The sequence below is a fragment of the Alteribacillus iranensis genome (assembly GCF_900113025.1).
Classification (GTDB): Bacteria; Bacillota; Bacilli; order Bacillales; family Marinococcaceae; genus Alteribacillus_A; species Alteribacillus_A iranensis.
Window position 1 is genome coordinate 1 of record NZ_FONT01000007.1, and the last position, 90113, is coordinate 90113.

At 40.7% G+C, this 90113-nt stretch carries 97 protein-coding genes, 1 rRNA gene and 2 pseudogenes; 32 read left to right on the forward strand and 68 right to left on the reverse strand.

The annotated features are described in order from the left end of the window. The first annotated feature begins 171 nt into the window (after nt 1–171). From BM095_RS13875 to BM095_RS13885, 3 genes are all read left to right on the forward strand, one after another. Complete coding sequence (locus BM095_RS13875) at nt 172–1005, forward strand: YitT family protein (protein ID WP_091663110.1); 834 nt, start codon at nt 172–174, stop codon at nt 1003–1005. A gap of 139 nt (nt 1006–1144) precedes the next feature. Next, the gene (locus BM095_RS13880) at nt 1145–1240 is read left to right on the forward strand and encodes a YjcZ family sporulation protein (protein ID WP_091663113.1); all 96 of its coding nucleotides are present in this window, start codon (nt 1145–1147) and stop codon (nt 1238–1240) included. A gap of 39 nt (nt 1241–1279) precedes the next feature. After that, nucleotides 1280–1375 carry a YjcZ family sporulation protein gene (locus BM095_RS13885; RefSeq protein ID WP_091663116.1) on the forward strand — a complete coding sequence of 32 codons (96 nt, stop codon included), beginning with the start codon at nt 1280–1282 and terminating at the stop codon, nt 1373–1375. A 413-nt stretch (nt 1376–1788) separates the two neighbouring features. Here the strand turns inward: BM095_RS13885 and BM095_RS13890 are convergent, their stop codons facing one another. The 10 genes from BM095_RS13890 to BM095_RS13935 are packed head-to-tail and all read right to left on the reverse strand — an operon-like array spanning nt 1789 to nt 9360. Then, nucleotides 1789–2700 carry a type II secretion system F family protein gene (locus BM095_RS13890; protein WP_091663119.1) on the reverse strand — a complete coding sequence of 304 codons (912 nt, stop codon included), beginning with the start codon at nt 2698–2700 and terminating at the stop codon, nt 1789–1791. Between the two features lie 4 nt (nt 2701–2704). Then, a complete protein-coding gene (locus BM095_RS13895) occupies nt 2705–3646 on the reverse strand; it encodes a type II secretion system F family protein (protein ID WP_091663121.1) in 942 nt (313 codons plus the stop codon). Then, complete coding sequence (locus BM095_RS13900) at nt 3643–5070, reverse strand: CpaF family protein (protein ID WP_245757922.1); 1428 nt, start codon at nt 5068–5070, stop codon at nt 3643–3645. Before BM095_RS13900 ends, BM095_RS13895 begins: the two co-directional genes overlap by 4 nt. A gap of 15 nt (nt 5071–5085) precedes the next feature. Beyond that, nucleotides 5086–5868, reverse strand: coding sequence for an AAA family ATPase (locus tag BM095_RS13905; RefSeq protein ID WP_091663124.1), 783 nt, complete (start codon nt 5866–5868; stop codon nt 5086–5088). A gap of 21 nt (nt 5869–5889) precedes the next feature. Further along, a complete protein-coding gene (gene cpaB, locus BM095_RS13910; RefSeq protein ID WP_177194833.1) occupies nt 5890–6975 on the reverse strand; it encodes a Flp pilus assembly protein CpaB in 1086 nt (361 codons plus the stop codon). A gap of 14 nt (nt 6976–6989) precedes the next feature. Beyond that, the gene (locus tag BM095_RS13915; protein WP_091663129.1) at nt 6990–7892 is read right to left on the reverse strand and encodes a pilus assembly protein TadG-related protein; all 903 of its coding nucleotides are present in this window, start codon (nt 7890–7892) and stop codon (nt 6990–6992) included. Nucleotides 7893–7899: 7 nt separating this feature from the next. Further along, a complete protein-coding gene (locus tag BM095_RS13920; protein ID WP_091663132.1) occupies nt 7900–8271 on the reverse strand; it encodes a TadE/TadG family type IV pilus assembly protein in 372 nt (123 codons plus the stop codon). Next, nucleotides 8268–8750, reverse strand: a complete 483-nt coding sequence (locus BM095_RS13925; RefSeq protein WP_091663347.1) for an A24 family peptidase — start codon at nt 8748–8750, stop codon at nt 8268–8270. The genes BM095_RS13920 and BM095_RS13925 overlap by 4 nt, the downstream gene beginning before the upstream one ends. A 27-nt stretch (nt 8751–8777) precedes the next feature. Next, entirely contained in the window at nt 8778–8969 is a 192-nt protein-coding gene (locus BM095_RS13930) for a Flp family type IVb pilin (RefSeq protein ID WP_407639176.1), read from the reverse strand. A 37-nt stretch (nt 8970–9006) separates the two neighbouring features. Further along, nucleotides 9007–9360 carry a DUF192 domain-containing protein gene (locus tag BM095_RS13935; protein ID WP_091663135.1) on the reverse strand — a complete coding sequence of 118 codons (354 nt, stop codon included), beginning with the start codon at nt 9358–9360 and terminating at the stop codon, nt 9007–9009. A 187-nt stretch (nt 9361–9547) separates the two neighbouring features. Between BM095_RS13935 and BM095_RS13940 the strand changes: the two genes are divergently transcribed. Beyond that, on the forward strand, nt 9548–10018 hold the full coding sequence (locus BM095_RS13940) for a DUF2243 domain-containing protein (RefSeq protein ID WP_091663138.1): 471 nt from the start codon (nt 9548–9550) through the stop codon (nt 10016–10018). Nucleotides 10019–10032: 14 nt separating this feature from the next. Further along, entirely contained in the window at nt 10033–10833 is an 801-nt protein-coding gene (locus BM095_RS13945; RefSeq protein ID WP_245757923.1) for a cytochrome c oxidase assembly protein, read from the forward strand. 69 nt (nt 10834–10902) lie between these two features. Here the strand turns inward: BM095_RS13945 and BM095_RS13950 are convergent, their stop codons facing one another. The 3 genes from BM095_RS13950 to BM095_RS13960 form a co-directional block, all read right to left on the reverse strand. After that, entirely contained in the window at nt 10903–12927 is a 2025-nt protein-coding gene (locus BM095_RS13950) for a catalase (protein WP_091663141.1), read from the reverse strand. Between the two features lie 337 nt (nt 12928–13264). Further along, nucleotides 13265–14785, reverse strand: a complete 1521-nt coding sequence (locus tag BM095_RS13955) for an FAD-dependent oxidoreductase (RefSeq protein ID WP_091663144.1) — start codon at nt 14783–14785, stop codon at nt 13265–13267. 217 nt (nt 14786–15002) lie between these two features. Then, on the reverse strand, nt 15003–15479 hold the full coding sequence (locus BM095_RS13960) for a CBO0543 family protein (protein ID WP_091663146.1): 477 nt from the start codon (nt 15477–15479) through the stop codon (nt 15003–15005). Between the two features lie 143 nt (nt 15480–15622). Between BM095_RS13960 and BM095_RS13965 the strand changes: the two genes are divergently transcribed. Further along, entirely contained in the window at nt 15623–16360 is a 738-nt protein-coding gene (locus BM095_RS13965; protein WP_091663149.1) for a hypothetical protein, read from the forward strand. Continuing rightward, complete coding sequence (locus tag BM095_RS13970; protein ID WP_091663153.1) at nt 16357–18066, forward strand: GMC family oxidoreductase N-terminal domain-containing protein; 1710 nt, start codon at nt 16357–16359, stop codon at nt 18064–18066. The genes BM095_RS13965 and BM095_RS13970 overlap by 4 nt, the downstream gene beginning before the upstream one ends. Before the next feature lie 78 nt (nt 18067–18144). Here the strand turns inward: BM095_RS13970 and BM095_RS13975 are convergent, their stop codons facing one another. The 6 genes from BM095_RS13975 to BM095_RS14000 all read right to left on the reverse strand — a co-directional run bounded on the left by BM095_RS13975 (nt 18145) and on the right by BM095_RS14000 (nt 24771). Further along, a complete protein-coding gene (locus BM095_RS13975) occupies nt 18145–18972 on the reverse strand; it encodes a pirin family protein (RefSeq protein WP_091663155.1) in 828 nt (275 codons plus the stop codon). 128 nt (nt 18973–19100) lie between these two features. Continuing rightward, on the reverse strand, nt 19101–19772 hold the full coding sequence (locus tag BM095_RS13980; RefSeq protein ID WP_091663158.1) for an SOS response-associated peptidase: 672 nt from the start codon (nt 19770–19772) through the stop codon (nt 19101–19103). Nucleotides 19773–19999: 227 nt separating this feature from the next. Then, nucleotides 20000–21616, reverse strand: coding sequence for an FMN-binding glutamate synthase family protein (locus tag BM095_RS13985; protein ID WP_091663161.1), 1617 nt, complete (start codon nt 21614–21616; stop codon nt 20000–20002). Nucleotides 21617–21652: 36 nt separating this feature from the next. Continuing rightward, nucleotides 21653–22300: an NAD(P)H-binding protein gene (locus BM095_RS13990; RefSeq protein WP_091663164.1), complete on the reverse strand. Its 648-nt coding sequence runs from the start codon at nt 22298–22300 to the stop codon at nt 21653–21655. Between the two features lie 167 nt (nt 22301–22467). Beyond that, nucleotides 22468–23205 carry an SDR family oxidoreductase gene (locus BM095_RS13995; protein WP_091663166.1) on the reverse strand — a complete coding sequence of 246 codons (738 nt, stop codon included), beginning with the start codon at nt 23203–23205 and terminating at the stop codon, nt 22468–22470. Between the two features lie 111 nt (nt 23206–23316). Next, complete coding sequence (locus tag BM095_RS14000) at nt 23317–24771, reverse strand: aldehyde dehydrogenase family protein (RefSeq protein ID WP_091663169.1); 1455 nt, start codon at nt 24769–24771, stop codon at nt 23317–23319. Between the two features lie 136 nt (nt 24772–24907). Here BM095_RS14000 and BM095_RS14005 point away from each other — a divergent pair, with 136 nt between their 5' ends. Further along, nucleotides 24908–26506 (forward strand): amidohydrolase, encoded by a 1599-nt coding sequence (locus tag BM095_RS14005; RefSeq protein ID WP_091663171.1) that lies wholly within the window; start codon nt 24908–24910, stop codon nt 26504–26506. A gap of 111 nt (nt 26507–26617) precedes the next feature. Then, complete coding sequence (locus BM095_RS14010) at nt 26618–27106, forward strand: DUF1189 family protein (RefSeq protein WP_091663174.1); 489 nt, start codon at nt 26618–26620, stop codon at nt 27104–27106. 459 nt (nt 27107–27565) lie between these two features. Here the strand turns inward: BM095_RS14010 and BM095_RS14015 are convergent, their stop codons facing one another. Together BM095_RS14015 and BM095_RS14020 are read right to left on the reverse strand one after the other, a co-directional pair. Next, nucleotides 27566–27856 carry a YrhK family protein gene (locus tag BM095_RS14015; protein WP_091663177.1) on the reverse strand — a complete coding sequence of 97 codons (291 nt, stop codon included), beginning with the start codon at nt 27854–27856 and terminating at the stop codon, nt 27566–27568. A 260-nt stretch (nt 27857–28116) separates the two neighbouring features. Further along, on the reverse strand, nt 28117–29508 hold the full coding sequence (locus BM095_RS14020; protein WP_091663180.1) for a hypothetical protein: 1392 nt from the start codon (nt 29506–29508) through the stop codon (nt 28117–28119). Between the two features lie 333 nt (nt 29509–29841). Between BM095_RS14020 and BM095_RS14025 the strand changes: the two genes are divergently transcribed. Further along, nucleotides 29842–30288, forward strand: a complete 447-nt coding sequence (locus tag BM095_RS14025) for a DUF5392 family protein (RefSeq protein WP_091663182.1) — start codon at nt 29842–29844, stop codon at nt 30286–30288. 97 nt (nt 30289–30385) lie between these two features. Here the strand turns inward: BM095_RS14025 and BM095_RS14030 are convergent, their stop codons facing one another. Beyond that, nucleotides 30386–31432 carry an LLM class flavin-dependent oxidoreductase gene (locus BM095_RS14030; RefSeq protein WP_091663185.1) on the reverse strand — a complete coding sequence of 349 codons (1047 nt, stop codon included), beginning with the start codon at nt 31430–31432 and terminating at the stop codon, nt 30386–30388. Between the two features lie 495 nt (nt 31433–31927). On the opposite strand from BM095_RS14030, the gene BM095_RS14035 reads away from it, so the two are divergent. Together BM095_RS14035 and BM095_RS14040 are read left to right on the forward strand one after the other, a co-directional pair. Next, nucleotides 31928–32224, forward strand: a complete 297-nt coding sequence (locus BM095_RS14035; RefSeq protein WP_091663189.1) for a HesB/YadR/YfhF family protein — start codon at nt 31928–31930, stop codon at nt 32222–32224. Nucleotides 32225–32324: 100 nt separating this feature from the next. Continuing rightward, nucleotides 32325–33161, forward strand: a complete 837-nt coding sequence (locus BM095_RS14040; RefSeq protein ID WP_177194834.1) for an STAS domain-containing protein — start codon at nt 32325–32327, stop codon at nt 33159–33161. Nucleotides 33162–33380: 219 nt separating this feature from the next. Here BM095_RS14040 and BM095_RS14045 read toward each other — a convergent pair whose 3' ends face one another. Next, nucleotides 33381–33782 (reverse strand): acyl-CoA thioesterase, encoded by a 402-nt coding sequence (locus BM095_RS14045; RefSeq protein ID WP_091663194.1) that lies wholly within the window; start codon nt 33780–33782, stop codon nt 33381–33383. 663 nt (nt 33783–34445) lie between these two features. Continuing rightward, a complete protein-coding gene (locus BM095_RS14050) occupies nt 34446–35267 on the reverse strand; it encodes an STAS domain-containing protein (protein ID WP_091663197.1) in 822 nt (273 codons plus the stop codon). A 251-nt stretch (nt 35268–35518) separates the two neighbouring features. Here BM095_RS14050 and BM095_RS14055 point away from each other — a divergent pair, with 251 nt between their 5' ends. After that, a complete protein-coding gene (locus BM095_RS14055) occupies nt 35519–37099 on the forward strand; it encodes a BCCT family transporter (protein WP_091663200.1) in 1581 nt (526 codons plus the stop codon). A 114-nt stretch (nt 37100–37213) separates the two neighbouring features. On the opposite strand, the gene BM095_RS14060 is transcribed toward BM095_RS14055, so the two are convergent. Beyond that, on the reverse strand, nt 37214–38218 hold the full coding sequence (locus tag BM095_RS14060; protein ID WP_091663202.1) for an LLM class flavin-dependent oxidoreductase: 1005 nt from the start codon (nt 38216–38218) through the stop codon (nt 37214–37216). Between the two features lie 266 nt (nt 38219–38484). Here BM095_RS14060 and BM095_RS14065 point away from each other — a divergent pair, with 266 nt between their 5' ends. Then, the gene (locus BM095_RS14065) at nt 38485–39780 is read left to right on the forward strand and encodes an NAD-dependent epimerase/dehydratase family protein (RefSeq protein ID WP_245757924.1); all 1296 of its coding nucleotides are present in this window, start codon (nt 38485–38487) and stop codon (nt 39778–39780) included. 334 nt (nt 39781–40114) lie between these two features. On the opposite strand, the gene cydC is transcribed toward BM095_RS14065, so the two are convergent. Then, nucleotides 40115–41836 (reverse strand): thiol reductant ABC exporter subunit CydC, encoded by a 1722-nt coding sequence (cydC, locus tag BM095_RS14070; RefSeq protein ID WP_091663207.1) that lies wholly within the window; start codon nt 41834–41836, stop codon nt 40115–40117. After that, nucleotides 41833–43560, reverse strand: coding sequence for a thiol reductant ABC exporter subunit CydD (cydD, locus tag BM095_RS14075; protein WP_091663210.1), 1728 nt, complete (start codon nt 43558–43560; stop codon nt 41833–41835). The genes cydC and cydD overlap by 4 nt, the downstream gene beginning before the upstream one ends. Before the next feature lie 242 nt (nt 43561–43802). Between cydD and BM095_RS14080 the strand changes: the two genes are divergently transcribed. Then, nucleotides 43803–44249 (forward strand): DUF2935 domain-containing protein, encoded by a 447-nt coding sequence (locus BM095_RS14080; RefSeq protein WP_091663213.1) that lies wholly within the window; start codon nt 43803–43805, stop codon nt 44247–44249. A 194-nt stretch (nt 44250–44443) separates the two neighbouring features. Here BM095_RS14080 and BM095_RS14085 read toward each other — a convergent pair whose 3' ends face one another. The 3 genes from BM095_RS14085 to BM095_RS14095 form a co-directional block, all read right to left on the reverse strand. After that, nucleotides 44444–44797 (reverse strand): hypothetical protein, encoded by a 354-nt coding sequence (locus tag BM095_RS14085; RefSeq protein ID WP_177194835.1) that lies wholly within the window; start codon nt 44795–44797, stop codon nt 44444–44446. Between the two features lie 137 nt (nt 44798–44934). Then, nucleotides 44935–45543 (reverse strand): NAD(P)H:quinone oxidoreductase, encoded by a 609-nt coding sequence (gene wrbA, locus BM095_RS14090; protein ID WP_091663358.1) that lies wholly within the window; start codon nt 45541–45543, stop codon nt 44935–44937. A gap of 186 nt (nt 45544–45729) precedes the next feature. Further along, nucleotides 45730–46251 carry a hypothetical protein gene (locus BM095_RS14095; RefSeq protein ID WP_143083236.1) on the reverse strand — a complete coding sequence of 174 codons (522 nt, stop codon included), beginning with the start codon at nt 46249–46251 and terminating at the stop codon, nt 45730–45732. 202 nt (nt 46252–46453) lie between these two features. Here BM095_RS14095 and BM095_RS14100 point away from each other — a divergent pair, with 202 nt between their 5' ends. Further along, entirely contained in the window at nt 46454–47131 is a 678-nt protein-coding gene (locus BM095_RS14100) for a flagellar brake protein (RefSeq protein WP_091663218.1), read from the forward strand. 98 nt (nt 47132–47229) lie between these two features. Here the strand turns inward: BM095_RS14100 and BM095_RS14105 are convergent, their stop codons facing one another. The 4 genes from BM095_RS14105 to BM095_RS14120 are packed head-to-tail and all read right to left on the reverse strand — an operon-like array spanning nt 47230 to nt 49163. Then, nucleotides 47230–47409 (reverse strand): H-type small acid-soluble spore protein, encoded by a 180-nt coding sequence (locus BM095_RS14105; RefSeq protein WP_091663221.1) that lies wholly within the window; start codon nt 47407–47409, stop codon nt 47230–47232. A 13-nt stretch (nt 47410–47422) separates the two neighbouring features. Beyond that, complete coding sequence (locus tag BM095_RS14110) at nt 47423–48559, reverse strand: zinc-dependent alcohol dehydrogenase (protein WP_091663223.1); 1137 nt, start codon at nt 48557–48559, stop codon at nt 47423–47425. 23 nt (nt 48560–48582) lie between these two features. After that, nucleotides 48583–48942 carry a spore coat protein gene (locus BM095_RS14115; protein ID WP_091663226.1) on the reverse strand — a complete coding sequence of 120 codons (360 nt, stop codon included), beginning with the start codon at nt 48940–48942 and terminating at the stop codon, nt 48583–48585. After that, a complete protein-coding gene (locus tag BM095_RS14120; protein ID WP_091663229.1) occupies nt 48939–49163 on the reverse strand; it encodes a spore coat protein in 225 nt (74 codons plus the stop codon). The genes BM095_RS14115 and BM095_RS14120 overlap by 4 nt, the downstream gene beginning before the upstream one ends. 161 nt (nt 49164–49324) lie before the next feature. Here BM095_RS14120 and BM095_RS14125 point away from each other — a divergent pair, with 161 nt between their 5' ends. Together BM095_RS14125 and BM095_RS14130 are read left to right on the forward strand one after the other, a co-directional pair. Further along, nucleotides 49325–49531, forward strand: coding sequence for a hypothetical protein (locus BM095_RS14125; protein WP_091663231.1), 207 nt, complete (start codon nt 49325–49327; stop codon nt 49529–49531). Further along, complete coding sequence (locus tag BM095_RS14130) at nt 49528–49824, forward strand: spore coat protein (protein ID WP_091663235.1); 297 nt, start codon at nt 49528–49530, stop codon at nt 49822–49824. The genes BM095_RS14125 and BM095_RS14130 overlap by 4 nt, the downstream gene beginning before the upstream one ends. A gap of 121 nt (nt 49825–49945) precedes the next feature. Here BM095_RS14130 and BM095_RS14135 read toward each other — a convergent pair whose 3' ends face one another. The 5 genes from BM095_RS14135 to BM095_RS14155 all read right to left on the reverse strand — a co-directional run bounded on the left by BM095_RS14135 (nt 49946) and on the right by BM095_RS14155 (nt 53045). Further along, nucleotides 49946–50254, reverse strand: a complete 309-nt coding sequence (locus BM095_RS14135) for a hypothetical protein (RefSeq protein WP_091663238.1) — start codon at nt 50252–50254, stop codon at nt 49946–49948. Nucleotides 50255–50466: 212 nt separating this feature from the next. Further along, complete coding sequence (locus tag BM095_RS14140) at nt 50467–50997, reverse strand: hypothetical protein (protein ID WP_091663241.1); 531 nt, start codon at nt 50995–50997, stop codon at nt 50467–50469. Nucleotides 50998–51057: 60 nt separating this feature from the next. Further along, nucleotides 51058–51372 carry a DUF2325 domain-containing protein gene (locus BM095_RS14145; protein WP_091663243.1) on the reverse strand — a complete coding sequence of 105 codons (315 nt, stop codon included), beginning with the start codon at nt 51370–51372 and terminating at the stop codon, nt 51058–51060. 261 nt (nt 51373–51633) lie between these two features. Beyond that, nucleotides 51634–52413: a SurA N-terminal domain-containing protein gene (locus BM095_RS14150; RefSeq protein WP_091663246.1), complete on the reverse strand. Its 780-nt coding sequence runs from the start codon at nt 52411–52413 to the stop codon at nt 51634–51636. Nucleotides 52414–52658: 245 nt separating this feature from the next. After that, entirely contained in the window at nt 52659–53045 is a 387-nt protein-coding gene (locus BM095_RS14155) for an ectoine synthase (protein WP_091663248.1), read from the reverse strand. Nucleotides 53046–53347: 302 nt separating this feature from the next. On the opposite strand from BM095_RS14155, the gene BM095_RS14160 reads away from it, so the two are divergent. The 3 genes from BM095_RS14160 (at nt 53348) to crcB (ending at nt 55121) form a co-directional block, all read left to right on the forward strand. Next, entirely contained in the window at nt 53348–54127 is a 780-nt protein-coding gene (locus BM095_RS14160; RefSeq protein ID WP_091663251.1) for a PRC-barrel domain-containing protein, read from the forward strand. A 219-nt stretch (nt 54128–54346) separates the two neighbouring features. After that, on the forward strand, nt 54347–54742 hold the full coding sequence (locus BM095_RS14165; RefSeq protein WP_091663254.1) for a fluoride efflux transporter FluC: 396 nt from the start codon (nt 54347–54349) through the stop codon (nt 54740–54742). Nucleotide 54743: 1 nt separating this feature from the next. Further along, entirely contained in the window at nt 54744–55121 is a 378-nt protein-coding gene (gene crcB, locus BM095_RS14170) for a fluoride efflux transporter CrcB (protein ID WP_091663257.1), read from the forward strand. 129 nt (nt 55122–55250) lie between these two features. Here the strand turns inward: crcB and BM095_RS16860 are convergent, their stop codons facing one another. From BM095_RS16860 to BM095_RS14195, 6 genes and pseudogenes are all read right to left on the reverse strand, one after another. After that, nucleotides 55251–55385, reverse strand: coding sequence for a hypothetical protein (locus BM095_RS16860; protein WP_281243903.1), 135 nt, complete (start codon nt 55383–55385; stop codon nt 55251–55253). Between the two features lie 258 nt (nt 55386–55643). Then, entirely contained in the window at nt 55644–57302 is a 1659-nt protein-coding gene (locus BM095_RS14175; RefSeq protein ID WP_091663259.1) for an N-acetylmuramoyl-L-alanine amidase, read from the reverse strand. Nucleotides 57303–57596: 294 nt separating this feature from the next. Continuing rightward, the gene (locus BM095_RS14180; protein WP_091663262.1) at nt 57597–59042 is read right to left on the reverse strand and encodes an aldehyde dehydrogenase family protein; all 1446 of its coding nucleotides are present in this window, start codon (nt 59040–59042) and stop codon (nt 57597–57599) included. 301 nt (nt 59043–59343) lie between these two features. Beyond that, nucleotides 59344–59583, reverse strand: a complete 240-nt coding sequence (locus BM095_RS14185; protein ID WP_245757925.1) for a DUF421 domain-containing protein — start codon at nt 59581–59583, stop codon at nt 59344–59346. An 8-nt stretch (nt 59584–59591) separates the two neighbouring features. Beyond that, the gene (locus BM095_RS14190; RefSeq protein WP_091663264.1) at nt 59592–60170 is read right to left on the reverse strand and encodes a CBO0543 family protein; all 579 of its coding nucleotides are present in this window, start codon (nt 60168–60170) and stop codon (nt 59592–59594) included. A gap of 226 nt (nt 60171–60396) precedes the next feature. Continuing rightward, nucleotides 60397–60774 (reverse strand): annotated as a pseudogene (locus BM095_RS14195) (phospholipase D-like domain-containing protein); the annotation flags it as partial. 207 nt (nt 60775–60981) lie between these two features. Between BM095_RS14195 and BM095_RS14200 the strand changes: the two are divergent. Genes BM095_RS14200 through BM095_RS14210 form a run of 3 tightly spaced genes read left to right on the forward strand, consistent with a single transcriptional unit; the run spans nt 60982 to nt 64635 of the window. After that, the gene (locus BM095_RS14200) at nt 60982–62439 is read left to right on the forward strand and encodes a spore germination protein (RefSeq protein ID WP_091663267.1); all 1458 of its coding nucleotides are present in this window, start codon (nt 60982–60984) and stop codon (nt 62437–62439) included. Next, a complete protein-coding gene (locus BM095_RS14205; protein ID WP_245757926.1) occupies nt 62436–63569 on the forward strand; it encodes a GerAB/ArcD/ProY family transporter in 1134 nt (377 codons plus the stop codon). Before BM095_RS14200 ends, BM095_RS14205 begins: the two co-directional genes overlap by 4 nt. After that, on the forward strand, nt 63556–64635 hold the full coding sequence (locus tag BM095_RS14210) for a Ger(x)C family spore germination protein (protein WP_091663270.1): 1080 nt from the start codon (nt 63556–63558) through the stop codon (nt 64633–64635). The genes BM095_RS14205 and BM095_RS14210 overlap by 14 nt, the downstream gene beginning before the upstream one ends. A gap of 200 nt (nt 64636–64835) precedes the next feature. Here BM095_RS14210 and BM095_RS16920 read toward each other — a convergent pair. Then, nucleotides 64836–65305: pseudogene (locus BM095_RS16920) on the reverse strand (DUF421 domain-containing protein). A 6-nt stretch (nt 65306–65311) separates the two neighbouring features. On the opposite strand from BM095_RS16920, the gene BM095_RS14220 reads away from it, so the two are divergent. The 4 genes from BM095_RS14220 (at nt 65312) to BM095_RS14235 (ending at nt 69325) form a co-directional block, all read left to right on the forward strand. Beyond that, nucleotides 65312–65491, forward strand: coding sequence for a phage holin (locus tag BM095_RS14220; protein ID WP_091663273.1), 180 nt, complete (start codon nt 65312–65314; stop codon nt 65489–65491). A 212-nt stretch (nt 65492–65703) separates the two neighbouring features. After that, on the forward strand, nt 65704–66942 hold the full coding sequence (locus BM095_RS14225; protein ID WP_091663275.1) for a YheC/YheD family endospore coat-associated protein: 1239 nt from the start codon (nt 65704–65706) through the stop codon (nt 66940–66942). A 34-nt stretch (nt 66943–66976) separates the two neighbouring features. Next, nucleotides 66977–68023 (forward strand): YheC/YheD family protein, encoded by a 1047-nt coding sequence (locus BM095_RS14230; RefSeq protein ID WP_091663278.1) that lies wholly within the window; start codon nt 66977–66979, stop codon nt 68021–68023. A 219-nt stretch (nt 68024–68242) separates the two neighbouring features. Next, nucleotides 68243–69325: an AI-2E family transporter gene (locus BM095_RS14235; protein ID WP_091663281.1), complete on the forward strand. Its 1083-nt coding sequence runs from the start codon at nt 68243–68245 to the stop codon at nt 69323–69325. 82 nt (nt 69326–69407) lie between these two features. Here BM095_RS14235 and BM095_RS14240 read toward each other — a convergent pair whose 3' ends face one another. From BM095_RS14240 to BM095_RS14250, 3 genes are all read right to left on the reverse strand, one after another. Beyond that, nucleotides 69408–69905: a flavin reductase family protein gene (locus BM095_RS14240; protein WP_091663284.1), complete on the reverse strand. Its 498-nt coding sequence runs from the start codon at nt 69903–69905 to the stop codon at nt 69408–69410. Nucleotides 69906–70135: 230 nt separating this feature from the next. Further along, nucleotides 70136–70294: an FbpB family small basic protein gene (locus BM095_RS14245; RefSeq protein WP_143083237.1), complete on the reverse strand. Its 159-nt coding sequence runs from the start codon at nt 70292–70294 to the stop codon at nt 70136–70138. Nucleotides 70295–70498: 204 nt separating this feature from the next. After that, nucleotides 70499–70786, reverse strand: coding sequence for a con-10 family general stress protein (locus BM095_RS14250; RefSeq protein WP_091663289.1), 288 nt, complete (start codon nt 70784–70786; stop codon nt 70499–70501). A 144-nt stretch (nt 70787–70930) separates the two neighbouring features. Here BM095_RS14250 and BM095_RS14255 point away from each other — a divergent pair, with 144 nt between their 5' ends. Further along, a complete protein-coding gene (locus tag BM095_RS14255) occupies nt 70931–71323 on the forward strand; it encodes a DUF1259 domain-containing protein (RefSeq protein ID WP_091663291.1) in 393 nt (130 codons plus the stop codon). Nucleotides 71324–71429: 106 nt separating this feature from the next. Here the strand turns inward: BM095_RS14255 and BM095_RS14260 are convergent, their stop codons facing one another. From BM095_RS14260 to BM095_RS14275, 4 genes are all read right to left on the reverse strand, one after another. Beyond that, nucleotides 71430–72920, reverse strand: coding sequence for a potassium/proton antiporter (locus tag BM095_RS14260; protein WP_091663294.1), 1491 nt, complete (start codon nt 72918–72920; stop codon nt 71430–71432). Nucleotides 72921–72933: 13 nt separating this feature from the next. After that, nucleotides 72934–73476, reverse strand: a complete 543-nt coding sequence (locus BM095_RS14265) for a tyrosine-type recombinase/integrase (RefSeq protein WP_091663296.1) — start codon at nt 73474–73476, stop codon at nt 72934–72936. Nucleotides 73477–73792: 316 nt separating this feature from the next. Beyond that, nucleotides 73793–74746, reverse strand: a complete 954-nt coding sequence (locus BM095_RS14270) for a C-terminal binding protein (protein ID WP_091663299.1) — start codon at nt 74744–74746, stop codon at nt 73793–73795. A 416-nt stretch (nt 74747–75162) separates the two neighbouring features. Further along, nucleotides 75163–75768 (reverse strand): peroxiredoxin, encoded by a 606-nt coding sequence (locus tag BM095_RS14275; RefSeq protein WP_245757930.1) that lies wholly within the window; start codon nt 75766–75768, stop codon nt 75163–75165. Between the two features lie 189 nt (nt 75769–75957). Between BM095_RS14275 and BM095_RS14285 the strand changes: the two genes are divergently transcribed. Further along, nucleotides 75958–77817: a cytochrome c oxidase subunit I gene (locus BM095_RS14285; RefSeq protein ID WP_091663366.1), complete on the forward strand. Its 1860-nt coding sequence runs from the start codon at nt 75958–75960 to the stop codon at nt 77815–77817. A 90-nt stretch (nt 77818–77907) separates the two neighbouring features. Here BM095_RS14285 and BM095_RS14290 read toward each other — a convergent pair whose 3' ends face one another. The 9 genes from BM095_RS14290 to BM095_RS14330 all read right to left on the reverse strand — a co-directional run bounded on the left by BM095_RS14290 (nt 77908) and on the right by BM095_RS14330 (nt 82911). Continuing rightward, on the reverse strand, nt 77908–78261 hold the full coding sequence (locus tag BM095_RS14290) for a rhodanese-like domain-containing protein (RefSeq protein WP_245757929.1): 354 nt from the start codon (nt 78259–78261) through the stop codon (nt 77908–77910). A gap of 38 nt (nt 78262–78299) precedes the next feature. Further along, the gene (locus BM095_RS14295) at nt 78300–79085 is read right to left on the reverse strand and encodes a sulfite exporter TauE/SafE family protein (RefSeq protein WP_091663305.1); all 786 of its coding nucleotides are present in this window, start codon (nt 79083–79085) and stop codon (nt 78300–78302) included. Nucleotides 79086–79287: 202 nt separating this feature from the next. Beyond that, nucleotides 79288–79515: a sulfurtransferase TusA family protein gene (locus BM095_RS14300; RefSeq protein ID WP_091663307.1), complete on the reverse strand. Its 228-nt coding sequence runs from the start codon at nt 79513–79515 to the stop codon at nt 79288–79290. A 32-nt stretch (nt 79516–79547) separates the two neighbouring features. Then, on the reverse strand, nt 79548–80678 hold the full coding sequence (locus tag BM095_RS14305; protein ID WP_091663310.1) for an MBL fold metallo-hydrolase: 1131 nt from the start codon (nt 80676–80678) through the stop codon (nt 79548–79550). A 20-nt stretch (nt 80679–80698) separates the two neighbouring features. Beyond that, nucleotides 80699–81097, reverse strand: coding sequence for a DsrE/DsrF/DrsH-like family protein (locus tag BM095_RS14310; protein ID WP_091663311.1), 399 nt, complete (start codon nt 81095–81097; stop codon nt 80699–80701). 18 nt (nt 81098–81115) lie between these two features. Continuing rightward, nucleotides 81116–81688: a sulfurtransferase TusA family protein gene (locus tag BM095_RS14315; protein WP_091663315.1), complete on the reverse strand. Its 573-nt coding sequence runs from the start codon at nt 81686–81688 to the stop codon at nt 81116–81118. 12 nt (nt 81689–81700) lie between these two features. Further along, complete coding sequence (locus tag BM095_RS14320) at nt 81701–82000, reverse strand: rhodanese-like domain-containing protein (protein WP_091663318.1); 300 nt, start codon at nt 81998–82000, stop codon at nt 81701–81703. Between the two features lie 100 nt (nt 82001–82100). Next, entirely contained in the window at nt 82101–82580 is a 480-nt protein-coding gene (locus tag BM095_RS14325; RefSeq protein ID WP_091663321.1) for a DsrE/DsrF/DrsH-like family protein, read from the reverse strand. Between the two features lie 70 nt (nt 82581–82650). Continuing rightward, nucleotides 82651–82911, reverse strand: a complete 261-nt coding sequence (locus BM095_RS14330; RefSeq protein ID WP_091663324.1) for a metal-sensitive transcriptional regulator — start codon at nt 82909–82911, stop codon at nt 82651–82653. 241 nt (nt 82912–83152) lie between these two features. Here BM095_RS14330 and BM095_RS14335 point away from each other — a divergent pair, with 241 nt between their 5' ends. Beyond that, complete coding sequence (locus tag BM095_RS14335) at nt 83153–84070, forward strand: cation diffusion facilitator family transporter (RefSeq protein WP_091663326.1); 918 nt, start codon at nt 83153–83155, stop codon at nt 84068–84070. Nucleotides 84071–84137: 67 nt separating this feature from the next. Here the strand turns inward: BM095_RS14335 and BM095_RS14340 are convergent, their stop codons facing one another. The 3 genes from BM095_RS14340 to BM095_RS14350 all read right to left on the reverse strand — a co-directional run bounded on the left by BM095_RS14340 (nt 84138) and on the right by BM095_RS14350 (nt 85438). Next, the gene (locus BM095_RS14340) at nt 84138–84386 is read right to left on the reverse strand and encodes an SHOCT domain-containing protein (RefSeq protein ID WP_091663328.1); all 249 of its coding nucleotides are present in this window, start codon (nt 84384–84386) and stop codon (nt 84138–84140) included. 24 nt (nt 84387–84410) lie between these two features. Next, nucleotides 84411–84851 (reverse strand): universal stress protein, encoded by a 441-nt coding sequence (locus BM095_RS14345; RefSeq protein ID WP_091663331.1) that lies wholly within the window; start codon nt 84849–84851, stop codon nt 84411–84413. A 152-nt stretch (nt 84852–85003) separates the two neighbouring features. Beyond that, nucleotides 85004–85438: a universal stress protein gene (locus BM095_RS14350; protein ID WP_091663333.1), complete on the reverse strand. Its 435-nt coding sequence runs from the start codon at nt 85436–85438 to the stop codon at nt 85004–85006. Between the two features lie 164 nt (nt 85439–85602). Between BM095_RS14350 and BM095_RS14355 the strand changes: the two genes are divergently transcribed. After that, nucleotides 85603–88353, forward strand: a complete 2751-nt coding sequence (locus BM095_RS14355; RefSeq protein WP_091663336.1) for a PAS domain S-box protein — start codon at nt 85603–85605, stop codon at nt 88351–88353. A 225-nt stretch (nt 88354–88578) separates the two neighbouring features. Here BM095_RS14355 and BM095_RS14360 read toward each other — a convergent pair whose 3' ends face one another. The 3 genes from BM095_RS14360 to rrf form a co-directional block, all read right to left on the reverse strand. Beyond that, nucleotides 88579–88977, reverse strand: coding sequence for a universal stress protein (locus BM095_RS14360; protein ID WP_091663339.1), 399 nt, complete (start codon nt 88975–88977; stop codon nt 88579–88581). Nucleotides 88978–89143: 166 nt separating this feature from the next. Then, nucleotides 89144–89806: a response regulator gene (locus tag BM095_RS14365; RefSeq protein ID WP_091663341.1), complete on the reverse strand. Its 663-nt coding sequence runs from the start codon at nt 89804–89806 to the stop codon at nt 89144–89146. A 212-nt stretch (nt 89807–90018) separates the two neighbouring features. Beyond that, nucleotides 90019–90113, reverse strand: a 5S ribosomal RNA gene (gene rrf / locus BM095_RS14370); the annotation flags it as partial.

Sequence of the window (90113 nt, forward strand, 5' to 3'; positions counted from 1 at the left end):
GGGAGAATTTCATTTTAACTTTAACAACGAAGCTTACAGAATTGAAAAAAGGGCTGTCAAAAGGTCATTTTTTATGACCTTTTGATACAGCCCCTTTCTTCTATGAATTGCCTGTTTGGTGTTTCTCCTTTACGGAAAATTCTATACAATAAAGCGGAAGGAGGAAATAAAATGAAACGAATAGTAAAAGATATCTTACTGATCCTCATTGGATCATTTATATTTTCAATCGGGATTAATTACTTCGCTATTCCCAACCGTCTCTCTGAAGGCGGCGTGATTGGTATTACCATTGTTACATATTATTTATTTGGCTGGTCGCCAGGTATTGTGAACTTTATTGTCAATGCTGTGCTTCTCGGAGCCGGTTATAAGTTTTTCTCGAAACGTGTAATTTATTACACGATTGTATCTATTTTATTTACTTCTTTATTCTTACATCTTACCGTCAACTGGGCTGCCGATATTAATGATGATACCCTCTTGGCTGCTTTATTTGCGGGTCTTGCTGTCGGTCTGGGGCTTGGTCTGATTTTTAGAAGTGGTGGAACATCCGGCGGATCAGCGATTCTTGCCAGGCTTGCCAATCAATACCTTGGCTGGAGTATTGGCAAAGGAATGCTGATTATCGACATAGGTGTGATTGTCGGTTCTGCTTTTATTATCGGTCAAGAAAAAGCGATGTACACGCTTATCGCTGTCTATGTAGGAGCAAAAGTCATTGATATCGTCGTCGAAGGGGCCAGTGAAAGGATAGCTGTTATGATTATTTCCAGTTCCCCCGAAGAAGTACTCGAAGCCGTTACGAATAAAATGGCCCGGGGACTTACCGTTTTAGAAGGACGCGGCGGCTATACGAATACGAACAAAGAGGTATTATATATCGTCCTAAATAAACAAGAAATTGTTCAATTAAAGAAAATTATTGAAGACATTGATCCGAGCGCTTATGTCACTATACATAATGTCCATGAAGTGTTCCGTACCGGCTATAAGGGCAAATGATTGTCCAATGGACTCCCCCTATTAATTGAAAATTTCCTTCGTTATGTGCCCAAACTCTCCTAGTTGTAGGGGAACGCCCATATCATTTGGCCATTCATTCGCATAGAGTAATATCAAATGTGGATGGAGGTGTTCAACCATGAGTGGAACGGGTCATGGATATCATAACGGTTTTGCGTTGATCGTAGTATTGTTTATTTTGCTGATTATCGTAGGATCGGCTTGGGTGTATTAACGACCTGCCAAAGCCATCAAGAGGAAAGGGGGTATTATCGTGGGATACGATAAAGGAGGCTATGGAATGGAAGGATTCGCGTTGATTGTCGTCCTCTTCATTCTTTTAATCATCGTAGGTGCTGCTTGGTGTTAATCATAAGAAAAGGATAAGCGCTCTTCTAGTGAGTGGGAAGTGCTGAAAGTTAACTGCCAGCAGCCGCTTTTTGGCTTCTGGCAGTTGAATAAAGCAACTTGGAGCGGGCGCAGAAGCTAGACAAAGACTGAACGGGCACTGATGCCCGCTCAGTCTTTTATGTTCAGAGATAAGAAAGCATTCATGGAGTGATGTCTAGCTCCAGCGCCCAGACGCTCTGGAGGCCCACAGTTGAATGATCTTTTGCCAAAAACGCAAACGTCCTGTTTGCAACGCAGAAGTCATTACATCGTGTACAAGCTAACGCAAAAATCAACGCATCCTGCGTAAGCCAGCGCAGAATTCAGCACGTCCTGTGCAAGCCAGGGCACTTGCGCTTATCTTGTCGCACGTGCTTCATTTCCTTTCGCTTCTTAAAATGCTTCCATAAATTGAAGAATCGCTGGCCCAAGAACTACTATAAAGATCGTTGGAAAGATAAATAGAACTAATGGAAAAAGCATTTTTATCGGTGCTTGCATCGCCGCTTCCTCCGCTCGTTGTCTTCGTTTGTTTCTCACATCTTCCGCTTGAACTTTTAGAACGCTCACTATTCCTATGCCTAACTTCTCCGCTTGGACCACATTATAAATAAAAGCATTCAGTTCATCAAAAGAGAGTCTCTCAGAAATTCCTTGCAGTGCTTCTTTTCGTGTTCGACCTAATCGTAACTCATCAAGACAAACACGGAACTCATCGGAAAGAATACCATGTCTGCGCGACACTACCTTACTTAACGCTGCGTCAAATCCAAGGCCCGCTTCTAAACTTATCGTTAACAGATCGAGGGTATCCGGTAATTCTCTTAAAGCTTGATGTACCCTGTTTTTGATCTTCATGTTTATATAGTATCGAGGCATGAAGAGTCCAAAGATAGCAGCACAAAACGTGATGAAAAAAGTCACAAAGACAGATTGGCCTACTAATATTGACAATACAACCGTTAAGACCGGAAGTCCAATAAGTAAACCAAACTGGAATAATTGGAACTCAACTGAACTCCAACTAAAAGGTCGACCAGCCTGTTGTAATTTTCGTTCCAACTGTGATGTACGTTCTCGGCTTATCCGTCTTTGGTACGTTCGTTTAAATTTTTTCCATCCCGGCTCGATCACCCGTTGAAAAAAAGTGAAGTCTTCCTCCATTTCATCTGAGGAAACCCGGGAAGAATGAAAATACGTATCTATCCTTCTTTGGATGACGTATTGTTTGTCATATCGGTAAGCAAAAAAAATGTAAAAGCAGAGACTAATAAAGAGAAAAAAACTCATCGTCACAATAAACATTCTTTCACACCTCGATTGTTGTTATCTTACGAATAAACACAAAACCGAGAATAGCTCCCATTCCAGCTGCTATTATCATAAAACGTCCGATCGGGTGAGTGAATAACGTTGAGATATATTCTGGATTCATTAAATATATAACGATCCCAAGACCGATGGGAAGCAGGCTAATGATGATTCCTGATAATCTCCCTTGCGCCGTCAATGTTTTTACTTGATTAGCTATTTTTTCTCTCTCTCGAGTCGTTTCAATGATCTTATCCAGAAGATATGCCAAATTCCCTCCTACCTGTCGTTGAATTAATATTGCTTCTGTTAACAGCTCAAGATCTTCACTAGGCATTCTGTCTTTCCAAGCCCGTAACGCATCCTCCATGCTGCTTCCGTACTGCATTTCCTTTAGTACAAGTTCTACTTCTTCTTTAATAGGCGAGTAAGACTCTTCTGATACCATTTTTAAAGCTTGTGGAAAGCTATAACCAGCTCTTAATGATCCAGTAATGGTAATTAACATATCAGGAAGCATATCGTTAAACTGTTGTATTCGCTTATTTCTTTTCCGTTGAAGCCATATTTTTGGGATGATGTAACCGATGACAGCTCCAATTATTGCAGCTCCTACTCTTTGAAAAACAAGATAAAAAATACCTGCCATAATAAGAAGAGAAAAGAGCTGAAAGACAACAAACTCTTCTGGTTTAATGGGCAATCCTGCTTGAGCGATTTGTTGATTTAACTGATCATTCCGTTTTGATGGCTTTCTATTACGAATCAGAAGCAATTTAAGTTTCTCATTATAATTCTTAATGATATCTTTGAAGGTGAAAGTTGGAAACGTACTCCGCTTCATCTTCGTATCTTCATTAGACTTATAGACCATTGCATCTATGGACAGCACAATAAGAAACAAAGTGATAAAGATAGAAAGTGCCAACAATACCTTCATTCAATATCCTCCTGTTCAGTAAAAATAGAAGGTGGTAAATGAATACCAGCCTGATCAAAACGATCATAAAATTTTGGACGGACACCGGTTGGTACTAGTTTTCCTTTAATTTTCCCGTTACTGTCCACTCCCATTTGACGGAAAGTAAAAATGTCTTGTAAGACGATGATATCCCCTTCGAGTCCTTGTACTTCAGTAATATTTGTTATCCGGCGAGAACCATCCCTCAGCCTGGCTTGATGGATAATAAGATGCAGAGCGCCGGCAATTTGTTCTCTGATAGCCTTGATAGGCAGTTCCATTCCAGCCATGAGAACCATCGTTTCCAAGCGTGATATCATATCACGAGGACTGTTCGCGTGCCCGGTAGCCAGAGAACCATCATGTCCTGTATTCATTGCTTGAAGCATGTCTAACGCTTCCCCGCTTCGTACTTCTCCAATCACAATACGATCGGGCCTCATTCGAAGCGAGTTTCTTACTAAATCACGGATCGTAACTGCGCCTTTTCCCTCAATATTCGGTGGACGTGTTTCTAATGACACAACATGCTCCTGCCCAAGTTGAAGTTCCGCGGCGTCCTCTATTGTAACAATCCGGTCTTCGTTAGATATAAAATTAGACAACACATTCAAAGTAGTAGTCTTCCCAGACCCTGTTCCGCCGCTCACAAAAATATTTAAGTGGGCTTGGACACACGCTTCTATAAAAAGAGCCATTTCTTTCGTCAAAGAACCGAAACGGATGAGATCATCAATTGTTAATGGGTCTTTAGAAAATTTTCTTATTGTTATGGTGGGACCACCTAACGCGAGAGGAGGAATAATCGCATTAACACGAGATCCATCTCGCAAACGGGCATCCACCATAGGACTACTTTCATCAATCCGCCTTCCGAGAGGCGCTACAATTTTCTCGAGAACTTGCATAACATGATCGTTATCTCGAAAGGTAACATCGGTTCGAGTCAATCTGCCCTTTCGCTCGACATAAACTTGATTCGGACCGTTCACCATTACTTCCGATACATCTTCGTCAAGAAGTAACGGATTGATCGGACCATATCCTGTTAAATCATTCGTAATTTCTTCTATTAGAGCAGAGCGGTTACGAATTGGAGGGAGATCCTCATTTTCACTAATAATTTCATCAATGATAGGATCTAAATCGGGTACGATATCCTCTATCTCATCTTCTTTACGTTCCCGAAGGATATACTTAAAAACTAAGTTTTTCACTTCCGCATTTTCATAAACCGAATAAGTAGCAGTCGGAGTACTTCTAGGAGGAGAATGAACTGGTGTTTCGGTTTCCTGCCCCTTGCTTTCTTGTTGATTGGGTTCGGGAATTTCCCCTTCCGATTGAGGATTTTCATGAGATCGACCTGATGACTTTGCTGATTGTATTCTATCTAGTAACCCCAATGAATTCCCTCCTCTCTATTTTTTCCAGGGACGCAGCGTTTTTTGAAGCAATCTTTTCCTTGTATTTGTTCGATATTTCTGCTCATATGGAAAGAGGGTATCGACCATATGAAACATAGCTTTTGATATTTCCAGCTTTGGCCGCTCTGTAACAAACGGGATGCCAGTCTCTAACGAGTAAGAAACGTGCTTATAGTCATTGGATAAATAGAATAGTTGGTTTGTATCAAGCATTTCATTCAATTCATTCGCTCGTATACTGCCTAGCGAAGTTGAACGATTTACTATGATACTTGCTTTACTTTTCATGTTAAGTTTTTCTAATGTTTCGAGCATTAATTTCGTGTTTTTCAATGCAGCCATACCGTTTGATGTTACGATGAGAAGCTGATCAGAGAGTTCCATAATCGACAAACTCCGTTCGCTAAAGCCTGGCATCGTGTCGACGAGCACATAATCACTATTAGCCTTCATTTCATTTAAAATACTAGATAAATCGTTTTCCGTAATATAATCGGCTTCTTCCGGTCTTTCCGGTGCTGCTAATATCTCCACTCCGCTTACATGTCTTTCATAGAAATCAGAGACATTTTTGCCGTCATCTCTTGTTACCACATCAGTAATGGTATTCGCAGGAACAACGTCCATAGCCATACATAAATCTCCAAACTGTAAATCACCATCTAAAGCCGCTACCTTGTTGCCTCGCGAGGCTAATATCACACTTATATTGACCGTTATCATCGTACGCCCCGTTCCCCCTGTGGCACTACAAACGGCTATTAATTCACCTGGCATCCTCTCCCTCCTTTCTTATTCTTACAATGGCTCCTCTAACTCGATAATTCGGCTGCTAATCCAGCCCCGATTGCCATTTCCATATTCCACGTGGAGCCATGATCTGTCGTCTTCATCTTTTTCCATTTCATTTGTGTAATATAATGGGGTCCCTCCATCTACTACGCTCATAATGGTTGCATTCAAGCTCGGATTCTCGCGAATATTTGCCCTATACGTGTATGGAACAAAATAGAGGGAAGTGTTTGCCTCATCTCTATCCTCCTCTTCATCAGGTGAACCCTCCATCGATGTTTCTTCCGTTGAATTTTCTTCTGGGACGTCATTATCTTCTGAAGAATTATTTTCTTCTTCCGGAGAAGGTGTCAAATATGAATCCATAATCGGATCTTCCGGAATTTCTGGAATATGGTTCTCCTCTTCGTCTATATCCCGTTTACTATGTAAGGCAAGCTGTAAGTTCCCAGTTTCACTGCTATTAACAACAGTTACTGCTTGATCAATTGTTAATTCAAGTGTTACGGACTGATACTCTTCTGTGACTTCTTCTCCCTCTTCGTTCGTGACGGTTTCTGTCATTCTTTCTCCAACTGATAAGATCGGTACACCGCTTAAAAGCAGCTCACTCGTATACAGATCAGGGTCAATTTCAGAAGGCCTGCTTAAAATGACGTCGACATAATCACCAGGTTCGATTAAGTTTGAAACAGAGCGAACATAATCCACTCCAATCGAAACTGCTCTCATCCCTTCATTAATCCGCTCTGATATAAAGGAAGATTCTTCTTCCCGTCTTATATGATGATCGAGAATGACCTCTTCTTGTGCTATGTAGGAAGACGTAAATTGTCCGATCACTGCCTCTAAATCTTGCACGGCATTGGGATGAACTTGCGATTCAGGTAATTCTCTTACTTCTATTAGCTCTTCCGTGAACTCTGCATTTTCTTCTATCGGTTCTGCAGCGACAATGACTTCTATCGTTGGTTCCTCTACCTCTGTTTCTGTTGGCTCGGCAGGACCAAACCGGTTAATAAAGAAGAAAAAGAGAAGTGTGGTCAATAAACCGGCGATTCCTGCATATATCACTAATTTCTTTGGTCTCATCGTTCCCCCACCCCTTAATAGGTTAATCTCGCCGAATACGCTCCACGATCTGCCGCGCCGCCAGTGACCGCCCCAGAGCCTACCCATTTAATAAATTTCCCCCTTACAGAATCATCCTTTCTGTCCATTTGTTCTAGGAGATAAAAGTACGCAAATCCTCTCACTTCTACTTCCCGATAATTTGTCTGATTTCCAATTGGACGAAAGACTACAACAGTAACGATTCTGTCACAGTCTCTATCATACATCCCACAATTATCATTCATTCGATAATTCACACCATCTCTTGTTGGTCCTGAAATATTACCCGTTTGTGTTCGGACAACATCTCCGACACGCAATGTTTCTTGAAAGCCCTCCCGCAGTGTCTCTTCGTAAACTCTTGCTCCTGGTCCTTCTAGTGCCAGAATACCGAAGTTACCTCCTGTAGCATCGCCAGAATCTACTTTCAAGCTATATGTTTCTCCATAATTTAATGTTGTCGTCTCTCGAATACCAAACGGGACAGCTCCCGTTGTTTCACTGATTACTCCTAATTCTGCGGTCGCGTCTGAACGAACGTCCACCATTTCTATTCCGAACAGACTGGAGAAAAACAGAGGAACATTTTTTTCAAGGTTGACTGTCAAAGATTCTTCCATCGTAATTTGTAATTCGCCAAGGCTTCCTATTTCTTCGTGAGCTTCGAGCACTTCATTGACCACTTCTCTTACATCACCTTCTGAGTGTGTCAATTCTTGTGAACCTGAAAGAGCTGCTGCGTTAGCCGTCTTCTGCAAGTGACTTTTCGTCACATATAAATGGCCTCCATCTATGACCACACCTAAAAAAGTAATTGCTATCATGAGAGCGAACGCCATCAAGATGATCGCGTTTCCTCGTTCTTCTCTGTGTAATTTCCATTTTTGTCGTCTCATTTTTCATTCACTCCACCCGAATGGTCGAGCTCGTTTCAATCGTGTATGGAATGGAATATTCCCCTAGTAACGTAAGTAAGTCAGCTGGGTAAGCGACGTGCACCGTAATGTAGTCTCCTGGATCCCTTCTCGAAGGGGTAATGGTAATCGTTAATGCCGAGGAATCCCCTGCATTAAAATGCTCTCTTATGTATGTACGAATGGTCGTATCGCTCTCTCCAAATCCACCGAGTCTGACCGCTTCTTGTGTGATAAGCTCAAGTTGCTGCTGTGTATAAAGCACTCTTCCAAAATCAACGATGCCAACAATTAACAGTAAAATTAACGGTAGAACGAGTGCAAATTCTACGAGTGACTGACCGTCCTCTCTTTTTCTCACAAGAACAGCACTCCTTCGGTAAATAAGCTAATTACTGCCCCGGCAGCTATGGCAACACCATATGGAAAGGTTGTCTTTTTTTCTCTTCCTACTATCGACCCGCCACTAAGAAACCCTGTCATCATCTTGGTGGCGCCTCGACGATAAAGAATAATACCAGCTGCCATCACTGCTCCTATCAAAGCTGTAAATACAAACGTCTGAAAGACAAATGCAGGTCCTGTCAGCGCTCCGACCGCTGCTAATAATTTCACATCTCCCGCGCCCATACCACCAAGCATATAAGGAATAAACAGAAGTCCTAATCCAAGCAAGAGGCCGAGAAAAGATTGCCAAAGCCCTTCCCAGCCGGCGGTAGCAATATGATAGATAAATCCAAATATAGCGGCTGGGAACAGGATTTTGTTATAAATTTTTCCCGTTTTAATATCTGTTACGACGGATATCGTTAGTAGAATAATTAATACAATTGTATTCATCTCCCCCACCCCTCGTTAATTCAATTTTTATTCCCCTCCTGTCTCTCCAGATAAAGCTTGCTGGATCTGATCAAAGAAACCTGCTATCTCATCGCCTAAGAATATAAGGGCTCCAATAACCCCTACAACAATTAGTCCTAAAATAAGTCCATACTCTGTCATCCCTTGCCCTTCTTCTTCGGTAATAATCCCCTTTAGTTTTTCCATCATCATATCCATAGTGTTTCTCTCCTTTCTAAGGTGCAGCTTATTGCTTTTATATTTCACCTTTTTCGAAAACGAGAATTTGTCCTGGTACTAGCGTCGTCTTCGCGGCTGTACCGGCCGGCAACTCGACTATCGAATGAGTCCCACGGAACTTTTTTCCTAGTTTCCCAGGTTTTAAACCTGTTTCCACACCCGTTACCATTGATTGATCATCCATATGAACAACATCAATGGCATACTTCATGAAAAAAGTATGAACGGAGGTACAAGGAGCTAAATGAATTGCGGTCCATTCTGGTAATCTACCGGTGAACATTAAACCTTTTAACCGTTTGGCAAACGTGTATGCTTCTTTGACTTCGCTTGCTACAACCTCCCGTGTTTCACGTATAACCAATTGCATCCTCTGTCTCCTCCTGTATCACCGGGCCTGGGTGTTTGTGGTATTTCCCTCTTTCCAGCAAATTTAACCCAAAAATTGAAAATTTTATCTTTCTCTTTCTTATTTTGCTTTATTTTGCTTTTTTCGGTTTTCACACAGTGAAAACATGGAATACTAAAACCAAAGCCCACGAAAGGAGGAATGAAACATGGCAACATCTGTGGAAGTCAATAACAGAACGTCCACCGTTGTCTTGTCGAAACGTCATTTTTGGTCTGGGTTTCTATTCGGTCTAGGCCTTGTTGCTTTTGTGGATGAAATGGTCTTTCATCAATTGCTGCAATGGCATCATTTTTATGACCGTTCTACGCTTCACATTGGAATTGTGTCGGATGGACTTTTTCATGCTTTTAGCTGGTTTGCGACCATTGGTGGTTTATTTATGCTTGCGGATTTACGACGACGCCAAGCGTTGCAATGGTCTTTCTGGTGGGGAGCAGTATTCATTGGTGGAGGTGTTTTTCAGCTCTATGATGGAATCATTCATCATAAATTGATGAGGATCCACCAAATACGCTATGTAGAAAATGTGTTGGTGTATGATGTAATTTGGAATGTGACAGCTGTATTGATGATTGTGATTGGCTGGATCATGGTACACCGGGCAAAACGTTCGTAAGGAGGCTATTTGCATTGGGACATGATCACTCCTCCATCCTAACCTCCCCTTTGTGGGATATTCTTTTTATTTCTATCTCTTGTCTAGCGATTGGTTTTTACATTTTCGCTGTTTTCATTTCGAATAAGAAACTACACCTTCATCGCTGGCCTTTGTACCGGACTGCCTTTTGGATTTTCGGTGTCTTGATGGCGCTTCTTGTTATGGTTGGACCGCTCGCAACTATGGCTCATTTCGATTTTCGTTTTCATATGATGGGACATTTGCTGCTAGGTATGCTGGCACCTTTGCTTCTTGTTTTAGCAGCTCCGATGACACTCGTGTTGAGAGCTCTCCCTGTTACGATGGCAAGAAAGTTGACCAAGGTCATGAGACAGCGACCTTTTTCCTTCGTCACACACCCGATCACGGCTTCGATTTTAAATATTGGAGGGTTGTGGCTTCTTTATACAACTCCGTTATTTCAATGGATGCATCATTATACATGGCTTTATGTACTTATCCATCTGCATATCATTCTCGCGGGTTACGTATTTACGGCTGCCATGATTTATATTGATCCTGCTCCACATCGTTATAGTTTCTTGTACCGAGCTATCGTAATTGTCTTCGCGCTGGGAGCTCATCAAATTCTCTCTAAATCTTTGTATGCTTATCCTCCAGAGGGGGTACCAACCGAACAAGCCGAAGCGGGAGCAAAGATTATGTACTACGGGGGGGATGCGATCGATCTTGTCATCATCTTTCTTCTCTGTCTTCATTGGTATCAAGCGTCCCGCCCTCGTACCACTCTCTCAGAGAGTCAAACAAGTTGATTTTTTTTGTTTTAAAACTCTCAAAGAGTCTCCCTTACTCCATTATAAAAAAGAGATAGGGGGTTTCCCCTATCTATCCCAAATGCGGTGTGCTGCCACTGCATCTGTAAACGACTTAATAAAATTATCTTCCTCGTCGTCTATAATTACTCCTTTTTCATTTGACAAAGAAAGATTCTCTAATACTCTCTTTCCACCGAATGAAGCTCCAATCGGCTTGAAGTGTGAAAAAGCTTCCTGTACAAAATAAGACGTATGCTTGTCGTAGTCATTGTCTGCTTTTTCTCCACCTACTGCGTACACAGCATCAAAAAGGACTGACTCGGTGGTCATAAATGTTTCTGCCGCCTCCATTTGGACTCCTTCCTGTCCTTCAATGGTACCTTGATGCGTACTGATGATTTCAGGCTCCATTCCTTTCTCTTTCATGGCCTCCACCATGTTCTTTACTTTGGCGTGGAATCCTTCAGCAACCAGCACGGCAATCTTTCTCGTATTTGCTTTAAACACTGTATTTGCTTGACTAACTGCAGGAGAAGAGCTCGTTACAGATGATCCACCTTCCATTGGTTCTTTTACGCCTATGTTACGAGCAATCTCTTGTGCCATCTTCAGATTAACATTGGCGAACATATCGACTACTTGTTGACGCACACTGATCTCTTTGCATTTACCGAGTTCAAAACTGAAGGCAGATATAATATGTTCTTTTTCAGCGGAAGACATACTATTCCAAAATAGAACGGCCTGTGAATAGTGATCTTGGAAGCTATCACTTCTCGCTCGAACCTTTTGGCCTTCCACTTTTTCGGAGTAATGCTTGTATCCTCCGTCTTTCTCACTCACTGGGGTTGGCGTATTATTTGAAAGCGAGTTTTTATGATAGGTGGCTTTCCCGATATTTATCGTTTGTCGACCATATCCGTCCCGCTGGTTATTATGGAAAGGGCAGACTGGACGATTAATTGGGAGTTCATGAAAGTTAGGGCCTCCCAGGCGTATAAGCTGGGTATCTGTATAGGAAAACAGACGTCCTTGCAGTAGTGGGTCATTTGTGAAATCAACCCCTGGAACGACATGACCAGGATGAAAGGCAACTTGTTCTGTTTCAGCAAAAAAATTGTCGACATTTCGCTGTAACGTCATTTTCCCGATAATTTTGACGGGAACCTCTTCCTCGGGCCATATTTTGGTTGGATCCAATATATCAAAATCAAACTTATATTCGTCCTCTTCTTTGATCAATTGTACCCCGAGTTCATATTCCGGAAAATTCCCATTCTCAATAGCTTCAAACGCATCCTGTCGATGAAAATCTGTATTTTTTCCATTTATTTTTTGCGCTTCATCCCATACTACCGAATGAACACCTAATGCAGGCTTCCAATGAAATTTCACAAAATGAGCTTGCCCTTCTTCATTCACAAAACGAAATGTATTTACACCAAACCCTTCCATCATCCGGTAGCTGCGCGGAATAGCACGTCCGGACATTTGCCACATGACCATATGAGCTGTTTCATGATTATTTGCTACAAAATCCCAAAACGTATCATGCGCGGAAGCAGCTTGTGGAATTTCACTGCGTGGTTCCGGCTTTAACGCATGAACAAGATCAGGAAACTTTATGGCATCTTGTATAAAAAATACAGGAATGTTATTACCAACTAAGTCATAGTTTCCTTCGTCGGTATAAAACTTTGTAGCAAACCCACGTACATCTCGTGCTAAGTCACCTGACCCTCTTGAACCTACTACGGTGGAGAATCTGACGAACACTGGAGTTTTCTTACCAGCTTCCGATAGAAAATCCGCTTTCGTAAATTCTTTCATGGATTCGTAAGTTTCAAATTCTCCATGGGCTGCAAACCCTCTAGCATGAACAACACGTTCAGGAATACGTTCGTGGTCAAAATGGGTCATTTTTTCACGGAAATAAAAATCTTCCATTATAGTAGGCCCGCGTTCTCCAGCCTTCAAAGAGAACTCATCATTAGATACTTTCAAGCCTTGATTAGTTGTCATCTCTTGCCCTTCATCTTTTGCCTTAAACTGGTCCAGTTGTTCTTCTTTTTTATTCTTATGTTCTGCCATATTGTGCCTCCTCTACCATTCATATCATTCCCCCTCTACCCATTCCCATATATGACAAAACATTTTTTGCTTTTTTGGCTCGCTCAAATAACATGGGGTGATGAAGCAATTATATTTCTTTCAGAAAAATCGCATGACAGGTAATTGTTTTGACTTGTTTTTAAGCGTTATGGCCCTTTTAAAGAAAGGAAGCTTTCCATGAGGCACAATGGAAAGTGTGCCACTTACAGGCGATTCATCTCCCACTTTACACTTCGTAGGAAGTGGAAGTCTTCTCGCCTAAAAAGATAAAAAACCTCAAGAAGGGATAAATTCCTCCTCAAGGCTGTATGCGCTGTTAATCTTTAGATGGATAAGATTCCAATGGCTTCACTGCTGGTCCTTCTATCACACTGCCGTCGTAGGTAAAACGTGACCCGTGACAAGGACAGTCCCATGTTCTTTCACTGTTGTTCCACTCCACATCGCACCCCATATGGGTACATGTCGTACTGACTCTGTAGACTTTCCCGTGAATGTCTTTGTATACTCCTTCTCGTCCATTCTCTGTTTCCAGTATCCTTCCTTCGTCTATTGAAATCTCTTTCGTTGATTGTTTCTTACCTTTCGTTTTTCCAGAAGCAAAAGACTTCGCTACAGATGCGTTGTTTTTAAGGAATTGCGAAAAACCTGTATTTATTTTTACACGAGCTGGATCAAACAATTCTTCCATTGGATTCTCTCTTCCTGTCATAACATCTGCCAAAAGCAGACCTGCCGCTGTACCACTAGTCATTCCCCACTTTTTAAAACCTGTGGCGATATAGACGTTGTCATCTTTACTCGTCAATCGTCCGATATACGGAATGTCATCAAGCGTATTAGAATCTTGGGATGACCATCGATAAGGGATCGCTGTGACACCGAACACTTCTTCTGAAAAGTCACGAAGCGCTTCATAGTGTTGGAATGTATCACTTACTTTACCAGTTGGATGACCTTCCCCTCCGACTAAAATAAGGTCATCCTCGGCAGCACGAAATGAGCGTTTTGGATGATCAGCACTCAAATACATGCCGCCTGGATATTTTTTATCCGGTTTTATGGCTAGAGTGTAAGAACGTGATGGTTCTAATTTCGCATAGTACGATCCATCCTTATCATAGAAAGGATAGTGTGTACATATTGCCGTATATTTGCTAGTGATCGTATGCCCTTTATCTGTTTTGATCGTTACCCTATTGCCTTTTTGTAAATCGACCGCTCTCGTATCCTCATAAATAGTACCACCATGGTTCACAATTTCCTCTGTCAATCGTTTTAGATAAGGCAACGGGTGGAACTGTGCCTGATCTTCCATCACAATAGCCCCTTTGGTCCTCATGTCTAAGGCTATATCTTCTTGGAATGCACATTTATCGATCCCCAGCTTGTTGTAGGCTTCCCACTCTTTCTCTATTTTTTTAAGTGTCTTTTCCGTTTCAGCATAAATATAAGCCCTTTCTTTTCGAAGGTTTGATGGAATTCTTTTTTCTGAAATCGTCTTTTCCACAAAACGTTTCGCCGCTATGTTAGAGGCATAGTACAGTTTAGCATTTTCTTTCCCTACTTTCTTTATAAGCCGATCATAAATGAGGTCGTGCTGTGCGGTGAGCTTAGCCGTCGTATACCCGGTAGTCCCGTGTAAAATACGATCGCCTTCGATTAAGGTTACTTTAATTCCTCGCTGACTGATTAAATAAGCAGTTGTTATTCCAGCGATCCCTCCACCTACGACGACAACGTCTGTCTCTTTGTTTTCTAGGAGAGGGGAGTATCTCGGCAGTTCTGTCGTATCAAGCCAATAGGACAAAGATTCTTCAGGAATGGGATGTTTCATCAATGAAGTACCTCCTTCAATTGTATTTACCTACTGACTTTGTTCCCTCTCTCCTAAGAAACAAAAACCTTTCTTTTTGTAAGCAAAATGCCTATAAACAATTGCTAAACCTCCTGCAGCATCTTTAAAGCAAGGGTGTAAACATTCATAAGTCGAGAGAAATTAATATTAGTCTCCGAAACACAAAAAAACCTCGCTTCTTCAACGAGGTAAAAGATCAACGCTCTCTTCTTTCGGATATAAAGCGAATTCCTGTAATAAAAAAACGAGAAGCTAAAAATGTAGCTGTTAAATAAGAAAAAGAATTTGTCCAGTTCCACTTCTTGCCGTACTGAATTAAATTTGTTTTTTTGTTTAAAATCTCTTCCGCTACCGTCATAGGAACACTTAATAGGAATACTCCTAAGATTGCTTGTATCGGCTTCCATTTATAAGTGATTTGACTATAAATCACACAAGTCAATGGAAATAAAATATAATCAAAAACGATATTGGTTTTAAAATACTTTGGAAAATAACGAACTGGGTACTTTACAAGCCTTTTCTCTGTGACGGGTATGTCTAAAAAAGTAGAAAGTAACGACTTAAACAAAAAGACTAAAAACCAATCTTTCACAGATCCTTTTTTAAATAATAAGGCTAACCCACTAAGAGATATAACCGTAATAAATCGTAATATAGAACGATCGTTCATGAAGCTGCCTCCCTGTTGAAGCTTTTCTCATACTCTCTATTGCTGTTTATTATGAACCAGCTCTGTTTTAAGCATGCATAATTATTGAAATAGTTTTCAATGATAAGAAAAGGAAGCCTTCAACATGGAAAGGAGCTGCACTCGTGTACAATAAATCTTTCAACCGTTCTCAGCCGGCAGAAGGGAAGACCCCATTAAAAGAGAAGTGGTCTAACTTTTTTTCATCTTCGGGTTCTATTCCACCTGTTCCTTTACCTGCTCAGTGGCTGCAGCAAGATAGTTCTCAGCAAAAAGAACGAACGAGTGCAACTTTTATGGCATTCGTCGATGCGATCATCCCCTCCACTCTCGGTGCTTTGGATTTGCGATTGGACGAATATGTGATCTGGTCCCTTGATCATTACGTCTCCTTAGAGGTGGATTGGGGAGTAGAACGTCTGCCATTATCGATCCCTGTATCTCAATTGTTAGACGTAGCAGCCCTGCAATTGCTGGCGGAAGGACGCGCCAACTCACCTCTTGACTTGACGACTTATCCACTTGGAGGTCCGTTTTCTAGTTTAGCTCCCACTGATCGGATCTGGGCGATTGACTTATTAGAACAAGACAAAGTTGATCTAGAACATATGCCTGCTCCTTTTCGAAACAATTCAGGCCTTGTGAAAAACATTGTTTCAGCACTTCATCAAATGGTCCTGTTTGGTTATTATTCCGATTGGTTTTCTTATGGAGCGACCAGACTTGCAAATCCGGAAGACAGACGTGTAGAAAGAAAAGAAATTGTGTGGAACCAAACAAAATATCCCGGCCCCTCTTATGCGTATCGGGCTTTTCGTGGCTACCTTGTGAAAAGCTTTCAGGAAGGCGGTGAATCACAATGAAGACAGATGCAGATGTCATAATCATCGGTGCTGGTGGAGGAGGTGCCGTAGCAGCAAAAGAGTTAGGAGAGTTAGGTTTAAAAGTTCTAGTTTTGGAAGCCGGACCGTGGTATGGGAATAAAAAGTGGGAATATCCAAATCAAGAACGCGGTGCAAAAAGCAGCAACAATGTCGAGGACTTAAGTATTGAACTGTTAAGAAAACAATTTACAAAAGATGAGAAAACGATGAATGAGTATGAGTTTGGGCGATTACGCTGGGGTCCGGCTGATCGAAGAAGGCCTCCTTGGCATCGGAATGTTCCTAAGAATGGACTGCTGTGGCAGGCGACTGGTGTCGGTGGTACAACTCAACATTACTGGGCTAATTCTCCACGAGGATATTCTCAATCCATCGATGGCGTCTGGCCTATCTCTTATAAAGAACTTCTTCCCTATTATGAAAAAGTAGAAGACACGTTACCCGTTCATCCAGCGCCAACGACACCAAAAGAAGAACTATTTTATTTTGGGGCCAAACGGGCAGGGTGGTCATTTATTGACACATTAAATCCAGATCGTCCTGGCTACAGGCCTCAACCAAATGCCATCAAACAACCGAATGAACATTTGCTGGACACTTCTGTGACAAATGAGGAATTATCCAAAATGGATGGGTGTACTCTTTGCGGCCATTGTGTGAACGGTTGTCCTCACGGGCCTGAGGTAGGACGAACAGCAAAACGCGGCACCAATGCGAGCTATGTACCTCTTGCCTTACGAACAGGCAATGTTAGTATTCGGCCAAATACGTACACAACAAAAGTTCTTACGGAAGAACTTCCTGGAAAAGAAGTCCAAGCCACAGGAGTCGAAGTTCGCGATACTTGGACGGGAGAACGAGAAGAATTATACGCGCGTGTGATTGTCATGGCAGCTGGCAGCATTGAGACACCACGGTTATGGTTAAATTCTAACCTCCCCAAAAACGATTGGGTTGGCAAAGGATTAACAAATCATTACTGGGATTGGGTGACAGGAGTTTTTCATGAAAAAGATCTTATGAACATATTAGGACAGCCACATGTTAATCCATTTGTCGGTCCTACTTCAGGAGGCCGCTTCGACTATCCTGGTCTCGGCTGCATTCAACCTTCCGGCGTCAGCCCAGGCTTGTTTGCATCGCTTACTTTCGGTTTTACGGACAGCGGTCATCATGCCGTGCGCAGCACCTCAGACGATATCCTCTGGGAACAAGAAGGTAGAGTAACGGGTAATGAGCTAAAAGAATGGATGGATCATTATCCTAATACGCTCAGCATAATGGTGCTAACCGATGATCAGCCGCACAAACGAAATGGTGTGCGACTTGATTCATCACTAACAGATGAACATGGACCGATTCCCCTCGTTCAATATACAGCTAGTAAAGAAGATAAAAAGAAAAGAGACAAACTCGTTCATATCTCTGCCGATATTTTAAGAAAAGCAGGGGCAAAAAAAATCATTCGTACGAACTGGCCTGCACATCTATTTGCTCATATTGAATCCACCATGAGAATGGGTTACGTGGTGGACCACAATTGCGAAGCCTATCAAGTAAAAAAACTTTTCATTGCAGATAACAGCGCTCATTACAACGGCATCGGCGGTCCAAACCCAACTCTCACTACACAAGCCCTTACCACCCGGATGTCTGAAATAGTAGCTAAAAAATATTTTAGCTAACCAATTTCCACAGGAGCAAAAGAAAATATATCAGGCTGTCCTGACTCTCGAAAAATCAGAACAGCCTGTATTGCTGATTTATGAAAATTTACCTTCTCGGTAGTCTCTGTATGCTTGCTTCACCTCTTCCTCCGTATTCATGACGAATGGTCCACGTGCTACCACCGGTTCTCTCACAGGTTCTCCGGCATACAACACCACTTTCAGTGTTTCTAAGGCTCTCATTTCGATGCTCGATGTTTCTGTGCCTCCTTCTCCCAGCCATAATACTTGTCCTTTTTTCCCTGGTGTTTGCTCTTTTCCAAACATTCCTTCCCCTTCAAGAATGTATAGAAAGCCATTATAGCTGCCAGGCAGTTCTTGTATAAACGTATTTCCTGTCTCTATTTTGATATCAAGCATAGTAATAGGAACATGATTTTTCGTATCCGAAGAAACGGTCCCTGATTGTCCTGAAAACACGCGAATTTCAGCCCCGTTTTCATACCGGACTGGCATGTCATTCTGCTGCAGATCCTGGTATCGGGGTTCTGTCATTTTTTTATCACTTGGCAAATTGACCCACAATTGAAGAGAATGTACCGTGTCACCTAACGCAGGTTCTTCCGCATGTATGATTCCTTTCCCTGCTGTCATCCATTGGACATCACCTGGATACAACTCACCGCCTTGAGACTTATTGTCGGTGTGCTCCAGTCTGCCGTCTATTACATATGTGACGGTTTCTATTCCACGGTGAGGATGCATCCCAAATGTTCCTCTCTGGAAATAATCCTCTGCCATTAACAAAAACGGGTCTGATTCTTCCCAATTTCCTGGTTCAATAAGCAGACCCGCTTTATGGGTCGGTGAGTTTTCTTGAAACGACACTTCTTTTACACGGCGAATACCTCTTTGCTGACTCATCCTTCGTCCTCCTCTAGTATATCAATAGAGCTTTATAATGTATGATACCTGCAGACCGGGAAACATAAACCGCCTCCTTTCTATCTATAGGATCAGAATTTCATTTATTATCGACAGCCATACCTCCATTACAGAGAGTTTAATAAATCTGCATAGTTATTTCTCGGGCTGTTTACTTCTGTAGAGACCGGATACATAGTGATATGTGAGGAATCTATCGGTTCGAGAATCGTTCTTAGATCATCTTTTTTTTCTTTTGTTGGGTCCAGCCAGTCCTCTTCATAGTCTTTAGGTACAATAACAGGCATTCGGTGATGTATACGCTCCATCGCTTGATTGGCTCTTGTCGTGAGAATGGTGCATGAAAAAATAGAATGTCCCTCATCATCCGTCCACTTTTCCCATAAACCAGCAAATGTGAATAACGACCGATCCGTAAGATGGATGCGATACGGTTGCTTCTTGCCATCATCTGTTCGCCGCCATTCATAAAAACCATCTGCCGGTATTAAACAGCGTCTTTTTCGAAACGCATGCTTAAAGCTGTTTTTCTCATCAACCGTTTCTGCACGGGCATTGATTAATTTTTGTCCCATCTTTTTGTCTGTCGCCCAACGAGGAATCAGGCCCCATTGAAGAGTGCCCCATCTGTATGCTTTGCCATCATAAATGACACTTAGAATTTGCTGGGATGGTGCGATATTATAGCTTGGCTGATAGTTATCTACCCTTATCACATTTCCAGGGAATGCTTTATCAATGTCTTGTAAAGAAGAAGTCAACGTAAAGCGTCCGCACATTTATCGTTCCTCCTTGTCCGTATACAGTTCGTGAAGCCTTTTCCTATTCGTTATGATTATCATTCATTATATAATGAACTCTATGTATATTTCGACTTTTACAGGCCGACATAAGATAGGTGTAAGCAAGAACTAGTAGACCATGAATCTGGATTGTGAGCTGGACACTCGGATAGACCTTATAAAAATAGCCGGTTGCTTGACTTGTCGCAACCAGCCTTAATTTTTTAACTCAACTGTTTTTCTTTACGGGTTTGTCCTTCTCTTAAACTGTGTACGATATCTTTTACTTCATGGACTCTTCCCATTTCATCTCTAAACACGACGTGCTTGCGCTCAAACTGTGTAGGGTTATCCAAACCGGCTGCAGCGGCGAGGTTGAAGAGACCAGCTCGCAGGGAAGAGATGTAATTGGCCACACGATATTTCTTTTCTTCCACTACTAACCCATCCTGCAGCTTCTTATCAGTTGTAGCAACTCCGGCTGGACATCGGTTCGTATGACACACTTGCGCTAATATACAACCGACGCTGATCATAAAGCCTCGGGCGATATTTACTAAATCTGCCCCCAATGCTAAGGCAATGGCGATCTTATCAGGTGTAATCAATTTACCTGATGCAATTAATTTCACACGGTGACGCACATCATATTCTCGAAGCATTTCATCTACTACCGGCAGTGCAGACATGATTGGCAATCCCACCGTATCCGCTAATTCCTGATAGGTTGCTCCTGTACCTCCTTCACTGCCGTCCACTGTGATGAAATCAGGTCCTTTACCACTATCTTTCATGTACTTGATCATATCTTCTAATGCATTGAGATCTCCTACTACTATCTTGATTCCAACCGGTTTTCCTCCGGCTTCGCGCAGCTCTTCAATAAATTCAAACAGCTTTGGCGCATTGTCAAATTCATAGAAACGATTCGGACTGTTAATCGTTTGTCCTGGTTCGACCATTCGAATCTTTGCTATTTCTTCTGTTACTTTTGAACCTTCTACATGTCCTCCTCGTGTTTTCGCTCCTTGGGCCAATTTCAGCTCAAATGCTTTCACTTGATCCATTTGACTCTTATTTTTGAATTCTTCCCATGAAAATTTACCGCTCATCTCCCGGACTCCAAACATGTCCGGTCCAATTTGCATAATAATATCTGTGTTTCCCGCTAAGTGATAAGGAGATAATCCTCCTTCTCCCGTATTCATCCAGGTTCCTCCTGCAATGCCTAATCCTTTGGATAAAGCAGAAATCGCATGTTCTCCTAATGCCCCGTAACTCATGCCAGATTGCCCGATTTGTCCTTTTAATGTGAAAGGATGACGGCATGTTTTCTCTCCTAACACAATGGCATCTTCATCTTTTAGATAATAGGGATCTGCCATTTTTTCTTCTCTATGTTCTTTACGGCTAAATAAGTTATCCGCATCCACTTCATACACATTCGTATTTATTTTCTTGGAGTTGTCCACCCTCATTTCTTCTTCGAGTTTCGGGAACAGTGTATTACGAATATAGTATCCTTCTTTTTCAAAATCTCGTTTCGACCCAAAGCCGACTAATCTATTATTATATTTTCCGGCCTTTACGACATCTTGATATTCTTTTCGTGAAAACGGTTTTGCTTCATTATCCGACTCGAACATATATTGTCTCATTTCTGGTCCTATCTTTTCTGAAAAGTAACGAATATTTCCAAGTATGGGGAAGTTACGTAAAATCGAATGCTGCTTTTGATGGTTATCTTTCCTATATAAATAGACGAGAAAGATGGCAGGCACTAAAAAAATAATCGCGATGATTGCGATTAACGCTATAACTAAATAAGCGGTTATACTCATAATATCTCCTTTCTCAGACTGGATCTTTTCATTGATTCAAAGTGTTTGGAAGACATCTTCTATCGCAACATCTCCGTTTGTAATTTCGATCGTTTTGTTATATACCCGCTCCTCCTCAATCACTTTCACGAGCATGGTCGCTGCGTCTTCAATCGATAACTCCCCTTCTAAGGGTTTCGATTCACTTGCTATTTTTGCATTCACTTTCCCGTGTCCTGGTTTACTAACAAGCAGTCCAGGGCGGATAATCGTGTACGTCAATCCTTCTTCTCTTAAAAATCTTTCCGAATTCTCTTTCTTCTCTCGAAAGTGATTCGGTTCTACCTGATCGTCACTCATTTCATCGGAGCGTATGCTGCTCAACAGTACAAATCGATTGATATGACGATGTTTTGCTGCTTCGGCCACTTTTTGAACGCTTGTTACATCAACGGCAATGGTCTTGTCTTCTCCCGAGCGCGGACTGGCTTGCGAAACATAGATCACTGCATCTCCTTCAGGGAATGACTGCGTCCACCCCTCTCCATCCTTTGAGACAATCACTTCATCCGCACCAAGATCATACAAGTCACTTTTTCGATTATCATTGTCGGTGAGAACGATCGTGTCATGAGAAGTGTCCGCTAATTTTTTGATAACAAAGTCTCCCATCCATTCTCCGGCACCAATAACGATTACTTTCATAACTTATCCCCCCTTGTCTCTATTTCTCCTACCACCAACGGATTTTTTCAAACTTCCAACCTGCTGTCTCGTGTGTCCAAGGGACATTTCAGAAGAACAACATGAAAAGGTGTTCCTGATCAGGATGGAACACCTCTCCTGTTAGAGTTTCTATGGGGCAAGTGCTGTTAGTTGGTGTTGCGGATAATAATTTCATTGGTATCGACGCGGTCTGGCTGTTTTACCGCGTGTACAATCGCATTTGCAATATCTTCCGGTTCTAGCGGGGTCATTTTTCCCTGATTGCTCATAAATTTTTCACGCACTTCTTCATCCGTAATATGGTCCGACAGTTCGGTGCGAACGGGGCCTGGAGATACATTTGTCACTCGTATTCCAGTTTTTGATAATTCTTTTTCTAACCCCATCGTTAAGGCACGTACAGCATATTTCGTTGCTGAATACACATTTCCGGCTGGGAACACCTCATGGCCTGCCACGGAAGATATGTTAATAATGTGACCGCTGTTTTGTTCTATCATCCCCGGGAGAATGGCGTGTATCCCATGGAGAACACCTTTCACGTTGACATCGACCATTTGCATCCATTCGTCAATATGATCATTTTTCAAATAAGACAATAACATAACACCCGCATTGTTAATTAAAAGATCAATGGAACCGAATCTTTCCTTCGCTGTTGCTGCAAGCTTCTCCACATCTTCTCTCACTGTGACATCTGTTGCTACAACAATGGCTTCTCCCTTCGTTTCTTCTTTGATTTTCTTTTGCAAAGCTTCCAGTCGATCCGCACGCCGGGCTCCAAGAACTACATTGGCTCCTTCGTTTGCAAGGGCAAAAGCAGTCGCTTCTCCTATGCCGCTGCTCGCACCTGTTATAATTGCCGTTTTGCCTTGTACGTTCACCTAATATCCCTCCATATTGTTTTTTCACCTGAATGTTACCACACTCTCCGCTCATTAAAAAAAGATAAGCAGCCGACCCTGTCATTATACGGCTGCTTATCCATGCCTTTTTTAAAATGGATATTCTCTTGACTCTCTTTGAGCAGAGATCCACTGAGTCGTAGTAAATTCCTCTAATGACCATTCTCCTCCAAAGCGGCCAATTCCGGAATCCTTTTCTCCTCCGAAGGCAATAAGCGGTTCGTCATTCACACTTTGATCGTTGACGTGTACCATGCCAGTTTCTAATTGCTGTGCGACTTCCACTCCTTTTTCAATCGATTTTGTATGCACAGCTCCACTAAGACCGTATGGAGTATCGTTTGCCGTTTGAATGGCTTCTTCCTCACTTTTTACGGGAATAATTGTAGCAACCGGACCAAACATTTCTCGTTGAGCGGTTGCGACCTCATTCGTCCCTGTTAACACATACGGACTCATCACTTTCCCTTCCACTTCTCCTTCTAATACAACGTTTGCTCCTTGTTTTTTAGCTTCTTCTATCTCGTTTAGAATACGATCCACCGCAGCTTGATTAATGAGCGGCCCTATCATGGTGTCTGTTTCTCTCGGGTCTCCCGTTTTAATGGTCCTTGCTTTTTCTACAAATGCGTCCACAAACTCCTTATAAATACTGTCATGCACGATAATGCGATTAATCGCCATACATATTTGACCATTATGCATAAATTTACCAAATACTGCGGAGTTTACTGCTTTCTCAATGTCTGCATCTTCAAGAACAACAAGTGCGTTGTTGCCTCCTAATTCCAGCGCTGTTTTTTTAATATGTCGTCCACATAACTCACCGATATGGCGTCCAACGGCTGTCGAACCGGTAAATGAAATAAGACGTGGGATAGGATGGTCTACGAATGAATCACCAATTTCATCAATACTAGCTACCGTTACTTGAAGGACACCTGGTGGTAAACCTGCTTCTTCAAAAATCTTTGCTAGAATCGTGCCACCGCTCATCGCCGTCTGTTCATCCGGTTTAAGAACTACTCCATTGCCTACTGCAATAGCAGGTGCGACTGAGCGCATAGATAAATACATGGGGAAATTAAACGGACTGATGACTCCTACGACACCTAACGCTTTTCGATAGACTCTGTTTTCCTTTCCGGGGACAAGAGAAGGCACTAAATCTCCTTTCATTCTCATCGGAAATGAAGCGGCCTCTCTTGTTATGGCGATACAAAAGTCTAGTTCCACATTCGCTTTTATATGGGAAGAACCGGTTTCCTGTACAATTAAATCAATGATCTCTTCTCTCTTATCTTTCATGACAGAAACGGCTTTTTCCATGACATTGGATCGTTCAAAGGGATTTGTATGTTCCCATGCTTTTTGTGCTTGTTTTGCCGTTTCATAGGCTTCTTGGATGTCCTCTTTAGTGCTTAACTGAAACGTGGTCAGCACGTCATCGTTATACGGATTTGTTACCTCATATTTCTTTTGGCTCTTTCCATCTCTCCACTTACCATTGATATACTGCTTGTTTAAGATATCGAAGAATGCCATGTTGTCACACTCCTTATACAATGCTACCTCTGTTATACCCCAATATGTCATCTTTTAATATTCCTTGTTCCTAAGGTTCAGCGCAACACGCTATAATGAAGGTAAATATTTATTTATAAGAGAGGAGAAGAATGTGTTGTCATATCACACAGATACCTATTTTTACAATGCAAAAATATTTACCGCAAACGATGATCAGCCGGAAGCTTCAGCGTTCCTTGTTCGTAATGGCCGTATCGAGTGGGTAGGAGACGAACGTGATATTTCTCATTGGACAGGACAATCAGTGGATGTAAAGGGGAAACGAGTATTGCCTGGTTTAATTGAAGCACATATGCATCCTCTCCTGCTTGCAGAGAAATCAACCCAAATTGCTTGTTTACCACCTTTCATGCATTCAATCGACGACATCGTACTAGCAATTCGGAAAAAAGCGACTCAGGTAGATAAGGATGAATGGATTTTTGGCTGGGGATACGATGAAGGAAAATTAAAAGAGAAACGAGCACCGAATCGCTGGGACTTGGACCGTGCCGCTCCCCACATTCCAGTAGTGCTAACAAGATCTTGTATCCATATTGTCTCTGTTAACAGTAAAGTCTTGCAACTGGCTGGCATAGACAGAGATACGCCGAATCCCCCCGGTGGTGAAATAGAAAGAGATAAACAGGGAGAGCCAACGGGAATTCTTAAAGAAAACGCAAAAGATTTGATCGCTCCCTATTTGCCCGACACCACTCTTCGACAATACGCAGGCTTGTTAGCTAAGAGTTCGGAAGATTTTCTCGCTCATGGAATTACAGCTGTTACTGATTTAATGGCCTACCAAAAGCCGCTGGACTACTATTCTATTTATACGGAAGCTCGTGAGAAAGGGTTTAAGCAGCGAGCGGTTTTGTATTATATGTGGGAAGAAATGAAGAGGGCTTCTTCGGTACAAGAAAAGAGTAACCGAGAGCACCCTGTCCATGTTGGCGGAATTAAAGTATTTTCCGATGGCAGTGTTTCTGGAAGAACCGCTTGGATGGAAGAGCCATTTATTAATGAATCAGATAATCATGGAATAGCTATGACCACGAAGGAAGAGTTACGGACTGCAGCTAAGGCGGCAAAACAAAATAATATTCAACTAGTCGTACACGCCATGGGAGAGCGGGCCATCGAAATGGTTGTCGATACCTTTGAAGACATGCCAGGCTGGTTGGAGGAAGGGCCTTCTGTTCGGATCGAGCATGCCTCTTTTTTATCAAAATCGCAAATGGCCCGTGCGAACAAAGCAAACATTGGCATCGTGACACAGCCTATTTTCTTCTTTTCTGAGATTGAAAGTTACATCGACAACATTGGATTGGAACGAACCGCACGTTCTTATCCCGTACGTTCCTTGCTTCAATCCAGGGTTCTTACAGCGCTTTCCTCTGACGCTCCAGGTAATGGCTGGCATGATACTGTAGATCCATTTGCCGGCATACAAGCAGCAGTTACACGAATAGCTTACGATGGTACCGATATAGGACAAGACGAGCGAATTACGGTAGAGGACGCTATTAAGCTGTACACGTCGGAGGCTCAAAAAATAACTCGTATTCCTTATGTCGGGCAACTGACTCCCGGTTATTATGCCGATTTTATTATATTAGACCAGGACATATTTACGGTAGATGGGGACGATATTCACAATATACAAGTGGAAGCAACATATATGAACGGATCCCTCGTATACAAGCGAGTGTAAATAATAATTCTGGGGTGGCAGCTTCCCCGTACTTTTTCTATTTTTGTTCATTGCTTTCCATTCATCGGCTTGTATAATAGATGAGGAATATAAAAAGCAGGAGAATACATGATGAAGAAATGGACACATTTATTGAAACATAGCCTCAAGCTTCCGAAGAAGAAAGCTGTCTTTGCTTTAAATCGTTCAGAAATGTTTGATGCGATTGTTTTTCTTCTCGCCTTAACTTTTATGGCAACTACTGCGTATAGCATCCCTTTTTTTCAAGCAAAGCCTAGTGAGTTTCAAGACATGCCCTGGCTTCTTGCTGTCGTATACTTTTATATTATTTACTACTCTTTATCACTGATTGCTCTCATACTTGGTGTTTCTTCCATAGCTTTCATCGCTCGCATCGGCAGTGCTTTGTTGAATAGACGACTTGCTTACCGTCTCTTATGGAAAATTTGTGCTTACTTTTTCACCGTTCCTATTCTAGGTTTTATTGTTTTAGCTGTCTTGTATCCGGTTGCTATTTCGTGGTGGCTTTATGGAAGTGTCATTTATATTTTATTTCTCACGTTTCGTGTGATTGTCGTGTACCCGCGGAGAGATGCATAACTCTCCTATGGATCTTCCCCTAAGCTGCTCTAGAGGTTATCGAGGGGACATGCGACCGAAAAGCTGTTGAAAAGTCACCTGTATTGGACAATATTCATTGGGAGTGAAATATCCTCTATTTACGTAAAAAGAGGCTGAATCAAAAGGTGTTACTCAGTTGAAAAACATTCCGCTTTCACCACGGGCACAAGTGCGACATCAGTTCAAGCTGCACTATGTTTGCTTTCACTGTGTCTTTTTAGCCGCAGGGCAACGCTTCAGCTTCCTCATGAGCAAAACCCACTCACTGCGGGATCTTACTGCCACAGGATGTGGTGGCTTCTACGTTGCACATAGGACGTGTGCGATTTTAGTAGAAGTTCCTCTGTTGCTTTTCCCGCAGGAGTCTTCATGTTTTTCAACTGTAAGACACCTAAAGTAGATGTATACCTGCTTTTGATACAGCCCCGATTCGATTCTTTAATAATAATGTTGACCATTTGTCGTCTCACTTTCTTTGTATTTCACTTCTATATTACTCTGAATACTCCTCCACGCTCGCGATGCTAGAATCATACTTCCCGCAAAATAGAGAACGTTTCCATACATCGATAACGTTTCAAAAAAATTAAGCAAGCTCCCACAGACAAAGAACAACCCGATAAACAAATCATTGAACATTCTTATCAGCTTACACTCTTTATTTATCGACACACGGCACGTTCCTATCTGTATTTCCAGTATACCTTCTTTATCTCTAATCTTCGGCATACCCCTTCCTCCTCATCCTGCTGCATTCTCAAGTCGAGATTCTTGGTGTACGGCGTTAGGGTGATCTGCTGTCGTTTCATCTTTCATTACCCGCTGATATTTACCTATATCTCTTACTATATTGTTATATCTTTAGGATTCCCGTGTGTCCCTGTACAAAACATCTTGTAACACATTGTAATCGGATATTAATTCAATTGGTATATCCATGCGGATTGTCCGTACATCTTTGCAGTCAGAAGGAAGAAGCATAAAAGAAGTTAGGTGTTCATCGTCATGTTTTTGTAATATGTTTGATATAACTTGGATTCTTCCTCTCGTCCTGTCTCCGTATATAATTTAATAAGCCAACGTACAGGTGTTGGATCAGTGTCATGCAATTCCATTTCCCAGGAAAAACAATCAATGGCCTGATGATACTGTTTAAAATAATAATACATTTCGCCCAATCGCATTTGTTTGTCTGGATTTTCTCGCCATTCCAGCATATTTCTCACTTTTTGGGTATGGGGAGAGGCCTCATTCAGAGAAGCAAGCCAACGGTAAACGTATGGGAGATCATAGCTAGCCATTAAATGAGTGACGCATGTATAAAGTAGTTTCTCTGCTTGGCCGGGCCTCGATGAAAAGAGAGTGAGAATAAAAGTGTCGAGCTTTTCCACCGACAAACTGGATAAGGACTCTCGATCTAATGACTCAAACAATTGTTCTATTTTCTCTTGTTGGTGGGGGGATGGTGTTAATTGATGATTAATCATTATTTCTATTGCTTTCTTCCATTGTTGAGAGGTTAAATAGAGTTCGAACAAGTCGGTTTGAACCTGCGGGAGAGGGGTACGGTCCATTACGTCTTCAAGAAGAGAGGTTAATCGCAGATGAGGAAAATGAGCCGTGAACAGGTACATCAATTGTTGATAATCTCTTTCAGAGGAAGTCCGAGTGATATTTTTTATATATAGGGCTGCTACATCCATCCACCGTCCTTCACTCTGTAACAAATCAATCCATTTATTCACATTCTCTGGTTGTTTGCGCCATGTCACATACAGAGTTTTTTCGACAAACATGGGGTCCTTCTCCCACAGCGTGTGATTTCTTTTCGCATACAAATTTTTATACGAAAGAAAAGTCAGGTCATTTGCATTTTCTTTCACCCAGCTATGTTTCGGCGTAAAACTCGTTAACACCCGTAATATGCGATACGAGGCAAATAACTGTCCATCGCGACGATGATTGTAATATAATTCACGGATACATTCGAATAGATCTTTTTTTGGGAAAAAACCATCGAGAAGTGTATAAATGGTGGAAGACTCTTGAGAAGAGTGGTGTTTTTCGATTTTTTGTTTGAGCGTGTGAAGGTGTTGAGAAAGGGTATAAGCGTGAGACGAAGAAACTAACTCGTGAATGAAAGGGTGGGTTGGACCAAATGAAGTACCGTGCTTCCAAGCTTTTTCAATAAAAGAACGGCGATAAAGAGAAGATGCGCTAACTACAGTAATGAATTCATCTTTGAAATAGATAAAATAATAACACGTACCTTGATCGTCTACTGCTTCTATGAATTTACTGTAAAGGTAAATATTCATACGCGTGAGTCTGACTGTCACTTTTCGTTTTCCGACTAAAACGGTTCGCTTTCCTGCTTCCATGTCATCCCTCCTGCTTTCCTTTTCCCTACCATACCACATACGAGGAGTGGATGCCTACTCTCCTTTATTCGGTGAACTTTTTGTTTCGCGAGTGAGGATGGAATCCATGCCGCCCACAATCACTGTAAGCGGTAGTAGATCTATCATCTCTTATACTGACCGTTTTCTCTATCCCGTCAGGCGTTGGCCCGGTTGGTCATAGCTCTTTGTCCGTCAAACGGGAGAGCTGGAAAATTGAATAGAACAGAACTTGGATATACAATAGAGATAAAGGAAATGTACTGCCTTCACACGTCCACAGACTAGTCATTATTAAATAGGAGTGAATAATCATTGAATCCTTTTTACCCGAAAGATACACCGACACATGTAAAAAAAGAGTTTGACCATTTACAGTCAAAGCTGGCTCCTTTTTTCAAAAAAAGTATGATTTACGGTGCTGTTGCCGCCCCTATGTTATTTTTTTCTCTCTTTAACCTTTACTTTCTTACAACCAGTGCTCCTTTGACGCGGGAAACCGCTATTGTCATTGGTTTATTTGCATTAGCTGGGGCTTTTTCTATGGCATTGATTAAAGAATCGTTTCATCAAAACAAAGAAATTCAAAAAACGAGTATTAAATATATGGAAGAGAGAATCAAGAAAAGCACTATTTTAGAAGAGTCTGCGCAAAGAAGTTATTTAAATAAAATCGCAGCCAACCCAACGCAGACGTACCATATCTTCTATGAATTTTTAGAGCATGAGCAGCGCATGAAACAATTTATGAGAGAACGATGAAACGTAACCAATTTCATCACCGGTTTTATAAAGAAGAAAGAACAGCAACAGTAAGCGTGCTGTTCTTTCTTTATGAAATTGAACGTGTAATGATTTTTTATTTCCGTTCCCATGCGGCAATTTCTTCACGTACGATAGGTGCGACTTCTTTTCCTAATTTTTCGATGGCTGCCATCACTTGATCATGAGGCATCGTACCAAGTGGCACATGAAGCATAAAACGGGTGACTCCTACGTTTTTCCTTAAATATATAATTTTCTTCGCTACTGTTTCAGGAGATCCTACGTAGAGGGCCCCTTCAAAACTGCGCGCATGATCAAAGCTTGACCGGGTATACGGTCCCCAGCCGCGCTCTTTGCCCAGTTGGTTCATGACATATTGAGTGGACGGGAAAAATTGCTCTGCTGCCGTCTCGTCATCGGTTCCAACAAACCCATGAGAGTGTGTAGCAACCGGTAATGCCGAAGGATCGTGTCCCGCCTTTGCAGCCGCTCTTTTATATAGCTGAACCAGAGGTGCAAACTGAATCGGACGTCCTCCAATAATAGCTAACACGAGAGGGAGTCCTAACAAACCAGCGCGCACTACAGACTCTGTGTTCCCCCCGCTTCCGATCCAAACGGGGAGTGGATCTTGAACAGGTCGAGGGTAAATCCCCAAATTGTTAATAGAAGGCCGATGTTTTCCTTTCCATGTCACTTTTTCTGATCGCGTAATTTGTAATAACAAATCTAATTTTTCTTCAAACAATTCGTTATAATCATTTAGGTCATACCCGAATAATGGAAATGACTCAATGAATGACCCTCGTCCAGCCATAATTTCCGCTCTCCCCTGAGACACTGCATCCACGGTAGCAAAATCTTGAAACACACGGACCGGATCATCAGAAGATAACACAGTTACTGCACTCGTTAAACGAATTCGTTTGGTTTGAGCTCCTGCGGCGGCTAAAATGACAGACGGAGAAGAAGATGCATAATCCTTTCGGTGGTGCTCTCCTACTCCAAAAACGTCTAGTCCCACTTCGTCCGCTAACTTTATTTCTTCTACCACTTCTTGAATGCGATTCGCGTGACTAATAACGTGGCCTGTTTCTGTATCGGGAGTCGTTTCTACAAACGTACTAATTCCAATTTCCATACGGTTCCCTCACTATCTCAGTCTTCTATGATCTAGTGTACTGTTATATATGAGGAAATTCCAATGATCTGTCTTATTTATCTCTTCTCCGATCAAAACGATTTCTCTCAAACAGTGAAAATTTGGTTGAATGTGACATCACTCGAAGCTTCATTTAGAAGGTTTGCATTGGAATGGCTGTTTATTCTTCCCTTGGATCAGAGGAACGGGATTCCACATTGCATCATATTTACATGAATATCCTGAGTCCCACGAAGGAACGTTTGAAGTTTTGCAGGAATGGTTAAGTTCCATAATGGGAAGGTATCCACAACGATCTCACCGTTAGAAAAGTCTTCTTTTGCGTTTATTGAACCGTAAAAATATGTGATGAACAAATAAGTTCATAAACATAGAATAGAATTAATAATGCTGTGAAAATACAATTGCTCGTTCCTATGGTTGATCTCCTTTTCCAAGAATAGAAAGACGCTATTAATGAGTAGGAGGATTACAATGGAAATTCAAATTAGCCCTTCAGCCATTCAATGGTTTATCAACGAGATAAACTTGCAACCAGGCGATACCGTTAAATTCTTTGCAAAATATGGTGGTAGCAGTCCTATCCAATCAGGTTTCTCTCTCGGTTTCTCCACTAATGATACGCCCATTCGAATAGGCTCTCGTCTAAAAAAAGAAGGTATCTTATTTTTCGTCGAGGAATCTGATCTATGGTATTTTAATGGGTATCATTTATATGTCGACTATAACGAAGACATGGAGGAATTAACCTTTTCTTATCCATCTTCCTAATATTTTTCTTGGTTATACACGTATACATTTCCTTAAGTTTGAACGATAAATGTGCTGGGAAGTGATAAGAAAAGAACTTGTGGAAAGAAGGTGCAGGACGATGAAATCTTTGCCTTTCACACACTTTACCTCGAAAGATTCTAATACTTTTTACGAACTAGGGGTTTCGTTTAAAAATAAGAAGAAGGAGCTAACAAAGCACGCCCGCCGCTCCTATAGAAATTATTATGTGGACAACTCCCCATCCATGGAGGAAGAATTGTTTGTGGAGCTGTCTGATTACTTACTCTTCCAATTAGGTGACGAATTAGAAAATAATTTAAAAGGAGTGAAAAATGGAAGCTGGGCTCAACGAATAGTAAACAAATGTACAGACAGTCAGTTATCCCATGATTGCATGAATGATATTCTTCCATTCGTGAAACAAGCCATTTGGCCCCATATACTAACTCTAGACTTACCTGCCGACCGCATGATGCTTATGGTTCAAGTCTTAGACTGGATGATGGATATGGTTAGAGAAGAAATGGGGAAAACATTTGTACAGCAACAAAAAAATCAAGTATACCAACAAACGATGAAGGAAATGAATGCGCCTCTTATACCTGTATCAAATGAATTAGGCATCCTTCCATTCATTGGTGAAATAGATACGTACAAGTCTCAGTTAGTTATGGAAAGCACGACGATAGAGCGCGCTCAAGAATTAGAATTATCTACCATTATTCTAGATCTGTCAGGAGTCAGTCATATCGACACGTTTGTCGCCCAAGATATATACAACTTCTCTGCTTCCTTGAAACTTCTTGGTATAGAAGTAGTCATAGTTGGGTTTACTCCTGATATTGCACAAACTTCGGTTCACCTCAATATTTCCTTTAAACAATTCACGATATACCCTAACTTAGCTGTCGCTTTGGAACAAATGAAAAAATAAGGTGTCCGTCTATGACGACAAAGAAGAGCTGCCAGAATAACTGGCTGTCTCTTGCTTTGATCGACGCGGAGTAGTGTCAACAGTTTTTGCAACCAACCTTTGACTAGGCCTACCTGCACAACGATTCCCCCTTTAGCAAAGCGGGGAATTTCTGTATACCTTCATCCCCTTCTGCGAAGCGGAGACGCTTACATCTTTCCTAAATCACTCTCACTCCTATTAGGATTTCAGTATCGTTTTTATATGATCAGGGATAGGAATCGCTTTAGGGATGTTCTCTTTTACAGACGTCCAAGCTCGTACCTCATACCCTTCCGCAATCAATCGGTCCCCTTTCTTGAAAGTATGATCGATACGAAACACTTTCCTGTCAACCTTTGTTACTTCTGAACAAATTGTCGCACGGTCTTCAAAATATAACGGTTCATGAAACTGGCATGACGCTTCGAGGATAGGGAGGATGATGTCCTCTTTGGATTGCAAGACAGACACTGAATAACCAGCTGCTCCAAAGAGCTCATGGGTACTTTCATCCATTCTGCGATAAAAGTTCGGGTAATACATGATTCCTGCCGCGTCCGTGTCTCCAAATCTTATTTTAGTATGATACTCATGTTTCATTTGAATCTACCTCTTCTATTTTTGTGTCTTATTTTACGGTTGTTATTATACCATTCAACAAAAAAAGAAAGAATTTTCATTTCTTAAACCGAAGATGTAATAATATAAGATACTCCGTAGTGTGACTAATATGTAAAGAAAACATTAAAAAGATAATCACTGTCTATGTGTGTAGAAGGATGACGTTTTTTGATTTATTGGATGTGGTGCTGTAAAGCCCACTCTTGTTCTTTCCATTCTTTAACACTTTGCTGCTGTAATAAAGTTAGTCTCACATTGTGTCTTCTATAAGTCCAGGCAACATCTCATGAAACTTTAAAACGTATACACTTGCTGTCTTTCTCCCCGGGTAAACGCCTTAACTTTCCGACTGAAATAAGATAAGTGCTAAGGTTTGCATAGCCCTCTTTCTTCATTATTTCCTGAGAAATAATCTTCGTTTTTGAAAGATAAAGGGAGGAAGTAATTATTTCGGAAGAATAACTGGTGTGGATGATGAAGTAGTCTCTTTATCGGCAACGAGAAACCCCCTATTTTGACATTTTTCGTCAGCGATTCTTAGTGATCCTTCTAGAATAACGAAAACGAGTGGAATAATTCTGCCAAAAATAAGCGCTCCCCAATGGGAAGCACTTTAATAATGTGACATCTCTTTAAACAAACTTACTTAATAAGATCCAATGCTTGTTTTACCGTAGCGTAGGAATCCACCGCCGCCAGATCCATTCCACTATTTACAATTGTCTGAACCGATTCTGTTCGCAAACCCGTAATAATCACATGAATTCCCATTAAGCGAAGCATTTTTCCGATGTTATTTAGAAATAGAGCATTTTCTGTCTGTATGGTAGCCGCTCCAGAATAGTCGGCAATTACATATTTTACTTTTAAGTCAGCGATTCGTGGGACTACATGATTCATGATATATTCTGATTTCATTTGATCGATATACCCGATTAAAGGAAGGATGATAATGTCATTGGTTACTGGTACTATTGGTGCCGATAACTCTAACAGTTCTTGCTGGGTTTCTTTCTTGTATTCTTCAGAAAGACGTTGAAAGGTGAAAAACGTTTCGTTTAAACTAATATCCAGCAATTGGTTGATACGTTTTATGAGATAACTATGTTCTTCGATATTTAGGTTAAGCTCTTGACTAATAGTTGTGAGCATGTCATGAAGAATATCTCTCGTTGGCGGGTAACGCACGACAATTTCATAGATTTCCTTCCCAGAATCCAATTGCATCTTAGAGTTTTTCTTGCTCCACTCGATAAGAGCCTCCGGCACTTTGTCTCTCTCTTCTTTGTTTATAAGAGATGCCCCAAAAAACTGAAAGAGCTCATCATACATCGTGATTGCCTGTTCTCTCTCCCAATTAGGAATCGTGATATTCATTTGGCTCAAAACAGTATCCACCACTTTTTCTGCGTGAGAATTCGCATGTTCTATTATGTAATTGGAGAACCTTAACAACGAGGCCATCATCATCCCCCTTAATGGTCAACTTTATTTCCTTATTTGGATATAAATGTGATCGTCATGTATTTACTTACTTTTATTATTCCAAAATTTCCTTGGCGGCACAATGTTTTTTTGCCACCACTAAAATTTCTATCAATTTTTTAACGAATTTCTCACATACATTTTTTCAAGAAAGGGTATATAACTTCCTAGCCAGTAAGCGATTTGTTGCTAACTAACTTGCTATATATTCTGAGAGAAGGAGAGTTACCATGCATACAAAGAGAAGGAAACGAAAATTCATGAATATCACTTTTTGGACTTCCTTCACCATTATATTCATTTTTGCTTTATGGGGAGCCCTTGCTCCTGAGATGCTTGCTACGCAAGCGGAAACGGCATATGGTTTTATTGCCGATACCTTCGGCTGGTTTTATTTAGCTTTCGTATTATGCCTCATTATCTTTAATTTCTATTTAGCTTTTAGTAAGTATGGAAGCATACGTCTAGGAGGAGACAATACAAGACCAAAATATTCATTTTTCACTTGGATTGCTATGTTATTTAGTACAGGGTTTGGTGTCAGTATTGTTTTTTGGGGAGTCGCTGAACCAATGACTCATTTCGGTGATCCACCGCCGTTTGTAGGCGGCCTGGAAGCAGAAACGCCTGCCGCTGCACGAGAAGCTATGTGGAACGCTTTTTTTAACAACGGAATCCACCAATGGGCTTCCTTTACTTTTGTCGGACTCGCTATTTCCTATTTTATATACAGACAAGAGGAAAGAAGCTTAATTAGTGATACGATGAACCCAGTTATTGGAGATACAGGAAAGAAGCCACTGCGGCATACGATCGATATCATCGCTGTCATTGCAACTGTCATGGGTGTCGCTACCACATTAGGTCTCAGTGTCCTGCAGATCAATGGCGGATTAGGAAGCGTGTTTGGCGCACCTACCGGCATCACTACACAGCTTATTATCGTCTCGCTCATGTTTGTTTTTTTCATTGCATCCACCATTTCTGGGCTGGATCGCGGGATTAAATATTTAAGTAATACAAACTTAGGTCTCGCCCTCCTGCTTATGATCGCTGTGTTAATTTTTGGACCTACTGGTTTCATTTTAAAAACGATAACTACCGGTATCGGGGATTATTTGCAAAATTTCTTTCAAGCGAGCTTGCGACTCGATCATTATACAAATAGTACGTGGGTACAAGACTGGCCCATTTACTATTGGGCTTGGACTATTGCATGGTCCCCATTTGTTGGTATGTTCGTTGCCCGTATTTCGAGAGGTCGTACGGTACGGGAATTCGTACTAGGCGTTATGGTAGCTCCTCCCCTTCTCGGTATTATATGGATCGGTATTTTCGGAGGAACCGCTCTTCATTTCGATCTTTTCCAAGGTACTGACATTGCTGGTGCTGTAGCTCAAGATGAAGCGACTGCTCTTTTTTCTATGCTTGAGAACTTGCCGATGGGCGTAGTGCTTTCTGTCCTCTCTATTGGTTTACTATTTACCTTTTTGGTAACTTCTGCCGATTCGGCGACGTTCGTTCTTGGCATGATGACGTCGAAAGGAGATACCAATCCTTCCGTATTGGTGAAAATCATTTGGGGTACATTGATCGCATCATTGGCTGTTATTTTGATTATTAGTGCCGGCTTGGAAGGTTTGCAAACTGCTTCTTTAATAGGGGCCCTCCCCTTCTCTCTCGTTTTATTTACGGTAGCAGTTTCGTTATTAATGACGATACGGAAAGACTACAAAGAGACACGTCGGAGAAAGGATATTGAAAAACACCGAAAAATTGCCGATTACTTGGAAGAGGAAGATCAAGATTAGGTTTCGCGGCTCTTCGCTCACAGAAGGAAATAAAAAACAGGATGTCTTCTTATAAAGGAGCATCCTGTTTCTCATTTATTTTCCTTTTACAACTCTCCACTACCTTGTTTCACCTTACTTTTCATCTACTACTTCTTTTAATATTTCAAAGGAACGCTTTTGTTTTTCTTCGTCATAAATATATGTTACAGCAATGATTTCATCGACGTTAAGCTGATTTTGGAAGGATTGTAATTGATCTCTTACAGTCTCTTTACCTCCCATAAATGTCATGCTCGACATTGATTGAACGGCCATCTTCTCTTGCGGGCTCCATAACTCGTCGATATTATCTATCGGCGGACTCATCGGTGCGCTGGACCCACGAACGACATTGAGGAAAAATTGCTCCATAGTGGTCGCTTCGTACTTCGCTTCTTCATCTGTTTCCGCAGCGATGACATTATGACCTGTCATGACATATGGCGCATCTAAATAGGCGGATGGTTGGAAGCGGTCTCGATAAATAGAAATGGCTTCTTCCATAAAGCGCGGGGCAAAATGAGAAGCAAACACGTATGGGAGACCTAACTTCGCAGCGAGGAAAGCAGAATCCGTTGAGGAGCCAAGTATATAAATAGGGATTTCTGTCCCTACTCCCGGATATGCTTTCACATATCCCTGCTCTTCTTCTGATCCAAAGTATGTTAACAATGCATTGACATCATCTGGAAAAGTATAGACTGAGTCACTATGAGACCTTCTCAACGCGCTCGCTGTCATCATATCTGTACCTGGTGCGCGCCCGAGGCCTAAATCGAGACGATTGTTATAAATAGAAGCCATGGTTCCAAATTGTTCGGCAACAACAAGAGGAGAATGGTTTGGCAGCATAATTCCTCCGGAGCCCACTCGAATATTCTTTGTATGCTCTAATGTATGCTTTATGAGGATGGTGGTTGCTGAACTGGCAAGTGACGGTGTATTGTGATGTTCAGCAATCCAATAACGATGATATCCCATATCCTCCGTCGCCTGTGCTAAATCGACCATGGATGTAATTGCTTCTCCGGCACTCTGACCTTGTCTAATAGGTACTAAGTTTAATAAAGATACCGGTATATTTATGTTGTTTGGCATATTTGTAAATTCCTTTCCTGAATACTTCATCCATATCGTAACAACTTCTTCTCCAGAAATAAATTTAAATGCTTATATCATGAATGGGATACTTAAGATTTTGGCTGCTTTCTATAGTTTTTGTTGACATTGTAAATAATATTTCAGATAGTTTAAATATAGCCGACTTCTGTACAAGTGTATGTTATTCTAAATGAAGGAATCCATGAGATAATGAGTTACTTATTTCATTATCTTCACTTCAACCTCTTCGGGTGAGGGAGTCTTTGAGCAAACGTTTGTCAATGCCTCGCCTGCTGTATAACTTGGATAAAAGGGTGATAAATGTGGACACAGGAACGAACGTGAACAAAAAAAAGAAAATATTTGTAATGGGTGGAGACGGTTTTTGCGGATGGCCTACAAGCCTTCACCTTTCCCAAGAAGGTCACGATATTACTATTATTGACAACTTATCTCGCCGCAATATTGACAATGAGCTAGAAGCTGCCTCACTTACTCCTATTCAACCGATGGGAACGAGGTTAGCAACATGGAAAGAACTATCCGGCCAATCGATTGGCTTCCATAATATAGATATAGCAGAAGAGTATGAGCGTCTCCTGCAAGTTATCATGGAAGAAAAGCCAGACGCCATTATTCATTTCGCCGAACAGCGAGCTGCCCCGTATTCAATGAAATCACCAAAAAATAAGCGATATACGGTGAATAATAACATTAATGCCACCCACAATATCCTTTGCGCCATTGTGGAATCCGGGCTTGATATCCACCTTGTACACCTTGGAACAATGGGTGTCTACGGGTATGGTACAGCGGGGATGAAAATTCCTGAAGGGTATCTCGACATCGAAGTGACTTCTGAGAGTGGGGAACGAATCGAGCAGCAAATATTATATCCGACCAATCCCGGATCTATCTATCATATGACGAAATCACAAGACCAACTTCTCTTCCAATACTACAACAAAAACGATAACGTTCGAATTACCGACTTGCATCAAGGTATTGTATGGGGAACGAATACGAAAGAAACGAAGCTCGACGAACGTCTTGTAAACCGTTTTGATTACGATGGGGACTATGGCACTGTTTTGAATCGCTTTTTAATGCAAGCTGCGGTGGGTTACCCTATCACGGTGCATGGTACTGGCGGTCAAACTCGTGCATTCATCCATATCCAGGATACGGTTCGCTGCATTCAACTGGCAATCGAGCATCCCCCAAAACGTGACGAGCGGGTAATGATTTTCAATCAAATGACAGAAACACATCGGGTAAATAACTTAGCGAAGCTTGTTAGTGAACTGACGGGCGGTGAGATTGCATACGTGGACAACCCACGGAAAGAAGCAGCAGAGAACGATCTTCATGTAAAAAATGACCTGTTCCTTTCAAAAGGCCTGGACCCTATCACGCTTGAAGAGGGGCTTTTACGTGAAGTAACAGATATCGCTAAAAAATATGCCCACCGTGCGGACCATACGAAAATACCGGCTACAAGCACATGGACAAAAGATCAGCAGCCTGGTATCCCTACTGCCCAAGAAGGCATCAAGTAAAAAGTAAAAAGTAAAACGCAAGGCGCCGTACCCGTGGTAAAACGTACGTCGTCAACGGCTCTTTCTTTGTACAAAACAACAAAGTTTGAGAATACAGCCTTACACATGTAAATGATAGACAAAAAAGCCTGAACGCTCGACCCATGTGTTCAGGCTTTTTACCGTTGTCTGTAGTATATATTGTTTCTTCGTTCTTAACGATAATAGGGCAACCGGGTTTTAGAGTCTCACAAAGTGTGTACGTTTCCAGAGGCCATGTATGGTCTCGAGGATATTCCCCTCCTTCATGAATAGGGAGCCTGTCCTGCGTTACCTTCCAGCCCATCCACTTTTCTTAAAATAAGTTTTTTTCGATTTGGACCATTTCATAAAAATACCCTTTTCTATCTAGTAATTCATCGTAAGCACCTGCTTCTATGATCCTGCCCTTGTCCATAACGATGATTTTATCCATCATTTCCAAACCTGCCAGGCGATGACTCACTAAAAGAAGCGTGTCTTGAGAAGCTTCCTCGAACAGCTGATGGTAAACTTGTTTCGTCGTCCATGCATCCACAGAAGATACAGGCTCATCGAGCAACCAAAGACGACCAGGTTTCAGCATCGCCCTCGCAATAGCCAAACGTTGCTTTTCCCCACCAGATAAATTAGCTCCTTTTTCATACACCGGCTGTTCAAGAGAGAAAGAGTGTAACGATACTTTCTCTAAGGCAGAGACCATTTCATCGTCCCTCACACGATCAGCCGCTAACTGTAAGTTATCTTTCACCGTTCCGTGGAAAAAGTGATTGTCTTGAAGAACGACTTTGGTGTTTTTCCATATCCTCTCTTTCTTCCAATTCTTGACGGACAGATCATTTAAACGAACTTCTCCTTCCGTTGCATCATATATATTTAAAATTAGTTGAAGAAGCGTTGACTTACCTGATCCACTTGGCCCTACAATGGCAATTTTCTGTCCTGAAGAAATAGAAAGAGTCATCTCTTGAATCACAGGTCTGCTTGAATCGGGAAACTGAAAAGTTACATGGTCCATCTCTATCGAGAGAGGTTCTGAAAGAGGTGGCATGCTGTCTGTCTCATTCTTCTGTCTCCCTTCCCTATCCTCCGTCTTCATAAATGCAGACAGTCTCCCTGCAGCATCTTGGCTTTCTTGCAAATACATAGGGAATGTAGCCATGGCCCCTACCTCTTCAAATACCGTTAGTGAAATCAGGACGAGCATGGCGAGCCATATTCCGTCCAATTGGTTCGTTGATACCAAATACGCGCCAATACTTAGAACTAACCAAGTGATAAATAAAGAAACAAAGGTATGAAGAGACTGACCGGAAATCAAGTTCAAGCTTGCTGACTTTTGTTCTTGTACATACTCATTGGACGCGACGCCTAAACGCGTCTCTTTTTCTCCGAGCTTATGATATATTTTTAGATCTCTGAACCCATATAAAAATTCTGTGACTTCTGTCGATAAGACACCTCTCTTTCGTCGAACTTCCGGTGCTTTTTTCTGTTGCTTGATCGTATAGTAGGCAGGTACAAGACATGTCGTTAAAAAAAGACCAATTACTAAAATAGCAGCTACATAAATGGAATAGAAAGAGGTAAATAACATGGTCGCTAAAAACACCATCATCGCTACAATTGGAGGGTAAAAGACGCGCAGGAAGTAATGTTGTAAGCTTTCAATATCCCCGACGATTCGAGCCAGTAAATCACCGCTCTTGTAGGATTGAAAGATGGTTGGTGCAAGCGGCTCTAGCTTCTCAAAAAAAGAGACACGCAAATGACTGAGCACCGTAAACGTAGCTCGATGAGAAAAATACCTTTCTGCATAGCGACTCCCTGCTCTTATAAAGCCGAGTAATTTCACAAGAGAAGTAACAACAATCAAAGCATACAGAGGCGGGGCGAGAGCTGATTTTGAAATGAGATACCCACTCGCCCCAAAAAGTCCGACCGCTGTTACGCCAGCCACAAAACCTGCCATGATGGAAATCACAATATCTTTTTTCTCCCGTTTCATTACTTTCATCGTGTGAAAAAGGTTTTTCATCCGTTCGCACCTCCTCTCTCGATCAATACCATTTCTCGATACCCCTCTACTCGATTCAATAACTCTTCATGAATTCCCGCTGCTATCAGACGTCCATGATCAAGAAAGAGAATTTTATCTGCTTCTTGCACTGTGTGAAGACGATGAGCAACTGTAATAACAGTAGCGGATTTCCTGAGTTCGTTCATCGACTTTTTCAAAATCTGTTCCGTCTTCACGTCTAAACCATTTGTAGGCTCATCAAACATTATTACAGATGGTCTTTTTAAAAACGCTCGAGCCAGGGCAAGTCTCTGCATTTCTCCGCCGGACAGCCCTCTTCCCCCTTCTCCTACAGCTGTTTCGTATCCTTTCGGGAGATCGCGGACGACTTCAGCAAACCCTGAGCGCTCAGCAGCCTCTTCGATGTCCTTCTTTGTAACTTCTCTGTCTGTACCTATCACAATGTTTTCCGCTATCGTTCCTGAAAATATATAAGGATGCTGGGAGATATAACTTAAGTGACGGAACCACTCGTTTTCTTCGTAATCCAATAAGCGTCTTCCCTCTACTTTTACTTGTCCTTCTGTCGGAACGATGAGTCCGGCAAGAAGGTGAAGGAGAGTCGATTTTCCCGAACCGCTTCGCCCTACGATAGCTACTTGCTGGTAAGGAGGGATATGGATATTCATGTGTTCTAGTGAAAATCTCTTTTCTCCGTATGTGAAACTTATATTCTCTGTTTCTATGAGAGGAGGTCTGTCCATGATACTCAGTGTTTCTTTTCCCCACATACTTACTTCTTCGGTGCGTTCTTCTTCTATTTTCTTTACCGCTCCTAGACTACTTCTCCCGTTGTGAAAAGCGGTACCTAATTCTTTTAAAGAGGTGTAAAATTCAGGAACAAGAATGAGAATAAAGAATGCGGTAAAGAAGGAAAGAGATTCATATATGACGAGCTCGATAGCCAGCTCCAGTGCAACAATTCCAATGCCGAGCATAGTGATAACTTCCAGCATAAATGAATTCGTGAAAGCTATTTTTAATATTTCCATTGTTGCATCCCTAAAACGTAGACTGCTTGTTTCCATTTTTTTCTTTTGACGTTCTGTCTGTCCGTATAATTTAAGTGTCGTAAGTCCTTGAAGTGCGTCAAGAAAAGATCCTGAAAAAGCAGATAGCTGATCCAACTGTTCTTCTGATTTCTTTTTCGTCTGCAGACCGACAATGACCATAAAAATAGGAATGAAAGGAGCAGTTATTAATAAAATAAGACCGGAATGGACATGTTGAGTAAACACAACAAGTAACAAAAGGAATGGGATAAGACTCGTTTGAATGATTTGTGGGATATATTGGCTGTAATAGCTGTCTGTTTCATCCACGACATCTGTGACCGTACTGACTTTTTTTCCAGATTGACTGGTAAAAGAAGAATGGAATGAGCTTCGAGCTGCTGTATGAAACAATGAACGTCGGAAGGCCTGTTTCACGTCAGCAGCCATTTGAACACCGATGCGGCGATTGACATACTGAAAGAGAACTCTACCTGCCATAATGAGCAATAACAGCCCTAACATAGGCAGAACCGTGGAAAAAGACACTCCTTTTAAGAAAATACTATCGATAATGGCGACAATAAAATACGCCTGACTAATGATCATGACTCCGAGCAACGCAGAAAAAATGAAAAGAAACAACACATTCTTTTTTGGGATCGGTATCTGCTGTCGTTTCTGATTCATGCATCTATCCCCTTTTATGGAAAGTAAAAAATCGCATCTGTGCCACATGATTTTTTAACCATTGTTTTCTCTTTCTATTATTAACTGTAAGGGAGGGGATTGGAATAGGCAGGAGTAAGTTGTCATGAAATAGTTGGTTTCTTAACTGCTAAGCTCGACTGCGAGAACAATCAGGGAGGCGTGAAAACGTAAGATCATAAATGGACAACCTCCCCCATATAGTGTAAGAGGGGAGGGATATGATGCAATTTTATTATGGGCAGCAAATGCCTTTACGTATGTTAGATGAGGCCGAATTTTGGAAGCATCAAGAAGAAGAACATACAGTTGTGATTAGAGAATTAATTCCTCAATTGGAAGATGTCTATGTAAACGCATTAAAAAAGTGGGAAGAAGTCTTAGGGGAAACGCGGCAGCAAGTGTTGCAGTTCATTGAAATTGTTATAAGTTCAAATCAAATTCCCTATTTCTTATTTCAGCGTTTCTTCCATTTTGTGTCGTTTTGGCTCCGTCAAAGTCAGCAGTTCATTGAGCTCTGTCATCAATTAAAACGTCACAGTGAGCCGATTCGCGAAAACCCCACAGCGAACATAGTCATCGATCATATTATCCGCGAGTCGGAATATTTCACAGGTATCGCACAGGCTTTATTATATAATCAGCCCTCTCTGAATCCTGCATATCCGTAATATCATTTCTAATAGAAGATATAATAAAAAATCTGCAATGAAATAATTTCTATTTTCATCATTAAAGCAGAAAAAAATTGTTATCTATGTAGAGCCCTCCTTAGGTAAACAAAGGGTCCCTAGCCGGACACCTCCTACACACCCAAGGAGGCTCTTTTTGTAGATACCTCGATTAGACGCACATGTTTTTCTAATTAATAATACGAATAAGGGTATCCATAATATGGAGATGGAGCAAAGTAAGGTAATAAAGCTAGTGCTGCCAATGAGGCAAGTGGGAAAGTACGCCTCCGAAAGCGACGGTATCTCCTTCTCGGAGGACCATAATATTGTCTGTCACCTAAATGTTCGTTTTCTTGGTCCGAGACATCCTCGCCTACTAAAACGCTGACTTGATCTCTGCTCACATTCTCAATAATGCCGTCCCATTCACTGCCATCTTTCATGGAAAACATCACATGATAGTTCATGTACTGGTTACACTTATCATGCATCCAATGTGTATCATCATATGGTTGATTGTAGTGATAATTTCCAGTGTATTTCATTCTTACCCCTCCCTTTCCCTCACCATGATATTCATCTATATAAGGAAAGTTACGATTTTTTCTTCTTCCCATAAGGAGTCTCTTTCCATTAAAAAAAGCAGCCTCTCCGTTTAGGGAGAGTACTGCCTGACTTCATCTTATTGACTTTGCTTCACCCATGACGCTATCGTCGCCGTTCGTTTTCCTTGATGTTTTACTGCTTCTTCGACATCCTCTTGCATCGTTCCATTCTGATCTACCGTTACACTGTTTCCATATGGGTTCCCTCCGGATGTAAAAGCACTTTGATCCGTGTACCCTGGAGCTGCAATGATTGCTCCCCAGTGCATCATCGTCGTGTATAATGCTTTCACTGTTGCTTCCTGTCCGCCGTGAGGGTTGTTAGCAGAAGACATGGCACTTACTACTTTATTCATTAACTTCCCATTCGCCCAGAGACCACCCGTCGTGTCAAGAAACTGCTTCATTTGACCGGGCACATTACCGAAGCGGGTTGGCATACTAAATATAATAGCATCTGCCCATTCAAGGTCGTCCAACGACACTTCGGGTACATCTTTCGTTTCTTCCAGATGCGCCTTCCAGGCGGGGTTGGAATTGATGGCTTCTTGAGGAGCCAATTCAGGAACTTTACGCACTTTCACTTCAGCACCCGCTGATTTTGCTCCCTCTTCTGCCCACTTTGCCATTTGATAATTTGTCCCGGTAGAACTGTAATAAATAATTGCTACGTTAACATTTGTCAACATCCATCTCTCCTTCATGTCTTCTGTATGAAACGCTTCTTTCTTTTCAAAATGGAAGAGGTGTCTGCATACTTAGCTTCTCCAACTGGAATGTCATTATTCTTTCCCTTCTTCATATTATTTGTTGGATGTTAGTCGGATGGATTTTACGTAGCCTGGCTAGTGGGTGAGGATTTTCCTTTCCGACTAACTACTCTTTTCGGGATGAATACGTATTAATTCATTTTTCACCTGGTCAAAGCCTCCCCCTGCAAGTTCTAACATGAGTGGATCGCCGTAATAAATAAATTCACCACGTCCAAGGACAAGCCAGTTTTCCTCCGCTAATTCAATATAAAATGCCCCATGTTGATTGGAGTATATAGAATATTCTTCATACGCGTCGATCAGTTCGTCCCGGTTCACATCTCGGCCCACTCCTCGTTGAGTCGTCGCATCAGGATCATACGATACTACCGCAATCACTGTATTCCCTGATAACACGACAGCAAAAGAGTCATACTCATAAATGATTGCTTCCTCCGCTGGACCAGGTATTGTTTCTTTTGAAAGGGGAACACCTGCCTTGTCTGCAACGTCTTCTTCGGCATCACCGAGTCCAATTCCATTCGGCGCCAACTCCATATTTGTATCTCCCTCGACGCCGCAACCAGTAATACAGAATACAATTATCATCATCCAATACTTATCTTTTATGAATGGGATCAAGAAAACCACCTCATTTGATGATATATACCCTTGTTGATATGTAGTTGTAACCTTTTCATAAATTTCATTAGATCTTTTTTATCGAGACCATTATACTAGAAACAGGAATATATTTCTTATAACATAAGGCTGTATTCACAACATTCTATTAGAAAACAGCCTATCGTAAAGAAAAGATGATGGGAGAGGGAGGAATCAACCCGTGTTACAAATAGGAGAATTCATGTATATTCAAATTCATTCCGAAGATATCCCTCCTCTGCGCGCTCGTATTATGGAATATAAAAATGGCTACTTATTTATCGATAGCCCTATAAACACGCACACGAGAAAAACCAAACCGCTTCAAGAGGGAATGAACGTAACAGTTTCTTTTGTAAGACCAGGTAGCGGGATGTATCAATTCGAGACGAAAGTCGTGAAACGCTACATGGGCAAAATAATGACATATCTGTTGAAAGATCCCGGGGTCCGTCACTACAAAAATATCCAGCAACGGGAATATTTTCGTGTTAATGCCATGCTTGACGTTGATGTGACTTCACCTATTAAAGGTGCTCATTTTCGCACCACCACCGTAGATATAAGCGGAGGCGGCATGGCAATTGTGCTTCCAAAAGGTGAGTTTTTAGAAAAAGGAGAAGCCATTGTTTGCTCGTTTACCGTAGATATTCGAGAGACACGCGTTCCTATCGCAGCATCTTGTCAAGTCGTACGTACATTTCAAAAGAGGAAAGATTCTCTCCCGTTAGCTGCATTAAAATTTCAAGGGCTCCACGAAACAGATCGGCAACATATCATTCATTTCTGTTTTGAACAACAACGAAAATGGCAAGGAGGGCAATCCGCCCACTTCACAAAAAATGGAAATCGCAACTAAAATAACGATTTCTCTTTTTCCGACGAGAACATAAGATTTTGTAATAAAAAAGCTGTCTCTATGCTACTAACATAAAGACAGCTTACTCCCTATATGTCTTATCTTTCCGTTAATTGGTCTACAGATACGCTATGCTTTGTAGCGGGGTTATCAAGTGGATGAACCGTGGCTTGCCCCACTTCTTGGTCCACGTGTTCGATATACACTTTTTCCCCGTTGTACGTTACATCGACCATCGTATCCATCGATAAGATTTCCTGTGCTCGTTGTGCATCCATTTTCTTTCCTCCTTTACGGCTCTAAAACGACCTTAATACAGCCTTCTGTTTTGGTATCAAATATTTCATATCCATATTTTGCCTCATTTAATGGCAAAGTATGCGTAATAATATCACTTAAATCGACTTTTTCCTCTGCAATCATATCGTGTAAGAAAGGCATATAATGAATAACCGGTGCTTGTCCTGTTCTGATGTTCACATTACGTTGAAAGATATCCCCGAGAGGAAAGGCGTTATAACGGGATGAATACACTCCTGTGACTTGGATATTTCCACCCTTCCGTACGGCTTGGCTCGCCATGACTAATGCGCCCATAGCACCGCCTTGCAACTTTAATCCAGTTGCAAGAAATTCTAAATCTGTCATTTTTCCGTCCATGCCGACGCAATCAATAACAACATCAGCACCACCTTTCGTCATTTCATGCAAATAACTTCCTGCATTTTCGTAATCCTCAAAATTAATTACTTCCACTTTGTTCGTTCGTTTAGCATGCTCTAGCCGATATCCCACGTAATCGACGGCGATAACTCGCTCAGCTCCTTTTAACCAAGCGAACTTTTGCGCCAACAAACCAACCGGACCGCATCCGAGTATAATGACGGTATCTCCTTTTTTCATTCCTGAATTATCCACGCTCCAGTACGCTGTTACTCCAGCGTCCGACAGCAGTACTAAATTCTTATCATCTACCTCACTGTGTTCAGGTATTTTATATGGGGTAAAGTTTCCATACGGGACTCGCATGTACTCCGCTTGTCCACCTGGATACCCTCCTGTCGTACCGGAATATCCAAAATAAGCTCCCATTTCCCCATTGTCGTTTGCATTGTCACATTGGCTCTCTAATTCATTTTCACAAAACCAACAATGGCCGCAGCTAACATTAAAAGGGATCACCACTCGATCTCCTTTTTTTAAATGCTTTACTTCTGGACCTGTTTCCTCTACGATACCCATTGGTTCATGGCCAATAATATAATCCTCTTGTGCGTTCGGGATCATGCCGTGCACTAAATGTAAGTCCGATCCGCAAATGGCTGTATTGGTCAGCTTAATAATGACATCATCTTGTTTTTCTATTTTCGGATCTTCAACATCTTTGACCGCTATATTTTTGACACCTTGAAACGTCACAGCTTTCATATTTTAATTTCCTCCCATAGGTGTTATTGAGGGGGAACCGGAAACAATCCTTTTCGATTGTTGTTTGCCGGGAAAAGATCAAGTTCCGCAATGTCTACCGCCGTTTGAGCCGCCTTAATATCGAGGGCTTGCTGCTCTTGAACGTCATAAGGAAAAAACCATTTTTTGTCTGACATTAACTGTATCACTTCTTGTTGATAGGTAATGGCTGCTTCCATCTGGTTTCGAATGGTTGTTCTCACCTCGGGACTCGCTGCTTCCGTCAATGCAATAGAATAATTTCGCACCGCTTCTTTCACTGTTATTAATAAATCAAGAGCGATGGCTGAATCTACTTTCTCTGCCATTCCCACTGAATGAATAGGATCTTGGTAATCTTTCATTTACTGACCCCCGTTTCATCGTTCTGTGTGTATGGATATAAACGTTGTAATTCATTTATATTTAATATAGACATTTGAACATTCTTCTCTAATAATGCCCGAAGGTCTTGATCAAAAACGATCCCCTGCATCATCTTTGATTTCAACAAGGCCACGGTGCTCAAGTTCAGAAGTTCGTGAGTATCCATTGTTTCATGAAGAGCCAAGTCCTCTTTTCCCATATCGTTTCCCTGTCCTCCTTTACACAAATCTATCGTTAATTTGCCTCTTTCACTTAGTCACTATACTAAGGAAACTCTCTTTCTCCGCTGTATGTATAAATAAACAACAGACGAGTATTCTATGCTCACAGGAGAAATTTTAAGGAGGAAGGAGAGAGGATATGTCTGATAAATTAGCGCTTCATGAGAGGCTCGAGCTTCATGAAATCCTAACATTTAAAAACTTGAACTTAACTAAGTCTTCAACGATGCGTGGATTGGTTGGATGTAAGGAATTGAAGGGAATTCTAGAGAATGAGGTGAAGGAAGGCCAGCAGCATGTCACCCAATTACATGAACTTTTACAAAGGAGAGACACTACATCATGACCAATATGCTTCAAAAAGTAGCTGGCTTGAGTGGTATGACTGATCAAGTCATTGCCGTCGATTATCTGATATCAGTGAAATCTGCTGTACGAAACTTAACGTTTGCATTAACGGAAGCTGTCACTCCCGAAGTGAGAGAAATCCTTCACCATCAGCTGAACGATGCGATTCAATCTCACGAAAAAATCAGTCAATACATGATGGATAAAGGATATTATTATCCAAGCGATTTAGAAGAACAACGAAAAGTAGACAAAAAAGCATCTCAAACGGCTCTTAAGTTAGCAGACTAGATGAAATAAAAATGAGATTGTTTCCCATTGGTGATGGTAACAATCTCATCTAGTATTTTAACCGGAGAAGGGATGTCTTTGTTTCATCTCTGAGTGCATGACTCCCTAATTTTCTGACATTTCAAGCTGGCAGTTGTTTTTTGAAGCGCTTCATCCCGCTGCAACAGAGGTGTTGAAATGGTCCGTATCCTGTCCGATGAATTTTTAAAGATCGCTTTGCCTGGATATCTCTGTGTACGTACACTTCTAGTTCATCGATCATAGTAACTGTCATTTCTTGCATGTTCTCAGGTCGCTCTAGCATGACCATCACATCAATCGGTCCTTTTCCTTTGTTTGGATTTAATGGATAAAAAGGATATAACGCAACGGTCCCACCATTCTTTCTTACCCAATGCTTCGTCTTTTCATCCATAAAGATCTTTGTCATCTCAAAGACCTCCTTTACACTAAAATAAATTACAATTCATATTGTAACATAAAGATATAGGTAGTTATCAATAGATAAACATAGAATTTATAAGGTAATTTTAATATGATTCTCTCTCACGCATACTACTAGCACATATAGCATGTTATACAGTTTTATATCCATTTGCATCTATCGTTCTCTTTTGTTATATAAGGAAAGCATTATTCTTGTTACCTTCGTTCCTCTTTCGCTCTCTTGTTAAACGATGCATTATTTATTTTTCTCCGTATATAATAAATTTTTCGCTTCGGCTCCACTCCAGTGAGTCTCCAATTATTATTAGGAAAGAAGCGATACAGCCAAGATTCAGACTGATCGATTACATTTCTTTCATTTCTCTCCGTGCTATCCACCCATAACCAAGCTTCAATATCTTCTGAATTTTCTCCCGCTACACACACAACCAATATATCCCTCTGGTATGCAGACGTTATGAGTTTTCCATGATGAAGGGCAGTAAATAATTTTAATGCTTCATCCATAATAGCTAATTGAGAAACAACATAATCGGTCGTATGTAGAAATGGTTGGTAGTCCAAATACCTCCACAATCTCTTCAATATTAAAAGGAGCTGTTTTTTTGTCGTAATATTCTTGCGAGAGATGTCAAATAAAATGTAATTATACATCTGCTGCAACGTGAGTGCCGCTTCTGAGTGAAAATCATCCTGTTCATTTTCTAGATAACGTTCGAAATCCAACGTATCCTTCCTCCTTATGCTCTCCTTACAGTTTTTCATTATTATAATTTCTCACTTTGGTTACTTTTGTAAAAATTGACATTGTTTACACATGTTTTTGGATTGGGCTAATGATTGATAAATGGAACACCAAGAACGTTTTGCATAGCAGACAGGAATAGATCGTTCTTTCGCCTGTTCTGTTATTTTTTTCGCAACATTGTGGTTGATAAAATCTGTCAGAATGAGAACGGCATCGATCTCTTTCGGAATACCTTGGCGTACCATTCTAGTCTTTCTGCCATCCATATGTAGGATCTCCCCAAAACCTAGCGACTTCAACCGTGTGGTAATCGTACCGAGCCTATCTGCTCCTACAATCATTAAGGTATTCATACTGCTTTAACCCTCCGTATTAATTGAAAACTATTCTCATCATGTGTATATTTTAGTGAAAATGATTATCAATGTCAACGTGACTATGTGCTTATATAATGGGATGAGTAAGACATTCTAATGAGCGATACATTGATTGTTAAAGATTTTAGGTGATTTCATTCAACGGTCTGGGAAATCTTTTAGATTCCCAATCGCAAAGGGAAACAAAAAAATCAGGCCACTCTTTTAATGAGAGTGTGCCTGATTTTTTTCTAACTATTATACATGAATGGTAACATCGGCTTCTTCGCGAAGTTGATCTACTAATTTCTGAGCTGCTTCCCCTTCTTTTTGCATCTTCACTTGCTCTTTTAGATCGGGTTTCATTTCTTCAAAGGAAGGAACTTCAGCTTCTTCTCCACCCATTTGGGCTTGTTGAGCGGAAATTTGATCATAAGCTTCTTGTAGTTCTTCTTCTGTCGGCTCTGTGTCTCCCGCTTCTTCTGCGATGAGTTTATCTATTTTTACTTGCAGTTCAATTTGAGACATAATTTCTTCTTCACTTGTGCCTTGTTCCTCGATAGCGCTGATGAATTCGTCTTTTGATTCCATGCCATTCTGCGCGGCAATGTCTTCTATTGTTTTATTTACCTCTTCTTCGGAGGATGAATAGTCACGGTTTTCTGCTTCTTGAATGAGCAGTTCTGTACCGACCATGCTATTTGCTATTTGTTGTTTTAGTTCCTCTTGATTAAGTTCTTGTCCTGTCATTTGAGATTGCATCACGGCTTGCTGAAACTGGCTTTCGTATGTTGGAACGAAATCTTCTTTCGTTATTTCTTCTCCATTTACTTCTGCCACTACATCAGGTACGTTTTCTACTTCAGGTTCAGGTGTTTCTGGATGCTCTTGACTATCCTCTGCTTGTTCGGTGTTTTCTTCTTGTTGTGCTTGTGAATCTTCTTGTTCTTGTTCTTCTGCTGCTTCTTCTCCACCACAAGCTGCGACGATAGACACAGTTAGAGCCATAGCTAGGCTAAGTAATCCTTTTTTCTTCATGTCATTCTCCTTTATCTATCTTGTTTGACGCCCATTGTAACACCCGCCCATTATCTGAACAAGAAAAACATGAAATTCTCACATTCTTTTATACTTTAAAAAGACACATTTTGTTCATAAGTGTGCTCTTCTTCTCACATGATAGGCAGCGTGGATAACGTCTCCCATTGAAACTTACAGGGCAACGATGGTTCTCACGAAAAAAATCCGGCCCCTCGTTTTGTTCAAGGAGCCGGTTTTTGATATTAGTCTAAGTCTGCTGGATACACACCATTTTCATCGTGAACTTCACGACCGCTTAGTGGCGGGTTGAACACACAGATCATTCTTGCGTCTTCAATTCCACGAAGCAAATGTTCATCGTGTTCATCCAACACATACATTGTATCTGCTTTAATTGTATGTACCTTATTGTCTTTCAATGTTACAACTTCTGCATGGCCTTCAATGCAGTATACTGCTTCTAGGTGGTTTTTGTAATGAATATGAGTTTCAGTACCTGCTCGAATAATTGTTTCATTTACAGAGTACCCCATCTTGTCATCTTTTAAAAGAAAACGATAGCTGACCCAATTTCCATTATCTACTTCTCTCTCTGTTCCTTTTAGATCTTCTAACTTGATTACTTTCATCGTATGAACTCCTTTCTATTTCAAACCTGTAGTTTTGTGACTACTATATTACTCTAACGGGTTTTATAAAAAATAACAATCATTGCTACGCCGACTAAATGGCGAAATAAGACAAGCACAGTTTACTATTACCTATATCACCTATTATTTCTTACAATCATTCCTGCATTGTAGACGAAGCTCCATTGTTTTCTACGTCTGGCAGAGGATGTCTCTATGTGACATCATTGTCGTTACGTTTACTATTCCCTTTTCTTCGGGAAAATATGCTACAGACTGTCAGAAGAAAGGAGAATGTATTAATGTTGTTGCCAGGAGATAACCTCGCCCGTTATTCCGTAGAAGCCACAGATGGTTCCATTGGACGTGTTGAAGATTTTTACTTTGAGGATGACACGTGGGTCGTGCGGTATATGGTGGTGAACACAAAGCCTTGGCTTCCAGGTTACAAGAAATTGATTTCTCCTATTTCCGTAGAATCAGTAGATCCTTCCTCTCAAGTAATAAATGTGGATGTGACAAAAGAACAAATAAAACAAGCCCCGCCAATGGATGCAGAACGTCCCGTTTCTCGTCAGCAAGAGAGAGACTTTTATCGATATTATGGATATGGTACCTATTGGCCTCTGCCAAGTCATGACGTTTGGGGACCAACGGCAGTGTGGGGCGGTTACACCGATGCAAGAACGTTAGCAAATACTGAACAAGAAGACAGAGTAGACGCACAGGAAGAAACAAAGAATGATAATCCTCACTTAAGGAGCTTACGAGAGATAACAGGCTCATTTACTGGATATGATATCGCAGCCACCGATGGTTCAATCGGTCACGTCGATAATGTCTTAATCAAGAATAACTCTTGGCACATTCAGTATTTCGTCGTTGATACTGGCCGATTTTTATCGGGTGACCATGTCGTTATTTCTACCAATTATGTCAAGGACGTAAGTTGGGATAACGGGGATGTTTCTGTACAAATGTCTAAGAAAGAAGTAGAACAAGCTCCTTCCTACGACCCTCAAACCCCGCTTTCCAACGATGAAGACCCATACTTCACTTACTACAATTCATTCCGCAATTAAAATAACCTTTGACGGCTTATTCCTTCTAGAATAGGATGTCTCTATCTGGATCAATGAGTATTCGGGCGGCATTGTTCTGTGCTGCCCCTTCTCCCATTTCTTTTTAATAGCGGTTCTTCTGGTAAGACAACACCTGTCGGCTGTTTGCCTTTTGTCTCCATTTCCCCGATAAGGTATCCTATATTCATAGGTTATTTCTGTACGGCGAGGAGAGCTTATATGAAAAACATTCTTTCTATTGCCTTCGGAGCTGTGATTGGTACGTGGCTTCGTTATTTGCTATATATCGCCACGTCTCCTCTTTCCTTCCCGCTCGGGACCCTCTTTGAGAATGTGTCTGGCAGCTTTTTACTAGGGTTGCTTACTGGCTTTTTCGTTAGGAAAGGGACGAAGGAATGGCTGAAGCTAGGTTTAGGAGTTGGATTGTGCGGGGGATTCACGACTTTTTCGACGTTTATATTTGACAGTGTTTTGTTATGGAGTGATGGTTACTTATTGAAAACGATCATTTACATAGGTGTGACGTTCATTGGAGGTCTTATTTTTGTCGTCGCAGGGTTTGTGTTAGGTCAGCGTGTCGGGGGCTGGAGTCAAAAACGAAAGGGGAACAGGTAAGATGGTATTTTTCATTCTAGCGTTAGGAGGAGCTAGCGGCGCTGTCTGCCGTTATTTGCTTGGCAAAGCGGTGGATGCTTGTTTTCCTAAACCATCCTTCCCCCTTTCCATGCTTTTCGTAAACTTAATTGGTTCGTTTGGGTTAGGTGTTTTTTTAAATATAAATTTCGACGGAGTGCTTCCTCAATATCTATACAATGATTCCTGGTTTCTCTTTCTCGGTGTTGGTTTTTTTGGAGCTTTCACGACATACTCGACTTTTAGTCTGGAAGCTTATCAATTATTAGAGAAGAAATGTTACTTGGCATTCATTTATTATACAACCCTTTCTTTGATCGGTTCCTTTCTTTTGTTTGGGTTAGGGTACTGGATGATCTAAGCCTTTATGATAACGAAAGAAGAGCCATATAAACAAACCGCCATGAAACCTGTCAATGGCGGGATAACACGTATCGTTTATGTAACATCTTGTGATGGGTGATAGAATCACACGAATATAATTATCATTCTAGACTTTTTCTCGCTTATTCTTCTGCCTAACATCTAACCACAGTTCTATTTCTTCTAGTAAGCGGTCGATATCTTCTTTCGTTAGTACTGTTTTCTCATCAGTGTCAACAGTCACACGCTCCTCGATGTTCAACACCTCCCTTCTACCTGCTTACAATCAATTAGAATACCCCACATCCTCTTTCCCGATATTTCATTCTATTAAACCACTTTTATTAAAATATTTTTGGCGAAATTATTCCATTCGACTCACTTTAAAAAGTGGAAAGCCCTCCGAAAGTCTGTCCTTTACAAGAAGTAGCAGTATACAAAAAACCCTTGCCGCCTCTATAAGCAAAGCAAGGGTTTCTGACAAAGAACGAATACGATTCAGAAATCACTTCCATTTTCTTTACCAATCATAAAAATCGCGTATCCCATTATAAATAGCTTGTGCTGCTCGATCCGGGTACCCTGCCTGTTTCATACGGTTCACGTCACCAGGGTTCGTTAAAAATCCTAGTTCAACCAAAGTACTAGGCATGGTAGTGTTGCGAATGACATAAAAACGAGCGTCAGCAACTCGGCGATGTTTCATCCCGGTTTCTTGAACGAGACGGGTTTGAATGGCCTGAGCCAGTTTCTTACTTTCCTCGGCCACGTGGTCGCTGTTGTAAAACGTTTCTGCTCCTTCTGCTGCTGCACTGGCTGCGTTCGCGTGTATGCTTACAAATGAATCAGCATACGCTCGCTCGGCAATGTCGACTCTTCCTTGGAGAGTTATAAATGTGTCATCTTTTCGCGTCATTACAACATTGACACCGGCATCTTCTAATAATTTCTCCACACGGAGCCCTACTTCTAACACGACATTTTTCTCAATTAAGCCATTAGCTTGTGCACCAGGGTCGTGATCTCCATGACCCGGGTCTATCACGATCGTTTTCCCCGCTAAACCATTGGACCCTTTCTTTTTCTCTCTTAAATAATTTCGATGGGTATAGGCCCATTGATTATTAAACTTAATAAGTGCCCAGCTTTCGTTCGTACGTTCATAAATCTCAACAACATCGCCATTTTTCAATTTCCCTATCGTTTCATAATTCGTACCGGGGCCGGAACGAACGTTCAGTGTGGAAGAAACACTTACGAGGGCTTCAGCAATCGGCTCTGTACGATAGTCCATACTATCTTCTCCGGACTGCACTTCATCTACTTTTTCAACATAATAGCTGCTGACGTAACCTTTTTTCCCTCGTACAAAAATCTCCAGCCATTTTCCTTCTTCGCCATAGACATCCACTCGTTCCCCGTTATCGAGCTTGTCAAAATGACGATAATCTGTCCCAGGACCTGATCGCACATATAATTCGTCATCATCGTCAATGTTAACGACGACTCCTTCGTAGAGAATTTCCGTATTAGACGGTTTTTCTTCCTCACGATCCAGTCGCAATTCCTTATTCATGGCACGAGCGAGATAGGCAGATAATTCTGCGCGAGTTGCCTCATCATTTGGGCGAAACGATCCACCTTCCTCAATAATGTGATTTTCAACGAGAACCTCTATGTAATCTTTTGCCCAAAAACGATCCGAGATATCGGTAAAGCTGCCATCATAACTTACTTCTTCCAATTCATCCCCAAAAAAGGCACGAGCGACTACAGCGGCGACTTGTGCTTTGCGGATGCTGTCATTCGGTTTAAATGCTCCGTCCGTCCCCTGGAAAATACCTAATTCAGAAGCTCTCTCGATATATTTATAAGCCCAAAAATCTTTTGATACATCTGAATAGGTGGGGGCTGAACGGTCATGCCCTCCGTATCCAAGTGATTTCGTCATCATGACCGAAGCAGCCGCTCGATTCACTGGTTCTTCCGGTCTGAAACGCACACCGTCTCCATTAGCAATACCTTGTTCTGCAATGTAATCAATTTCATCAGACGCCCAATAATTGTCGTTCACATCCGAAAAAGTAGAACTGGCACTCACTTCTTCAGTACCAAGGGTTGGAATCAACGTCCATAACATTACAAGCGATAAGCAAACATATGAAATTTTTTTACCCAAAACAAGTGATCCTCCTCTCACTATTTCCCTATTTCTACAAAATTTTCATTCTACTACCAAGAGTAGCATGGAATTGGTTGAAAATACTACTCTTTTCCTATGTATTAGAGAAAATAGGAAAATCATATCTCATGATTTTACATACCGTTAACATAGAAGACTATTTGTTAAGAAATTGAAACAGTGGCTGGCTAAAAAGTTTAGGGGTAAAATGGATGACGTCCTCAAGGATGAGAAAAAACGCGAAAAACCCCACCTGTCTTTGTGAGACAAATGGGGCGATAGTACCTTTCTTTATGCGTTCCGATTCACTACAACTAATTTTAACTCTGTCATTTCTTCGACAGCATATTTAATTCCTTCACGTCCTGTGCCGCTTTCTTTCACTCCGCCATATGGCATATGATCGACACGGAAAGTCGGAATGTCATTAATCATCACACCGCCGACTTCGAGTTCATCAGACACATCCAATGCTTTGTAAATATCTTTCGTGTAAATCCCCGCCTGTAATCCATAACGAGAATTGTTTACTTCTTTCACTGCGTCTTCTACAGAAGAAACAGAATTTATCAGCACAGTCGGACCAAATACTTCTTGGCACGATACTTTCATCTCAGGCGAAACATTTGTTAACACAGTAGGCAGTACAATATTTCCTTCACGTGCAGCTCCCGTTTTCACTTCAGCTCCGCTCGCTTCTGCTTCTTTAATCCATGCTAATACACGATCGACATCCTTTTCGGAAATTAGTGCAGATACATCTGTCTTCTCATCCAGCGGATCACCGGTGATGAGTTCTTTCGTTTTTGCAACGAATTTTTCTACAAACGTATCGTACAGTTTTTCATGGACGTAGACACGCTGTAAAGATATACAAACTTGGCCCTGGAATCCAAAAGCACCTTGCACACACCTTGGTATTACACGGTCTATATCAGTGTCTTCATCAATAATTACAGCAGCATTCGATCCAAGTTCCAGCGTAGTACGCTTCAACCCTGCCTTGCTGCGGATTTCTGTTCCGACTTCCGGACTGCCGGTAAACGTAATCATGCTGATACGGTCATCAGTTACAATCCGGTCCCCAACAACTCGGCCGCTTCCTGTGACAACATTAAGTGCTCCTGCAGGCAATCCTGCTTTTTCAAGAAGCTCTGCGAGGAAGTAAGAAGAAATCGGAGTCTGTGAAGCTGGTTTTAATACTACTGTATTTCCTGTAGCAATCGCTGGACCAACTTTGTGTGCAACCAAGTTCATTGGAAAATTAAATGGGGTGATAGCCCCAATAACACCAAGCGGTTCATGTTTCGTGTATGCTAATCTATTTTCCCCGCCTGGAGCAGCATCCAAAGGAAGAGTCTCCCCATAAATACGGCCTGCTTCCTGTGCCGCAAATTTGTAAGTTTGAATGGTCCTAGCTACTTCACCTTTAGCCGTAGTAAGTGGTTTTGCAGCTTCAAGAGCAATGATCTCAGCTGCTTTGTCGGCATTTTCCTCTAAAAGATTAACAAGCTTATACAAAATCTCGCTACGTTCGTGAGCGGGAAGCTTTTGCATCGTCTTTTGCGCTGCAACCGCTGCTTCAATCGCCTCTTCTGTTTCTTTGATAGAAGCTTTTGGTATTTCCGCAATCACTTCTCCACTGTACGGGGAATAGAGCGGTGTGTATTCTTCCGCTTCTTTCCACTCGCCATTAATATAAAGACTCTGTTTCTTTGAAACTTGTGTCTGTGCCATGTTCTTCTCTCCCCTATCCTTATTTCGGAACTCTTGGCTCGTCTTCATGTCTATGGTCATGTTCCAATTGTTTTTATTTGACCTCTATATTGTAACGCATCAAAGCAGGAAAGCGTCTTCATTTGCTTAAACAATTATTGAACATTTTCACGAACTCGTGTCGCCTCAACGGTCATATTGAACAACCACTGTTCGTACAATGAAATAATCGTTTACATTTATATACTAAGCGGGACTTTATCACGCTTAGCAGAAAGGCAGGATGGAATGGATAAAGGTACTATCATCCGCACTATTGTACTTACACTTGTTTTAGTGAACCAATTGCATATAAAAAATGAAAAATCCCTACCTTATCTTTATAAATGGTATTTCCTAAATAATCTCCAAGTACTAACACAAAAACTAAGTGAAACGGGGTTAACTGATAGATGGATGTTCTGCCTATTATGATAATGATAAAAAATAAAGTTGCAAAACCAACGATGACTTTGATCGTCAGTAAACCAATATTAACTTCTTCCAACGTTTTTTCCTCCAATTTAAATTTTACTTAGTTGTAAGATCTTGAGGTTTAGATAAAGAGGCTAGTTTTAGTATTAAAGCTCGAATTACAATTCCAACAATGATGTAATATATGAATGAATATCTGTATCTCCACTCTAAATAATTAACAAGTTTAACCCACTCGCAAAAGGGTTCACCTATATAGGCATATGTTAGTGCCATAATGATCTGGGCTAAAATAAAAGATTTCCATGTTCTAAAATATTGATATAGCAACATGTAAGCTACAGGTACCATTGAAAAATCAAAAGGAAAGGCCCTAGGAATAAAAGGTAGGAATGCAATGGGGTAATCCCAAAAATTATATTGTGAACCAACTACATCTAATAAGGTTGTTGTCAAGATAATTATGGTACCAAACAACAAAATTTCTAAAATAATGTCTCGTTTAACAAGTTTAGCCCATATAACCCAAGGCACAATTAAAAAAACTACTAGAATCCACCATTCCCAAGTTAAAAACTCATTTTTTAGCCAACCATTTAATTCTAAATGATACAGCTTATCTTCTAATAAACGTATTTCCTTAAGATTTTCAAATATATTATCTATTGATATCACCTCTATATTTAAATGAAAAGGTAATAGATATTTTTGAATTCAAACTCTTTGAGCTGCCTTTTTAGTATTACCGTTTTTTAGTAATTAAATAAGAAAAAAACCCATGTTGAAAGTTCTTCTAACACGGGTTTTCAACTTTTTTCAAATGAATCAGAAATATTTTAAAAACAATGAAATTTTTTAAATCTAGATTTAAGATAGAACAATAAAAACAGGATACATCAACTTATAATAATGGAGAAAGCAGGCGAGCACCTTGCTCAATAATGCGCTCGGTCTGGGATCGTTGCAACAAGTCTTCAATTCCTAATGGTACAGAATCAGTAAGATCCCTCTCGAACTGCTCTGTGAGTTCCCTTGCCACATCAGCACTGTACACGACTTGACACACCTCATAATTCAGGCGAAAACTTCTCATATCATAGTTTGCTGCGCCTACTTCTGCAATTTCCTCATCAATGATCATCAGTTTCGCATGTAACATTCCTTTATTGTACTGGTAGATTTGGACCCCAGCTTCTATAAGTTCCCCGTAATAGGTACGACTTGCATAGCTCACGCTTTTTTTATCAATGTGGCGAGGAACCAGCAATCTTACGTGGACACATGGTTTTTATCCCACTTTTTAAAATCGGGGAATAGAAGTAGATACGCTGGGAAACTATAATTTGAGTAGAAAAGAATTATTAGAAAAACTTGGCTTGCCGCCGAGTCCTTATGGCGGAAGGCGTATTTTTACTTATACTTTGTTCCTTTAACAAAGTTAAACATTCCTAAAATATAAAAAAATTGGGCAGTGAGGGGCACTAACATGTTTTTCAAAAAAAAAGCGCAGCACAAAGAGGATCAATCTCCGGTTACAATCGAACGTCTTAAACATCTCACTTCAAATATAGAAGATGCGATATTTGTGGAGCATGAAACCAAAAGCTCTAAAACAGTCACGCTTATTTACATAAAAACGATCATTGATGAAGCGCGTTTAAACGAGGCAATTATTGAACCTTTGCTTCGCTGTGAAAAAAAACCAATCAATAAATGCATAACAAATGCTAAAGTGTCCGATATATCCACGGTTGATGAGACAGAGTATAAGCTCATGACAGGATGTATTATTCTGCACGATTCCGCTAATAATCAGTGGTATTCCGTTAGAATGGATAATCCTGAAGGCCGCGGTATTGAAACTTCTGAAACAGAAACCATTCTGTACGGATCCAAAGACAGCTTGACGGAAAAAATAGATGACAATATCCTGTTAATTCGCAGAAGATTGCCGTTATCCACGCTCAAAACCGAATCATTTAATCTGGGTTCGCAAACGAAAACAAAAGTAGTGATGTTATATATAGAAGGTTTAACCAATCCCCAGTTGATTTCTATTGCACGAGAGAAAATCTTATCTATTGATTTTGATCAGTTTCTTGATTCTTCTCAAGTTGCAGCTTTTATGGAAGATCATATACACACAGTGTTTCCACAATTTCAACAAACAGACCGTCCTGATGTCTGCTCTCAATCTTTAGGAATGGGTAAAATAACTATATTGGTGAATAATACACCATTTGCGTTAAACGCTCCTATTTCTTTTTTTCATTTATTTCAATCTCCGGAAGATTATATTAACCGCTGGGTGCCTGCAAGTTTTTTGCGCAGTTTGCGGTATATAAGCTTTCTTCTTTCTATAACATTAATCCCTCTTTATGTGGCATTAACGACCCATCACTATCAGATGGTCCCTATACAAATTCTTTTTGTTTTAGTTGAATCACGAGGCAAACTTCCTTTTGCTCCTTTTTGGGAAGGAGTTCTTATGCTAACGGTACTTGAAATCATTACAGAAGCAAGTCTCAGGATGCCGACAAAATCATCCCAGACATTAGGAATAATAGGAGGCATTATAATAGGACAAGCTGCCGTTCAAGCCGGATTTGTCAGCCAGGTATTAATCGTTTTGGTAGGTGTTTCTGCCATTGCTTCGTTTCTGGTCCCGAACTACTCTATAACAAAAGCAAATTCATTACTTCAACTCATTTTCCTGATTTTGGCTGATGTGTTGGGAATGATAGGTATAGTATTTGGATTGGTTATATTATTGGCTCACTTGAATGGACTAACTTCTCTTAAACAGCCTTATTTTGCACCGATTGCTCCATTTTATTGGAAAGACTGGTTAGATCTGTTTATTCGAGCCCCTTTGCAATGGATGAAGGTTCGTCCTGAGTCCTTACATCCCTTACAAAAATGGAGATACAGAAAAGGGAGGTGAACGTTCTGACAGAATTTTCCCTATTTGATAAAACGTCCACCCTGGACGGCGTATATGTAACGTTTATGGTAAACAGACTACAAATGCTTTATCTTTTACTAATCATGCCCATTTATTTGGTACAACCATATATGATTTGGGCTATTCTTGCGGTAGGAGTATTATCGCATTTCAATCTTATGATTTTATCAAAATGGTTTGCCTCCGATTATTCTGTAAAAGGATACCAAGGATTTTCACAACTTTTAGGGAGACCCTTGCTTCGTTTTCTTGCTTTTCTGGGCTTACCTCTTTTATTACTCAAAATAAGCATCCTTGTCCTTGGATATTCGGAAATTGTTCATCAATTTGTTTTTCCAGCCGTTGATAGAAATTGGATGCTATTATTCCTTATGGTTGTCAGCATCTATATGGCTGCGCAGGGAATGGAAAAAACAATACGTTTTATTGTTATCGCCTTTTTTTGTACCATTTGGATGATTGTTTTGTATTATTCTTTTTTTACTTATCCCATTGCTTCTTTGTCAGATTTGTATCCATTGATACCTGAGAATTCGAGTGATTTTTTCTGGAAAGGGATCTTACTAATATGGTCATCCTTGTCAGGTCCAGAATTTTTAATTTTTTTAGCCCCATGGTTAGGAAAGAATGAAAAGATACCGAAATATTTATCGATTGGAAACGCCATCACTGTTATTGAATACTTACTGTTGTTTGTTGCCACCCAATTCTTTTTTGGCGCTGACTTACTTAGACAGGCAAAATTTCCAATGATAGAGATGATCAGATACTTGCAGCTCCCGGTCTTTGAGCGAATTGATATCATTTTAATTGCGCTTTACATGTTTCATTTTTTATTTACGATTGCCATTTTCCTCATATACTTTTACGGTGGCTTACGTATTATCTTTCAAAAGCGAGACGAGCCAATAAATCGGCTTAGCTTTTTTTTAGCCTGCCTGTTCATCTATGTGTCCCTCGTTCTTTTGAATGAATGGTTATGGGAAGAAGAGCAGAACGTCTTGGTTGATTTTCATATATGGGCCGGAGCCGTATCCTATATACTCGTTCCAAGCTTTTTGGTGGCTATGACTAAAATAAAGGAGCGTACTAAAGGTGGAACATTTTAAAATAACAATTTTTACCTCCATCATTTTCTCTGTCATTTTGATAACGGGCTGTTCTCCCTTTAACGAAAATAATCAAATTGAAGAGATTGCTCCTGTCATATTTTGGTCAATAGAAGAAGGTGAAGGTGAAAAATTCAAGATGAGTACAATCATGCCCCCATTGATTGCCGAAAAAAAACAAATCTATACCCTTGAGGTAGATTTAATAAAAGAAAGCGGAAAAGAATTTAATCTGAAAAATTATCGTGAATTAAAGGTCGGCCAGCTCCGAATTATTGTTATCAATGAAGAAGTTGCCAGAAAAGGCATAAAAACATTGATTAATACATTACTGGCAGATCCAGATATCTCTCAACGCCTGTACCTTGTAGTTGTTAGCGGAAGTTTTAATGAATACATCTCCAACCAGCTTGAACAGCATGAAAAAATAGATTATTTTTTCTATCGGATGTTAAAACATTACGAAAATAAAGGAGAAATAACGGTTGTCAATCTGCATCAATTTATGAAAAATTTATATGCACCGCTTTCGGATCCAGTGCTTCCACTCTTTAAAGCAGATAATGAAAACTTAGCATATAATGGAACCGCTGTTTTTAAAGAGGATAAGCTTGTTGATACCATGACTGAAATGGACGAGCAAATTTTTCAGCTTATAAACAATCATCGCTACCTGAAATATTTCAAAGTACCAGCATTTTCCCTTCTAGGAGGCCATATTCATTCCAAAGTAGATGTCGAATTTGAAAACAATTACAAATCTGTTTCTGTTCAAGTTGATTTGGAAGGCAAAATCGAGGATTATCTCGGTGAAAAAGATTTAACTAAGCAGGATGAATTGGACGCCCTAACACAAGAAATGGAATCACATTTGGAAAAACAAACAAAACAATTGCTGAATAAATATCAAGACAAAAAAGTCGATCCTTTTCATATGGGTAAACACACCCTAAAGCCTTTTGAAAGACCAATAAATGATAAGGAATGGATAAACAAATGGGAACAAATGGAGATTAATGTAGACTATAACCTAAAACTCTCGCCTTTAAATCACGTGGATTCTTAAAAAGCTAAAACCTAAAAAAGTGGGGTGGCGTCAGGAAAATGCAGATTTACAACGTTAAGGAAATCAAAATATAAAAAGTCTAATTTCTCGGTGTTATAAGTGAAAAATTAGGCTTTAGTTACTTCATTAAAGCGCCTGATTGTTGAAGACTAAAGTTTATATTCACCAAGAAAATTGATGTGCTCTTATCCTAACAAATTTTATTTAGAACTTACATGTATGCCTTCACTCTCTCGCCAATCTGCGTAAAGTATACGCTTTACATTATCATATCCATTAGTAGTTAATTGGTTATCTAACCACTGTTGATCAAATCCGAGTTGTAAATTATCTCGTAAAATTTCCCCATCTATAATTAACGATGTTGGGAGGTCTACTGGACTTTCTGGAAGATTGAGATCTTGCTTGTCTGGTTTTTGATACTTGGATTTTAATAATAAACTTATTTGCCCATTAGCTTCCAATATACCGTATTTGACTTCGCAACTGAAAAGACATTATTTTGACGGAGTATACTCAATACTTGATTTACATCCAATTTGTTCTTTGTAAATAGCTTTCTGTCCATAACACCATCTCGAATGATGATGTTAGGATTGACTAATAAGAGAGAACGTGTCGATTTATTTTTAGAGTCATATACTCTATTCCCAACATAAAAAACGTCCACAATCCGATGGCATATTTAACCGCATTCGGTAAATGCCCCCTACCACTTTCTGATGAGGACATCCAACAAGGCGTATCTGCCATTGTTACAGTAATTGTCGCTCTTTGGGCCTGGTTTAAGAATAACTACATTACCAAGACAGGAAAAAAACAGCGAGAAGCCATTAAAAAGGAAGGCTTAGATTAAGGTTTGACTAACTCCCCTTTCGCCACCCTCCACTCTTCTATATTCCATTTGTGGCTAATCGGATGGTGTTTTTTCCCGCTGTAGAGATATAGCGGTTTTTTCGTATTCACTACAGTACATAATTAGGTTTCCTTCCTCCTCTAAAGACCTATCCTTCCTAGTTTTGTCAACATACGATAAACAAGAATGATAGGAAAGGAGTGAATAGGAGCATGTCTTCTGATATGAAAGATGACCAAGAACAAGAAAATATCGAGAGGGAATGGGCTGGAGTTCTTGGTTCTGTATCAAAATGGGTCTCTTCTTTAAAAGACGGAGAAGATCCTTCCATGCCAAAGGAGGAATCTGACTCTATTCCTTATCTCGGGGTCTTAACATCGGGGAAAAATATACGAAATCTAGCAGCACAGAATCCCCATTACCGTTTAAAAAAATTAGCGGAAGCGAATAAAGAGGTGAAATTGCACTTATTTTTCTTTTCTGCCAAAGGCATTGATGTAGAAAAGAAACAAATTTCTGGAATGTATTATGATTTTTCGGAAATGGAATGGAAACAAAACACCTTCCCTTACCCTCATTATTTATTGCGTCGCGGTGGAATTGCCAAAAAATATAAAGAGCGTTTTCGTACCTTTCTCTCCCAATCCGAAGAAGAAAATATGACTAGGTTAAACCCTTCTACGTTAGGTAATTGGAAAGTCTATCATTATTTTCGTACGGTACCGTCCTTAGAAAACTATTTACAAGAAACCATCATTTCCAGCAAACCTAGTGACTTATTTCATATGCTCTACCGACATCCCCATGTCTATTTAAAAGGATTAACAGGACGAAAAGGGAAAAATGTAATCCGTGTTGAACGAACGCGTGGCAATAACTACCATCTGTTCCGTTACAATGCCTCTCGCAAAAATGTAGACACTCTTGTTTTTGTGAATTACCAAGAATTAATGTTTTATGTCACTCGTTTTTACAAGGGTAAGAAGTTCATGATACAGGAAGGAATTGACCTTTTAGAGATAAAGAACCGACGAATCGATGTCAGAGCAGAACTTCAACGAAATGAAAAAGATAAAATCATTATTCGAGGAATCAGCGCTCGAATAGGAAGAGCCAATTCACCGATCACTACCCATGCCGAAGCCGTAAAAATCGACCATTTGTTTGGCATGGTAAATATATCACAGGAAGAGAAAGATAGACTGGTAAAAGAAATAGAAACGTTCTTACTGCATGTCTATCAAGAGACAGAAAAGAAATTCTGTACGTTTGCCGAAATGGGAATCGACTTTGCGATAGATAAAGCGCATAACATTAAATTCATCGAATGTAACAGCTCCAGTACAAAAGTCTCGCTTCTCAATGCATACGGAGAAGAAACATTAGAAGTGTCCATGAAGATGGTGTTGTTGTATGTGAAGCACCTTTATTCGAAAAGGATGCGGTTTTGATGAGAAATATGACGAGAGAAAGGAGGTTGTTATATTGATTGGAATCATTGTATCTTCCCGTACAATGAGACAAAAGAAGTCTCATTCTCCGCCTTTTCTCTTTACGTACTATAAAAAGCTGGCACAACAAAATAAGGTAGATGTATGTTTTTATGCGCTGAAGCATCTCTCTCTACGAAACAAAACAGTAAAAGGAGTCGTGTACTCCTATTCAAATGACCGTTTCAGGCAAGATACAGTACGGGTTCCAGAAGTCAATGTGTATAAAATCAATTCCTATTTAAGGAATAAGGAAAATATTCACAAAGTGAAATATCTGAGCAAGTACCATGGTAGAATGTTTTTTCATGCCATAACGAACACAGAGCGCAGCAAGCTTAAAATACACCATTACTTGCAGAATCACAAAGAAATTGCACCCATGCTTCCAGAAACAAAAAAACTAACGTACGAAACGGTGCAATCCATGTTAAAGAAATATTCCGTCTTATATATTAAACCAAGACGCAGTTCAAGAGGAAATGACATCTATGTATTGAAGAAACAGGACACAGAGATCTCTCTATACCGAGTGAAAAACTTCCAAGAAGAAACAATTTATGTGCCGAAAGAACAATTGTCTTCCCTATACTTTTCTACGTTTCGTACCCCTGAAGAGTTTCTTATCCAGCAGGGAATTGATGCAAAACGGTACAAAGGGAAAAAGTTTGATTTTCGAATTTCTCCTCAGAAAAACAAAGACAGTCAATGGCAGATTACTGGTATGACTGCCCGGTTATCGAAAAAATTTGTGAACATTACCAACTTAGATCAAGGGGGACAGGTTTTTTATAAGACGAAGAAATTGATTCATAAGTCAGAGAGAAAAATAATAAAGAAAGCAGCTATATTGATCGCTAAAACGATTGAAGCTAAATATCCGCAAGTAATTGACTTGGGCCTGGATATGGCAATTGATAAAAAGGGGCAGATATGGTTATACGAAGTCAATTTTAGACCTTACCGCCGCAGGATGAATATTAAGCACAATCGAATCCCTTTTGAACATGCCGTGTCGTATTGGCGAGAAAAATTCGAGTGATTAACAAGGGGGACCTGACTCGTCCAACATTCCTTTTTTCTCAAAAGCACCTTCAGTTCTTTATAATTTCCGAATCATAGTTCGCCCCTTACTGTCTCATGTCTTCTGGCAAAGGCAGGTATTTCCAGTCACTTCATATACCTGCCTGTTTCATTTGGCAGGAAGTGAGGAAAAGGATAATAGGAAAATAGATGCTGAAAGAAGAAAGGTGCTCACTCTATGCCAAAAACAAAATGGTTTTATTTTTTGTACAGTGTGATTTTTATTTTACTCATTCTCTACTTAGGTACACAAGTCAGTTTCTTATTTCGCCCTATTGGACAAGCCATCGGGGCTTTAGCTCCTGTCCTTATCATTGGAACGATTCTTTATTATATTTTACGACCATTAGTTCGTCTCCTAGATAAATGGCTGCCCACCTCTCTTTCGATTATTCTTATTTTCTCTCTCTTTGCAGGTGGATTTTCTGCGTTTATTATTTGGGTAGGTCCTATTTTACAAAACCAGGTAAACAATCTTGTTGAAAATGTGCCTTCTTATACAGAGAATGTGCAAGGATGGGCACAACAAATGATGCAACATCCCTATGTCCAAAGAATTCGCAGTGAAGAAGCATTTCAGAGCTTAGACCCTGGGTCGATTGCTGACAATTTTTCGAATTATGTAGGCAGTCTGGGTGACAATATATTGGGGTTCATTGGAGCTCTCTTTAGTATTATTACCGTATTGGTTATCTTACCTTTCGTTTTGTTTTTTCTCTTGAAAGATGGCCACAAACTTCCTGGAAATATACTTCGGTTTTTACCTAAGGAACAATCAAAAGAAGGAAAACAAATATTACAAGATATGGATCATACGTTAAGTTCCTATATTCAAGGACAAGCCATCGTCAGTGTCTGTGTGGGAATCCTTTCTCTGATTGCGTATCTTATTATCGGATTAGATTACCCATTAATTCTTGCAATGGTTGCGATGTTTACTAATCTGATCCCGTTCATCGGACCATTTATCGGTACTATTCCAGCTGTGATTGTTGCATTGTTTGATAGCCCGCTAACTGCTTTTTGGGTAATTGTCGCTATTTTAGTGATCCAGCAAACGGAAAGCAATTTCATTTCACCGAATGTAATGGGAAAAGCCCTTGCCATTCACCCTCTCACTATTATCTTGCTGCTTCTTTTAGCTGGTAATGTCGCTGGACTTGTGGGACTTATTTTATGTATCCCAATCTACGCCGTGTCAAAAGTGATCGTTCAAAATATTTACCGTCTTCTTCGGTTGCGTTATCCTCAAATTCCATAACGAGACACACGCAAAAACCGCTCACTGTAGATGGGTCTCTACGAATGAGCGGTTTTTCAATAAGCATCAATGACGTGAAAGCTTATTTATAAAATTCGGACGGGATTGGCCCGAAATGGCGAGTATGATAGAGCATCGGTTGTTTCGTGTCATCTTTTTGGATATCTTGAACTTCCCCAATTAAAATAGTATGATCGCCTGCTTCTACTTGCTTGAACGTTTTACATTGCAAAACAGCAAAAGCGTCTTCAATGACTGGATAATCATGAGATGAGAAATCCCAGTTACATGTGCTGAAACGGTCGACATCCTTCTTTGCAAAGTTTTTACAAAGGTCTTGTTGGTCTCCTGCTAAAATATGGATCGCAAACCCATCGGCTGCTTGAAATTCCGGCAAGCTTGATACGCCATGATCAATCGACCATAACACCAATAACGGATCGAGCGAAACAGAAGCAAAGGAATTCACCGTCAATCCAACCGGCTGACCGTCCTGTGCTTTTGTTGTCACCACCGTTACCCCCGTTGGATAATTCCCCATGACATCTTTAAATAACTGTTCGTTTCTATTCGTACTCATCTTTCTTCTCCTCCCTCTTACTCTCTATCTATCTTTTCACCCTAAAAAAAGACACTGTTATCAGTATATTTCGTCTCGTCTTTTTTTACAATGCCTAGTTAACCTCGAAAACCTACCCATTTTAAATAGACAACACCTTACATCAGTAACTTTGTTTCCTTTTTATTTCTCCGGGAATAATGTTCTCTTATACAAAAAGAAAGCCGCTGAGCAGCCTTCTTTTCACAAATCTATTTAATCGCTTCATTTTCTTTTTTCTTGAAAACTTCTTTCGCTTTTTTCTCTTCTAATTTTTTCTCTATTTCAGAGACAGCGTCTGGATCGCTGATTAATTCTTTTATGTTCTCTTGAACAAGCTCATTTAAGCTTGTGCGTCGTGGCTTCCTCACTATCCATACCTCCTTTATTGTTTTGTTTCTCTCCTTGCTCTATTGTACCTGATTTGTACTCGTAAATGCACGGAATAAGTATTAAAATTATGCGAACTTTCTTGTAATATGTCGAAATTTGCATCATTATCATGAATTTATGCACAAAAATCCCCCGCCTCACTTCATCTGTGAAGGCGGGGTCTACTCGTTTATCCTACATTTCTAGCGGCTATTATTGGAGCGGTTCCTTTGCTTGCTGCGTCTTTCTCCGCCTTTTTGACCAATGTCCTGATAGAACTCTTTATCATGCTCATCGGAGGTTGTTTCTCCACCTTTTTGGCCGATTTCTTGATAAAATTCTTTGCTATGCTCTTCAGAAGTAGTGTCGCCGCCTTTTTTACCTATTTCCTGATAGAATTCTTTGTCATGATTGTTCGCGGTTGTTTTCCCACCTTTACGGCCCGCTTCTTCTACACTCATTTTTTTGTTGTTTTTATCATTGGTTGCCATACATATCATCCTCCTATGGAGTGTTAGTAATGGAATACCACGTCTCTTCTCAATTAAAACATTAAGAAAAAAATTTTTAGCTGGGTTTATGACAGTCTTTGGACAGGAATAAACCACAATGAATACGAGAAAGGAGAGGATCGAATGGCTGATATCGAAAACATTGCTAAGCGATTTGGAGAAATACTTGGCGCAGAAGCAGAAGCGGAAGATGGGATGGGAGAAGTAGAAATAGAAAGAGACTTGGATGTAACGGTGCAAGGACGCCCTTTTAAAAGCGAATTAAGTATGGAAATTCACTTTGAGTCACTAGAAAAAGATGGCACTGCGTTAAACCATGCGGAAATTGTGCTTCTTCCTGAAGAAATTCCTGAATATACCCGAGCCCTTGGGAAAAATGATTTAACGATTACGGCTCTCCACAATCATTGGTTATTTGCCGAACCGAATATTATGTACTTGCACGTTCAGTCTGTAGAGAAACCAGAAGAGTTTGCTAAAAAACTAGCAGCAGCCAATAAAACATTACAGGCTTAGTGCATTAACACCTGCATGTCACAAAAAACCTCCACGTATCTCCCCAATTGAAATGGGGAGATACGTGGAGGTTTTCCTTGTAGTCATCTATCTCTTAGTCAGAAGACTAGGAGGATTTAGCATGGACGTTTTTCTCATTGAGCAGCTTCCTTAAGGACTCTTTATCTTTTTGAGATACTAAAATATAAAGGAAATCACCAGATTTTATTTCGGTTTCTCCATGCGGGCTGATGAGTCTGTCTTCTCGCACTATGGCGCTGATGGTTGCACGGGTAGGAAAAGGAATCTCGTGTAATTTTCTCCCCACGACTGCTGTATCTTCGTTCGTTTTAAACTGCACCATCTCTGCATTCGCTTTTCCAATAGAGATAAGCTCAATAGAATGATGAGGAGTATCTTTTTTAGGACCTACTAAATGAAGTTTCTTTGCCACATATGAAATTGAAGATCCTTGGATTAAAGCTGATGTTAAAACAACAAAGAAGACGACATTGAAAAATAGAACACCGTTTTCAATTCCAGCAACGATTGGAAAGGTTGCCAAAACAATAGGAACAGCCCCTCTTAAACCTGCCCAAGATAAGAACAGCCTTTCTTTCTGAGAATATTTCATGCCAAGCGTAGATAAGAAAATGGCAACAGGACGAGCAACGAACATTAACACTAGCGATATAAGGATACCGCTCAACATTACTTCGGTGGTGAATAGTTGTTCAGGGAAAACAAGTAATCCGAGAATGATGAACATTAATATCTGAGCCATCCAGGCAAACCCTTCATTAAACTGAAAGATAGAATACCGATACGTTAATTCTGAATTACCAATCACTAATGCAGCGACGTAAACTGCCAAAAACCCGCTCCCGCCTATAAATGCAGTTATACTGTACGTTAATAATGCAAAAGCAACAGAAAAAATAGGATAAAGACCACTTGATTCAAGATTAATTCGATTGATCGAGGCAGAAGCAATCTTACCTAACAAAAGACCTAACACCAACCCCGCTCCCATTTGCCAGAAAAAGTTCGGAACAAGCACCCATATACTAGTATTTTCATTGATAATAAGTTGAATGAACGAAAGGGTTAAAAAGACTGCCATTGGGTCGTTGGTTCCCGACTCTGCTTCTAATGTTGCTCCCATTTTTGCCTTAATGTTTCTCTCTTTCAATGCAGCAAAGACAGCAGCTGCATCCGTGGATCCTACAATGGCACCGAATAAGAAAGCTTCGTACCAAGTGACATCAAAAACGAGCATGGCAGCCAATGCGACGACGGAGGACGTGATCACTACTCCAAGTGTTGCTAAGGACAGGGATGGAAGGGCTACGGAACGTACGGTGGAAAATTTTGTCTGCAGTCCCCCTTCGAACAATATAATAACGAGAGCAAGTATACCAATCAGTTGGGCAATCTCTGCATTATCAAAATAAACGAGTCCGAGACCATCGCTTCCAATCATCATGCCGACTAATATAAACAGAACAAGAGCTGGAAAACCAAGTTTGTGGGAAAACTTAACTACAATGACACCGACAATTAACAAAAGTGCGGCTAATAAAACAAATGCATCATTTCCAAATGCTTCTAAAAACATATTTCGCCTCCAGTCATAAATTCACATCTATTTTCTGAGGTTCCGTTTTCTCAATTCCAATGTATTGAAGGGTTTCTGCCTGAGTCGTTTGATTGAAGCGCTTTTGAATGAGTGATATGGCTATCCCTTTGGTAAACGCATGATATCCAAAAGTTTTTCTTAATGTATGAGTACCCACTTTTCCGTCAATTCCAACAGCTTTGGCCGCGTCATTTACAATCCGGTACGCTTGCTGTCTTGTAATGGGTTTTTTCGTTCGAGGGGAGGAAAATAAGCAATCATGTTGGGAAGGCTGAACACAATGAAAGTGATATTTAAGAGCACGTTTGACTTGCTCATTTAAAAACACCGATTGATCATGTAAGGTGATAAAATGCCTTATCTCACCTGTATCATCTCTGACGTCTTCCACTTTCAGTCTTAACAATTCACTAATACGTAACCCCGTATTTATTCCTATCACAAACAATAAATAATCCCTGGAAGATTTCTTTTTCAGGTGAGTTTTCATGAGGCGAATTTTGTGAAGCTGCTTGATAGGAGCAACGTATTCCATAACAGAAACCTCCGAGTCACTTTACTTAATACTATTATATCACTTCGTTATGTAACATGGAATAAAAAATTTCTACCGGTATACGTCAAGTTTTTCAGATATAGAAAAGGCTTCTTGACATTTTTGGCTGTAGAATAAATTCAAGAATTTACTTTCTACTGGGATTATATTTAAGCTTTTCTAGGCATTTGAATGTTCTTTTCAAGCCTTACACTCTTTCTCTTCTTTCTGTCAATTAAAAATCATTATACTGTTAAAAAAAGTAAAAAAGCCTAATCCCTCTTCTGGAAGAGAAATTAGGCTTGTACCATGTCCTTTAAAGTCCATTCACAATGTTATGCGGTCGTTTTCCTTGCGCGATCATTAATGCAGTCCGAGCCGCTTTCTGCCGAAGTTCTAAAAAAGACTGTTCGGAATAAAAAGCAGTATGTGGATTAATTAGTAATCTTCCATCCAACCACTCTTCTCTGTTTCCCCAGGCTTTTATAAGTTTGTCATCTTTCGGCGGCTCATCCGGCATGACATCAAGTGCTGCGTTCGCAAGGTGTCCAGAATGAAGGGCATCATAAATGACATCCGTATGCTTTAGAATTTTACCCCTCCCTGTGTTAACAAGGGACGCCCCTTCTTTCATTTTACTAATAAATTCTTCATCGACCATTCCTGTAGTTTCTTCTGTTAATGGCGAATGAATAGACACAATATCACTCATCGCTAACAACTCATCGAGAGACTCCACCCGCGAAGAACTTAGTAATTTTTCATGGCCCCGTTCTTTGTATGGGTCAAAAAATACCGTTTGAAAATTCATGGCGTTCGCTTTTAAAATAGTACTTCCTCCAATGCGTCCAGCTCCCACAAAGCCAACGACAGTGGATGAATTCCGCTTGATTGCCGGATTGACATTCGCTTGCCATGTGTCTCGGTAAGAACGGGCACGGTAATCATAGCGTGTTACCCCTCGAGCAATGTTCATGATCATCGTGATAGCCGTATCACTTACTTCATCTGTTCCGTAATCGGGGTTGTTGCAAACGTAAATGCCTTTTTCTTTCGCATACTGCAAATCAAAGTTTTCATAACCTACTCCGAAGCGGACCATTCCGCGCAAGCGTGGATAGCGGTCGATAACATCAGGAGTGATTTGATTCCTCCACACGAGCAGGACTTCGATATCGTCGTGAGAAGTTTCTGAATAGTGTTCTCCCAATATTTTTTTCTCAATTGACAGATCCTCTCTAACGTGATCGGTTATGTATACGTTATTCATTCTAAGCCTCTCCCCCTATTTACTTCTTTCTTCTCCTTTCATGTTACCTCTTTTTGACTGAAACGACTATAGAAGATAAGGGGATCCTCTGATCAGCTCAAATAAATATATACAAAGCTGCCGATAATCGTCATGAGAACAAGCATATAAACAACCATGGCTTTACTTCCTGAAAACATTAACGTCCCCCCTGCCTCCTCATATGACTTTTTCCTTATCTCTCTGTACTCTCTTTCACACCGAACTATTTTATGGAACAATTGTAAATTTGTAAACATATCTCATGAAATTTTTCACAAAAAAATACTGCGGGAGAGAAGGGATGACTAAAAATGAGAAGGTTTCTCTCCCTGAATTAATAATAAGATGAAAGTCGAGGCACAAAAACGGAAAAAGTACTTTTCGTACGAAATCTATTAAATGCGGCCTATATTATCTGGATTTCTTTCTATCCCTGGATCTCCAGGCATCCAATTTGCCGGAACTCCTTCCCCGGTGTTACGTCCGTATTGGATGCCTTGCAGTATTCTTAATATCTCATGAGCGTTACGACCCACTTCAAGAGGGTATACTAATTTCGTTGTGATCCTCCCGTCTGGATCAATGATAAATGTGCCCCGAAAGGCAGCTCCTGTACGAGGATTCATTATTCGGTATTGCCGGCTGATCGCTTGCGTTCGGTCACTTACTAATGGATAAGACACTTGTGATGCACTCGGGGACACTTGAGTAAATATTTTATGAGAATATACACTGTCCGTACTGATCGCTAATATGTGAGCTTGTAACGATTGAAACTCAGAGTGAAGGGCAGCGACCGCTGCCAATTCAGTTGGTCAGACAAAGGTGAAGTCACTAGCGTAAAATAATAAAACCACCCATTTTCCTCTATAATCCTCTAAACGCACCGTTTTCAATGAGTCATCCACCGGATCATAGGCTTCTGCGGTAAACAAGGGCGCTCGTTCTGTTGGGAGGGCACAAAAAGGAAGCTCCTCATGATGATTGCCATCTGTATTTATCAATATTCTTTCACCTCCATCGCTTATATATATATGAATGTCTTCATGTCATCTATGAGTCCTATCCTTATCTTGATACTCGTTCAGCTTCCTGAATAAGGAAAAATGGAACTGGCAATAATGAAACAAGAAATGGATTGGAAAATGACGGAAGGAGGATAAACAGTGACCACACAGACTAGTGAATCCATGAATCATAAAAGCGTCGTTTGGGACTGGCTTACAACCGTGGATCACAAAAAAATTGCTGTTTTATACTTAGTGGCAGGAACTTTATTTTTTGTTCAGGGGGGGCTTGCTGCCCTGTTCATACGGATTCAACTTATGGTTCCTGAGAATTCTTTCATCAGTGGACAAGTGTACAATGAATTATTAACCATGCATGGAACGATCATGCTATTTTTGGCAGCCACTCCTTTACTGTTTGCGTTCATGAATTACGTCATACCGCTACAGATCGGAGCGCGTGACGTAGCGTTTCCTTTTTTGAATGCACTCGGTTTCTGGTTGTTCTTTTTTGGAGGGCTATTGCTGACTTTAAGCTGGTTTTTTGGAGGGGCTCCTGATGCAGGTTGGACCGCTTATGTGCCCTTGTCAGGAAGAGAGTATGCCCACACTGGCTTAGATTTTTATGTACTTGGTTTGCAAGTAAGTGGGTTGGGGACGCTCATCTCTGGAATTAACTTTATTGTCACCGTCATTAACATGAGAGCACCAGGAATGACTTTGCTACGTATGCCTTTGTTTTGCTGGACATCGTTTATCTCAGCTATTCTCATTGTATTTGCTTTTACTCCTCTCGCAGCTGGTTTGATGTTACTTATGTTGGACCGTTTATTTACAGGGCAATTTTTCACGGTCGACATGGGAGGAAATGTACACATTTGGCAGCATATTTTTTGGATATTCGGTCACCCTGAAGTGTATTTGCTTGTTCTCCCTGCATTTGGAATCATTTCAGAAGTGATTTCAGCCTTTTCTAGAAAACGGCTCTTCGGCTATACAGCCATGGTGATGGCTACCATTATCATTGCTTTTTTATCTTTCATGGTGTGGTTGCATCACATGTTCACCGCTGGAATCGGGCCGATTTCAAACTCTGTTTTTGCCCTCTCTACTATGGCGATTGCTGTTCCGACGGGAATCAAAATTTTTAATTGGCTGTTTACGATGTGGGGTGGAAAAGTAATATTCAATACAGCGATGCTCTGTGCTTCTTCGTTTGTTCCCACTTTTGTTCTTGGTGGAATTACTGGGGTGATGGTGGCCATGGCTCCTGTAGACTATTTATATCACGATACGTACTTTGTAGTGGCTCATTTTCATTATATTTTGATCGGCGGGATTCTTTTAGGGATCATTGCCGGCTTATACTATTGGTACCCACGGATGTTTGGTCATATGTTGAATGAAACACTTGGGAAAATTATGTTTTGGACGTATTATATTGGTTTCCATTTAACGTTTTTCGTGCAGCACATTCTCGGTTTAATTGGAATGCCTCGTCGTATTTACACATATTTGGACGGGCAAGGTTTGAACACTTACAACCTCGTATCTTCGGTAGGAACATTTTTAATGACATTTGGTATCCTTGTGTTAATTATTAATGTGATTTACTCCGCAGTAAAAGGAGAAAGAGTGACTTCTGGGGACCCATGGGACGCACGGACATTAGAATGGTCTATCCCTTCCCCCGTGCCTGAATACAACTTCGCTCAAGTCGTTAACGTCCGATCTCTAGATCCGTTCTTTTATGAAAAAGTTCATGGGGACGGTAAAATGAAACCTGCTGAGCCTATTGGTGATATCCATATGCCTAATCCTTCTATTCTTCCGCTGCTTATCTCGTTAGGATTATTCATATGGGCCGCAGGAATGATTATGATTGACATGGATTCCGTGATGATTCATCCGCTTATTGTCATTTTTGCCGGTGCTCTTCTCACTTTCGGCTCCATGGCATTCCGCTCGGTTCGTGAGGATCACGGCTGGCATGTCCCAGCAAAAACAGTGAAAGAAAACGAAAAACATAGCCGACCTTTATAAGCATAAAAATGCACCGTACAGGTTGTATCCTTGGACCTGTACGGTGCTGTCCACTTATACACCACAGGGTATAAAATGATATAAAAATTTTTATCTCCAAGCAGTCATACCGTCTTTTACATTTGTTATCTTCTGAAACCCTTTCTTTTTCAATAACTTGGCAGCTTTTTTGCTTCTCATCCCACTTTGACATATAACCATCACTTCATTATCAGGGTTCAGTTCTTCCGTCCGATGATAGAGCTCTGATAATGGAATATTACTAAAATAATTACTGTGATAAGCTTGATATTCACCCGGTGTCCGGACATCAATGCCCTGAATAGTTGATTGTTTTAAACGTTTCTTTGCTTCTTCCGTATCTATATTCATGACACCTTTGACTGGCAGGAAACGATTTAAAATAAACCAAATAAAGAAAAGAATGAATAGCCATTCCAACAATGTTTTGCTCCTCTCCCGATTCCTTTTTCCATCGTCGTTTAATTAAAAACATCTAACCAAATGTTAATAGCAGTCGCTAAAATTAATACAGCCAACAAGCCTTGTAGAATTTTCGTATTCACCTTTTGTCCTGCTTTTGCTCCTAACGGGGAGGCAAGCAAGCTGGCAACAATCATCACAACGGCTGGGATAAATAATACTTGTCCCGTCAGCACTTTTCCTGTTGTTGCTCCGATCGATGAAATAAATGTGATCGCAAGGGAAGAGGCAATCGTCATTCTTGTCGGTATCTTCAATACAACAAGCATAATTGGAACTAAGATAAATGCGCCCGCTGCTCCGACAATGCCGGCTCCGATTCCTACGATAAATGCTAAAATGGCCGCAAGCCATTTGTTAAATGTTACTTCCTCTAAAGGGATATCGTCGATTCCTTTTTTAGGAACAAACATCATCACTGCGGCAATAGTTGCTAAGCCGCCATATACAACATTAATTCCACCTTCTGACATAAACTCAGATCCGTAGCCACCGATGAAACTCCCAAGAAGAATAGCGACCCCCATGTAAAGGATGAGTGTTTTATTTAAATAGCCGCCTTTCCGATATGCCCATACCCCGCCTATTGTCGCAAACAGGACTTGAATGGCACTGATACCAGATACTTCGTGGGCTGTAAAAGTTGCCAAACCGAGTAACGGTGGAATGTATAGCAGCATAGGGTATTTGATGATAGAACCACCGATGCCGACCATGCCAGAGATGAAGGAGCCAATGAAACCAATAAGAAAAAGGACAATGAGAAATAATATGCTATATTCCATAAGCTTATCTCCTTCATTTATAAATCTTGTTCTTTTCGTGCAGTACTGTCTAGCTATAAGCACCATCAGTTAGAGGGCGCTTCAAACAGTAATGCGGCGCCAAGCCTCCTCGGCCTGCTTTTTGCTGCTTGCCGCCGAGGAGCAGGCGCCTTGCACTGTTCTATTTACGGTATAAAAAGGGCCCATCAGGTGGGCCTCTTTTTTACGCTTTTTTAATCCAGAATTTCAATACTTCGTCTTCTTCTGTGTCTTTCAGAAGTTCGTGTCCACTTGACTTCGTCCAAGCCGCTAGATCACTTTTCGCACCTTTATCTGTAGCGTGTACTTCCAACACATCCCCTGAGTTCAATTCATCCATTGCTTTCTTTGTTCTTACGATAGGCATGGGACATGCCAACCCTTTTGCATCTAATACTTTTGTTACATCCATCCTGATTCCTCCTCAAAAATAATTAAATAATTTTATCCTTCAACCGCACAGCGGTTTGGACCGGTTTCCATTTCTTTTTGTTCTTCCACTTCTGGTGTGATTTTCCCCATGTTTGTTTTCCGGATGTCCTCGTACGCATTTGGCTGTGGCGGCAGATTCTCTGTCACCATTTTTCTAAATTCATTTTCATCTTCCACTTGAAGTCCCGCATTTCGTTGGTACAGATCTCCAAGACGGGCAGATACACTTCCGCCTTTCCCCAATTCTTCCGCAAAGGAATAATGGGCCGGTAGTACAACCAAATTATCAGACAGCTCTTTATAACGACTGTACAATGTGTTACGCAAGTCTCCCACCCAGTCTTCTGCTTTTCCGGCAAGGTCCGGGCGTCCGATGGATCGGACAAACAGAATATCCCCAGTGAGAAGGTACTGATCATCAACAATTAAAGAAGTACTGCCAATAGTATGGCCTGGAGAATACAGTGGCTGCACTTGAATCGAAGTGCGTCCAACTGTTATATCTTTTCCTTCTTCTAGACCGGCGAAGTCAAAGGTAACTTCAGTGGCGTCTTTTTCAGGAAGGTAGTAGGTTCCTCCCGTTTTTTCCGCCAGCATCCGACCGCCTGAAATGTGATCAGCATGCAGATGGGTGTCGATTGTATACTTAATCTGTACCCCTCGTTCTTTTGCGAAGTCTTCATAGACGTCAATCATCCGGTTGGCATCGACTACCGCAGCTTCTCCGTCAGACTCAATAAAATAAGAGAGACAGCCTTTTCCGAGACGGACAAATTGATAGAGAGCACCGCCATCACTCAAGTCACCAATTTTTACCGGCTCTAAGTGCTCACTCCAGGCTTTCATACCTCCTTCTAGGTTATACACCTGGCTGAAACCAGCTTCTTCCATCATGTCGGCGATCATTTCAGAAGAACCGCCCTTAGCACACACCGCAATAATTTCCTGATCTTTATCCAATTTGTCTACCACGGGATCTACACTGTCTAATAAATTGAAATAAGGCTCATTGATCACTTCCACATTTTCGCCTTCAATCTTCCAATTATCAAACTCATCTGTATTTCTCACATCTAAAATCAGTGTCTTTTCATTGTTAATTATTTTTTTCGCTAACTCTTTTGTCGCTACGGATTGTGACATTCCGGTTTTCCCTCCCTTAGTTAAAATGACAAGGTAATGTGTGCATCTTTGGCGAAGTCGATGAAGGTTGCTGCTCCACCCACTTCAATTCCATCCACAAAATCATCTTTCTCCAAGCTCATGACATCCATCGTCATTTGGCAGGCGATCATTTTTATATTTAATTCTTCCGCCATGCTGACTAACTCTTCTATTGATGGGACATTCGCTTTTTGAAATCCTTCTTGAAAATGCTCTTTTCCTTCAGGAAGCGGCAAGTTTTTATGCGCTTCTTTGTGAATCAAGTTCAATCCCTCGAACGTAAAGAAGATTCCTACCTCTGCATCAGATGCTGCGGCAGCACTTGCTACATTAAATACTTTGTACGCGTCAAACAAAGATCCATTTGCTGCGATAATCGCTACTTTCGTGTTTGCCATTCTACTTCCTCCTCTATTTTATTGATTGTTATTAGTTGGTCCGTCCCACTCTGCCATACCTGGGACCACGTTTTTTACTTTTTTGTATCCTTTGTCGGTTAACTTTTGAGACGCCAAATCACTTCGGTTTCCTGTCCGGCAAATGACGTGAACATCTTTATCTTGATCGATTTCATTCATTCTTTCTTCTAGCTCACCAAGCGGTACATTGATGGCGCCAGGAATATGGCCAAATGCAAATTCCGCCGGCTCCCGCACATCCAAAATCGTGATCTCTTCCTCTCCTTCGATTTTGTTCTGAAGGTCTTTGAGATTGATAACATCTTCATGTTTCTTTTCTTCTTTTGCTTCTTCTTCACTAGCTTTCCGTACGTAGTGCTTCAGGACTTCCCCTTCTTCGACAGTACCAAGGTATTGATGACCCGTGCTCTCTGCCCACGCTTTTAAGTCAGCTGTTGATCCTTTATCTGTCGCCTGCACTTCCATAACTTGGCCGGGTTCTAAATCAGTCATCGCCTTTTTAGTCCGGACAATCGGCATCGGACAAGCCAATCCTTTTGCATCCAGTGTTTCATTTGCAGTAATTTCCATTGTACATTCCTCCTATTTCTCTACTTCATCTTCCCACTCAAGCATGCCGCCATTGACATTTGTTACGTTATAACCTTTTTCAGATAAGAACATTGCCGCTTTTCCACTACGATTTCCAGAGCGGCACACCATATAGTAGTGTTTGTTCTTATCTATTTCATTTACCCGGCCCGGTATTTGACCGAGCGGAATATGATGTGCTCCGGGGATTTTCCCTTGAGCGACCTCTTCATTTTCCCGAACATCAATGATCTCTACATCTTTTTCGTTTTTTAATTTCTTTTTTAACTCTTTCATATCCACTTCACTCATGAATTTCTAACCTCCTGTTTGTCCTTATCCTACCCTTGCTTACAAGTTTCTACTTCTATAATAGTAGTACCCGTACATGTATATAGTTAATCAAAAATTTTTAAATAAACAGTGTAATGTTTCCTTCTTCTGATTCGCCAATATAAGCCGCAACACCGCCATATTCGATGTTGTCGAGTAATTCTTCTTTTTGAAGACCAAGCAAATCCATTGTCATCGTACATGCTAGCAGTTTGATATCCTGTTCTTGGGCCATTTCCACGAGCTGCGGGAGTGGCATCGCATTATGCTTTTTAATCACATTTTTAATCATTTTTGGACCCATTCCTAAATAGTTCATTTTCGAGAGCCCCATTTTATCAGCACCTCTCGGCATCATTTTCCCAAACATCTTTTCCATAAAGCCTTTCTTCACTGGGACGTGATTCTCTTTACGAAGAGCATTCAACCCCCAAAATGTATGGAAAATAGTGACGTCATGATCATAAGCGGCCGCTCCGTTTGCAATAATGTAAGCAGCCATTGCTTTATCATAATCACCGCTAAATAAAATAATCGTTGTTTTCTTTTTCTCAGACATTAATATACTCCCTTTCTTTTTGTTTTACCATTACCCCTTAGGGTATGTCAATCGATAAAAAAATATAGTCCTATCTGCTTTTTACTAAAAGATCCACTGCTTCTTTAATGAGGTTTTCCGAGCTGTCTCCATTTTCTTGTTCCTCGCGAATGCAGTGTTCAAGATTCTTGCTGACAATGAGGGCTGCTGTACGGTCTAACGCGCTCCGTACTGCCGATACTTGAGTAACAACATCCCGGCACTCTTTTTCCTCTTCCATCATCTTCAACAAGCCTCTGACCTGACCCTCAATACGCTTAATTCTATTTTTTATTTCGTTATCGAATTCCATTTTATTCACCTCTCGGATAACGATATTGTATTCTTGCTGTTTTCTTTACTGAACTCAGTATATACCCCCTAAGGTATAATGTCAACATTATCTTTTATTTTATTTTCAAATTCTCCATCGTAATGAATTTCATTATCATTTACTTAATATAATTATCAATTATATTGACTTAACCTTTATAATTACCTATTATTTAGTTAATGTATTAATAATTATTTTAATTAAAAGAAAGGGGTATCATGTGAAACAATATGATTATCATCATCTCGCACATGTAAAAACACAGAAGCACTCTAAAAAAGCTTTATGGATCACGCTTCTCTTAACTTTTTTTTTCACGTTGGTAGAGATTGTAGGAGGCATTTTATCCAACTCTCTTGCGCTATTATCTGATTCAGCTCACATGATTTCTGATGTGTTGGCATTAGGATTAAGTATGACAGCGATCCACATGGCGGCTAGGAATCCGACAAAAACATACACATTTGGATTTCTTCGTTTCGAGATTATTGCCTCTTTTATCAATGGTCTTGCTTTAGTTATCATTGCAATTGGCATTTTTATAGAAGGAATTAGACGTATCCTTTATCCCGAAACAATTGACCTTCCATTCATGTTAACAGTTGCCACTATCGGGTTAATTGTTAATATCGTTCTCACCTATGTACTAAGCCGCAGTACGAGACATGAGGAAAATTTAAATATTAAAAGTGCACTTTGGCATTTTATAGGAGATCTTCTTAGCTCTATCGGGATCATCATTGCAGCTGGGTTGATTTATCTCACAGGTATATCCCTCTTTGATCCAATTATAAGTTTGATTATTGGCGTGATCATTTTCTCTGGCGGCTTCAAGATTCTTCGGGAATCTTATTTTATTTTGATGGAAGCTGTGCCGGAAAAGTTTGATTTAGAAGAAATAAGAAATGAGATAAAACGCGTAGATGGTGTGCAAGACGTGCATGATATGCATTTGTGGACAGTAACGACTGATCACTTTTCCCTCACTGCTCACATTTTTCTTCAATCTGACTATAATCATTTTCGTACAGTTTCAACGATCAACCAAGTACTCGAGGAGAAATATGGGTTACGACATAACACGATTCAAGTGGAACATCCTGATGTTAATGAACACGGTGAATATGGCAAGAGTTAAAATAACAGACCAAAAGGGGTTGTATCAATAGGCCGAGGATGACCTGTTGACACAACCCCATTGTTTTTCATTTATCCTGTATTTTTCTCTTTTTATGGTCATATTCCTCTTCCGAAATCTCACCTTGAACAAATCGTTCATCTAATTGTTTCATTACGTCGTTTTGATGAACAGCCATGCTTGATTTTTTATCGGATCTCATCAACCAGACGACTGCAATAATAGTGATCAAGGCTACGAGAATCCAGAACAATCCCATCCCATAAAAGCCGCTTCCTATTCCCATTCCGTATCCATGCATCATTCCATGCATCATTTGTCTCTCCTCCTTTGCTCAATCCTATTTCTCATTCCTCACAATGAGAACATCGCAAGGAGCCGTCCGTGTAATCGCTTCGGAGACGCTTCCGATTAATAATCGTTCGACTGCATTTAAACCGGTAGCTCCGGAAACGATCAAATCGGCTTCAAATCGTAATGCTAGTGTTTTAGGGATAACGACACGCGGGGACCCGAACTCAAGAACTGTCTTAACGGCAGTAACTCCTTTGTATTGAGCTTCCTCTTTGTAACCATTCAGAAGTTCATCTCCGTACTTTTCTGCTTGGGAAACAATCATTCGATCATACTGTTCAATGGTTGCGAATGTGCGACTGTCCACAACGTGAGCAATAATGAGCTCTGCGTCATGCATCGCTGCAAGCTCTGATGCTTTTTGAAACGCCCTTTTACCTTCATCGGATCCGTCTACCGCAACGAGAATGTTATTGTATTTTTTCATTTTTATTCCTCCCGGCCTGATATTGACTTTCTATACTTTTATTGTACCTGGTAGACAGCTCGTTCGGTATCAGGACTTTCCCCTATTTTTATCAGGATTAGAATGAAAAAAACCCTGAAGCCGTCCTTCGACTCCAGGGACACCACCTATCTTCAGTTGCGCACGATTAATACATCACAAGGTGCTTTTCGTGCAATGGACTCCGAGACACTGCCGATCATCATACGTTCCACTGCATTTAAACCAGTGGCTCCCGCTATGATTAGATCTACTTTGTATTCAACTGCAATATTTTTCGGAAGTCGTGCTCGAGGAGAGCCATAATCCATGACTGTTTTTACATCTTCCACCCCATACTTCGTGGCTTTCTCCTTATAATCGGCGAGTAGGCTTTCTCCATGTTTTTCTGCTTGTTCGAGGAAAGAGCGGTCATACTGTTGGATCGTTGTATAAGCTCTACTATCAATCACATGTGCAATAATAAGTTTCGCTTTGTTATTCGCTGCTGTCTCCATTGCTTTTTGAAACGCCTTGTCAGATTCATTTGATCCGTCTACTGCCACGAGAATAGTTTCATATTGGCTCATTTTATAGGTCCCCCTTAAATGAATAATTGCTTTTCTTACTTTCTATCTTACGTGTTCATTTATTCGAAAGCTATCAGGAGATTCCCCTATTTCCTTCTCGAATGGAAGAATCTTATCTTTTTCTGTAAAATAAGGGGAGAAAACAAAGGAAAAAGGAGAATGGCATGGACGATACATATCATAGAGCTTGGAAGGAATGGGGACAAGTTGCCCAATTAGTGATTGATAACATGCTGGATGGAATTGTCACGATTAATCGGCACGGTATCATCGAGTCATTCAATCCCGCTGCGGAAAAGATGTTTGGTTATTCGGCAGAGGAAATGATCGGCAAGACAGTCAATCATCTCATGCCGGAACCGTATAAAAGTGAGCATGACAGCTACATCGACAACTACATCAACACCGGAGAAGCAAAAATTATTGGCATTGGAAGAGAAGTAACAGGTAAACGCAAAGATGGATCTACGTTTCCGATGGATTTAGCTGTCACGGAATTCTTCATTGGTGAGAATATTCATTTCATAGGAATTGTGAAAGACCTCACCGAAAGAAAAGAAACAGAGTCTGCTTTAGAAAGTGCGTTACGTAACAACTTTGAACATACAGTAAAAAATCTCCAAAATCTTATTTTTAAATTAACGAAAAACGAGAAAGGAGAGATCCTCTATACGTTAATGGAAGGTCAGAATGCCCAAGATATAGGCCTGACAACCGATCATATAAAGAACAAAACCTCCACTGACCTTTTTCCCAGTGACATGGCGAGCGACTTGCACTCCTATCACAAACAGGCTTTCCTTGGCAAAAACGTAAATTATGAATGGTCCTATGCTGGCAAAGTGTTTTATATTTCTCTTTCTCCAATGATAGAGAATGGGAGTGTGCAGGAAGTAGTTGGATCAGGAATCGATATAACGGATAGAAAAAAAATGGAAGAAGCCCTTGCTCTAACTCGTGACCAAGCGTTAGAAGCTTCGGAATTGAAATCCCAATTTCTTGCAAACATGAGCCACGAAATTCGCACTCCTATGAATGGCATCATAGGTATGGCTGACCTGTTGATGGATACATCGTTAAATGAGGAACAGCGGGAATATATGAATATCATTCAGCAGTCTTCTCAAGCGTTATTAAATATTATCAATGATATCTTGGATTATTCGAAAATGGAAGCTGGCAAAATGACCATTGAACGTGTCTCCTTATCCCCTACTCCATTAGTAGAAGGAATAGCTGAGATTTTATTACCCAAAGCTCGTCATAAGCAAATTTCGCTCTTAACCTATATTGATCCTTCTATTCCTACGCACGTGTTAGGGGATCCCGGTCGGTTACGACAAGTCCTGTTAAATTTGGCAGATAATGCAATTAAATTTACCGAAACAGGCAATGTCCTCATTAGAGCCACGTTAGGCAAAAAAGAGGAGAATTCAGTCTCGATTCACTTTGCTGTCATTGATACTGGCGTCGGGCTCACCATAGAAGAGCAGGAGCGTCTTTTCCAACCATTTACCCAGTCTGATGGCTCGACTACTCGTAAATACGGAGGGACCGGCCTTGGATTAGCAATATCAAAACGTCTCGTGGAGTTAATGGATGGGGAAATCGGAGTAGAAAGTGAGAAAAACCAAGGTTCCACGTTTTGGTTTCATTTGTCTTTTCCTATATCCGAAGCACCTTCCTCGAGGGACGAAACCTCAAACACGTCACTCGAAAACTTACGTGTATTAATTGTCGATGATTATCAAGAGGAACGCGAGATTTTAGAGAAATACGTCAGCTCTTGGGGAATGGTAAATACAAGTGTGGAAAACGGGATTGATGCGTTAGCGGAATTGCAGAGAAAAGCACTTCAAAATACTCCTTATGATTTGGCGATCGTCCATTTAGATAATCCGAGCATGGACCACACGATGTTTTCTCAAATCGTCAGGCAGAATCCTAATTTCTCTAAGTTACATCTCCTTCTCATTTATGATTTTAATGACAAAGAAAAGGACGTTCAAGCCTCTAGCTATGACGCATATTTATCGAAACCAGTAAAGCAATCACAACTGTTTGATTGTATTGCTGATGTCGTCCGCCCTATTCCGGAGCATCCATCGATCGAAAAAAATGAAGACGATCAAACAGAAACAAAACAAGTAATTCAGAAAAACGAAAAGCATCCTATCTTACTTGTAGAAGACAACCCGATGAACAGAAAAGTCGCTTATTTTCAACTGAAAAAATTAGGATATTCAGCGGATGCTGTAACAAATGGCCGGGAAGCTGTAGAAAAAGTGTCTGAACAAGATTACGCCCTACTATTTATGGATATACAAATGCCTGAAATGGATGGTATTCAAGCCACTAAAACAATTCGCAGCTTAGGAAAGCGCATGCCCATCATTGCGATGACAGCTAATGCTATGAAAAGGGATCGTGAGACATACTTAGAAGCCGGCATGGATGATTACTTAAGCAAGCCTGTAAAAGTGGAAAAACTTAAAGAGGTATTAGAACAATGGATGCCAAAGGAAAATGCGTCCTCTGTATCCATTACGGAATCACAAGACACATCAAGTGTGAAACGAGAGACACCACCTATTTCGATCGACTCCCTTATAGAACGGTACGGAGAAGAAGAAATGGTATATGAACTGCTGGAGATGTTTCTCTCCACCACTCCTGATGTATTAAAACAATTAAACGAACAAATAGAAGAAAAAGAAGCACAGAAAACAGCTGAAACAGCTCATAGCATGAAAGGGTCCGCTGCCGTCTTGTATGCAGAACATTTTACCGAATTGACCAAAGAAATCGAATACGCCGCAAAACAACAAGACTGGATCGCCGTTCATGAACTTTTCGGACAGCTGAAGCAGCACTATCAAGACATAGAGACGTATGTGAAACAGTATTTACATTAAGCCAAGAAACCACTGTGACAAACAAGTAAATAGCCACAGTGGTTTCTTATAACATGATGAATGGATGTGCTTTCTTAGTATAGAACAAAAAGAGAAGTACGGTCCTTTCCTTTATGTCACGACCGCATGAAGACAGTGAGAAAACGATTAAACCTGTATATGGTAGTATCGGGTCAGCATTCCTCCGCAAAGAAGTTAATTTCCCTATCATCACAAAAACAACGACTAAGATATAAATACAACAGGACAGTTTACTTTATTCTTCATTAATGTTTTTGTCTCTTCTTGAACAGGTGGATATGCTACCAACAAATCATAGGACTGAAATTTAGTTAAGAGGGAAATTTCCTGAACAGTGTTTCCCATTTGTACAATCACCTGATGGGAGATCTCCCATGTATCCAAATAGTCCTCCGCTTTCTGAAAGAGAGTCACGCTCGAACGCCAAGTATCTTCAATTTTCACACTTTCTAGACAAGTATCCGTGAGGTATTTGGAGACAGAACAAACATAGAGAAAGGTAACGGTTGTTTGTTTTGGATTTTCTATCTGGTTCACAACATATCGCGCAGCCTCGGATGCGTCCTTTTCATTCTCAGCGTACACCAATATATTTCGGTACATGGCTGACTCCTCCTTGTTGAGCACTCCGGGTCTCGATTGACATACTCGTCCCTGTCGGCATTCCCGTTTTTCTCAGAGGACGGAAAGCATGTCTCGCTTATATTTTAGTATAAGCGAGAGAGAGATAAAAAAATATCAGGGCTTCCCCTGATATTTGTTCCTCCGATCACTCTAGATGAAGGAGACCTTTCTTCATCGCATACGCTACAAGTTCATGTCTTTTTCTAAGTCCTAATTTATCCATAATCTTGCTTTTGTGACTTTCTACTGTTTTCACACTGATAAACAAAAGCTCTGCAATCTCTTTGTTACTATAGCCTTTTGCAATATATACCAAAATTTCTTCTTCTCGGTCACTTAATAAGTGATACGTAGAAAGGTCTTCCCCTCTCTCAACACGCTCTAAAAAATCTTCTACAAGAGACTTTGCAGCCGAAGGGTATAAATACGCTTCCCCTCTCGCTACCGCTTCAATGGCTGCCAGCAAATCAGAATCCAAAGCATTTTTCAATATGTACCCCGATGCTCCCGCTTGCAGGACACGGAACAATGATTCTTCATCATCATACATCGTAAGGATCAATACATGAAGGTCAGGAAATGATTTTTTTAATTCCTTCGTCGCTTCTAATCCATTTTTTCCTGGAGGCATACTTAAATCCATAATAACAAGGTCCGGATGATGGGCAAGTGCTTTCTCGATTGCTTCTTGTCCGTCGGCCGCTTCCGCAATGACTTCGATGTGGTCTTCTTTCGTAAGAAGCATTTTCACGCCTGTGCGGACAATCGCGTGGTCGTCTACGATTAATGTTCGAATGGATTGCTTCATAGAAAATGTAGGCCCCCCCACTCTCATAATAGTTCTAGTTTAACATTTTTCCAGTTAATAAGCATGGTGAAGAAAAGGGTAACCTTTACGTCGAGAAGCCCCAGAGCTTTCGGAGAGAGCCGAAAAAAATGCAACACTGTTTATAGGAGGCACATCATGATTTCGTGAACACAAAAAAACCGCCAGATCATAATCTGACGGCTTTCTCTCTTGCCTGGCAACGTCCTACTTTCACAAAGGGTTGCCCCTTCATTATCATCGGCGCTGAAGAGCTTAACTTCCGTGTTCGGCATGGGAACGGGTGGAA

What these genes read in the sequence shown, in the direction of transcription:
- BM095_RS13875 (WP_091663110.1), top strand. Translation starts at nt 172, where the DNA reads ATGAAACGAATAGTAAAAGATATCTTACTGATCCTCATTGGATCATTT.
- BM095_RS14255 (WP_091663291.1), top strand. Translation starts at nt 70,931, where the DNA reads ATGGCTGATATCGAAAACATTGCTAAGCGATTTGGAGAAATACTTGGC.
- BM095_RS14235 (WP_091663281.1), top strand. Translation starts at nt 68,243, where the DNA reads ATGCCAAAAACAAAATGGTTTTATTTTTTGTACAGTGTGATTTTTATT.
- BM095_RS14265 (WP_091663296.1), bottom strand. Translation starts at nt 73,476, where the DNA reads ATGGAATACGTTGCTCCTATCAAGCAGCTTCACAAAATTCGCCTCATG.
- BM095_RS14300 (WP_091663307.1), bottom strand. Translation starts at nt 79,515, where the DNA reads ATGGATGTAACAAAAGTATTAGATGCAAAAGGGTTGGCATGTCCCATG.
- BM095_RS14325 (WP_091663321.1), bottom strand. Translation starts at nt 82,580, where the DNA reads ATGTCTGAGAAAAAGAAAACAACGATTATTTTATTTAGCGGTGATTAT.
- cpaB (WP_177194833.1), bottom strand. Translation starts at nt 6,975, where the DNA reads ATGAGACCAAAGAAATTAGTGATATATGCAGGAATCGCCGGTTTATTG.
- BM095_RS13905 (WP_091663124.1), bottom strand. Translation starts at nt 5,868, where the DNA reads ATGCCAGGTGAATTAATAGCCGTTTGTAGTGCCACAGGGGGAACGGGG.
- BM095_RS14270 (WP_091663299.1), bottom strand. Translation starts at nt 74,746, where the DNA reads ATGAATAACGTATACATAACCGATCACGTTAGAGAGGATCTGTCAATT.
- BM095_RS14320 (WP_091663318.1), bottom strand. Translation starts at nt 82,000, where the DNA reads ATGAGTGAAGTGGATATGAAAGAGTTAAAAAAGAAATTAAAAAACGAA.
- BM095_RS13940 (WP_091663138.1), top strand. Translation starts at nt 9,548, where the DNA reads ATGGCAACATCTGTGGAAGTCAATAACAGAACGTCCACCGTTGTCTTG.
- BM095_RS14010 (WP_091663174.1), top strand. Translation starts at nt 26,618, where the DNA reads ATGAAGAAATGGACACATTTATTGAAACATAGCCTCAAGCTTCCGAAG.
- BM095_RS14220 (WP_091663273.1), top strand. Translation starts at nt 65,312, where the DNA reads ATGGCATATTTAACCGCATTCGGTAAATGCCCCCTACCACTTTCTGAT.
- BM095_RS14120 (WP_091663229.1), bottom strand. Translation starts at nt 49,163, where the DNA reads ATGGGAAAAGAGGACTTGGCTCTTCATGAAACAATGGATACTCACGAA.
- BM095_RS14110 (WP_091663223.1), bottom strand. Translation starts at nt 48,559, where the DNA reads ATGAAAGCTGTGACGTTTCAAGGTGTCAAAAATATAGCGGTCAAAGAT.
- BM095_RS13925 (WP_091663347.1), bottom strand. Translation starts at nt 8,750, where the DNA reads ATGAATACAATTGTATTAATTATTCTACTAACGATATCCGTCGTAACA.
- BM095_RS13915 (WP_091663129.1), bottom strand. Translation starts at nt 7,892, where the DNA reads ATGAGACGACAAAAATGGAAATTACACAGAGAAGAACGAGGAAACGCG.
- BM095_RS14330 (WP_091663324.1), bottom strand. Translation starts at nt 82,911, where the DNA reads ATGGAATTCGATAACGAAATAAAAAATAGAATTAAGCGTATTGAGGGT.
- BM095_RS14250 (WP_091663289.1), bottom strand. Translation starts at nt 70,786, where the DNA reads ATGGCAACCAATGATAAAAACAACAAAAAAATGAGTGTAGAAGAAGCG.
- BM095_RS14130 (WP_091663235.1), top strand. Translation starts at nt 49,528, where the DNA reads ATGACCAATATGCTTCAAAAAGTAGCTGGCTTGAGTGGTATGACTGAT.
- BM095_RS14105 (WP_091663221.1), bottom strand. Translation starts at nt 47,409, where the DNA reads ATGGATGCACAACGAGCACAGGAAATCTTATCGATGGATACGATGGTC.
- BM095_RS14350 (WP_091663333.1), bottom strand. Translation starts at nt 85,438, where the DNA reads ATGAGCCAATATGAAACTATTCTCGTGGCAGTAGACGGATCAAATGAA.
- BM095_RS14000 (WP_091663169.1), bottom strand. Translation starts at nt 24,771, where the DNA reads ATGGCATTCTTCGATATCTTAAACAAGCAGTATATCAATGGTAAGTGG.
- BM095_RS14160 (WP_091663251.1), top strand. Translation starts at nt 53,348, where the DNA reads ATGTTGTTGCCAGGAGATAACCTCGCCCGTTATTCCGTAGAAGCCACA.
- BM095_RS13985 (WP_091663161.1), bottom strand. Translation starts at nt 21,616, where the DNA reads ATGAGTATAACCGCTTATTTAGTTATAGCGTTAATCGCAATCATCGCG.
- BM095_RS14260 (WP_091663294.1), bottom strand. Translation starts at nt 72,920, where the DNA reads ATGTTTTTAGAAGCATTTGGAAATGATGCATTTGTTTTATTAGCCGCA.
- BM095_RS14045 (WP_091663194.1), bottom strand. Translation starts at nt 33,782, where the DNA reads ATGAAACATGAGTATCATACTAAAATAAGATTTGGAGACACGGACGCG.
- BM095_RS14030 (WP_091663185.1), bottom strand. Translation starts at nt 31,432, where the DNA reads ATGGAAATTGGAATTAGTACGTTTGTAGAAACGACTCCCGATACAGAA.
- BM095_RS14240 (WP_091663284.1), bottom strand. Translation starts at nt 69,905, where the DNA reads ATGAGTACGAATAGAAACGAACAGTTATTTAAAGATGTCATGGGGAAT.
- BM095_RS13990 (WP_091663164.1), bottom strand. Translation starts at nt 22,300, where the DNA reads ATGAAAGTAATCGTTATTGGTGCCGGAGAATGGATGGGAGACTTTGTT.
- BM095_RS14050 (WP_091663197.1), bottom strand. Translation starts at nt 35,267, where the DNA reads ATGGCCTCGTTGTTAAGGTTCTCCAATTACATAATAGAACATGCGAAT.
- BM095_RS13960 (WP_091663146.1), bottom strand. Translation starts at nt 15,479, where the DNA reads ATGAACGATCGTTCTATATTACGATTTATTACGGTTATATCTCTTAGT.
- BM095_RS13950 (WP_091663141.1), bottom strand. Translation starts at nt 12,927, where the DNA reads ATGGCAGAACATAAGAATAAAAAAGAAGAACAACTGGACCAGTTTAAG.
- BM095_RS14225 (WP_091663275.1), top strand. Translation starts at nt 65,704, where the DNA reads ATGTCTTCTGATATGAAAGATGACCAAGAACAAGAAAATATCGAGAGG.
- BM095_RS14135 (WP_091663238.1), bottom strand. Translation starts at nt 50,254, where the DNA reads ATGACAAAGATCTTTATGGATGAAAAGACGAAGCATTGGGTAAGAAAG.
- BM095_RS13955 (WP_091663144.1), bottom strand. Translation starts at nt 14,785, where the DNA reads ATGAAACATCCCATTCCTGAAGAATCTTTGTCCTATTGGCTTGATACG.
- BM095_RS14080 (WP_091663213.1), top strand. Translation starts at nt 43,803, where the DNA reads ATGCAATTTTATTATGGGCAGCAAATGCCTTTACGTATGTTAGATGAG.
- BM095_RS14155 (WP_091663248.1), bottom strand. Translation starts at nt 53,045, where the DNA reads ATGAAAGTAATCAAGTTAGAAGATCTAAAAGGAACAGAGAGAGAAGTA.
- BM095_RS14085 (WP_177194835.1), bottom strand. Translation starts at nt 44,797, where the DNA reads ATGAAATACACTGGAAATTATCACTACAATCAACCATATGATGATACA.
- BM095_RS14040 (WP_177194834.1), top strand. Translation starts at nt 32,325, where the DNA reads ATGAAATCTTTGCCTTTCACACACTTTACCTCGAAAGATTCTAATACT.
- BM095_RS14200 (WP_091663267.1), top strand. Translation starts at nt 60,982, where the DNA reads ATGTTTTTCAAAAAAAAAGCGCAGCACAAAGAGGATCAATCTCCGGTT.
- BM095_RS13895 (WP_091663121.1), bottom strand. Translation starts at nt 3,646, where the DNA reads ATGAAGGTATTGTTGGCACTTTCTATCTTTATCACTTTGTTTCTTATT.
- cydD (WP_091663210.1), bottom strand. Translation starts at nt 43,560, where the DNA reads ATGAATCAGAAACGACAGCAGATACCGATCCCAAAAAAGAATGTGTTG.
- BM095_RS14180 (WP_091663262.1), bottom strand. Translation starts at nt 59,042, where the DNA reads ATGGCACAGACACAAGTTTCAAAGAAACAGAGTCTTTATATTAATGGC.
- BM095_RS14145 (WP_091663243.1), bottom strand. Translation starts at nt 51,372, where the DNA reads ATGAATACCTTAATGATTGTAGGAGCAGATAGGCTCGGTACGATTACC.
- BM095_RS13975 (WP_091663155.1), bottom strand. Translation starts at nt 18,972, where the DNA reads ATGAGTCAGCAAAGAGGTATTCGCCGTGTAAAAGAAGTGTCGTTTCAA.
- BM095_RS14115 (WP_091663226.1), bottom strand. Translation starts at nt 48,942, where the DNA reads ATGAAAGATTACCAAGATCCTATTCATTCAGTGGGAATGGCAGAGAAA.
- BM095_RS14055 (WP_091663200.1), top strand. Translation starts at nt 35,519, where the DNA reads ATGCATACAAAGAGAAGGAAACGAAAATTCATGAATATCACTTTTTGG.
- BM095_RS14340 (WP_091663328.1), bottom strand. Translation starts at nt 84,386, where the DNA reads ATGATGCATGGAATGATGCATGGATACGGAATGGGAATAGGAAGCGGC.
- BM095_RS13890 (WP_091663119.1), bottom strand. Translation starts at nt 2,700, where the DNA reads ATGTTTATTGTGACGATGAGTTTTTTTCTCTTTATTAGTCTCTGCTTT.
- BM095_RS14015 (WP_091663177.1), bottom strand. Translation starts at nt 27,856, where the DNA reads ATGCCGAAGATTAGAGATAAAGAAGGTATACTGGAAATACAGATAGGA.
- BM095_RS14035 (WP_091663189.1), top strand. Translation starts at nt 31,928, where the DNA reads ATGGAAATTCAAATTAGCCCTTCAGCCATTCAATGGTTTATCAACGAG.
- BM095_RS13930 (WP_407639176.1), bottom strand. Translation starts at nt 8,969, where the DNA reads ATGGATATGATGATGGAAAAACTAAAGGGGATTATTACCGAAGAAGAA.
- BM095_RS14360 (WP_091663339.1), bottom strand. Translation starts at nt 88,977, where the DNA reads ATGTACCGAAATATATTGGTGTACGCTGAGAATGAAAAGGACGCATCC.
- BM095_RS14125 (WP_091663231.1), top strand. Translation starts at nt 49,325, where the DNA reads ATGTCTGATAAATTAGCGCTTCATGAGAGGCTCGAGCTTCATGAAATC.
- BM095_RS14020 (WP_091663180.1), bottom strand. Translation starts at nt 29,508, where the DNA reads ATGGAAGCAGGAAAGCGAACCGTTTTAGTCGGAAAACGAAAAGTGACA.
- BM095_RS13935 (WP_091663135.1), bottom strand. Translation starts at nt 9,360, where the DNA reads ATGCAATTGGTTATACGTGAAACACGGGAGGTTGTAGCAAGCGAAGTC.
- BM095_RS14310 (WP_091663311.1), bottom strand. Translation starts at nt 81,097, where the DNA reads ATGGCAAACACGAAAGTAGCGATTATCGCAGCAAATGGATCTTTGTTT.
- cydC (WP_091663207.1), bottom strand. Translation starts at nt 41,836, where the DNA reads ATGAAAAACCTTTTTCACACGATGAAAGTAATGAAACGGGAGAAAAAA.
- BM095_RS13970 (WP_091663153.1), top strand. Translation starts at nt 16,357, where the DNA reads ATGAAGACAGATGCAGATGTCATAATCATCGGTGCTGGTGGAGGAGGT.
- BM095_RS14150 (WP_091663246.1), bottom strand. Translation starts at nt 52,413, where the DNA reads ATGAAGAAAAAAGGATTACTTAGCCTAGCTATGGCTCTAACTGTGTCT.
- BM095_RS14345 (WP_091663331.1), bottom strand. Translation starts at nt 84,851, where the DNA reads ATGAAAAAATACAATAACATTCTCGTTGCGGTAGACGGATCCGATGAA.
- BM095_RS13880 (WP_091663113.1), top strand. Translation starts at nt 1,145, where the DNA reads ATGAGTGGAACGGGTCATGGATATCATAACGGTTTTGCGTTGATCGTA.
- crcB (WP_091663257.1), top strand. Translation starts at nt 54,744, where the DNA reads ATGGTATTTTTCATTCTAGCGTTAGGAGGAGCTAGCGGCGCTGTCTGC.
- BM095_RS13980 (WP_091663158.1), bottom strand. Translation starts at nt 19,772, where the DNA reads ATGTGCGGACGCTTTACGTTGACTTCTTCTTTACAAGACATTGATAAA.
- BM095_RS14285 (WP_091663366.1), top strand. Translation starts at nt 75,958, where the DNA reads ATGAATCATAAAAGCGTCGTTTGGGACTGGCTTACAACCGTGGATCAC.
- BM095_RS14315 (WP_091663315.1), bottom strand. Translation starts at nt 81,688, where the DNA reads ATGGAAATTACTGCAAATGAAACACTGGATGCAAAAGGATTGGCTTGT.
- BM095_RS14295 (WP_091663305.1), bottom strand. Translation starts at nt 79,085, where the DNA reads ATGGAATATAGCATATTATTTCTCATTGTCCTTTTTCTTATTGGTTTC.
- BM095_RS14165 (WP_091663254.1), top strand. Translation starts at nt 54,347, where the DNA reads ATGAAAAACATTCTTTCTATTGCCTTCGGAGCTGTGATTGGTACGTGG.
- BM095_RS14060 (WP_091663202.1), bottom strand. Translation starts at nt 38,218, where the DNA reads ATGCCAAACAACATAAATATACCGGTATCTTTATTAAACTTAGTACCT.
- BM095_RS14355 (WP_091663336.1), top strand. Translation starts at nt 85,603, where the DNA reads ATGGACGATACATATCATAGAGCTTGGAAGGAATGGGGACAAGTTGCC.
- BM095_RS14365 (WP_091663341.1), bottom strand. Translation starts at nt 89,806, where the DNA reads ATGAAGCAATCCATTCGAACATTAATCGTAGACGACCACGCGATTGTC.
- BM095_RS14305 (WP_091663310.1), bottom strand. Translation starts at nt 80,678, where the DNA reads ATGTCACAATCCGTAGCGACAAAAGAGTTAGCGAAAAAAATAATTAAC.